Origin of the sequence: Luteibacter aegosomatissinici, assembly GCF_023078495.1 — a bacterium.
GTDB classification, from domain to species: domain Bacteria; phylum Pseudomonadota; class Gammaproteobacteria; order Xanthomonadales; family Rhodanobacteraceae; genus Luteibacter; species Luteibacter aegosomatissinici.
The window spans coordinates 4584591-4692500 of the sequence record NZ_CP095742.1 but is presented as its reverse complement, the minus strand read 5'-3'; the positions used below and the strand labels follow the sequence as shown (position 1 = coordinate 4692500).

Sequence of the window (107910 nt, the reverse complement as noted above, 5' to 3'; positions counted from 1 at the left end):
CCTTTAAAGAAAGCGTAATAGCTCACTGGTCGAGTCGGTCTGCGCGGAAGATTTAACGGGGCTAAGCTATGCACCGAAGCTCGGGGTGTACGGATTTTGATCCGTACGCGGTAGAGGAGCGTTCCGTAGGCCTGTGAAGGTGAGTCGTAAGGCTTGCTGGAGGTATCGGAAGTGCGAATGCTGACATGAGTAACGATAAGGGGGGTGAAAAGCCTCCCCGCCGAAAGCCCAAGGTTTCCTCGCGCAACGTTCATCGGCGCAGGGTGAGTCGGCCCCTAAGGCGAGGCAGAAATGCGTAGTCGATGGGAAGCAGGTTAATATTCCTGCACTTTTCTACAGTGCGATGTGGGGACGGAGAAGGTTAGGTCTACCAGGCGTTGGTTGTCCTGGGGAAAGGCGGTAGGCGGTGATCTTAGGCAAATCCGGGATCACATACGCCGAGCACCGAGACCAGTCCTATGAGGACGAAGTGACTGACACCACGCTTCCAGGAAAAGCCACTAAGCTTCAGCTGTAGAAAAACCGTACCGTAAACCGACACTGGTAGGCAGGGTGAGAATCCCAAGGCGCTTGAGAGAACTCGGGTGAAGGAACTAGGCAAAATGGCACCGTAACTTCGGGAGAAGGTGCGCCCTTTGGTGTGGTCACGTGCGTGACTGAGCATCGAAGGGTCGCAGTAACCTGGCCGCTGCGACTGTTTATCAAAAACACAGCACTCTGCAAACACGAAAGTGGACGTATAGGGTGTGACGCCTGCCCGGTGCTGGAAGGTTAATTGATGGGGTCAGCCGCAAGGCGAAGCTCTTGATCGAAGCCCCAGTAAACGGCGGCCGTAACTATAACGGTCCTAAGGTAGCGAAATTCCTTGTCGGGTAAGTTCCGACCTGCACGAATGGCGTAACGACAGCGGCGCTGTCTCCACCCGAGACTCAGTGAAATTGAAATCGCTGTGAAGATGCAGCGTTCCCGCGGCAAGACGGAAAGACCCCGTGAACCTTTACTATAGCTTTACACTGAACGTTGAGTTCTTCTGTGTAGGATAGGTGGGAGGCTATGAAACCGAGACGCTAGTTTCGGTGGAGCCATCCTTGAAATACCACCCTGAAGTGCTTGACGTTCTAACCTAGGTCCGTAATCCGGATCGGGGACCGTGTATGGTGGGTAGTTTGACTGGGGCGGTCTCCTCCCAAAGAGTAACGGAGGAGCACGAAGGTACGCTCAGCGCGGTCGGACATCGCGCACTGTGTGCAAAGGCATAAGCGTGCTTGACTGCGAGATCGACGGATCAAGCAGGTACGAAAGTAGGTCTTAGTGATCCGGTGGTTCTGTATGGAAGGGCCATCGCTCAACGGATAAAAGGTACTCCGGGGATAACAGGCTGATACCGCCCAAGAGTTCATATCGACGGCGGTGTTTGGCACCTCGATGTCGGCTCATCACATCCTGGGGCTGTAGCCGGTCCCAAGGGTATGGCTGTTCGCCATTTAAAGTGGTACGCGAGCTGGGTTCAGAACGTCGTGAGACAGTTCGGTCCCTATCTGTCGTGGGCGTTGGAGATTTGAGAGGGGCTGCTCCTAGTACGAGAGGACCGGAGTGGACGTTCCGCTGGTGTTCGGGTTGTCATGCCCATGGCATTGCCCGGTAGCTATGAACGGAAGCGATAACCGCTGAAAGCATCTAAGCGGGAAGCGCGCCTCAAGATGAGATCTCCCGAGAGCTAGACTCTCCTTAAGGCACCATCAAGACTAGGTGGTTGATAGGCACGGTGTGGAAGTGCAGCAATGCATTGAGCTTACGTGTACTAATGAGCCGTGAGGCTTGACCATATAACCCCAAGACGCTTCACCGTCTTAACTCTTATAAGCTCGATCCGAATCAAACCCGGACGCTTGTCACTCGTTTACACCCTCTGTGGAGCCGGCGCTCAAGGCGCTGCTCCCACCCCTTCCCTGGCGGCTATAGCGGCGTGGTCCCACCTGATCCCATCCCGAACTCAGAAGTGAAACGCGCATGCGCCGATGGTAGTGTGGCTCAAGCCATGCAAGAGTAGGTCACCGCCAGGGGCTTTATCCTAGAAGGCCTCCCCAACCGGGGAGGCCTTCGTCTTTTGTGGCGTTGCTGTCGTGCCCAACGGGCACGCACAGCAACAGGTCACCGCCAGGGGCTTTATCCTAGAAGGCCTCCCCAACCGGGGAGGCCTTCGTCTTTTGCAAAACCCGGTCTCGTATGAGGCCGGGTTTTTTCTTGTCCGCGATTTACCCAACCGCTCCCGTAGGAGCCCACCCTGTGGGCGACATCTCCTCGCCAGGAAACCCATCCTCCCGCGACTCCCCCTCGCGCACAGGGTGCGCTCCTACAACCGCGGGCAATTCGGATACTCTAGGCCCATGTATCTACAGACCTTTGGGCTGCGTGAGCCGCCGTTCGGCGATGCACCGGATCCGCGATTTGCGTGCCTGTTTGCGCGCGAACGCGAGATCCTTGCGCACGTCGAATACGAGCTCGGCGCCGGCGATCACAGCATCACGCTGATCTCTGGCGAAGCAGGTATCGGTAAATCGTTGCTGTGCATGCTCATCGAAACCGATGCCGCACAGCATGGCGTTCGTGCCGTAAGGCATGGTGCCGGTGACTATGCGCTCGAGACAGTGGCGTGGCTGCGCTCCATGTACGCCGGTTTCGGCCTGCCCTTGCCGCTAAGTGCCGAGGCGAATACCGAAGAGCACCTGGTGGATGGCCTGGCCGCTGGCCTGGGCCGCCTGGCCCACCATGTGAACCACAGGTTCCTGCTCATCCTGGATGATGCCGACGAGCTGGGCGACGATGGGCTCACGATCGTCGAACGTCTCTACGTGGCGAGCGAAAAGGCGCATGCACCGTTCCACCTGGTGCTGGCCGGTTTGCCCGCGCTACGCGAGCGCCTGGGCGGCCCGGACGCGCGTGGCATCGGCGCCCGTGTACGCAGCCGGCTGCCGCTCAATCCGCTGACGCCTGAAGAGAGCGAGCGGTACGTGCGCCACCGCCTGCATGTGGCCGGCACGGCGCAAATGCCATTCAGCCGCCTGGGGCTGCGTTCGCTACGCGATGACGGCAAAGGTAATCCCAAGCGCCTTAATGCATTGGCGCATCGCGCACTCGAACGCGCCGCGGAACGCGGTGAGAAAAACATCGGCGAGCGCGCGCTGGGTTTTGTCGCCCGCGAAGTGCTCCCTCAGTACGCGCGCTACTGGCTGCGCCGTTACCGCAAGCCGATCCTGGCGATCGGCGCCATGCTGGCCATCGTCTTCATCGGTGGGTTCGGGGTGTGGGTGTTCACTGGCCACACGCCCTCCCGGCCCAAGAGTTTCGTCGCCGTCACCCCCGAGCAGGCGCTCGCGAAGCTGCAGGATGCGCTCCCGGCACCCGATGTGGGCGCCGTTCGCGTATGGGGTGAGCTGCTGGCCCGTTGGCAGGTGTCATCCAAGGAGACATCGGTCGCCAATGCCATCAATTGCGACGCGCTGATTTTCCCGGGGTTTGCCTGCGTGAGTGGCCGCGGCACGCTGGACCAGCTGCGCCGGTTCGATCGCCCCCTGGTACTGGAACTCGACGACGCCCACGCGAAGCAGCAAGTCTTGCTGGTGGGCGCGGGTGACGAAGCCGTGCGACTGTACCTCGGCGGCAAATACGTCGAGCTGACCCGGGACGCCTTCGACCGCGTATGGAAGGGCCGCTTCTACGCGGTGTTCCGTGTCGACCCGGCCATGCCAAACAGGCTCTCACGCGGCGATAGCGGCGATGGCATGCACTGGCTCGTATCGCACCTGGGCCCGGTGGACCCCAAGGCAGCCGACAAGCCCGTGTTCGATACCGGCATCGAAACACGGGTGCGCAACATCCAGCAGCGCTTCGGCATCGCTTCCGATGGCGTGGTGGGCCCGGAGACCATGTTCGCGCTCTCGTCGCTGGAAACCGACGGCCCTCACCTCGCCCGCGGCGTACCCTGATCATGTTCGTGCATGTCGATACGCGCCGCCGCTCCCGGCTGTGCTGGGCCACGATGCTCATCGTGGTGGTGTGCGTTGTGAGCTTCGTGGCCCTGGCGTTGGCGGGGCGCACCGAGCGCATGGCGATCATGCTGCACTGGGGCACGGTGCCAGCGCACCTGTTCGGCGCCGGGCTTCCCTTATGGCAACAGGTAAGCGATCCGGCACTGCTGCGCCTGTTCACGGCAATCTTTATTCACGGCGGCTGGCTCCACCTGCTCAGTAACCTGCTGTTCCTTGTGATCTTCAGCCTTCCGGCCGAGCGTAGCCTCGGCTCGCCGCGGTTCCTGCTGCTGTTCCTTGCGGGCGGCGTGGTCGCCAACCTGATTGGCGCGATTTCGCTGACAGGCGCGCGCGTGGCGATCATCGGCTGCAGTGGTGCGGTATCGGCGGTGGTAGGCGCTTACGTCACGTTGTTCCCGCGCGCCCGGCTTGGCCTGGTGGTGCCGCTCGGCCTATACCTCGAGTTCGTCCGGGTGCCCGCTTTCGTGCTCATCGGCATCTGGGCGCTGGTGCAGCTGCTTTTCAGTTATGCGGGCGCGAGCTACGGCGCCGTGGTGTGGTGGACCCACATCGGCGGTTTTCTCTTTGGCATCCTGTTCGCGTTCTTCTCGCGCGGGGCCATCGTTCGCCGCTTACGCGGCTGAGGTTTCCCGCACGGCGCCAAGGTGCGTGTGCAGGAACCCGCGCAACAGCCCCGTCGCATGGGGCGTGGCGACCACCGCGGCCAGCATGTCACCGGGTGGCGTGCCTTCGCTGGCGAGTACATCGTGCTTGCGGCGGATATAGGCACGCATGACTTCCGCCGAGAATTCCGGGTGGAACTGCGTGCTGACGGCGTGCTTGCCGTAACGCACGAGGTGGTGCGGATCACGCGCCGAACTGGCCAGCGATACCGCGCCGTGCGGCAACTCGAGCACGCTCTGCTCGTGCGTGGTGTGCGCTTGGAACGTGGCGGGCAGCGCCACACCCAGGGCATCCGCCGTCGCGGCTTCGTGCGTGGTGAGCGCAACCGTACCCATTTCGCGGCCGCCCGGCAGGTAATCCACGCGGCCACCCAGCGCATGCGACATCAGTTGGTGCCCGTAGCACACACCGAGCATCGGCAGTTCCACATCCATGGCGTCACGGATCCAGCCGGCAGTGCGTTCACTCCACGGCAGCCGCTCGGTCACCATGGAGGCGGAGCCGGTGAGGATGGCACCGGAGACTTCATCCGGATCGGGCAGGGCATCGCCGCGTTCCACATCCACCACGCGCAGGCGGGGCGTGCGCAGGCGAAGGCCTAGCTGGAACCAGCGGGGAAAATCGCCGTGGCGGGCGCTGATGACATCCGGGGCGCGCCCCGTGCGGACGATGAGTACAGGCTTCATGGGTTACATCGTATCGTCGATATCGGTAGGCGGCAGCACGTTCAGCACCTCGCGCACCGTGGTCAAGCCGGCCGCGACCTGCGCCGCCGCGGAAATGCGAAGTGGCTTCATACCTTCGCGCAAGGCGGTTTCGCTGAACTTCGCGAGGTCCAGCTGGGCCGTGATCTGCCCGCGCAGGCGCGGCGAAAGCGGCATCATTTCGTACACACCGGTACGGCCGAGGAAGCCGGTCTTACGGCACTCCAGGCACCCCACCGCGGTATACACGCGCTCGGGCAGGGGTACGTCCCAGCCATGCGTCAGTACGCGCCATTCATCCGGATCCTGCGTCGTGGCTTCCTTGCAATGCGGGCACAGCGTGCGCACCAGGCGCTGCGCGACCACGCCGGCGAGTGTCGACTGGATGAGATAGTGGGGCACGCCCAGGTCGAGAAGACGTGTCACGGCGCTGGGTGAATCGTTGGTATGCAGGGTGGAAAGCACCAGGTGGCCCGTAAGCGATGCCTGCACGGCCATCTGCGCGGTTTCCAGATCGCGCACCTCGCCGACCATGATGATGTCCGGATCCTGGCGCAGCAATGTGCGCACGCCGGCGGCGAAATCCAGATCGATCGCGGGCTGCACCTGCATCTGGTTCAGCTCCGGCGACACCATTTCGATGGGGTCTTCCACCGTGCACACGTTCAGTTCGGGGCGCGCCAAGTGCTTGAGCGTGGAGTAGAGCGTGGTGGTCTTGCCCGAACCGGTGGGGCCGGTCACCAGGACGATGCCATGCGGGCGTTCCACCATGGACCGCCAGATGCGGTCTTCGTCCGGTGCAAAACCCAGCTGGCTGAAATCCTTCATCACCAGGTCGGGGTCGAAGATACGCATGACCACCTTTTCGCCGAACGCGGTCGGCATGGTGGAAATACGCAGTTCCACCTCGCGGCCCCCCGCGGAGCGGGTCTTGATGCGGCCATCCTGTGGCCGGCGCTTTTCGGCCACATCCATGCGCGCCAGGATCTTGATGCGTGAGGTCACCGCGGTCATGACCGGCGGCGGCAGTTCAAACACCTTCTGCATCACACCATCGATACGAAAACGCATCTGCCCGGCATCGCGGCGCGGCTCCAGGTGGATATCCGAGGCGCGCTGCTCGAAGGCGTACTGCAGCAGCCAATCCACGATGTGCACGACATGGCGATCATCGGCACCGAGCTCGCCGCCCTTGCCGAGTTCAAGCAGCTGCTCGAAGTTGATGATCTTGGACGAGGCATCCTGGCCCTTGGCATCCACCGCGAGCTGGATGGAGCGCTGCACGCCGTAGAACTCGAGCAGGTAACGGTTGATATCGACCGGGTTGGCCACCACGCGGCGGATTTCCCGGCGCAGCATGTGCCCAAGATCCTGCGCCCATGCCGAATCAAAGGGCTCGGCGGTCGCAAAGGTGACCTCGCCCGGTGCCACGGCAATGGGCAGGATCCGGTGGCGCTGGGCGTACGCGTTGCTGACCACCTGCGTGACCTGGGCCACGTTGACCTTCATCGGGTCGATTTTCAGGTAGGGCAGGTTGGCCTTGCCGGCGAGCCATTCGATCAGGAGCTCCAGGCTGAGCGGGCGGCCGTTTTCGCGCCGGTTCTCCAGCTTGCTGTTGGCGATAAGCACCAGCGGGTGCAGTTCCACCGCGCTCTTGCCCGCGCGCGAGCCACCGCGGACGCGCTTGGCGTCCTCGCCGGTGAGGTACCCGTCGACCACCAGCGAGGCGAGGACCTCGTCCAGCTCCAGCCGGCCCCGGCGGCCCAGTACCGCAGTGTGTTGCGGATTGACTGCCATGTGCTCCAACCCTGTAAATAGGCTACGCCGCTATACTAGCCCGCTTTCTCAAGGACCCGGGAACCATGTCCGCGCCCACCTTCCAAGACGTGATCCAGACCCTGAACCGCTATTGGGCGGAGCAGGGCTGCGTGCTCATGCAGCCGCTCGATACCGAGGTCGGCGCAGGTACGTTCCACCCGGCCACCTTCCTGCGCTCGCTCGGACCGGAACCGTGGGCTGCCGCTTACGTGCAGCCGTGCCGCCGCCCGACGGATGGCCGCTACGGCGACAACCCCAACCGCCTGCAGCACTACTACCAGTACCAGGTGGTGCTCAAGCCCAACCCGGACAACATCCTCGAGCTGTACATCGGCTCGCTGAAGGCGCTGGGCATCGATCCGCTCGTACACGACCTGCGCTTTGTCGAGGACAACTGGGAATCGCCCACGCTGGGCGCCTGGGGCCTGGGCTGGGAGGTGTGGCTGAACGGCATGGAGGTCACCCAGTTCACGTACTTCCAGCAGGCTGGCGGCCTGGAATGCCGTCCCGTCACCGGTGAGATCACCTACGGCCTCGAACGCCTGGTGATGTACCTGCAGAACGTCGACAGCATTTACGACATCGTCTGGACGCACGCCCCGCACGGCGTGGTCACCTATGGCGATGTGTTCCACCAGAACGAGGTGGAGCAGAGCACCTACAACTTCGAATACGCGAACGTGCCTGAGCTGTTCCACTGGTTCGATGTGTGCGAAGCCGAGGCCGGCAAGCTGATCGCCGCCGGCCTGCCGCTGCCCGCGTACGAACAGGTGTGCAAGGCCAGCCACGCGTTCAATTTGCTGGATGCCCGCCGCGCCATCAGCGTGACCGAGCGCCAGCGTTACATCCTGCGCGTACGTACCCTGGCCCGTAGCGTGGCCGAGGCTTACGTCGCCCAGCGCGAGAAACTTGGCTTCCCCGGCCTGAAGAACGACAAGGAGGCCGTCCATGGCCGATAAGCGCCTGCCGCTCATCATCGAGCTTGGCACCGAAGAACTGCCGCCCAAGGCGCTTGATGACCTCGCCGGCGCCTTCGCGCGCGGTGTCGTCGAAGGCCTGGAGAAGCGTGGCGTCACGGGTGACTACGCCGGGGCCAAAACCTACGCGTCGCCGCGCCGCCTGGCGGTCTATATCCCGGCCGTGGCCGTGGCCCAGCCCGAACAGAACGTCGAGCGCCGTGGCCCGGCCGTGAACGCCAGCATCGGCGCCGACGGCGAGCCGTCCAAGGCCCTGGTCGGTTTCGCCCAGTCGTGCGGCGTGGACGTGTCCGCCCTCGAAAAGCTGGAAACGGACAAGGGCGCGTGGTTCGTGTTCCGCGCCGTAAAGCCGGGGCAGCCCACGGCGGCACTGCTGCAGGAGATCGTGGTTGAGGCGCTGAAGGCGCTGCCGATCCCGAAGGCCATGCGCTGGGGCAACCGCGAAGATACCTTTGTCCGCCCGGTGCACACGCTGCTCATGCTGCATGGCTCGGATATCGTGGACGGCGAAGTGCTTGGCCTGAAGAGTGGCCGGCAGAGCCTGGGCCACCGCTTCCACCACCCGCACCCGGTGCACGTGGCCAGCGCCGATGCGTGGCTGGATGCCCTGCGCCATGCGCACGTCATCGCCGACCCGGCGGAGCGCCGCGAGCGCGTCCGCGCCGAGGTGGCCCGCGTGGCCACCGGCGGCACGCCGCGCCTTTCCGATGCGCTGCTCGATGAAATCGCCAACCTGACCGAATGGCCGGTCGGCATTGCCTGCACGTTCGAGCGCGACTTCCTGGAAGTGCCGCCCGAGGCGCTGGTCACCACCATGGAAACGAACCAGAAGTTCGTTCCCGTGTTTGATGCGGCCGGCAAGCTCACCGAACACTTCATCGGCGTGGCCAATATCGAGAGCCGCGACCCGGCGGAGATCAGCAAGGGCTACGAGCGCGTTATCCGTCCCCGTTTTGCCGACGCCAAGTTCTTCTGGGATGAAGACCTGAAGACACCGCTGGCCGATAACCAGGACGCGTTGAAGAACGTGACCTACCAGCAGTCGTTGGGCAGCCTGTGGGACAAGACGGTTCGCGTGGCCGAGCTGGCCCGGGTCATCGCCAATCGCGTGGGTGTGGACGCCGGCAAGGCCACGCACGCGGCCGCGCTCGCCAAGTGCGACCTGCTTACCCGCATGGTGGGTGAATTCCCCGAACTGCAGGGCGTGATGGGCCGTTACTACGCGACCCGCCAGGGCATCGACGCCGACGTAGCCGATGCGCTCGATAGCTTCTACCAGCCGCGTTTCGGTGGTGATGCGATCGCCGCGGGCAAGGTGGGTCAGGTGCTGGCCGTGGCCGAGCGCCTGGATACGCTCGCGGGCATCTTTGCCGTGGGCATGAAGCCCAGCGGCAACAAGGATCCCTTCGCCCTGCGCCGCGCCGCGCTGGGCCTGGCCCGCACCCTGATCGAGGGTGGCCTGGCTATCGACCTGCGCGCCGCGCTCACCGAGGCGTTCGAGCTCGTGCCCGAAGCCGCTTTCGTGGCCGGCGTGAAGCCGGGCAAGGATGGCAAGGCGCCGGCCATCGATATCGGTGCCCGCCGCCGCGAGCTCGGCGACGAAGTGAACAACTTCGTCCTCGAGCGCCTGCGTGGCTATTACACCGAGCAGGGCTTCAGCACCGATCAGTTCGAATCCGTACTGGCGGTCACACCCGCCACGCTGCCGGATTTCGACCGCCGGCTCCGCGCCGTGGCCGAGTTCGCGCGCCGGGACGAGGCCGCCAGCCTTGCGGCCGCGAACAAGCGCGTGGCGAACATCCTGCGCAAGCAGGCCGAGGAAGCGAATGCGGCGCCCATCCCGGCGCAGGTCGACCCGGCCCACTTCGAATCGGATGCCGAGCGTGAGCTGCACGCAGCCCTGGACGCCGCCCGGGCGGAAACGCGCGAGCTGCTGGGCCGGGCCGATTACACGGGCACGCTGGCACGCCTGTCGGTACTGCAGGCCCCGGTGGACCGCTTCTTCGACGACGTGCTGGTGAACGCGGAAAACCCGGCCGTGCGCGGCAACCGGCTGGCCCTGCTAGCCCAGCTCAAGGCAGCGTTCGGCGCGATCGCCGACATTTCCCGCCTGTAAAACAAAGAGCCCGGCGATAAGCCGGGCTCTTTCGTTCAGGCCGCTACCGCACCCGGTTCATCGCCGATGCGCGACATGACCGTCCGGCGGAACGCGATAACCCGATCAGCGTATTCCGGCTCCGACGAGCGACCGAGGATGGCGTACATCTCGGCTACCAGATCGGCGTGACGTACCGGCGAGAAGCGGCTGCCGGCCATCTCGATATCCGACTGCAGCAGCTTCATGGCGGCCGCCAGGCGCGACGGGTCAAGCGGCGCGGGGGCCGAGGCCACGTCATGGTGGTCGTCACGGCCACGCAGCGAATCGGACGTTTCCGTGCGGCCGATGGCATCTTCGCTCGATGCATCCAGCACCATCGGGCCTTCGCCCGCGGCCAGCCACACCAGCGAAATGCCCAGCGTCTTCGCCATGGTGACGCAGCGCCCACGCGACGGGTCGGTGTTGCCATCGCGCCAGCTACGCACCACGCCTTCGGAGAAACCGCAGCGGCGGGCGATATCGCTCACGCTGCCATTCATCTTGATGACCTGGCGGACCCGGCTCGCGAAGGAGGAGGCAGGCACGTCGCCACCAGCGCGTCCACCCTCGAAGCCGCCCCCGGCCGCATCAGCGCGGAAGGATCCCCTCGAATTGTCGTTCATGCCTATGGAACCTCTTTCAATTTGGAGTAGCCGCCCCCCGGCGTCTTAGCGCAACAACGCGCGAGCGCAGTTACGGTGTACACGGAAATACCTTCGATGGCCTTTCGATTGAGAAGTTTCGTAGATCCATGGGCTTATGCGCTTACGGCGTGAAATCGGCGATTCCTCGGTCGAATTTCGTAAGAAAGATTCCTAGATCGCAAGAAATGCACGTGCCGGAAGTCATGCCCCGAGGCGCTAGTAAGGCACTGATATTTCGCGGGAAATGTCGCTTCTTCGCCGGATTTTTCCGGCATGGCCCTTCACGACCCGTGTCAACGTTCCGTTAGTTTCCCGTTGTAAGCCGCAAATTCCTGCGGTATACGTCCGTCACACCCTGCAAAAAGTACGGGGTGCGAGGGGCAAGGCCCCGCCGGGTGCTGCGGTTCGAGGGGAACAGCAGGCCGCCTGGCCGGGAAGCACGGGGAAACAAGTTTTCGTCAACAACCACCCTGGCCAGAGGCCGGGGCAGGTAGATGCGCGCCAACTTTCGGGCCGCACCACGTGTGCGGCATCACTTGGGGAGATTTTGATGAACGTCATGCATCACGGCCGCCAGCTTCGCCGCACTGCGCTCGCTGTCGGACTTGGGCTGTGCCTGGCCGGCGGAGCCGTCCACGCCCAGTCGAACACCACCGGTGGTATCGCCGGTACGGTGGAAAGCGGGCAGGGTACGACCGTAACGATCAGCAATCCCGCGACAGGCATTACGCGCTCCACGCCCGTGGAGAGCGATGGCCGCTACCGCATCACCTCGCTGCCGCCAGGCACCTACACGGTGACCCTGGAAAACAACGGCACGCCGGTGAGCACGCGCGAAAACGTCGTGGTTACGATTTCCAGCAACACGTCGGTGCCGTTCGGCGCCGCCGCCAGCGCTGCCCAGGCCAGCACGCTCGAAGGCGTGTCGGTCACGGCCACCGCGCTGCCCTCGATCGACGTGTCGTCGGTCGATACCCGCACGGTGCTGACCGCCGAGCAGCTGAACAAGCTGCCGATCACGCGTGACGTGCTCGCGGCCGCGCTGCTCGCCCCGGGCGTCATCGGTAACTCGTCGTACAAGGATGCCCTCGGCAATCCAGTGCCCAGCTTCGGTGGTTCGGCATCGTCCGAGAACGCCTACTTCATCAACGGCTATGCGGTGACCAACCCGCTGACCTCGATCGGCCTCACCCAGTTGCCGTTCGATGCGATCGATCAGCAGCAGGTGCTCACCGGCGGTTACGGCGCTGAATTCGGCCGTTCCACCGGCGGCGTCATCAATATCGTGACCAAGCGCGGTACCAACGAGTGGCACGGTGGCGTCTATACCATCTGGGAACCGCAAGGCACCCGCTCGAGCCCGAAGAACTCGAACTACCCCGACACGGGCTTTTACCCGAACACCGATGGCACGATTTACCAGTACTACAAGAAGAACAACTACTGGCGCTCCACCGTGGGTGCGTACGCCAGCGGTCCGCTGATCAAGGACACCCTGTTCTTCTACGTCGACGCGGAAATGAACCGTCGCGAAGGTGCGGGTATCGCGGCCAGCACCACCGCCGGCGCGATTACCTCGGCCAGCGTGGGCCGTAACGGCTGGAACGATTACAAGTACAAGATTCCGCGCTGGATCGCGAAGATCGACTGGAACATCACCGATGACCACCACCTCGAACTGACCGGCCTTTCGGACAAGACCGAATACGATTCGAAGACCTACGGTTTCAGCTATGCCGATCTCGGGCACGGCGACACGCAGAACGGCGGCGTGTACCAGAAGGACGGCGGCGACCTTTACGTCGGCAAGTACACCGGCTGCATCACCGATGCGCTGACCGTGTCGGCGTTGTACGGCCAGCAGCGCCTTGATCACGTGCAGCAGCCGTTTGGCTATGACCCGAACTGCCCGCTCGTCGTGATCTCCAGCGCCGCGTCGCGCGCACCGGGCATCAACTACGGTACTTGCCAGACCACCTCCACCGCCGTGCGCGTGCCGGGTGCGGAAGACAAGACCGATGGCTGGCGCTTCGACGTCGAGTACCGCCTGGGCGACCATGACATCCGTGCGGGTGCCGATCGCCAGGAAGCCAAGTCCTTCACCGGTACCTCGCTGCCCGGCGGTTTCAGCTGGACCTATAGCCAGCAGAACAACCCCGCCCAGGCGATCGATGCCGGCCACGGCGTGGGCGCACCGAATGCCGCCGGCGGCCTGGGTACCCAGGGCTACTACGTGATCAAGTCCTACACCACCACCCAGGCCAAGGTGAAAACGGTGCAGGAATCGCAGTACATCGAAGACCACTGGCAGGCGACCGACCGCTGGATGATCTACGCCGGCCTGCGTAACGAGCAGTTCAAGAACTACAACGGCAACAACGAAGTCTATGCGAAGCAGCGCCACCAGCTCGCGCCGCGCCTCGGTGTGTCGTGGGACGTCTTCGGTGATTCCACGCTGAAGGTGTATGCGAACGCTGGCCGTTACCACCTGGCCATGCCGAATAACGTGGCGGTTCGCGCCGCCTCGGGCTCGCTCAACACCACCGAGTACTTCACCTATACCGGCGTGGATCCGCAGGGTAACCCCACGGGCCTGGCGTCGGTGCCGGTGAACCAGGCGGCGGGCTATACCTGTAACGGTACCAACGCCACCTCCGCCAACCTCGAGTGCGGTACCGCGCCGGATCCGCGTACCGTTGCGGCGAAGGGCCTGAAGTCGCATTACCAGGATGAGTACATCGCGGGCTTCGACATGGCGCTCTCGCCCAGCTGGAACTGGGGTGCGAAGGCCACCTGGCGCCAGCTGCGCAGCGCGATCGACGATACCTGTACGCCGGCCCTTGGCGGTGCGTGCTTCCTGTTCAACCCGGGCACGGGCAACACCTTCCTGCAGCTGCAGGACGATGGTTCGTTCGTCGAGCGTCACTACTCGAAGGATGAGCTGGGCCTGGGCGACCTGAAGCGTAAGTACTACGCCCTGGACCTGTACCTGGAGCACCCGTTCTCCGACAAGTGGTACGGCCGCATCGATTACACGTGGTCGCGCAGCTACGGCAACACGGAAGGCCAGCTCGCGTCCGATCTGGACACCGGTAACGGCGGCCAGGCGGACGTGTCGGTGACGCAGGACTGGGATCTTCCGCAGCTGATGGTCGGCGCCAATGGCCGCCTGCCGAACGATCGCACGCACCAGGTCAAGTTCTTCGGCTACTACCAGTTCACCGACGACCTGCGTTTCGGCATCAACGCAAACATCTCGTCCGGTCGTCCGAAAAACTGCACCAGCTTCTACCCGACCGCGGATGCGGGCCTGTACAACGGTTCGTTCTACTGGTTCTGCGGCCTGCCGGGCCAGCCGGGTTACGAGTTCTCGCCGCGCGGTTCGCACGGCTCGGCTCCGTGGACCTATATCGTCAACCTCAACGCGGCCTACACCCCGTCGTGGTTCGATCGCCACCTGACGTTCCAGGTCGACGTGCTCAACGTGTTCAACAAGCAGGAGCCGACGACGTACAACTTCCGTTATGCGACGAACCGCTCCACGCCGAGCCCGCTGTACCTGCGCGAGCTGAATTACACCGATCCGCGCACGGTCCGCTTCACTGCCCGTTACGACTTCTGATAACGGCTACGCAAAACAGGCAACGCTAAAACAAGAACGAGCCGGGCGGTCGACAGGGAGGTCGGCCGCGAGGCAGCAGGATCACTCCCCAGGTCGCCTCCGGTTCCCAAGCCGGGGGCTCTTTTTTTAAACCTGATTCCCGTCGATACGTTTGAATGACGCTTATGCTTGAATACTGCCGAAAAAGCATGCTGTTGCTAACGTATACCCGTGTTGACCTATCGCTACACTCCGCTAGCCTCGCTCCGAGGCGCACATGGAACAGTCAATGAGATTCCGATTGAAGGAAGTGTTTGCTGCGCTCGTACTGTTTGTTTGTTCGTTGCCGATGGGCGCTATGGCGCTCCCTGCGATGGGTCGAAGCATCATCTATTTCGACGCAAATGATCAGGTGATTGGTCAGCAGGTTCTCTACTGCAACAACGTCGGCTATCACGCCGGAGTGGTCAATCCGGGGAATCCGTATCGAATCGAGGAAAGCGTGACGTGCAACGTTGGAGCATCCTGCCCGGCTGACTCCACTTCCGCGGCCGATTGCTCATTCGGCGGCGGCAACGCCATGACCGTGGACTATTTCCGTAGCGCTACCGGGCGCTCGCTTCAGCAGTACTGCAATGACACCCAGTACCCTGGGGGGCCGTTTTGGCATCACCCGGGATGTGGCCTTCCTGCGCCTTCGCAGGTTTCTGGTATTTACCCGCAAGGAAGCGGCTGGAATCCGTAACGCTGTCCCGATGATTTACTGGGCAATGCCTTGAATAGGCGGCTCCTCGCCTTCGTAATTGGAGCGAGGAGCCGTCCGTCGCGGCATGGGTTGGTGAGTGTCGCCCGCGTGGCAGCGGGATCACTCTCCAGGTCGCCTCCGGTTTTCAAGCCGGGGGCTATTTTTTTAGGAATTTTTCGTAGGGAAAATTCCGATACATTGCCTGTCTCGTCAGGTACTTGCGAAATAAGGTGCTGATCCGTAAGGCATGTTACGCGGCATCTGAATAGCTGTCGCGTAAGTAATTGTGAAACCGTGTCTTGGATGTGAAATTTTCATGTTGTAAGCCGACAACTTCTTACGTATACATGGCCTGACGCCACGTCTGTTGGCGTCATTCGGGGAGCGGCTTCGTAACACTGAAGCCGTTGTTTAAAGGGGGTTTCTAACCACCGATCTTTTCTGAACCTGGCAGAAGCCCGGGGAGGGATCGGCTTGCCGCTATTTTTTGCGGTAGTGATTTTCACTGGGGAGAGTATTTGATGAGTTCGCGTATTTCTCGCGCCGGCGTCCTTAGCCGCCGCACCGCACTGGCCCTGGCCATCGCCATGGGCACTGCCGCGCCGGGCGTCGTGCTTGCGCAGGCCACCAGCGGTTCGCTGTTTGGTTCGGCAACGCCGGGCCAGACCGTCACTGCTACCAGCGATACGGGCGTCAGCCGTACCGTCACCGTTGACCAGCAGGGCCGCTACACCATCGGCCAGCTGCCGGTCGGTAACTACACCGTCACGCTGAAGCAGGGCGATGGCGTGGTCGATACGCGTAACAACGTCACCCTGCGCGTGGGTGGTGGTACGGACGTTTCGTTCGCCGCCGCTGCCAGCGCCTCCAACGCTTCCAGCCTGGAAGGCGTGACCGTGTCGGCCAATGCGCTGCCGTCGATCGACGTCAGCGCGGTCGACTCGCGTACCGTCATCACCTCGCAGCAGCTCGATAAGCTGCCGCTGGCCCGCACCGCCGAAGCCATCGCGCTGCTGGCGCCGGGTGCCGTTGCGGGTAGCTCGTTCTTCACGGGCCCGACCGGTAACGCCCTTGTCTCGATCGCCGGCAGCGCCGTGACCGAGAACGCGTACTACATGAACGGCTTCAACACGACTGATCCGCTCAGCGGCTTCGGTGGTATCACGCTGCCGTACGGCGCCATCGACCAGCAGGAAATCCTTGCGGGCGGTTACGGTGCAGCCTACGGCCGTTCGTCGGGCGGCGTGATCTCTCAGGTCGGTAAGCGCGGCACCAATGACTGGCACTTCGGTGCACAGGTGCTGTGGGAGCCGAAGGGCACCAAGGCCAACCCGTTCAACTATTACCGCCAGGTCGGCCCGCTTGCTGGTCAGGAATACGACGAGAATAAGGGCGACAAGTCCTGGCGCACGACGTACTCCGCTTACGCCGGTGGTCCGTTGATCAAGGACACCCTGTACATCTTCGTCGCTGCCGAACAGGAGCGCCGCGAAGGTGAGTCGACCACCAGTGTCGCCGCCCCGTTCGTGTACAAGACGTCCTACCGCAACCCGAAGTACTACGGCAAGATCGATTGGAACATCAACGACAGCAACATCCTTGAAGTCACCGGCGCGTCGAACAAGCAGAACTACGACGCCTCGATCTACGACTACGACTACGCCACCCACACCAAGGGTGACTACACCGGCAAGGACAACTCCGGCGTACCGCCGAACAAGTCGGGCGCCGACCTATATACGGCCAAGTTCACCAGCTACATCACGGATGACCTGACCCTTACCGCGCTGTACGGCAAGATGAAGGGCACGTACTACACCGCCACGGGCGGTGACGTGACCCAGCCGAACATTATTGGTGCCACGTTCGAGAACCCGGCCTACACCGGTGGTGGTGTCATCACCAACGGCAACCCGTCGGCGCAGGTGCCGGATCCGGAGCACAAGTCGACCAACACCAACCTGCGGGTCGACCTGAGCTACCACATCGGCGATCACACGATCGTTGCCGGTATCGATAACCAGAACGTCCGCGACACGCACGACGGTGTCACCACCTCGGGCCCGGGCTACGCCTGGCAGTACGGCAAGCAGGATCCGGGCGTGCCCATCATCGGTGAAGAGCCGACCGATTCCGCATACGTCGCCCCGGCGGCTGGCGAGGGTTACTGGGTTTCGCGCTACATCTACAGCACGGCCGCTTCGGTCCGTACCACGCAGCGCGCGCAGTACATCGAAGACACCTGGCAGGTGAACGATCGCTGGATGGTGAAGGTGGGTCTGCGTAATGACCAGTTCACCAACTACAACCAGCAGAGCCAGCCGTACCTGCGCCTGACGACCCCGCAGTGGGCGCCGCGCCTGGGTGCCACCTGGGACGTGAACGGTGATTCCACGCTGAAGATTTACGCCAACGCAGGCCGTTACTACCTCGCGCTGCCGGCGACCGTCGCCCTGCGTTCCGCCGGTGCTTCGCTCTACACGAACGAGTACTACAACTACACCGGTATCGACGCCAACGGCATCCCGCAGGGCCTGACGCCGATCGAGAGCAGCACGGGTGGCCCGATCTCGGCCAACCGCGAATACGGCATCCCGCGCGATCCGAAGACCGCTGCCGCCACCAACATCAAGTCGCAGTACCAGGATGAGTTCATCCTCGGCTTCGACGCGGCGTTGAACGACAAGTGGACCTACGGCGCCAAGGGCACCGTGCGCAAGCTGCGTAACTCGATCGATGACGTCGGCGACGCCGATGCCATCACCCGCAAGATGATTCGTTCGGGTATCGATCCGGACACCATCGGCGATATCCAGGGTAGCTACCTGTTCAACCCGGGTCGCGCCAACACGTTCCTCATCCCGAACACGAACGGCGGCTACTACAGCGTCGACATGAACAATGAGGACTTTGGCTTCCCGCACAACAAGCGCAGCTACTACGGCCTCGAGCTCTACCTCGACCACGCCTGGGATGGCGTGTACCAGGTCCGCTTCGATTACGTCTTCTCGAAGAGCTACGGCAACTCGGAAGGCCAGGTCCGTTCGGACATCCGCCAGGATACGGTCTCGGCGACGGTTGACTGGGATTACGCGGAAGTCATGCAGTACGCCAACGGCGAACTGGCCAACAGCCGCAAGCACCAGTTCAAGATCTACGGTTCCTACCAGCTGGCGCCGGAATGGCTGGTCTCGGCCAACATCAACATCGCCTCGGGCGCGCCGAAGAGCTGCCTGGGCCTGTATGGTCCGAACCAGACCAACCCGAACCTCGGTTATGGCTCGTACTACCACTGGTGCGATGGCCAGCCGTCGCCCCCGGGTGCCGCAGGCCACAACCCCTGGACCTACCTCGTGACGGGCTCGCTTGAATACCGTCCGGAGTGGGCTGACAAGAAGCTTGCCTTCAACGTCACCGTGTTCAACCTGCTGAACCAGCGCAAGGAAACGCAGGTTTATCCGATCCACGGCAGCACCAACAGCCTGAACGCGCGTTACGACGTGCCGCTCTACCAGACCACCCCGCGTTACGCCCGCTTCGGCATCAGCTACGACTTCTAAGTAGCTCGAAGCTCCCCCGGGCCGGTTGGCCCGGGGGAAATGCGAACCAATAACAACAAGATCACCGCGGCCGGCCCATCCAACCGGCCGACGGAAAGGCACTGCAACTCCCCAGATCGCCTCTCCTCCTGCCCGGGAAGGGAGGCGTTTTTTACGCCAAACCGATTGGCTAATAAGAAAAATCCTGCCCTGACGGTGATTTGGGCCTCCCGGCTCCTGTCAGCAGAAAGCAATGAAAACGCCCACCCCGTGTAAATAATTTGTTGACACGGTGGACCCAGCCCGCCTAGATTCGGGTTCGGCGAAATCCGGGTTTGTTTTTCGTAGATGCGAAAAGCCCCTGGCCAACGTTGACGGACTTGTCGGGAGCAGGTCTCGTGGGGCGGGGTCACCACTCTGGGAGGAGCAGGTGGCGCCGGCAAAATCCCCCGAAAACATGCACCCCAAGGCCGACCTTTTTTTTCCGGCCATTGGTCGGTTTTGCGCGTTTTCAGGCCCTGTTGGGCCGATCTGGGGAGATTTGCACATGAGTTCTCGTAGCACCCGGCAGGCTTCGGTCCTGCGTCATTCCGCGTTGGCTCTTGCCCTCGCGATCGGCATGGGCGGCACCGGTGCCGTCCTCGCTCAGTCCACCGCTGGTTATCTTTTCGGTACGGCCCAGCCGGGCGATACCGTTGAAGTGAAGAGCGGCGGCGGTATCAACCGTGAAGTGCCGGTTGACGCCAACGGCCGTTTCCGCCTGGATAACCTCCCGGTCGGCTCCGCTTACGACGTTAACCTCAAGCGCAACGGCGCTGTCGTCGATTCGCGCAAGGGCGTGAACCTCACCGTCGGCAAGGGCACGGACGTCTCGTTCGCCGCCGCTGCCACGGCTGCCAGCGCCCAGTCGCTGGAGTCGGTCACGGTCACCGCGAACTCGCTGCCGCCGGTCGACGTTTCCACGGTCGATTCGCGCACCGTCATCACCTCCGAACAGCTGGCCAAGCTCCCGCTGGGCCGCACCGCCGAAGCCATCGCGCTGCTGGCACCGGGTGCTGTCTCGGGTAGCGGCTATTTCACCGGCCCGACTGGTAACGCCCTGGTTTCGATCGGCGGCGGTTCGGTCACCGAGAACGCGTACTACATCAACGGCTTCAACACGACCGACCCGCTGTCGGGCTTCGGCGGCATCACCCTGCCGTACGGTGCGATCGACCAGCAGGAAGTGCTCGCCGGTGGTTACGGCGCCGCCTATGGCCGTTCGGCCGGTGGCGTGATTTCGCAGGTCGGTAAGCGCGGTACCAACGAATGGCACTTCGGCGCACAGGTCCTCTGGGAGCCGCGTGGCACCCGTTCGACCCCGGGCAATGACCACTACCAGGTCAACTCCGACACCGCCAGCGCTGGCGAGCTGTTCAATTACAACAAGAAAGACACCCAGATGCGTCAGGTCGAATCGGCCTACGTGGGTGGCCCGCTGATCAAGGATAAGCTGTACATCTTCCTTGCCGCGGAACAGGAAAAGGTCAACCAGGACCGCTACACGTCGCAGGATTCCCCGGCTTACTACGATCGCTCGTACCGTAATCCGAAGTACTACGGCAAGCTGGACTGGAACATCAACGACAGCAACATCCTCGAAGGCACCTACGCTTCGAACAAGCAGAACTACGACGCCAACGTTTATGACTTCGACTACTCCACGCTGACGCGCGGCGCGTTTGAAGGCAAGGACACGTCGCAGAACACGAAGTCGGGCGCTGAGCTGTACACCTTCAAGTACACCAGCTACATCACCGATGACCTGACCCTTACTGCCACGTACGGCAAGATGAAGGGCACGTACTACACGCCCGTTCCGGATTCGGATAACCCGCACGTCATCAATCCGCAGTTCCAGGATCCGGCGATTGTTGGTGGCAACCCCATCACGAACGACAACCCGACCACGCGTGTTTACGACCCGCAGCACAAGTCGACCAACCGCAATCTGCGTATCGACCTGAGCTACCACGCTGGCGATCACACCATCACCGGTGGTATCGATAACCAGGACGTGAAGGACTCCAACGACGGCCAGGGCACTTCGGGTCCGGGTTATGCGTGGGAATACAACAAGCACGATCCGGCTACGCCGATCGCCGGTACCCCGGGTTCGTCCTCGTACGTCGCCGCTCCGGGTGGTGATGGTTACTACGTCGATCGCTATGTCTACGATGCCCGCGCCTCGGTGCGTGTGAAGCAGCGCGCCCAGTACCTGGAAGACTCCTGGCAGGTTAACGACCGCTGGCTGGTGAAGGTCGGTATCCGTAACGACCAGTTCACCAACTACAACGGTGTCGGCCAGTCGTACCTCAAGCTGACGAGCCCGCAGTGGGCTCCGCGCCTGGGTGCCACCTGGGACGTCAACGGCGATTCGTCGCTGAAGATCTACGCCAATGCCGGCCGTTACTACCTCGCCCTGCCGGCGAGCGTGGCGCTGCGTTCTGCGGGCCAGTCGCTGTATACCCGCGAGTACTTCACCTACACGGGTATCGATTCGCTGGGCCAGCCGACCGGCCTGGCCCCGATCGACACCGCCACCGGCGGCCCGATCTCGGCCAACCGCGAGTACGGTATTCCGCGCGATCCGAACACCGCGACCTCGCGTAGCCTCAAGTCGGAATACCAGGATGAGTTCATCCTCGGCTTCGACAAGACCCTCGGCGACAAGTGGGTTTACGGTGCCAAGGCCACGGTGCGCAAGCTGAAGAACGCGATCGACGACGTGGGCGATTCGGACACGATCTACAACGCGCTGATCAACCAGGGCGTGGATCCGGCGACGATCGGCCCCATCCAGGGCAGCTACCTGTTCAACCCGGGTCGCGCTTCGGACTTCCTGGTGCCGAACACCAACGGTGGCTACTACACCGCGCACGTGTCGAACGCCGACTTCGGCTTCCCGCACCTGAAGCGTAACTACTACGGCCTCGAGATGTACCTCGAGCATCCGTTCGATGGTAAGTGGTACGGCAAGGTCGATTACCTGTACTCGAAGAGCTACGGTAACTCGGAAGGCCAGGTCCGTTCGGACATCGGCCAGACCGACGTGTCGGCCACGGTGGACTGGGACTTCCCGGCCCTCATGGTCTACTCGAACGGCGAGCTGTCCAACAGCCGTCGCCACACGGTCAAGGCCTATGGCTCGTACCAGCTGACCGACGAGTTCCTGCTCTCGGGTAACATCACCATGCAGTCGGGTGCTCCGAAGGATTGCCTGGGTTACTTCGGCGCGGACGAATCGGATCCGACCGGTTACGGCTCGTACTACCACTTCTGCTATGGCCAGCCGTCGCCTCCGGGCAAGCAGGGCCACCTGCCGTGGACCTACCTGGTCGACCTGAGCGCCGAATACCGTCCGATCTGGGCTGACAAGAAGCTGGCCTTCTCGATCTCGGTGTTCAACGTGCTGAACAAGCGTGACAAGCTCGCGATCTACCCGCAGGCCGGCCAGGTCGGTGCAGTGGATCCGGACTACAAGACCACGCTCTTCCAGACCACCCCGCGTTACGCTCGCTTCGGCATCAGCTACGACTTCTGATAAGTCGCAGCGAATTGCCGGCCGCCGCCCCTGGACGGGGTGGCGGCACCCCAGAGAGGCGCCACCTTCGGGTGGCGTCTTTTTTTATGGGAGGAGCAGGTTTTGACTGGTATCAGTGCAAACTTGCGAAAAATCAGGGGCTTGGCAAATTCGGCATGAATCGGGATGGAAATGCGCAGCGGTTCGCGCTTCCAGACCCTCGCGGCGTTCGCCGCTTGACTTTTCCACAGCCGTTTTTGTCGGTATGCTCCATGGTTCCCCCCGGAAGTCCTTGCGGGCCATGCGCTTGCGTATCTTCCGTGACCCACACACTTTTCCGTTTCAAACGAGGCTCGACCATGCGCAGGATTCTCTTGTCGCTCGCATCCGTATCCGCCCTGGCGCTTGCTGGCTGCGGCGGCGGTTCGGACAACAACGGCCAGCAGGCCGCCGCTGGTGGCGAGAATGCCGCTCCCGCCAACGCCGTGACCGGCACCGTGACCCTGCGTGACGCGGGCGCCTCGTTGTCGCCGGATGCCAAGCTCGACCTGAAGCTGGTCGATGTCTCGGCCGAGGGTTCGCAGCCGCTCGCCACCAAGTCGATCGCGCCGGTGACCCTGCCGCAGCAGTTCCAGCTCGATTTCAACGCAGCGGACCTCAACCCGAACGATATGTACATCGTCGAGGTGTCCCTGCAGGATGGCGAGCGTCACTACTCGTCGCCGCTGAAGACCCCGGTGCTCACCAAGGGTGCCAAGAACGTTGCCAACATCCAGCTCGTCGGTGAAGCCACCCCGGGTGAGAAGGAGCTGGCCGGCTTCAATACCGTCAAGAAGAACATCGGCGGCATGAAGATGACCCAGGGCACCGCGCTGAAGGAAGGCGAATCGCGCGGCTGGCAGATCTTCAAGAAGGGCAACGATGTCGTGTTCGTCATCGAGCTGGTCGACTACGGCGACAAGGGCTTCACCTCGACGAACTACGCCTACAAGGATGGCAAGCCCTGGGTGATCGTGCAGGAGAAGAAGGCCAGCAAGGATGCCAAGCCGACCTCGACCGAGCGTGCAGGCTGGAACGATGCCGGCGACCTCGTGCTGAAGGAAAACCAGGCGGGCAGCAAGACCGACGTCCTCAGCGACGACGATGCCAACAACCTGAAGAGCCAGGCCCAGGCCATGTACACGAAGGCCGGCGGCAAGAAGTAAGCCGCTGCCTTGCGATGAAATGAAAACGCCGGCGAAAGCCGGCGTTTTTTTGTGTCGCTTTTCAGTGGGTGCTAGTCGGGCCAGCGACGTGCTGGCCCGACTGAAGCACGCTTAGAACGCCATCTTGACGCCAAGGTTCAGGCTGTTGAGGCGCTGCGTGTCGTCGCTGAAGCGACCGCTGTAGCTCGCCCAGCCGCTCCAGCTCTTGCTGAAGTCAGCCGAGATGCCGACATCGGCGGTGGCCCAGGTCTTGTCGGGCGTAAAGCCCTGCAGTTCGAACTTGCCGCTCATGTTGGTGAGGCCAGCGGTGACGTAGCGGTCTTCCGCGCGGCCATCGTGGTTGTAGGCTACTTCCACGAACGGGTGCACCGTGGTGCTGCCCGTGGCCCACGAACCCTGCAGGCGCCAGCCGAGGGTTTCGATGCGGGCGTTGCGCACCTGCTTGCCGAAGGTCATGGCGGTGCTGGTGTTGTTGCGCTCGGTGTAGCCGAACACGCGCAGCTGCTCGAACTCCACGGTGGCGAACGGGCCGGTCTTCAGCGACTCGCTACCGAACCACCAGCCACCGGTCAGGCCGCCGCCAACGTGCGAGCCGTCGGTCTTGCCGGTTTCGGTGCGGCGTGCGGTGCCCAGGTCGATGCGGCGATCGATATCGGTGAAGCTCAGCTGGCCAAACGTGGCGAAGGCGCCGACGTAGCCGCCGCCCTGGTGGTAGAACGCGTAGCCGGTACCGGCCACGTCCTGCATCTTGTAGCCGCCACCGCCCTTGAAGTCGGCCTTGGCCTGGGCCAGGCCCAGTGCGACACCTGCGTTGAAGTTATCGGAGATGCGGGCATCCGCGCCGACCGTCAGGTTCACATTGTCGCTGTCGGTCTTCGGCGAGTTATCCGTGCCCTTGTAGTTCTGCTGGCCATATTCCACCGAGGCAAAGAAGCGCGACTCCGCACCGAAGTTGTCGGCCATCATTTCGTTGCGCAGCGCGCGCTGGTGCGCGGCATCGGATGCCAGGCCGGCTTCACCCAGCAGCGAGATCTGCTTCGGGGCTTCGAGTACCGAGATGGCGTACTGGCTGAGCAGGGCGTGCGCCGCCGTGGTCGGGTGGATGCCGTCGGCGAACAGCCAGGTGGCGGCCGCGTTCGGATCGCGCAGGGTGTTGGGCGAGCAGGTGATCGAGCTTGCCGTGGTGCAGGCCGGCACGGTGACGTTGGTGAAGCCGTACGCCGACGGGTTGGCGATGACCTCGTTGAGCAGGGAGTACGTATCGATCGACACGATGCCCTTGTTCGTCGTGGCCAGGCCACCGCTCAGGATGCCGTTATAGATCTGCGACAGCGACGTAATGCTGGAGGCAGCCGCGGCGCCGGCGGACTGGGCGGCCGGGGTCTTGCCGATATCGGGCAGGTTGAACACCACGATGGTCTTGGCGCCAGCAGCCTGCAGGGCCTTGATCTGGCCGACTTCCTGGGTGGCGGCGGTCGCGACGATGGTCTGCGCCGTGGCGGGGCTCTGCGTGGCAGCGAGGATATCGTTGGCGCCGATCCACATGGTGTACAGCGCGTTCGGGTCGGCCTTGCCGCCGTTCGCAGTCAGGTACTGCTGGATCTGGGTGGACGTGGCCGGCACCGGGTTGGCGATGGCAGCGCGGGCGCCGCCAAAGGCGTAATCCGTGCCGCCCTGGAGCGACGGGGTGAGCGTGAGGTTGAAGTACTTCGCGATGTTCTCGACGGCGACGGTGCCCGGGTTGGTCGTGAAGCGGGTGATGACCGGCGAGCCCGAAAGGATCGAGACATTGCCGTTATCGCTCAGGCTGTCGCCGAACGAGACAACCTGCTGGAACCCGTCGGCGTGCGCCCCGGCACTGAACAGAAGGGCGGCACCGATGGCGCCTGCGAGATGACGAATACGCATTTTGGAATCACTCCGTGTGTGGGGCGTTAGAGAATCGTTACCGTAGCCGAAGCCATACGGCGGCGCATGCTGCGGCGCCGCAGGTTTTTTGCAGGGTTGGGGTGCATCGCGCGCAAGCGCGCTCCTACAGGGAGCGCGCTGCGTTTCAAAGGTTGTGTTCCCCTGTGAGGTGCACGCTTTCGCGCGCCCCTCGCGTCGTCAGCGTTTGAGAGCTTTCGAAAACGCGTCCGCGAACGCGCTGTTGGCCGGAGCCGGCGTGGCCTTGGGTGCCTGCGCCGGGCGCGAGCCGCCGCCCTGGCCACCGCGGCGGTTACCGCTGGCGGAGGCATCGTCGCGCTGCCCCGGTCGGCCGGTGCGGGCTTCGCCCGGCACATCATCCAGGCGCATGCTAAGTGCGATGCGCTTGCGCGGCAGGTCTACTTCCATGACCTTTACCTTCACGATATCGCCGGCCTTCACCGCGTCGCGCGGATCCTTGACGAAGGTGTGCGACAGCGCGGAAACATGCACGAGGCCATCCTGGTGCACGCCGATATCCACGAACGCGCCGAACGCGGCGACGTTGGTGACCCGGCCTTCCAGCACCATGCCGACCTTCAGGTCCTTCAGGTCCTCGACGCCCTCGGCGAAGCTGGGCGCGATGAATTCCGGACGCGGATCGCGGCCCGGTTTTTCGAGTTCCTTGAGGATGTCGCGCACCGTCGGAACGCCAAACGTTTCATCGGTGAAATCTTCGGCTTTCAGTCCGCGCAGGAACGAGGTATCGCCGATCACCTGTTTCACTTCACGGCCGCACTGCTTGAGAATTCGCTCAACCACCGGGTAAGCCTCGGGATGCACCGAGCTGGCATCCAGCGGGTTGTTGCCGCCGGTGATGCGCAGGAAGCCCGCGCACTGTTCGAAGGCCTTGTCGCCAAGGCGCGGCACTTTCAACAGGTCCTTGCGGCTACCAAAGGCGCCGTTGGCGTCGCGATGCTTCACGACGTTCTCGGCCACGCTGGACGAGAGGCCGGCCACGCGGGCGAGCAGCGGGGCGGAGGCGGTGTTCACATCCACGCCCACGGCGTTCACGCAGTCTTCCACGCGTGCATCGAGCGCGCGGGCCAGCTTCACCTGGTTCACGTCGTGCTGGTACTGGCCCACGCCGATCGCCTTGGGCTCGATCTTCACCAGCTCGGCGAGCGGATCCTGCAGGCGGCGCGCGATGGAGACCGCGCCACGGATCGACACGTCGAGTTCCGGGAATTCCTTCGATGCGAGCTCCGAGGCGGAGTACACCGAGGCGCCCGCTTCGCTGACGACGACCTTGGACAGGTTCAGCTCCGGCATCTTGCGCATGACATCACCGACCAGCTTGTCGGTTTCGCGCGATGCGGTGCCGTTGCCGATGGCGACCAGGCCCACGCCGTGCTGTTTGCTGAGCTGGGCGATGCGGACCATGGACTGGTCCCACTGGTTGCGTGGCTCATGCGGGTAGATGGTGTCGTAAGCGAGCAGCTTGCCGGTGGCATCCACGATCGCGAGCTTGCAGCCGGTGCGGATACCCGGATCGAGGCCCATCACGGTCTTGGCGCCCGCGGGTGCCGCGAGCAGCAGGTCCTTCAGGTTCTCGCCGAACACACGGATCGCTTCGTCCTCGGCGCCTTCGCGCACGCGGCCGAACAGATCGAGGGTGAGGTGCAGGTGCAGCTTCACGCGCCAGGTCAGGCGCACGGTTTCGCGCAGCCATGCATCGGCCGGGCGGCCGCGGTCGCTGATACCGGCACGGGCGGCCACGCGGCCTTCGCCTTCGGCGTGGCCCTGCTCGACATCCAGCGCCGGGTTCAGGTCGATCTCGAGGATGCCTTCGTTACGTGCGCGCATGAGCGCGAGCAGGCGGTGCGACGGGATCTTCGACAGGGCTTCGGTGTGGTCGAAGTAATCGCGGAACTTCGCGCCTTCGTTTTCCTTGCCGGCCACCACGGCCGCCTTGATCTGCCCCTTGTCCCACAGCCAGTCGCGCAGCTCACCCACGAGCGCGGCGTCTTCGGCGATGGTTTCCATGAGGATGGCGCGCGCGCCGTCCAGGGCGGCCTTCGTATCGGCCACGCCCTTTTCCGCGTCGACGAAGCCGGCGGCGAAGGTTTCCGGGTCCTGCGAGGGGTCCTCGCGCAGCCCGGTCGCCAGCGGCTCCAGGCCGGCCTCGCGGGCGATCTGGGCCTTGGTGCGGCGCTTGGGCTTGTAGGGAAGGTACAGATCCTCCAGGCGCGCCTTGGTGTCGGCGCTGAGGATGTCGGCCTTGAGGGCGTCAGTCATCTTGCCCTGTTCGGCGATGCTATCGAGGATGGCCGAGCGACGATCCTCCAGTTCACGCAGGTAGCGCAGGCGCTCTTCCAGCAGGCGCAGCTGCGTGTCGTCGAGGCCGCCGGTCACTTCCTTGCGGTAGCGGGCGATGAACGGCACGGTGGCGCCACCATCGAGAAGATCCACTGCCGCGCGGACCTGGTCGGGGCGGGCGGCGATATCCTGGGCGATACGTTGTTCAATGCTCTGCATGTCTTTCCTGTGCTAGCTCAGCCGGCCGAAACGAGGGCCGGGCCGCCGATGATAGCAAGCAGGGCAGGCCGGCCGCCGGAGCGGCCGGCCGGTGGGTCAGGCGTCGAAGCTACCCGTGGGGCGGGACGGGCCACTGCGCGGCGTGGGCGCGGTAGCGGAATCGGCGCGGCCGGTGAGCACGTAGGTGCCGGCGAGCATGTCATGGATGCCCTGCTTGCGCTCCGAGAAGGCCGCGGTGATGTAGAACACCAGGGGCAGGATCGACAGGAACGGCACCGCATTGGCCAGGCGGATGAGGTTGCGCCCGGCGGCACGGCCCGGGGTGAGGCGCTGGCCGGCCGTGTCGGTGACCCGGATGCCCACGGCGAGCTTTCCGGGCGTGGCCTGCCACTTCGAGGACTCGAACAGAACGTAGTAAACGAAGCCGATCAGCAGCACCACATAGGCGATGGGGCGCACCTCGTCCAGGTAGGCCGTCATCGCCGCGCTCTGGTTGGTTTCCATCTGCGCGAAGAAGGTGGTGATGGCGTGCTGGAAGCCCATCGCCATGGCGATGAACGTCGAGGGGATGGTGATCAGGATGTAATCGATCACCCACGCGCCGAAGCGCAGCCAGAAACCCGCGTACTCCGGCGCCACCGTGTTTTCGGTGATGCCCATGAACGGCTGCTCGCGCGGCGGAGGGGGCGGCGGCGTGGCGCCCGGTGGCGGGGTGGCAGGGCGGTCTTCCGGGAACAACTCGCCCAGCGGCCGCCAGTCGGTCATGCCCTCGTACCAGCCGAGCTCCTCGGGACGGCAGGTGCCATCCCGCAGCCACTGGCGGATCTCGTCATCGGGGTAGGGGCCGAAGCGTTCGCCGTTCCGTCCGATCCAGACTTGCATGGTGTGTCATCCGTAAGTCGCTAACTGCCCCGGATGATGCCAGATGCCTGCCAGCCCGCCGAGGGCCAGAGGTCAGGCGGCCCGGCGCTTCAGGTGGACCAGTAGCAACGAAATGGCGGCGGGGGTGACACCGCTGATGCGCGAGGCCTGGCCGATCGTGGCAGGCAGGGAGCGCTTCAGCTTGGTCATGACCTCGGCCGACAGGCCGCGGACCCGGTCGTAATCGAAATCGCCCGGGATGGCCGTGGCTTCGTGGCGGCGCTGGCGCTCGATCTCCTCACGCTGGCGCTCGAGGTAGCCGGAATACTTCGCCTGCACCTCCACCTGGGTCGCCACCTCCGCATCGGCCACGGCCGGCCCCAGTTCGGGCACGGCCATCAGCGCGGCGTAATCCAGCTCCGGGCGGCGCAGCAGGTCGAGTGCATGCGTCTCGCGGCTCACCGCGATGCCGAGCGAGCGCTCCACGGCTGCACCCAGGGTGTTGGTCGGTGCCGCCCACAGGCCGCGCAGGCGAGCGGTTTCCTTCTCGGCGGCTTCGCGCTTTTCTTCCAGCCGGCGGAAGCGTGCTTCGGGTACCACGCCGCGCGCATAACCTTCCGCAGTCAGGCGCAGGTCGGCATTGTCTTCGCGCAGGTGCAGGCGGTACTCCGCCCGCGATGTGAACATGCGGTACGGCTCGATCGTGCCATTGGTGGTCAGGTCGTCGATCAATACGCCCACATACGCTTCATCGCGGCGCGGATACCACGGCGTCTCGCCACGCACGGCGAGCGCGGCGTTCATGCCGGCGATGAGGCCTTGTGCACCGGCTTCTTCATAACCGGTGGTGCCATTGATCTGGCCGGCGAAATAGAGGCCGGGGATACCCTTCGTTTCGAGCCAGGGATGCAGGCCGCGCGGGTCGAAGTAGTCGTATTCGATGGCGTAGCCCGGCCGCGTGATATGCGCGTTTTCGAAACCGGGAATGGAGCGTACGAGCGCATGCTGCACATCGAACGGCAGCGAGGTGGAAATACCGTTCGGGTAGATCTCGAACGTATCCAGGCCTTCGGGTTCCACGAAGATCTGGTGCGAAAGCTTGTCGGCGAAGCGCACCACCTTGTCTTCGATGGACGGACAGTAGCGTGGGCCCACGCCTTCGATCTGGCCGCTGTACAACGGCGAGCGATCCAGCGAGCCGCGGATCAGGTCGTGGGTGGCTTCGGTGGTGTGGGTGATCCAGCAGCTCACCTGGCGCGGGTGATCCGCCGCCGAACCCATGAACGAGAAGTGCGGCATCGGGTTGTCGCCGGCCTGTTCCTCGAGCACGGCGTAGTTGATGCTGCGGCTGTCGATGCGCGGCGGCGTCCCCGTCTTGAGGCGATCGGCGGCCACCGGTAGCTCGCGCAGTTTTGCAGCAAGCGTGGAGGCGGGCGGGTCGCCCGCACGGCCGCCGGCGTATTGCGCCGGGCCGATATGGATCTTGCCGGCCAGGAACGTCCCTGCGGTGAGCACGACGGCAGGCGCGTGGAAATCCAGGCCCATCTGCGTGCGAACGCCCACCACTTTGCCGTTCTCCAGCAGCAGGTCGTCGACGGCTTGCTGGAACAGGCTGAGGTTGGGCTGGGTTTCCACGATGTGGCGGATGGCCGCCTTGTACAGCGCGCGATCGGCCTGGCAGCGCGTCGCGCGCACGGCGGGACCCTTGGACGCATTGAGCGTGCGCCACTGGATACCGGCCAGATCGGCCGCGCGGCCCATGGCCCCGCCCAGCGCGTCGATCTCCTTCACCAGATGGCCCTTGCCGATGCCGCCGATGGCGGGATTGCAGCTCATCTGCCCGATGGTTTCGATGTTGTGGCTGAGCAGCAGCGTGCGCGCGCCCACGCGGGCGGCGGCCAGCGCGGCCTCGGTGCCGGCATGGCCGCCACCGACCACGATCACGTCGTAGGTTTCTGGATAAATCATCGGGAGGATCGCGGGCAAAAGGCCGGGTTGGTTATTTTAGCGCCAGTTGGGGCTGCCCGGTGCCCCGGTAAACGCCGGAGGTCCACCAGGCTTCCTACACAAAATCGGACGCAGTTGGCACGGATGCTGCTTGACTTACAGCGCACTTCCACCGGGCAGACGCTGCGCGACATACGCGCGCCGAGATCGAGCGACAGGGGCTTGATCGTGTGCCGGGGGAAGGAAGCGGGATGTGGGCAAGGATGCCCCATTCGGTTCAAGAATGAGATCTGGCGCCCAGCGGTCTCAGGAACAGGGGGAATCCAGGATGACCGTGCTGCTGGGCGCCAGAAACCGAAGTGATTGGCACGAATAGCCGCGGCCCCTGCCGCGGCTTTCTTCGTTGGAGCCAACATACTCTGTTCCGATGAACCGTGTGTGACTTTTTTGTCAACGAACGGCTCTATTTCGGCAATTGGTGACGCTGAGCGTCAGTTTTTGATAATCGCGTCACCCTAAGGCAACGCGAGCCAGAATATCGGTGAGGTCGCGCGACAGATCTTTCCGTGCGGCCAGTTCCGCGACCACCGCATGCGCCGCCTCGCGCCGTGCCGGCTCAAGGCGTTTCCACCCGTTGAACGCGGTCGCGACCCGCGCGGCGACCTGTGGGTTCAGCGCATCGATCGCGACCAGGCGATCGGCCAGCCAGCGGTACGCCGCGCCATCCGCTCGGTGGAACCCCGTGGGGTTCGCCCGTGCGAAGGTGCCGAGCAGCGCCTGCACGCGGTTGGGGTTCTTCAGGGTAAACGCATCGTCGCGCTCCAGTGCCTGGACCCGGAGCAGCGCGGCCTCGCCGGGCAGCTGTGCCTGGGCAGCGAACCATTTGTCGAGCGCCAGGGCGTTGCCGTCGTAGCGCTCGCGGAAATGTGCGAGCGGCGCCTCGGCCGCGCCTGCGTCGCTGATCGCCAGCGTGGTGAGGGCGGCCAGTCGATCCGTCATGGAGGGTGACTGGTCGTACTGGGCCTGGGCCAGTGCGACCGCGCCCGGCTTATCGGCCAGGGCAAGCAGATCGAGCACGCGCCGCTTCAGTTGGCGGCGTGCCTGGCTGGCGGCATCGAGGTCCGCACTGGCCTGCGCCTGCAATGCACGGTAACGGTCTCGCAACGCATCCGGCCCGATCGCCTGCGCCAATACGCGCAGCAAGCCCTGGCGAACGGCGCGGATCCGCTCCGGATCGCGCTCCGGTTGCCGTTCCACGAGTTCGATCTCACCCGGGGGTGTCAGCAGCTCAGCCAGCAACGCGTCATCGATGCTCGCGTCGCCAAACAGCCCTGCCAACGCCGAGGCCCACGCCGTGACAGCGGGCCCCGCGGTATGGCCGTCGCGGTATTCGTCATACGCCAGGCCGGCCAGCTGCTGGCCGGCATCCCAACGGTTGAAGCCATCCGCATCATGGCGTAGCAGCAGGGCCAGTTCCGCGGGCGCGTATTCGCACTCCAGGATCACCGGCGCGGAGAACCCGCGCAGCAGCGACGGAACGGGCGGCGATGCCATGTCTTCGAACACGAACGCCTGCTCGGCGCCCGCAAGTACGATCGTGCGTTCGCTGGCGCCGGCCGCGGTCTCGCCTTCCATGCGTAGCGGCATGGCCGTGCCATGGGAATCGAACAACGAGAGGCGTACCGGCACAGGCAGGGCCTGCTTGTTCGGCTGCCCCGCGCTGGCTGGTGTGCGCTGGCGCAACAGCAGGCGATAGCGCCGCTTGTCAGCTTCGTAGCGGCCCTCGGCGCTCAGCCGCGGCGTGCCTGCCTGGCCGTACCAGGCCAGGTAGGTGGACAGGTCCACGTCATTGGCATCGCCCAGCGCCTTCAGGTAATCCTCGATCGTCGCCGCCTGGCCGTCGTGGCGCTGGAAGTAGAGATCCATGCCCTTGCGAAAACCATCCTTGCCGAGATGGCCCGCGATCATGCGCACGAGTTCGGCGCCCTTTTCATACACGGTGGCTGTGTAGAAGTTATTGATCTCCGAGTATTGCGAGGGGCGCACGGGGTGAGACAGCGGGCCAGCATCCTCGGGAAACTGTGCGCGGCGGAGCAGGGCCACGTCCTCGATCCGCTTCAGCGGGGCCGAGTTCATGTCGGCGGAAAAACTCTGCTCGCGGAACACCGTGAGGCCTTCCTTCAGGCTGAGCTGGAACCAGTCGCGGCAGGTGACACGGTTGCCGCTCCAGTTATGGAAGTACTCATGGGCGACGACCGCTTCGACATGGCGGTATTCGTCATCGGTGCTGGAATCCGGATCGGCCAGCAGGTACTTCGCGTTGAAGATGTTGAGGCCCTTGTTCTCCATCGCGCCCATGTTGAAATCGTGCGTGGCGACGACGTGGAACACATCCAGGTCATAGTTGCGCCCATACGCCTGTTCATCCCAGCGCATGGAGCGCACGAGGGAATCCATCGCGTAGTCGCAGCGATCGATGACATCGGCTTCGGCCCAGATATGCAGGCCCACCTTGCGGCCATCGGCCGTCGTGTAATCCTGGCTGATGCGCTCGAGGCGGCCGGCCACCAGGGCGAACAGATAGCTCGGCTTCGGGTGTGGATCGACAAAGCGTGCCCAGTGGCGGCCATCGGGCAGGTCGCCCGCGCCATCGGGATTGCCGCCTGCCAGCAGCACGGGAAAGCGCGACTTATCCGCGCGCAGCGTCACCGTGTATTTCGAAAGCACATCGGGACGATCGGGGTAGAACGTGATGTGCCGAAAGCCTTCCGCTTCGCATTGCGTCAGCAGGAAGCCCTTGTCGCGGCTACCGGAAAGATACAGGCCCTCGAAGGCGGTATTTTCCGCCGGGCGCAGGGCGACGCGCGTGGTCAGCGTGCAGCGATCGCCTTCGACCCCTACCTCGAGCACGCCCTGGGCGAGGATGTACTCGCCATCACCGAGTGTGCGGCCATCGATGCTCAGCGATAACAACTCGAGGCCTTCGCCGTGCAGACGGATAGGCTCATCGGCCTGGCGCACCAACTCGAGCGTGGCCAGCACTTCCGTGCGGTCGATGCCCAGGTCGAACGCCAGCGCGACGTGCTCAACCGTCCATGCGGGCGGGCGGTAATCGGCCAGGCGGATAACGGTAGTGGGGGCGTCGGATCGGTCGCTCATGGCGTCAGGTAGTCGTGGTGCGGGCTCTGGCAGGCTAACATGCGGGCAGATCTGCCAAAAGGAACCCTCCGATGTCCCGTTTTGCCGTGACGCGCTCTTCCATGGGCGCACAGGAACTGGTTGTCCTCCGCGATAGCGCAACGAAACGCGAGATTCACATCGCACGCCGCGGTGCGACGGTCGTCTCGATAGCCATCCCGGCCGAGGGCGGTGAGCGGAATATCGCCGACGCTTTCCTTAACGAACAGGAGCTGGTGCCGCACAAGGGTTCCCGCTTTGCGATCATGGCGCCGTTCGCCAACCGCATTAATAACGCAAGCTACTCGTTTGAAGGAACATCCTACGACTTGCAGCCGGGTGCGGTGGGCGCGGATCGCGCCATCCGGCACGGCTTCCTGCGCGGCGAAATGTTCGACATCGTGAACGAACAGGCAGGTGAGGACGCGGCGACCGTAACGTTTGCAACCAAAGCCATCCGACCCGGCGTGCACCCGGGTTACCCGTTCGCGCTCGATTTCAGCGTCACCTTCACGCTGGATGCCCGTGGGCTGGCGCTGGAAACCGTTACTCGCAATGTGGGCGAGCATGCCGCGCCCACGTTCTTCGGCTGGCACCCGTACTTCCGCCTTTCGGATAACCCGATCGATACCTGGGAACTGCAGGTGCCCGCCGAGACCGTCATCGTCGCCGGCGAGGATTTCATTCCTGTCCCGGGCCCAGCCGCGTGGCAATCCATCAACGACGCGGATGCCTCGCTCGATTTCCGCCAGCGTCGCAGCATCGGCGCCACGCCGCTGAACAACACGTATGCGGACCTGCAGGTGGATGACGACGGCAAGGCGCGTACGCACTTGCGGGATCCCAAGACGGGTACTGGGCTGGCCGTATGGCAGGAACGCGGCGTCATGCTCGTATTCACGTCGGATACGAACGAGCGCGATCCACGTAAATCGGTCGCGCTGGAACCGATGGAATCCATCCCCGACGCGTTCAACCGTGACGATTGTGCGGCGGCGTTGAAGCTGGCACCCGGTGAGGAGCGCCGCTTCGTTTGTGGCGTGGAGTTCACCGCGTGACACTGCCGTCGTACGCCGAAGTGCGTGATGCGGCGGCGCGTATCGCCCCGCATGCGCGGGTGACGCCCGTCCTGCGCAGCGACCTGATCGATGCGCGTACGGGTGCATCGGTCTGGTTCAAGTGCGAAAACCTGCAGCGAGGCGGTGCATTCAAGTTTCGCGGTGCTACCAACGCGGTGTGGTCACTCTCCGACGAAGACGCGGCCCGTGGGGTCGTGACCCATTCATCGGGGAACCATGGCAATGCGTTGGCCATGGCGGCGCGTACGCGCGGCATCCCGGCGCACGTCGTGGTTCCCGAAGGTGCGGTGAAAGCCAAGGTAGATGCGATCATCGCGGCCGGTGCCACCATTCACCGCTGCGCCGCGACCACGGCGGCACGCGAGGCGAAGGCCGCCGAGGTCATGGCAGCGACGGGTGCGAACCTGGTGCACCCCTACGCCGATGCGCGTGTCATGGCGGGGCAGGGCACGCTCGTGCCCGAGCTGCTCCGGCAGGCGCCGGAGATCGATACGATCTTGTTCCCCGTCGGTGGCGGCGGGCTGGCAGCGGGTTGTTCGATCGCGGCGCACGGTGTCGATCCCGGCCTGGCGCTCTTTGGCGCGGAGCCGGAAGGCGCCGACGACGCCGCTCGTTCGCTCGAAGCGGATGAGCGCGTCGGTCCTTTCACGCCCGATACGATTTGCGATGGGCTGCGCACACTCATCGGCGAGCCGAATTTCCACGCCCTGCGCGATCACCAGGTGCGCGTGCTGCGCGTCAGTGACGAGGAAGTGATTGCCGCCATGCGCCTGCTCTGGTCCGAGCTGCGCGTCATCGTGGAGCCTTCCAGTGCCACGACACTGGCAGCGCTGTCGCGCTATCCCGATCGGTTCGTGGGCCGCACGATCGGGGCGGTGATCACCGGGGGCAACGTCGATCTCGACGCCTTGCCCTGGTAGGCACAGCTACGCGGGCGACGCCTCGCGCGGCGTCGGCTTCGCCCGCGCGGCGTGCAGGCTTCGCTCGCTGCATCGTCATCGCAAGCGCCCACCTCATCTGCCGGGCGCTACGGACAGCATGAACGATGCGCGGTTCCTAACCTAGTCGTTCCTTCCGCGACGACGAGGTGGAACATGCGTTGTTCCTGGGCCGACCACAGCGACATCGAGCGCGAGTGGCACGATAACGAATGGGGCAGGATCGTCCGCGACGATCGCCAGCTTTTCGAACTTCTGGCATTGAAAGGTGCGCAGGCTGGCTTGGCCTGGCGCACGGTACTGGGTAAGCGAGCGGCTTACCGGGAGCTGTTCCATCAGTTCGATATCGAGCGCATCGCGGCCATGGACGACGACGAGCTCGCATCGGTAGCGGTCAACCGCGGCATCATCCGCCACCGGCTCAAGGTGGCCTCGGTACGGGCGAATGCGCGCATCGCGCTGGCCATGGCGAAAAGAGGGGAATCGCTGGCCACGCTGCTGTGGTCGTTCACCCAGGGCGAGCCCGTCATCAACGCGCACGGTGTTCCCGCCGATGTGCCCATGCGTTCGGATCTATCGGATGAAATGAGCGCGGAGTTGCAGCGCCGTGGCTTCCAGTTTGCCGGTACGGCCATCTGCTATGGCGTCATGCAGTCGGCTGGCATGGTTAACGACCACCTTGTGACCTGTGATCGTTACCACCGCGACGTCACGTGAAGGGGTTCCTCCGCCGGGAGCCACGCAGCTTGTCGATGGAGAAGCTGGCGATTTCGCCGCCGCCTTCGCGACGCGACTGGCCTTCCGGCGGGCCCCACGCATGCGCCGTCACCACTTCCCACGTCGAGGGGATGGTGCCTTCCGTCCGCATCGCTTCGTACGCATCGAGCATGCGCTTGTAGTGCTGCTTGCCGGTCAGGCCGCGCAGGCGGCCGGCGTCGGCGTTGTTCGCGCCGAGCCCGCGCAATTCATCCAGCAGGGCGCGCGGGGTGGGGTAGGTAAGCGTGTAGCGTTCGGCGAACAGCACGGGGTCCTTCAAGCCCTGGGCCAGCATGGCATCGCCGACGTCATGCATATCGAGGAAGCGCGCCACGTGGGCGTGCTGGTCGGCGCTTGCCCACGCCGCGCGCAGTTCCTGCAGCGTATCCGGGCCAAACGTGGAGAACGTCAGCAGGCCGCCGGGCTTCAGTACACGCGCGCATTCGGCGAACAGGCGCGAAAGGTCCTCGCACCACTGGAAGCAGAGGTTGGAGAACAACACATCCACGCTGTTATCCGGTACCGGCAGGGTATAGGCATCGGCCTGCACGCGTGTGAACGGTTTCAGCCACCCGGCGTGCTGCTTCGCTTCCTTCAGCATGGGCAGCGCGAGGTCGACGGCGATTACCTGTGCCTTCGGATACTTCTTCTTTAGCGCGGCTGTGCCGCGGCCGGTGCCGGCACCCACATCGAGGACGACCTCCGGGGCCTGCGGGAACACCTCAAGGCGCTCGATGAGCGTGGACTGCACCTCGCGTTGGAGTGCGTCGTGCTTTTCATACGTGCCAGCCGCGCGACCGAAGTTGCGGCGAACCTGGCGGCGGTCGAAGTGGAATTCGCTCATGCGCTGGAACTCGTGAACTGCGTGAGGACACCCGCCAGTTCGGCGGCGTGTCCGATGAAAGGGGCGTGGCCGGCATGCGCCAGTTCCACGAAGCGGCCACCGGCGGCTTCGGCGGACCAACGCATCGCCTCGGGGTGCACAATGCGGTCGCGCCGGCCGGCGATCCAGAGGCTGGGCATGGTCAGTTCATGCAGGCGCGGGCGCAGGTCGGCGTTTTCAAGCAGGCGCAGGCCTTCCATCAGCACGCGCGGATCCGGCTCGCCGCGTTCGTAGGCTTCGGCCATCAGCCGGCGTGTCTCGGTGCGCGGATCCTGGCTGCCCATCGCCTCCAGGGCGATGAAGCGATCCACGGTGGCCTTGTAGTCGGCATCAAGATCGTTGGCGAGTTTGCGCACCATCGCCAGGTCGTTGCCGTGCGGCCAATCGTCCGTGCGCACGAACTTCGGTGTCGAACTGACCGGTATGAGCTGGCGCACTGCATCGGGGAAATCGAGTGCGGCGGTCGTCGCCACAAGGCCGCCCAGCGACCAGCCCAGCCATGCGGCCGGTGGCGTCCCACGGATGATGGCCTCGGCACAGGCGCGTGGCTCGAGCGGGATGGAGGACGTACGCGAATGGCCATGGCCCGGCAGGTCCACCAGGTACATGTCGCAGTGACTGTCCAGCGCATCGGCCAGCGGATGCAGGATGCCGCCGTGCATCGCCCAGCCGTGGATCATCACCAGCGGCACGCTGCCGTGGCCGCGGCGCTCGATGTAAAGATCGCTCACGGTGTATCGCTCGGGGCCAGCGCGGGATCGACCGCGCCACGGCCATCGAACACGAAGCAGTCGCCGCGCCAGTGCGCGCCACCGACTTCCTCGAAGTATTTCAGGATGCCGCCTTCCAACTGGAATACGTGGTCGATGCCGATCTCATTCATATGGATGGCCGCCTTTTCACAGCGGATGCCGCCGGTGCAGAACGAAACGACCGTCTTGCCTTCGAAGCGTGCGCGATCCGCGGCGACGGCGTCGGGGAAGCCGGTGAAACTGGCGAGGCCGTATTCCACGGTGTTCTCGAACGTGCCAGCCGCCACTTCATAATCGTTGCGTGTGTCCAGCAGCACCACTTCGCGGCCCTCGTCGTCGTGGCCCTGGTCCAGCCAGCGGCGCAGATCCACGGGGAGGACGTGCGGCGCGCGGCCCGCTTCGGGGCGGATCGCCGGGGCGCGCATCGTGATGATTTCTTTTTTCAGGCGCACACGCATGCGGCCAAACGGCACGCTCTCCGACCAGCTCTCCTTCGGCGTGATGTCCGCGAAGCGCGCATCCCCGTGCAGCCATTCGATGAAGGCATCCACTGCCTCGCGTGGCGCGGCCAGGAACAGGTTGATGCCTTCGGGCGCCAGCAGGATCGTGCCCTTCAGCGACAGTGCCTCACAGCGCGCCAGGACCCGCTCGCGCAGGGCGGCGAGGTCGTCGAGGGCGACGAACTTGTAGGCGGAAATGTTGAGGATGTTCATGGGCATGGGGCGATGCGCGGGGCCGCCCATTATACGGCGAGGGCCTGCGCCGGCAGGGGGATGCGGCCAAGCGCTTCCAGCAGGGCGTCGATCGGGGCCTCGGTATGCGCGGCCGAGAGGGTGATCCGGAGCCTGGCCCCGCCACGCGGGACGGTCGGGGGGCGGATCGCCACCACCAGGAAGCCGGCCCTCTCCAGCAGCCGTGCCGCGGCCAGCGTGGCCCCGGCATCGCCAAGCAGCACCGGCTGGATAGCGGTGGCGGAGGGCATCAGTGGCAAGCCCAGTTGGGTGGCACCGGCCCTGAACCGGGCGATGTTCGCGGCCAGCCGCTCCCTTCGGCCCTCCGTGTCTTCGCGTACCAGGCGCAGGCCGGCCCGGGTCGCCGCGGCCAGGGCGGCGGGCATGGCGGTGGTGTAGATATAGGGGCGGGCGAACTGGACGATCGCGTCCATCAGGTCGGCATCGCCGGCGACAAAGGCACCAGCGCAGCCCAGCGCCTTGCCGAGCGTGCCCATGAGCACGGGGGCGTCGCTGGCGCCCAGGCCGGCGGCCGCCAGTGATCCCGCGCCATGGGGGCCAAGTACGCCCAGGCCGTGGGCATCGTCCACGTAAAACAGGGCGCCGCGTTCGCGGCACAGGGTGGCGAGCGCGGGCAACGGTGCCACGTCGCCGTCCATGCTGAACACGCCATCGGTGGCGAGCATGGCGGGCAGGTCCGGGCTCGCGGCGAGCTGGCGTGCGGCGCCCTCCACGTCGGCATGCGGGTAGCGGCGCAGCTCGGCACCCGCCAACTGCGCGCCATCGACGAGGCTGGCGTGGTTCAGCTTGTCCTGCACGCAGAGGGCAGTGTCGCGCCCGGGCATCGCGCCGGCACTCAGTAGCGCCTGTAGCGCACCAAGGTTCGCCATCACGCCGGTGGAAAACAGCACGGCGCGCTGGCGGCCCGTCCAGTCGGCCAGTTCTTCTTCGAGCGCCGCGTGCTCGCCGCGGTGGCCGGATACAAGGTGGGCCGCGCCGGTTCCCACGCCCTCCGCCGCGGCCGCGCGGGTGAGCGCAGCCAGTAGTTCGCGATGGCTGGCGAGGCCCAGGTAATCGTTGCCGCAGAAATCGGTGAGCACCTTGCCGCCCACTACGCGCCGACCGCCGGGCAGCACATCGCAGGTGCGCACGCGGCGCAGCAGACCTTCGCGCTCGCGCTGGGCGCGGGCTGCCGCAAGGCGCGCGCGAAGGTCTGGTCGCGTGCTCACGCCGCGTCGGCGGGTTCGATGATGTCCGCGTGCACCGTGCCCGGCTCGATCTCCACTTCCATGGGCTTCAGGCCCAGGCGCTCGAACAGGCGGCGGTCGTGTTCCACATCCGGGTTGCCCGTGGTCAGCAGCTTCTCACCGTAGAAAATGGAGTTCGCGCCGGCGGCGAAGCACAGCGCCTGCAGGGCATCGTCCATGCTCTCGCGGCCGGCTGAAAGGCGCACCACCGAGGCCGGCATGAGGATGCGCGCGACGGCAATGCTGCGCACGAACTCGAACGGATCCAGTGCGTCGGTACCGTGCAGCGGCGTACCGGCGACCTGCACAAGGCGGTTGATCGGTACCGATTCCGGGTGCTCGGGGAGATTGGCCAGCGTCTTCAGCAGGCCCGCACGCTGCGCCCGCGATTCGCCCATGCCCACGATGCCGCCGCAGCAGGTCTTCATGCCAGCCTGGCGTACGTGATCGAGCGTATCCAGGCGGTCCTGGTACTCGCGGGTGTGGATGATCTCGCCGTAGAAATCCGGAGAGGTATCCAGGTTGTGGTTATAGAAGTCGAGGCCGGCCGCTTTCAGCGTATCGGCCTGCGGCTGGCTGAGCATGCCCAGGGTGGCGCAGGTCTGCAGGCCGAGCCCCTTCACCGCGCTCACGATCTCGGCCACCTTGGCCACATCGCGATCCTTCGGCGAGCGCCAGGCGGCGCCCATGCAGAAGCGGCTGGCGCCAGCATCCTTGGCGGCCTGCGCGCGTGCCAGGACGGCCTCCACGCTCATCAGCTTCTCGGCCTTCACGCCCGTGGCGTAGCGCGCCGCCTGCGGGCAGTAGGCGCAATCCTCCGGGCAGCCACCCGTCTTGATCGAGAGCAGGGTGGAAACCTGTACCGCGTTGGGGTCGTGGTACTGGCGGTGGACCGACTGGGCCTGGAATAGCAAGTCATTGAACGGCAAGGCGAACAGGCGTTCTACCTCGTCGGCGGTCCAGTCGTGGCGGAGGGCTGCGGTCATGGAGGGCTCCCGTGGCGAAGGCGCGAAGTGTCGGCGCCCGCCCTGGCACTGTCAACCTTAACGATATGCCTTCAGTTTACCTTTCAGCACCCCCTCGCTGCCGTAGGATGGTTCCGTCCCCCACGGAGTGCTCCCCATGAGTGCAGCAGGCCAAGGCAGTGCAGGTAACGTCATCGCGGCCGTTTGCAGCTTCTTCATTCCCGGCCTGGGCCAACTCGTCCAGGGCCGGGTGTTCAAGGCACTGATCATGTTCGTGCTGGCCGCGCTGCTGTGGATCATCTGGATGGGCTGGCTCATCCACCTGTGGTCGATCGTGGATGCGGCGATGTTCAAGCCGAACACCTGATCTGACACGACGTAAGCAAAAGCCCACACGCTTTTCAGAATCCTTCCATAGAGAAAGGCACGTCCTGATCGCTAACTTGCGCAGCTTCACTTTCTGAAGCTGCGCCGGTCAGGCACATGGATGTTCGCACCACCCTCGCCCACATAGCTCGACTCTTCATGCCGCCGCGTTGCCTCTTGTGCGGAGCGGCGGGTCACGAGGGCATTGAGCTATGTGCACCTTGCGGAGCTTCACTCGAGCGCAACACGTCGCAGTGTCGTCGGTGTGCGCTCCCTTTGGCGCGGACCGCCGATCTGTGCCTGGAGTGCACGAAGGAGACCCGGCCATGGCACAGCATATGGGTGCCCTATCGCTATGCCTGGCCGCTCGACCTGCTCGAAACGCGGTTCAAGTTCGGCGGCAGCCTGGTGGCAGGTAACGTGCTGTCGCGCCAATGGATCGCGGCGGGCGCGCCGCCGCAGTTGCCGGAGCTGATCGTGCCCGTGCCGTTGCACACGGCGCGGCTTAGGGAGCGTGGTTTCAACCAGGCGCTGGAGTTGGTGAGGCCGCTGGCCAGGCACATCCATGTGCCGGTGTGTGCGCGGGTGCTTGAACGAACTCGTCCGACGAATGCCCAGAGTGGCCTCGATGCCGAGCAGCGTGCCGAGAACGTGCGCCGGGCCTTTCGGGTCCGCGACGTTCCTGCCGTCAAGCATGTGGCGGTCGTGGATGATGTGATGACGACGGGCGCAACATTGGCAGCGTGTACGTTGGCGTTACTCGAAGCGGGGGTGGAGCGGGTGGATGTGTGGGCCCTGGCACGGACACCGAAGCCGGATTTCAAGGCGAAGGCTGGTTGAGGTATATCGGGTTGCCGAGGAGGATGAGCTTGCCGGTGGCGTCGCGGATGTCGATGCGGAGCCAATGGGACTTGCCGTCGCTTTTCCAGTCGAGGGAAGCGGTGTTGTCGGCGGCGATGGGGGTGGAGGAGAGGCGCTTGCCGTCCAGGGTCGCGATGGCCCGCATACCGGTGACCGCGGCTGTGGTCACCGCCACGTGCACTTGCCGGCCCTTCGCCACCCTCAGCGCATCGCCCATGTGCGCCTCGGCGCCTGCGTTGGCACCAGCACCCGCCGCCGTGGCGGTTACCTCGAGCATGCGGTCCTTCGTGCCCTCGGTATCCACGAACACATGCCCCGCACGGATGCCGTCGAGAATGCCGTCCATCGAGAGCGCATCGGCACGCACCACGGTGGTCGGCACGCCGATCACCCCGGCGAACTCGTCGCGTGCGCCGTCACTGCCGTCATGGCTGTCGCCGCCGCCGATGCCGGTGATACGCACGCCTGCATTGAGCTGCTTCTCCCAGAACGGAATGCCCGTCTCCGGGCGCTCCGGGTCGCGGCCGTTGATCGCCTCGATGGCCTGGAAACCGTGCATATTCACCGGCTTCGACGGCGTGAAGCCGCAGCCCATGCAGGTTTCGTCGTTCGGACGGCGCGGGTGGTTGATGGAGATGAGTCCGTGCGCCTTCGCGACATCGGCCGTCAGCGCGTTCCAATCCGGCACCGACGGGCTGCCCAGGCGGAAATCCAGTGGCCGCGACACGCCGAACAGGTTGGCGTGGCCTTCGAACGTCGTAATCTCCCGAGCCGGGATCATCAGCATCGTATCGAAGTACGGCTGCAACTCGCGCATCTCCGACACCTGCGACATGGTGTTGTGCTCGGAGATGGCGATGAAGTCCAGCCCGCGTTTCGCGGCCGAAACCACGGTGAGGAACAGCGGGCACGGCACCTTGGCGGTCCCGCTGGCGTTCAGGCAGCCACCGTCGCTGTGCGCGGTATGCATGTGCAGGTCGCCGCGATACCAGCCAGCGGTGGTCTTCAGCGGAGCCGACAACCCATGCTCCGGCCCGAAGCCTTCGTCGTCGTTGGAGAACCACACATCGGCGGTGAACGATGCCGTGGACGTCGGGCGGATATTCGGGATGCCGAGCAACAGGCGCCAACGGCCTGGCCAGATCTCGCCGGGCAGGAACGAGGCCGTGGCATCGGTGGCCGAGACCGTGAAGCGGTGTTTGCTGCCACCGCTCCAGCCGCGGAAGCCATCCTGCTCCGCGAAACCGCCCGGGCCGAGCAGGCCCAGGTCGATGGTGGTGCGTTGTTCCCGACCGGTGTAGCTCACATCGATGGTGATGCGCTTCGTTCCTGCGGGTACCTCAAAAGGCACCTCGCGGTACGTGTGGTTGTCCTTGCCGGTCAGCTCACCACGCAGCACGACATCGGGCGCACGCTCGGCCGCCACGGTGCTGGCGGCAAAGCAGGCAAGCAGGAGTGCGGTCAGGGCGCGCATCAGAAGCGGTACATCGCGGCGGCCCGGAACGAGCGGCCGAGCAGCGGCCGGGCGATGAACGTGGTCGCGCCCACATCGGAACTGGCCAACTCACCCGCGCGCGGGTTGCCTTCGGTCAGGCCCAGGGAGTTGAACAGGTTATCCGCATAGAAATACAGCGAAAGCTGCTGGGTGGCATCGTAGCGGGCGCTGAAGTTCACCACGTGGTAGGCCGGCAGGCGCACCGAGTTGGCCGTGTCGACGTAGCGCTGCCCTTCGTGCTCGTACGAGAACTGCAGGCGCAGGCGGTTATCCATCAGGTTCACCCCCGGGACAATGCGGTAGCTCACCTTGGGTACGCGGATAAGCTGGTTGTCCTCATAGTCGCGCAACACGGGGGCGTTGTTAACCACCTCCGTATAGCGCAGGCCCTTGTACTTCGGGTCCTGCAGGGTGGCGTTGAACTGCACGTCGAACCACTGGGTGGGGTAGATCGTGCCTTCCAGCTCCAGGCCAAAGGTCTTGGTGTCGGCGTAACCCGTCTGCGGGGTCGAGGTATTGGTGTTGCGATCGAACACGTAGTTCGAGAAGCCCACGTTGTTGTACTTGGTGTAGAACAGCGTCGCGTACGTATCCACGAAGCGATCGCTGTACTTCCAGCCGGCCTCGCCAAGGTCCATGGTCTGCAACACAGGCGTGGCGGTGGGGCTTGTGATGTAGGTGCTGAGGTTGGGCAGGCGGAACGCCGAGGTCCAACGGGCGAATACACCCTGGCGCGGCGAGAACTGCCAGTTGGCACCGAGGGTCCAGCCGGTCTTGTCGAAGCTCTGGTCGTAGTGGGTGTACTGGCCGTTACCCGTCAGCACCTTCATGGCGGCCGGCGAGCCACCCAGGTTCACCGTGGCCTTGCCCTCGGTGTAGCCCTGCACGTTCACCTTCTCCCAGCGTGCGCCGCCATCGATGCGCAGCTCCGGGGTCACCTGCCACTCATCAGAGAGGTAGAAGGCATTGGTGTTGGACTTGCCGCTGGCATGCTCCCATTCGTAGCCATAGCCGTAGAAGCCATGGTCCGTGAGCGAGCCCACGACGTTGCCGTTCGCATCCACGCCGACCAGGTCGAGCAGGCGCGCGTTGTCGCGCACATCCATCAGCACCGTGGAGGAATAGCGATCGAAATCCTGCTCGAAGTTGGCGTGGTAATAGCCCAGCGTCACGTCGTGGCTCTGGTCGCCGAATTCGAACTTACGGAGCACGCGGGTATCGTTGATGAACTCATCGACCGGCAGGGTGACGCCGCGAATACCGCCGGTGACGACCAGGCCATTGCCGTTCTGGCCATTCACATTGAACACCTGCGCCGGGTTATCGACATAGCGCAGCTGCAGTGCCGTGGCACCGGGCACGAGGCCAAGGCGGTTGGCCGTGTCCTGCTGGATCAGCGTGGCACCCGTCTGCACGGCGTTGGGGAATACACCGTTACGCTGCGTATCGGTGGTGCTGTAGCGCATGGACTCGGCGAGCTTCCAGTCATCGCCCAGGTCGTGGTCGAACTTGAACGACACCTGCGTGCGCTTCACGTGGGTGCCTTCGCTGTTATCGAAGTGATACGTGCCACCTCCGGCTTCGCGCATGTCCAGATTCTGCGTCTCCGGACCGGCGAGGGTGCCGTAATTGCCATTGAAGCCCGGGGCGGGGCGGATATCGCCGTGCGGATCGGTGTACATCGGGATGCCGAGGTACAGGGCGACCTTGTCGTCCATGTGCTTCACATCGAAGCTGATGTCGCCGTGCTCAAGCTGCTTCGACAGCGTGGCCCGCAGCTGCCCGCCCTTGTCCGCGTCGAACTGCGGACGGCGCACGCCATCATCCACGCGCCAGAACCCGCCGACACCCAGCTTCCAGCCACCGCCGATCGGCGTGCCGTACCAGAAGTCCAGGCGGTTGAGCGAATAGTTACCTACCGTGTACTTCACCAGCCCTTCGGCGGTGTCGCCCACCTGGCGCGGGATGAAGTTGATCGCGCCTGCGGGTGCGTTGGAATAGAACACCGACGACGGACCACCACGGACCACTTCGACGCGCTCGATCGTTTCATCCAGGCGGAAGGCCTGGTCGGCGTTGAGGTAGCCCAGCGCAGGGTCGTGCTGCACGGGGATGCCATCTTCCAGCAGTGTGACCGAGCCATAGCCATCCACGGGTATGCCACGAGCACGGATATTGCCGGAGGCTTCGCCGCCGGAGGATTCGACCCAGAAGCCGGGCACCGACTTCACCGCCTCGGTGACACTCGTCGGCGCCTGCATGCGCAGGCGGTCCTCGTCGATGGTCGTGATCGAGTAGCTCGTTTCGGCCTTGGTACGGCTCTCCACGCCCGAGCGGGCGGTGACCACCACGTTATCCAGGTCGGTGGCCTTCTTCTCGGGTGCCGCATCCTGGGCATGGGCGGCGGCGGAAAGCACGAACGCGCCGACGATCGCCGCGCGCAGCGCACGGCAGAGCAGGGTGTTACGCATGGGGGTAGAACTCCGGGGATGGGCTTGCACATGCCCACCCCGGCGCCGGCAGGGGTTTGCCAGCACGCCGGCCTCTCCCTGGGCACGCGATCCCAAGCAACTTATGCGTCAGTAGTGACGGACAAGTTCATGCGCGATGACCGCGAGATGTCACGATGACAGCAAAGTTTTCCGAACCATGACGAACGTGATGTCCATCACGAGATCGCGCGTGACCTCGCGATGCTCTTCCTACAGCGCCAGTGCCACCACGATCCCGACCCAAAGCGCCAACCCCACCCAGTTGTTATGCCGAAACGCCGCCAGGCAAGCCGCTCGTGCCCGCTCGCGCATGATCCACTGCTGGTAGCCAAACAAGCCCGCGGTAATCACGAGCCCCAGCCAGTAGGGCCAGCCCAGCGCCGCGCGCGTTCCCACCAGCAGCATCGCCAGCAGGAACGTACCCATCAGCACGCCAATGATCACCAGGTCCGCGTCGGCAAACAGGATGGCGGTCGATTTCGCACCTGCCTTCAGGTCTTCCTCGCGATCGACCATGGCGTACTCGGTGTCGTAGATCACCGACCACAGGATGTTCGCGATGAACAGCAGCCAGGCCACGGGCGGCACCGTGTTGGTTACCGCGGCAAAGGCCATGGGGATGGACCAGCCGAACGCCGCACCCAGCACGACCTGGGGCAGGTTGGTGTAGCGCTTGGTGAAGGGGTAGAGCGCCGCCAGCCCCGCCCCCGCAAAGGAAAGCAGGATGGTGAGCTTGTTGGTGAACAGCACCAGCACGAAGGAGAACACCAGCAGCGCGGCGAAGGTGATCAGCGCCTCGCGCGGGGTGACCCGGCCGCTGGCGATCGGACGCCCGGCAGTGCGGCTCACCTGGGGATCGAGCTTGCGGTCGGCGTAATCGTTGATGGCACAACCCGCCGAGCGCATGGCGAACACGCCCAGGGTGAAGATCACCAGCGGTCCCACCGGGGGGAAATCCTTCGCCGCCAGCCATAGCGCCCACCAGGTTGGCCACAACAGCAGGAGTGCGCCGATGGGACGGTCCATGCGGGTGAGCTGGAGGAATGCGTAGATGCGCTCCCGGCGCGCGGCCGGCGCGCTGCGCAGCAGGAACGCGATGACGCGCTCGGCGGTGGTCGATGCATCGGCCGGGCGCACGGGTGCCGGGGCGGGCGCGGTGACGGGCTTGCGCGCCATGGTAGGCACCTTGCGGCGCGTGGTGGGCTTCTTCGGGGCAGGGCTCATGGGCACCAGTCTAACCGGGCGGCCGCGCATGCCACAGGGCCGCCGCGCCGTCGGTTGCCTTAGACTCGCGCATTCCCTTGCGATGGCCCGCGCGCACCTTGACTACGGAAAAGATCCCCCACCGACGCCTGCTCCTCGTGCTGACGGCGGCGTGGCTCGTGTTGAATTTCAACGTGCTGGTGCGGGGCAAGGTGCTGCCCTGGGACGCCATCTACCAGTTCTACCCCACGGTGTACTTCAACGCCCATAGCCTGCGCACCGGGCTGGCGCCCTGGTGGAATCCGTATATCTACGGTGGGTTCGCGCAGCTGGGCGATCCCCAGGGCATGCTGTTCTCGCCCCTGCTCATGGCCTGGATGCTCATCCCGCCGGACCCGGGTGGCGTGTGGTTCTCGTGGGGTGTGCTGCTTCACGTGCTGATGGGCGGTGCCGCGATGCTCGGCGTATTGCGCCGCCACGGCGCGAACGCGCTGGGCACGCTGCTCGGCGCCATCGTGTACATGGCTGGCGGCGTGGCCGCCTCGCGGCTGGAACACGTGCCCATCGTCATCGCCTATGCCTATGTGCCCGTGGTGCTCCTGGCATTGCGCCGCGTGCTTGAGCTCCCGGGCATCGCGCGCGGCGGCCTGCTGGGGCTGGCCGCGGGCGCGATGGTGACGCAGCTCACGCAGGTCACCTACCTGTTCGTGCTGGTCCTGCTTGGCTACGCCGCGGTTGCCGTGGGAACCGCCTGGCGCGTGCTGGGTGGCCGTGAGCGTAAGCGCGTGGCCCTGAGCCTCGGTGCGGCCGTGGCGATCGCGTTGCTGATCGGCTTGCCCCAGCTCCTCTTCAGCTGGGCCACCATGCAACTGTCCAATCGCGCCAGCATGGCGCTGGCGCTTGCCGACGGTGGTTCGCTCGATCCTCGCGCGTTCCTGTTTTTCCTCAACCCCAACGCGTACGGTGGGTTCACGGATTTCACGCACGCCGTGATCGACCCGGTGCAGTCGTTCCTCTATATCGGCGTGGTGCCGACGCTGGTGCTCACCGGTCTGGTGCGCGCGTGGAAGACGCCGCGCCGACGACGGGGGATCGTGTGCTTTGCCGTGCTGGCGGGGCTTGCCATGGTGTACATGGTCGGCACGCGCACGCCGGTGTATGCGTGGCTCTATGCCTGGTTGCCCGGGCTGACGCACTTCCGCCGCCCTTCGGATGCGGCCTACGTGCTTAACTTTGCCCTGGCATTCCTGGTGGCGGCCGGTGCGACCCAGGTGAACCTACGCTCGCGCCGGGAGATGGCATGGCTGGCCGCCCTGGCGTTGCTCTGGCTCGCCGTCCTCGGCATCGCTTCGCGCTTCGCGCCGCATGGTGCACCGGGTATCGCCGTTATCGTTGGCGCCGTCGTACTGTGGCAAGTGTTTCGCCCGGGCGGTGAGTGGCGCGTCGTGCTGCTTCTCGTGGTGCTGCTGGTGGCGGATTACCGCAGCTATAACTTCAATGGCCGGTTCAACGCGTCGTACAACGACGCGAGGCACTACCAGCGCGATGCGGCTGCACGCTATCTCGTCGAAAATCTCGGCGCCCACGAGCGCATCGCCGTGGAGCACACCTCGGCCGCCTGGGACAACATGGGCATGGTGTCCGGCATTCGCTCCACCCAGGGTTACAACCCCTTGCGCGATGCCCTGTACGAAGCGTGGTATCGACCCCGCGAGAACATCAACGTGACCAGCGATGCCGCGCCCTACAACGCGCCGCCGGACGCGCGCCTGGATGACTTGCTTGGCGTGCGTTACCTCGCCATCGGGCACGGCGATGCGCCTGCGACCTACGCGCCGCCGCCGGATTACATCAAGGTTGGCTCCTTCCCCTACGTCGACCTGTGGCGAAATGACGGCGCTTATGCGCGCTTCCTGCAGCCCGCGGAGGTGCATTGGATGAAGGTCGGGGAATCACCCGCCATCGAGGCATTCAACCAGACGGATTTCGCGCAATCGGTCTGGCTCACGCCTCGCGACGACGAGGATCGCGCCGTGGCCCGTGCAGGCGCGGACACCTGCGGTGGGCGTCTGGACGCGGAGGTGACCGGTGCGACGTACTCTCGCGTGGACGTGGCGGTCCACTCTGCGCAAGGCGGATGGCTCGTCGCGGGCGACGTGGACCACCCCGGTTGGGTCGCGGCGCTCGACGGTGCGCCCTTACCCATCCACCGCGCCAACGGCATGTTCCGCGCGGTGTGCGTGCCATCGGGCGATCATCGGCTCACGTTCGCGTTCAGCCCTATGCATCTGTTGCAACACGCGTGGAAGCATCGGAGAGACACGCGGGCACCTGGTTCCTGAGCGCATCCGAGATGATAAGGGGCGCCTATCGACGCCCCCTGGGTGCTTATTTCGGTTCCAATGGCTCGATGGGATCGTCGTCTTCCGGAGGCTCCGGGTCGGCATCGCGCTCAGGGCGGTAGCTGCCGGGCTGGCGGATCTCATCTTCCGGGCGATTCTTGCCGGGTTCCGCGAACGGCGGTTGGGGGTTGGTGGGGGTGTAGGGCATGTGGCGTGCTCCACTCGGCTGCGTTCGATGCCAAGCTAGGCGCGCGGGAGTGAAGTCTTCGGATACGCCCCATGAAGCATCGATCGACTTTGCAACCCTGTCGTCGCGCGCAAGTTCATGCGCCTGGGCGTACCCTCCACCGTTGGTAGTCATTAGGGAGACACGGATATGAAGGTTCTTGTCGTTGGCGCCAGCGGCACGCTCGGTAAAGCGGTCGTGGCCGAGCTAGGGCAGCGCCACGAGATCATCCGCGCCGGCAGGAGCGGTGGTGATGTGAAGGTCGATCTGCGCGATGCGGCGAGTGTCAGTGCCATGTACGACGCGGTGGGTGACCTGGACGCCGTGGTCTGCGCGGCTGGCAAGGTGCCGTTCGCGCCGCTGGGCGAGCTGACCGAGGCGAAGTACCTCGAAGGTCTGAACGATAAACTGCTCGGGCAGGTGCGCCTGGTACAGGTCGGCATGCACACGCTGCGCGACCGCGGGTCATTCACGCTGATCACCGGCATCCTCACGGAGCAGCCGATCCTCTCCGGCGCCTGCGCCAGCATGGCCAACGGAGCCGTCGAGGCCTACGTGCGCGCGGCTGCGATCGAATTGCCGCGTGGGCTGCGCATCAACGTGGTGAGTCCCAACGTGCTGACCGAAGCCATGCACGCGTATGGGCCGTACTTCCGCGGGTTCGAGCCGGTGACGGCGGCGCGCGCGGCGCTGGCGTTCTCACGATCGGTCGAAGGACTGCAAACGGGGCAGGTTTACAAGGTCTGGTAACGCCGCGCGGTCTATGCCGCGTGACACCAGACTCTGTGTAGGGGCGCGCTTGCGCGCGATCGGGTGTGCTGCAAGATCCCATCGCGCGCAAGCGCGCTGCCACACAAGGGCAGCGTGGTTACGCGGTAACCAGGGGGCGTTCTATGGCGGCGATGCCGCTACGCGCATGATCGGCTACGTCGCCCGCCGCGTGTAGCGCATCGAGGAACGCATCCACTTCGTCGGCGCGGCCGGTGTATTCCACGACGGACTGGGCGCCTTCGCGCTGGAGCAGGCGCCCGCCGAAACGGCCAAGGCATGTGTCGACCGCATCACCCGGCGCTTCAACACGAGCCACCACGAGCTCGCGCTCCACGTGTTCCTTGCGGGTGAGTTCACCGATCTCGATCACATCCACCAGCTTGGCGGATTGCTTGATGATCTGCTCCACCGTGGCGTCATCGCCGAACACCACGAGGGTGAGGCGCGAGACATCCTCGTCATGCGTGGCGGCCACGGTCAGCGATTCGATGTTGTATCCGCGCGAGGCGAACAGGCCCGCCACGCGGGCCAGTGCACCGGCCTCGTTTTGCAGCAGGATGGAAACCGTGTGGCGCATGATCAGAACATCCCCGTCGGCTGGCCGGTGGGCGCGATGGGTGCGCTGCGGCTGGCGATCCAGTCGCCCGTGATCATTTCGGCATACGTGGCACCGGGCCCGACCATGGGGTACACGCCGGCATCCGGGTCGATCACCACCTCAAGGAACGCTGGGCCCTTGAACGCGAGGAAATCCTCGATCACGGCCGGAATGTCGGCGGGGTTCTCGAGGCGCTGCGCCCACTCGAATCCATCCGCCTGGGCCGCGCGAACGAAATCCTTCTTGTGCAAGCTCTTGTCGGATGCGGCGAACCGGCCTTTGAAGAACAGCTTCTGCCACTGGCGGACCATGCCGTCACCGCTGTTGTTCAGGACCACGACCTTCACGGGCAGGCCATAGGTCGTGACGGTCTCCAGCTCGCCGATGTTCATGCGGATGCTGGCGTCGCCATCGATGTCGATCACGGTGAGGTCAGGGCGGGCGAGCTGCGCACCGATCGCTGCCGGCAAGCCGAAGCCCATGGTGCCCATGGAGCCGGAGGTGAGCCAATGGCGTGGCTCGCGAAAATCGAAATACTGTGCCGCCCACATCTGATGCTGGCCGACGCCCGTGCTGATGATCGCGTGGCCGTTGGTGATGCGATTGATCGCCTCGATGACGGCGCAGGGCTGGATGGCACCGCTATCGCGGCAGAAGTTCATGGCGTGCGTGCGCTTCAGTCCGGCGACATGCGCGTGCCACGCCGAGAGATCCTTGCGGAAGCCCTTGCGCGCACCGTAGGCGAGCAGGCGGTCCAGTGTCGTATCCAGCGAGCCAACGTGGTGCCAGTCCACCGCCTTGACCTTGCCGATCTCGGCGGGATCGATGTCGACCTGGGCGATGGCCCTGGCCTTGGGTGCGAATTTGGCGGGCACGCCCACGACGCGATCGTCGAAACGCGCACCGAGGGCAAACACGAAATCACAATCGTCCATCGCGTAATTCGCATACGCGGCACCGTGCATGCCGAGCATATGCAACGCGAGTGGGTCGGTGGTATCAAAGCCGCCGATACCCATCAGCGTGGTTACCACGGGGATGCCGAAGGCATGCGCGAACTCGCGCAGCGGGCCTGCTGCGCCTGCGGCGACGATGCCGCCACCGGCGTAGATCAGGGGGCGTTCGGCTTGTGCGAGTTGGGCAAAGAACTCGGCGCAGTGTGCATCGGTCAGCGTCGCCGACTCCACGGCATGCAGGCGCGAGCGGTAGCCACGCACGGGCAACTCGCGGCTGCCTTCGAACGTGAGCGGCGCGTTCTGCACATCCTTTGGGATATCGATGACCACCGGGCCGGGCCGGCCGCTGCGCGCAATGTGGAAGGCGGTGCGCAGCGTGGCCTCCAGCGTCGAGGCGTCGGTAACCAGGAACACGTGTTTCGCGCACGAACCCATGATCTGGCTGATCGGTGCTTCCTGGAACGCGTCCGTGCCAATCGCGCCCGTGGGCACCTGACCCGAGATGACGACCAGCGGGATGGAGTCCGCCATGGAATCGCGCACCGGCGTGACGGCGTTGGTGGCACCGGGGCCCGAAGTGACCAGGGCCACGCCAACACGGCCGGAGGCGCGAGCGTACCCGGCGGCCATGAAGCACGCGCCTTGTTCATTGGCGGGAACGATCAGGGGCAGCGGCTCGCTGCCATCGTCCCGCACGTGGTCGGCGTTGAAACGGAATACCGCGTCGTACACCGGAAGGATGGCGCCACCGGAATAACCAAAAAGGACATCGAGGCCTTCGTCGGCAAGTACCTGCACGACGATATCGGCGCCGGTCATGGCGCGCCCGGCCAGGGGGTGCTTCGAGGTGGTTCGGCTAATGTCGCCGACGGTATCCAGTTGCGCGTTCACGTGGGTTTCCTTTGTTCCTGTGGTGTAGGAGCCCACCCTGTGGGCGACATCATTTCGCGAGACGGCTCCAGGCATGGAGATGTCGCGTAAGAGGTCGCGCACAGGGTGCGCTCCTGCCGTTGGCGGGCTTAGGCGCTCTTTGCGGCTTCCTCGGCGGGCTTGGGCTGGTTGGCCGCGAGCCAGGGCATGCGGGCACGAAGCTGCGCGCCGACCTTCTCGATCGGGTGCTCCAGGTCGCGCTGCTTGAACGCCTTGTAGTTCGGCAGGCCGGCCTTGTACTCGGCCGTCCACTCGCGCGCGAAGGTGCCGTCCTGGATATCCTTCAGCACGGCCTTCATGCGCTCCTTGGTTCCTTCATCCACCACACGCGGGCCACGGGTGTAATCGCCGTACTGCGCCGTCTCGGAGATGAACTCGAGCATGCGGGCGATGCCACCTTCGTAGAACAGATCCACGATCAGCTTCAGCTCGTGCATCACTTCGTAGTAAGCGATCTCCGGGCGGTAACCCGCTTCGACCAGGGTCTCGAAGCCCTTGATCACGAGCTCCGAGGCGCCACCACACAGCACGGCCTGTTCGCCGAACAGATCGGTCTCGGTTTCTTCCTTGAAGTCGGTTTCGATCAGCATGGCGCGGGCGCCACCGATGCCGGCTGCGTACGCCGTGGCGCGCTCGGTCGCGTGGCCGGTGGCATCCTGGTGCACGGCATACAGGCAAGGCACGCCGCGGCCGATCTCATACTCGCGGCGCACCAACGCGCCCGGGCCCTTCGGTGCGACCAGCACCACGTCAATATCCGCACGCGGGGCGATCTGGCCGAAGTGCACGTTGAAGCCGTGGGCGAACAGCAGTGTGGCGCCGGGCTTGATGTTCGGTTCGATCGATTCCTTGTAGATGGCCGGCTGGGTCATGTCCGGCGTGAGCACGGCGACCAGGTCGGCGCCACGCACCGCATCACCCGGTTCAGCGACCGCGAAGCCATCCACGTAGGCGCGGTTCCACGAGGGGCCACCCGGGCGCAGGCCCACGACCACGTCGAGGCCGGAGTCCTTCAGGTTCAGCGCGTGCGCACGGCCCTGGCTACCGTAGCCGAGCACGGCGATACGGGCGTTCTGCAGCGGTGCGGTAGTAGCTTGCTTCTCGGTCATGTCAGTTCCTCGGGTAAATAGGTAGGTGTAGGAGCGCACCCTGTGCGCGACGCCGTTCGCCGGGGAGGCGCAGGTCCTGCTGCGATATCGCGAAAGATGTCGCCCACAAGGTGAGCTCCTACAAAAGCGGTATCAGGAAGATGTGGGAACGTGCTTGCGCGTGACCAGGGATTCAGGGCCCGGTGCGCGCGCAAGCACGCCCCACAAAACGAACTCAGTTGCCGATCAGTTCCTGCGTGAGGTCCTCATCCTCGATTTCGCGGCGCACCCGCTGGCTCGTCGCCGGCGCATCGTCAAAGGCCTGTGTGACTGCACCCTCAGCAGCGGATCCCACCAGGCGCGCGTACTTGGCAAGCACGCCACGCATCACCTTCGGTGGCGTGGGGCGCCAGGCAGCGCGGCGCGAGGCGAGGTCCGCATCGGTGCGTAGTTCGCGGGTAGTGGCATCGATGAAGATGGCGTCGCCTTCGCGGATCAGGCCGATCGGGCCACCACGCGCGGCTTCCGGTGCGATGTGGCCCACCATGAAGCCATGCGTCGCGCCACTGAAGCGGCCATCGGTGATCAGGGCCACGTCGTTGCCCAACCCACGGCCGACCAGCGCCGCGGTGACGGCCAGCATCTCGCGCATGCCGGGGCCGCCCGCGGGGCCTTCATTACGGATGACCATGACGTCACCCGCGCGGATGCGCCCTGCCTGCACGGCGGCGAAGGCTTCTTCTTCGCTCTCGAACACGCGCGCCGGCCCCGCATGGCTCGTGCGGCCGTGGCCGGCCAGCTTAAGGATGCAGCCCTCGGGCGACAGGTTGCCGTACAGGATGCTGTAACCACCACGCGGCTTGAACGCATCGGCGACGCTGCGAACGACCACCTGGCCTTCCGTCGCGGGCGGTGCGGCGTCGAGTTCTTCGAACATCGTGTGGCCGGTAACGGTGGCCGTGTTCTTCAGCATGCCTGCCTTGCGCAGCTCCCGCGCCACGATGGCGACACCACCGGCGGCCGACATCTCGACCGCGCTGTAGCGGCCACCCGGCATCAGGTCAGCGATGACGGGCGTGTTCTTCGAGGCGGGCTCGAAGTCCTCGATCGACAGCGGCACGCGGGCTTCGTTGGCCATTGCCAGCAGATGCAGCACGGCGTTCGTGGAGCCCGCGGTGGCGGCGACCACGCGCGCGGCGTTATCGAACGCATCGCGGGTCATCACGTCACGCGGCTTGCGGTCGGCTTCCAGGCAGGCCATGGCCAGTTCGCCGCAACGGAACGCCGCCGCGCGCTTGGCCGGGTCGGTCGCGGGGATGTCGTTCAGGCCGACCGGGGTCAGCCCCAGCATGGTCAGCACCATCGCCATGGTGTTCGCGGTGTACTGACCGCCGCATGCACCGGCGCCGGGGCAGGCGTGGCGCTCCACGTCGTCCAGTTCCTCGTCGGTGATCTTGCCCGCGCCATGTGCGCCCACCGCTTCGAAGACGTTCTGCACGGTGATCGAGCAACCGTTGCGCTTGCCGTGGTCGATGCTGCCACCGTACAGCGCCACGCCCGGGATGTTCAGGCGGGCCAGCGCCATGGCGGCGGCCGGGATGGTCTTGTCGCAACCACACAGCACCACCATCGCATCCAGGCAGTGGCCATCCACGGCCAGCTCGATTGAATCGGTGATCACTTCGCGGCTGACCAGCGACGAACGCATGCCGGTCGTGCCCATGGCGATGCCATCGGTGACGGCGATGGTGTTGAACTCCACTGGCGTGCCGCCCGCTGCACGCACGCCTTCGGCGGCGGCTTCGGCGAGCTCGCGCAGGTTGAGGTTGCACGGCGAGACGTTGGACCAGCTGTGCACGATGGCGACCATCGGCCTGGCGATCGCATCATCGTCCAGGCCCGTGGCGCGCAACATGGCGCGGGCCGGCGCGCGATCCGGTCCGGTCTTGATCGCATCGCTGCGCAGCGTGCGGATGGGGATCTTCCGGGTGCTCATGCGGCCTCCGCCTTGGCTTGGATGGCGTCCAGGACGGAACGGGTCACGGCGTGCGTCGTGGCCGTACCGCCCAGGTCGCGAGTGAGGTTGGCGTGTTCCAGAACGTGGTCCACGGCGTCTTCGACCGCTGCGGCTTCGTCGGCCAGGCCGAGCGAATGGCGCAGCAGCATCGCCGCGGAGAGGATCGTGCCCAGAGGATTCGCCGCTGCCTGACCGGCGATATCCGGTGCCGAGCCATGGATGGGCTCATAGATGCCCGCCCCGGGGCCGCCGATCGATGCGGAGGGCGACAGCCCCAGCGAGCCAGCCAGCACCGAGGCTTCATCGGTCAGGATGTCGCCGAACATGTTCTCGGTGACGATCACGTCGTAGTCGGCGGGATGGGTGAGCAGGTGCATGGCCATCGAATCGACCAGCTGATGTTCCAGCGCCACATCCGGGAACTCGGTCGCGACACGCGTGGCGACCGAACGCCACAGGCGCGAGGTTTCCAGCACGTTGGCCTTGTCCACCGAGGTAACTTTCTTGCGGCGGTTGCGGGCCAGTTCGAAGGCATGGCGCACGACGCGCTCCACTTCCTCGACGCTGTAGCGGCATTCGTCCGTTGCATCGGTGTCGCTGCGCGTCTTGGCGCCGAAGTAGATACCGCCGGTGAGTTCGCGGATGAAGACCAGATCCACGCCCGCGGTGCGCTCCGGCTTCAGCGGCGACAGCGCGGCGGTGCGTGGGTGCAGTTTCAGCGGGCGCACGTTGGCGAAGACGCCGAGCATCTTGCGCATGGCGAGCAGGCCCTGCTCGGGGCGTACCTTGGCCGAGGGATCAGACCATTTGGGGCCGCCCACCGCGCCGAGCAGGATGGCATCACACGCCAGCAGCGCATCACGCGTTTCCTGCGGCAACGGGTCGCCAAAGCGATCGATGGCGTCCCCACCGATCGCATGCTCGGTAAAGGAGAACGCGTGGCCGAAACGCTCGGCGACCGCACGCAGTACGGCGACGCCGGCCGCGGCGACCTCCGGACCGATGCCGTCACCCGGCAATACGACGATGTTGGCCTTCTTCATGCTGCTTTCTCCATGCGTTGTTCATAGGCGCCGATGGCGTCGTCCTGCTGCAGCAGGAAGCCCATCTGGTCCACGCCGTTGAGCAGGCAGTGGCGGGCGAACGGTTCAAGATCGAAATGGATGTTTCCGCCGTCGGGAAGGCGGATGGTCCCGCTGGCGATATCGATGCGCAGTTCGACGCCGGGGTTATCCAACAGCCAACGGTGCTCGGCACCGGAAAGGACGATGGCGAGCAGGCCGTTCTTCAGCGAATTGCCGCGGAAGATGTCCGCGATCTCGCTGGAGATCACCGCCTGGATGCCGTAATCCAGCAGCGCCCACGGGGCGTGTTCGCGCGAGGAGCCGCAGCCGAAGTTGTGGCCGGCCACCAGGATGGAGCAGCCGCGGGCGGCCGGCTGGTTCAATGCGAACGCGGGGTTGTCGCTGCCGTCGGCGGCGTAACGCCAATCCTCGAAGCAATGCTTGCCCAGGCCGGTGCGCTCGGTGGTGGTGAGAAAGCGCGCCGGGATGATGCGGTCGGTATCGATGTTTTCATCGCGCAGCACGGCCGTGCGCGAGTGCACGTAGGTGAGCGGGCGGGTGGTGGTGCTCATGCGGCGGCTTCCTGGTTCATGTACTCGCGCGGATCGGCGACGTGGCCGGCCACGGCCGAGGCCGCGGCGACCAGCGGGCTGGCCAGCACGGTGCGTGCGCCCTTGCCCTGGCGGCCCTCGAAGTTGCGGTTACTGGTGGCGACGACGAGCTGGCCTGGCTGGGCCATGTCGCCGTTCATGGCGATGCACATGGAGCAGCCCGGCTGGCGCCATTCCGCGCCGGCTTCGAGGAACACGTGGTGCAGGCCTTCACTTTCGGCATCGCGGCGCACCTGTTCGGAGCCCGGCACCACCAGCATGCGCACGCCCTCGGCCACGCGGCGGCCACGCAGGATCTCCGCGGCGGCACGCAGGTCGGACAGGCGCCCGTTGGTACAGCTGCCGATGAAGACGACATCGACGGCCTCGCCCGTGATCGGCTTGCCGGCGGTGACCTTCATGTAATCCAGTGCGCGCTGTTCCAGCGCATCCGCCGCAGCGGGCACCTGCGCGTGGATGGGCATGACCATGCCCGGGTGAGTGCCATACGTGACCGAGGGCTGGATAGCCGATGCATCGATGCGCACTTCACGGTCATACGTGGCACCGTCGTCGGTGGCGAGCGCGCGCCAGCGGGCGACGGCCTCGTCCCACGCCGCACCCTGCGGTGCACGTTCGCGGCCCTTCAGCCAGGCAAACGTCGTATCGTCCGGCGCAACCAGGCCCGCACGGGCACCGGCTTCGATCGACATGTTGCAGACGGTCATCCGCTCTTCCATCGACATGGCGCGGATCGCTTCGCCGGTGTACTCCAGCACGTAGCCGGTACCGCCGCCGATGCCGATCTTCCCGATGATGTGCAGGATCAGGTCCTTTGCAGTGACGCCCTGCTGCAACTGGCCATCCACATGGATGGCGAACGACTTGGGTTTGCGCTGGAGCAGACACTGCGTGGCCAGCACATGGCCGACTTCCGTGGTGCCGATGCCGAAGGCCAGCGAACCGAACGCACCGTGGGTAGCCGTGTGGCTGTCACCGCATACGATGGTCATGCCCGGATGGGTGGCACCCACTTCCGGGCCCGCGACATGCACGACGCCGCGGTGCGGGCTATCCCAGCCCATCAGGTCGATGCCGAACTCGCGCACGTTGGCTTCGAGTTTTGCGACCTGGGCCTCGGCTTCCTTCGTGAAGTACGGGCGCTTGCCGTCGGTGCCGGCAGGCAAGGTTGGGGTGGAGTGATCCAGCGTGGCCAGCGTGCGATCCGGGCGGCGCACCTTCAGGCCGCGAGCGCGCAGCTCATCGAAGGCCTGCGGTGAGGTCACTTCGTGGACCATGTGCAGGTCGATGTACAGCACGCCCGGCGTGCTTTCCGTTTCGGCCTTTACCTGGTGGGCATCCCACAGCTTGTCGAACAGGGTGCGCGCACTCATGCCGCGACCCTCCCGGCGGTGGCTTCTTCCACCGGTGACAGCCAGCCCCAACGATCTTCCGTACGGCCATCGAACAGGCCGAAGAAGGCATCCTGCAGGGCGCGGGTGATGGGGCCGGGGCGGCCGCTGCCGACCGGCTTGCGATCGACCGAGCGCACGGCCGTCACTTCGGCGGCCGTACCCGTCATGAACACTTCGTCGGCGAAGTACAGCATCTCGCGCGGCAGCGGCTGTTCGACCACTTCGTAGCCCAGGTCCTTGGCCAGGGTGAGCACTGAATCGCGGGTGATGCCGCACAGGATCGATGCGGCGGCTGGCGGCGTGTAGATCACGCCCTTGCGCACGACGAAAAGGTTCTCGCCCGCACCTTCGCTCAGCAGGCCGTCGGTGCCGAGTGCGATGCCTTCGGCATAGCCGCCGTTCACTGCTTCACGGGCGATCAGCTGGCTGTTGAGGTAGTTGCCGCCGGCCTTGGCACCGCTCGGGAAGGTGTTCGGGGCCGCGCGGTTCCACGAGGACACGCACACATCCACACCCTTCTCGATCGCATCGGCACCGTGGTAAGCGCCCCACGGCAGCGCGATGATCGCGACATCCACGGCGGTATCCAGCGAGGGTGCCAGGCTGAACGTGAAACCGCTGCGGTACACGATGGGGCGCACGTAGGCGGATTGCAGGTTGTTCGCGACGATGACTTCGCGGCAGGCGCGGTTCAGCGTGGCAGCGTCGTACGGCATCACCAGGTCGTACACGCGCGCGGAGTGGAACAGGCGCTCGGTGTGCTCGTCCAGGCGGAAGTAACGGGGGCCATCCGGCGTGCTGTACACGCGGATGCCTTCAAATACCGAGGAACCGTAGTGCAGCGCATGCGCGCCGACGTGGCAGGTGGCTTCGGCCCAGGCCTTGATACGGCCGTTGTGCCAGAGATGGGTCGGGGCTTCCATGGTTCCTCCTTCAGGACTGGACCGCGACGGCCGCGGTCTCGCTTTCAGCCTCGTATGCGCCCATCAGGGCGACGAGGTCATCGTTGGTGACAGAGCGCTGGCGGTCGGCGACGACCTTGAAACGCTCGAAGACGGTATCCAGCGTGGTTTCATCGACCTCGTACTCGAGCTCGACCAGGCGCTGGCGCAGGGCGTGGCGACCGGAATGCTTGCCGAGGACCAGCGAGGTCTTCGCGCCGACATCCTGCGGACTCATGATTTCGTAGGTGCCGCGGTGCTTGAGCATGCCGTGCTGGTGGATGCCCGATTCGTGCGCGAAGGCGTTATCGCCCACGATGGCCTTGTTGCGCGGCACGGCCTGGCCGGTCACTTCGGTGAGCAGGCGCGAGGTCGGGTACAGGTGCTGGGTGACGATGCCGGTATCGAGCTTGAACAGCGGCCGGCGCGTGTGCAGCGCCATGACGATTTCTTCCAGCGCGGCGTTGCCGGCGCGCTCGCCGATGCCATTGATCGTGCATTCCACCTGGCGGGCGCCGGCGCTGATCGCGGCCAGGCTGTTCGCCACCGCCATGCCCAGGTCATCGTGGCAATGCGCGGAGAAGATGACCTTATCCGCACCGCGCACGTTCGCCTGCAGGTAGCGGAACATCTCGGTGATTTCGGCGGGGGTGGTGTAACCGACGGTGTCGGGGGCGTTGAGCACGCAGGCGCCGGCTTCAACGGCGACCGAGAAGATCTCGGCGAGGTAATCCGGCTCGGTGCGCAGGGCATCTTCGGCGGAGAATTCAACTTCGTGGGCCAGGGCCTTGGCCCTTGCGATCGCCGTGGCGGCGATATCGATCACTTCTTGCTTTGATTTCCCCAGCTTGTGTTCGCGGTGCAGGGGAGAGGTGGACAGGAACAGGTGGATCCGTGAATGCCTTGCGCCTTCCAGGGCCCTTCCGGCGGCATCGATGTCACCGGGTTGGCATCGCGCCAGCGCGGCGACCGTGGGGCGTTTCAGTGTCCTTGCGATCTCGGCGACGGCGGCGAAATCATCGGGTGAAGCCTGCGGAAACCCCGCTTCGATGATATCGACGCCCAGGTCTTCCAGGGCTTGGGCCATGCGCAGTTTGGCGCGCCGGTCCATGGAAAACCCAGGGGCCTGCTCGCCGTCGCGCAAGGTGGTGTCGAAGATACGCACGCGGCCTACGTCGCTTTCGACGTCGCCGTGTGTACTGCCCTGGTGTGCTGGATTCATGTCTGGCTCCGCTCGTTGTCGAGGCGGGCCGGGCAATAAAAAACCCCGCATCCGTGTCCGGGTGCGGGGTTCTTAAGGAGTCTTCAGGTTATTTTCGTTTCACCTGGACACTTGCCCTTAGCCCGCACCTCCGCAGGTAATAAGTACAAGGTTAATAAGAAGGAGGCCGCCGCCGAGACGCAGCTTTCCGTCGACCTTGGTAAGTCGATTCAGGGAAAAGCGGCCATGGGTGGTGCGCTGCGTCATGCGGTCGAACGTACGTCACCCGTTTGACGCCTGTCAACAGTTTTCGCTGAAAGAATTTTCCTAGGAGCGTTTGGACGGCTATCCGTCCGTCCCGTGGTTTGGTCGCGGGACCGCGTGGAAATGCTGGTTACGGGTAAGTGGTATGCACCGCAGTGAGCACCGGAAATGCCACGGCTCGCCGCCATTGGTTGCATGTGAAACAACGCCGGAACGAAGACTGAAGCGTCGAGGCGGAGCTGTTCGGCGATCGCTTGTGGTTGCACGCCATTCGCCTGGCCGCAGTAGCCCCTTCCTAATAGGCCCTATGGCGGCCGTGTTATCGTCCCGGTTGTTTCTTTGGCAACTATAAGGGTGTCGTGGCCGTGAGCCTGACCGAAAAAGAGTCCGTGTCCGTACGGGCCAGTGGATTTGCACCGGCGTACCGTCGGGCGCGGATGCTTCCCGGCCGGCGGGGCCTCATGGCTGGCTGTCTTGCCGTGGGGCTGGCTTGCATCGCCGGCGGGGCCCATGCGGATGACTTCTTCCGTGATGCGACCGTCAGCGGGGAGGTGCGCCTCTATCGCTTCGACCGCAACTACGACAACCCCTCGAGCAAGGACCAGTTCGCCAATTCGCTTGCCGGCCTGCTTACGGTCAAGAGCGGCAAGGTCGGCGGCTTCAGCCTGGTCGCGACAGGGTTCTCCGCCCATTCGTTCGGTACCCAGTCCAACGACGCGGGGCGCGTCGATACCTCGCTGATGGGTCCGGGCAACGTCATCGACGGCATCACCCAGGCTTATGCCGAATACACCAACCCGTGGGTGACCGTGCGCGGGGGTGATCAGTACCTCAATACGCCCTGGATGGGCCAGTCGGATTCGCGCATCATCCCGGCGTCCTACCAGGGCGCCATGGCTGATTTCAAGCCGGCGAAGGGCTGGGATATCTACGCGATCCGCACCCTGCGCTGGAAGAGCCGCACGTCGGAATCGTACAACGACGATAACGTCTACTATCCGTCGACCTACCACGGCGACAGCATGTACGGGAACAACGGATCGCTCCCTGCCAGCGCGCGTTCGCAGGGTGGCACCACCGCCATCGGCAGTACCTACGCCGGGGGTGGCCTGGCCGCACAGGCCTGGTACTACGATTTCGAGCATTTTGGCCGCCTGGGCTATGCGGATGGCATGTACACCATTCCCACGGGAACGATGCTGAAGCCCTTCGTCGGTGCGCAGCTGGTGCGCGAAACGAGCGGGTCGGACAATGTCATCGTCGATACGCAGACAAAGATCACCGGCCTCGCCGGCGAGCGTGTCGATGCGAAAGCGTGGGGCGTGGATGCGGGTGTCGGCGTCGGCAAGGCGAAGTTCGACATCTCGTACAACAAGCTTGCCAGCGATACCAATGCGGCCGGGGCGGGCGCCATCATCTCGCCTTACACCAACAGCTACGCGACCGATCCGCTCTACACCACGTCGATGCTGCGCGGCCTGGTGGAGCTCGGCGCGGGGCATGCCTGGAAAGCGCGTGCCCAATACAATTTCCTGCACGACGACCTGCAGCTGATCGCTTCGTACGCGCATTACGATACGGTGCTTCGTGGCACCAGCCACGATGTCTATGTCGACATCGTGTGGAAGCTCGACATGCTGCTGAAGGGCCTGCAACTGCGTGACCGCTGGGAACACACCGTGGGCGGGAACAACAACCTGAATCCAGGGAACCAGCCCTGGACCAATAACCGGTTGATGCTGAGTTACAAGTTCTGAGGCAGGCGTTACCAGCTACGCAGCCAATCGCCGAATAGTCGTTGATCAGCCGCCAGCGGCTCGGCGCTGGCGGTTCTCCCGAGCATCGTCGCCAGTGCCTCAGGCACATCCACCGGTCGCCCGATCAACGGTTCGACGACCGTCTCGAACTTGGCCGGGTGTGCCGTCGCGGCCATGGTCCATGCCCGCGAATCACCCGCGATGCGCCGTTGCTCGAACACGCGGATCGCCGTCGCCGTGTGCGGGCAGAACACCTCGCCATCCGTGGCGGCATGGCGGCGGATCACATCGCGGATCGTGGCGTCGTCGATGCCGTGGGCGGCGCCGTTGAAACGGGTCGCTTCCTCGCTGCCGAAAAGGTGGACCAGACGCTCGAAGTTGCTGGGCGCACCCACATCCATGGCGTTGGCGATGGTGGCAATCGCATCGCGTGCCCGGTAGGGCTGGCCGCCGAAAAACTCGGGAAGCGTATCGTTGGCGTTACAGGCGAAGACGACCTCGCCGATGGGCAGGCCGATCTCACGCGCCCACAGGCAAGCCACGGCGTTGCCGAGATTGCCGGTTGGCACGATGACGTTCATGGGCTTGTCATCGGCATGTAGCGCCGCGTGACCGAAGTACGCCATTTGGGGCAGCAAGCGACCGAGGCTGATGCTGTTCGCGGATGAGAGCGGCACGTCGGCCTGCAACGATGGGTCGCCGAATGCGCCTTTCACCAGCCGCTGGCAGTCATCGAAGCTGCCTTCCACGCGAATCGCGCGAACGTTCCCACCAAAGCTGCCGAGCTGGTGGGCCTGGCGTGGCGAGACGCGGTTATCCGGGTAGAGGATGGCGACGCGAACACCGGGGACACCGTGGAACGCCGCGCCGACAGCCGCACCCGTATCGCCCGAGGTGGCCACAAGGATGGTCAGCGCCCGGTTTTCACCTGCACGCAGCCGCGCGATGCAGGCCGCAAGAAAGCGCGCGCCGAAATCCTTGAATGCCGCGGTGGGGCCATGGAACAGTTCCAGCACATGCGCGCCGGCGATCTTCAGCTCGCGCCGCGGCGCGGGGTGCGAGAAGGCTTCCGCACAAATCGCCTCCAGTTCACCCGCCAGTGCATCGCCTTCGAAGAAGGGCTCGAGCATGGCTGCCGCGGTGCTGGCCAGGTAGCCACCGGAAGGCAGCTTGCCAAGGCGCGGCATGGCTTCAGGTACGTAAAGCCCGCCATCCGGCGCAAGCCCGGTGGCGATCGCGGAAGAAAGCGACACAGGCGCGGCACCGCCGCGCGTACTCACATAGCGCATCGTTACACCACTCGCGCCGCAGGGCCGTCGATCGGCGCGACCAGGGCATCGCTGCGGTGGCCGGCATGGCGGAACGCGGCCTGCATATCGTGCGCGGCGGCTACGGCGGCGGCGCGGTCTTCGAACCAGCCAAACACGCTGGGGCCGGCACCGGAGATGCTGGCACCGAAGGCGCCGTGGTCGAGCGCGGCCTGCTTTACCGCATAGAAGCCGGGGATTAGCGGGGCACGGCGTGGTTCCACCAGCACATCGGAAAGGCCTTCGCGTACCAGTGCGGCTTCACCGCGGTAGCAACCGGCCAGCACCATGGCCAGGTTGGCGCTTTGTGCGACGAACTCACCGAGCGCGTAGTTGCCTGCGAGCGCGGCACGTGCCTTGCGGGTCTCGAGCACCACGTGGGGGTGCACCAACGCGCAATGCCACTCGGCCGGTACGGGAACGCGCACGAGCCGCTTATCCGTGGCCAGGACCAGGCCGCCCAGCAACATGGGGCCGAGGTTATCGCCGTGGCGGCTACCACTGGCAACGACCTCACCATCCATCGCGAACGGGTACAACGCTTCGCGCGGCAGCGGTTCATCGAGCAGTGCATTCGCGGCGACGACGGCGGCCACGCACGACGCGGCCGAGCCACCCATGCCGGAACCCAGCGCGATGCCCTTGTGCAGCGTGAGCTCAAAGCCGAAAGGCAGGTTCAGGCCACGCAGCATCGAAAGCAGCGCGGCACCAGCCGTGTTGTCCTCGGGCTTCAGCGGCAGATCGGTGATCACGCCATGGATGGCGGCGATGCGCACTTCGCGCTCGGGAATCCGGCGCACCTCGGCGCGGTCGCCGGCGCCTTCCACGGTGTGGCCAAGGATGTCGAAGCCGATACCCACGTTACCGACGCTGGCGTAGGCCTCGGCGGTGGCGACATCGGTACGGGCGAGGGGCGAGGTGTCTTCTTTCAGCATGCGCATCGTTTTACTCCCATGGCGCCGGCCACGCGCAGCAGGTCCGTGAACACCGCCGCCGCCGTGACCTCGGGACCGGCACCCGGCCCCTGGACTACCAGGGCATTGTCGCAGTATCGGCGCGTGGCGAAACGCACCACGTTATCGGTGAGCTGGCCATGGGCGAAGGCATGGCTACGCTCCAGCACCTGCACGCCCACCGACGCGCCGTCGCGGTCCAGTCGCGCCACGTGGCGGAGCACGCCACCCGCGGCCCGGGCCTGGGCAAGGAGCGAAGCCATTGGGGTATCCATGGCGGGCAGGGCTTCCATGAAGTCCTCACGGCCCAGCTCCGCCAGCTCGGCCGGCACCAGGCTGGACACGGCCACGTCATCGAGCGACAGCGCCACGCCGGCCTCGCGGGCCAGGATCACCAGTTTGCGGGCCACGTCCATACCGGAAAGGTCATCGCGCGGGTCCGGCTCCGTGTAGCCCAGCGCGTGGGCCTCGCGGACCAGGGCGGAGAAGGGCACCGAGCCATCAAAGCGGTTGAACAGCCACGCCAGGGTGCCCGAGAGCATGCCCTCGACGGCCTGCAGCTCATCGCCCGTGTCGATCAGGTCGCGCAGGGTCTGGACCACCGGCAGGCCGGCGCCCACCGTGCCTTCGTAATGCAGGCGGGCGCCGCTGGCATCGGAGGCGCGGGCGATGGCCTGCCAGCGGTTGAGGCAGCCGCTGGCGGCGCGCTTGTTGGGGGTCACCACGTGGATGCCGGCGGCTAGCCAGCCGGCGTAGTGGTCGGCGACCGCATCGCTGGCCGTACAGTCGGCCAGTACGGCGGCCTCACCCTGGTGGCCGGCCACGTAGGCGGCGAAGTCATCCAGCGCCACCGGGCGCCAGGTCTGGGCACCGCCCATCCGGCCGTTCAGGGCCTCGTCGTCGCAATCCAGCCACATGTGCCGGCTGTCGCTGACGGCGCGCAGGCGCAGTTCCAGGCGGCATTCGCGCAGCAGGCGCGGGGCGGCGTGGCGCAGCTGGTGCAGGAAGGCGGTGCCCACCTTGCCCGGCCCGATGACGCCTACGTTGACGACGAGAGGGGGCGCGACCGCGCGTTGGGGCGCGGCACGTAGGGGCGAGCGGGGTAACGCGACGGCGATGGACACGGTAAAGCCTCCTGTGGAGGCCCGGCACTCATCGCAAGAAGGGTTTTCGGCTATGGATCCCGGCGCCGGTCCCGTCCTGCGGGAGGTCGGGCCGGCAGCGACATGGAACCTAAGCGCGCGCGGACTCCGATCCTCCGACCGTAGTGGTCGTAGTGGTGGTCGTAGTCGCGGTGGTGGTGGACGCAAGCGCGTAGGCCACGGAAGTGGCCCAGGTGGAACGCAGCGCTGGCGCGTTGGGATGCATGGCCCGAACTTAGGCCGCCGTTGTGCGGTGTGTCAAGCGGCAAAAAGTCATAGGGGCCCGGCTCGCCCCCCGTGGTGTAGGAGCCCACCCTGTGGGCGACGCCCTTCGCGGTGCGCAACAGAAGCTGTTGCCGTACAGCGTAAAGATGTCGCGCACAGGGTGCGATCCCACAGGAAGGGCGTTATTTCTTCGACAGGTCGATCGTGTACACCGCCGTGCCGTCGCCGTTGTCCTTCAGCTGGGTCACGTGCAGGCCCAGGCCCTTGGCGATGTCTTCCTTGCCGGCGGCGCCGGTAAAGGTCACCGGGCCCTTCACCTTCACCGGGACGAAGGTCCACGAGCGCTTGTCCACGAGCTTGGGGGTGATGGTCTTGTGCGCTTCCACCCACTTGATGACGACCTCGCGGTTGCCATCCGGTGCGTTGAGCACGACGGACTCGCCGTTCATGCCGGGGAACTCGCCACCGCCATTCGCGCGATAGCTGTTGGTCACTACCACGAACGGCTGGTTGTCCTTCACCGGCTTGCCCCTGTAGCGCGGGTTGCCGATGCGCTGGCCTTCCGGCTTGGTGACGTCGATGGTGTAGGTGATGCCGCCCTGCGCCTGGTCGAAGTTGTAGCCGGGCATCTTGCCGATCAGCGGCTGCTCGCCATCCTTCGACGGATCGATCTGGTTGAAGCGGTTGGCCGATTTCTCCAGCCACGCCTTCACGCCCGTGCCATCGATCTTCACCGCGGCCAGCGTGTTCGGGTAGAAGTACAGGTCCGATGCGCTGCGGATCGTCAGCGGGCCTTTCGGCACGTCGGTGTAATCATCCGGGCCACCGAAGCCGGTACGGAACGCCGAGGCGGTGGAGATGACCGGGACATCCTTCAGGTCCGGGCGCGAGCGGGACAGCTCGTCGCGCACGTAATCGATCTGCGCCGCATTGACGACGGCCAGCGCGGTCATGTTGCCTTCGTCGGCGAAGTAGCTGGTGAGTGCGTGGTCGGTTTCGCCGATCGGGGTATTCACGTACGCGACTGCGGCGTCATGCGCGTCCTTCACCAGCGGTGCGATCGTCGGATCCGCATCCACGCACTGGCCCTTCTTCTGGCAGATCGGGCGCACGGCGCTGTGGCTCTTGTCCTTCTCCACCACCCAGCGGCCCGCCTCGCGCTTCATCGTGAGGTTGATGACGCCCAGGTCCTTGCCGAAGAAGCCGCCCATCACCGCGGGCACGCCGCGGACGATGCCGCGCTTGGCATCCACTTCCTTCATGCCGTCATAGCGCGGCCCCGGGAATTCGGTGTGCGAGTGGCCGAGCAGTAGCGCATCGAAGCCCGGCACGCCCGCGAGGTACCAGCCGCCGTTCTCCATTTGCGGTGTGTACGGTTCGGTGTTCAGGCCGCCATGCAGGATGCCGACGACGAGGTCCGGATGCTGCGCCTGGATCTCCGGCATGTACTTCTGCGCGGCTTCAACCACGCCGGTGACCGTGACCTTGCCCTGCAGGTTGCGCTTGTCCCAGTCGAGGATCGGCGGCGGCGTAAAGCCGATGATGGCGATACGCACCTGGGTCGGCACGTCCTTGCCTGCGGCATTCTTAGCCATCACGGTCTTGGTGACGATGGTCCAGGGCTTGAAGATGGGCTTGCCATCCTTGGCGCTGTTGACGTTCGAGAGCACCAGCGGGAACTTCGGGCCCGCGCACTGTTGCGCCGTGACGCCATCGACGTTCATGGCCGTGTTGGTGACCTGCGCGAGGAACGGCAGGCCGTAGTTGAACTCGTGGTTGCCGGCGGTGCCGCCGTCATAGCCCACGCTATCCATGGCCTTGTAGATGCCCAGTTCGGTATCGCAGCCGACCGGCTTCACCAGTGCCTGGTAATCGGCCAGCACGCTGCCCTGGATCGTATCGCCGCTATCGAACAGCACCGTGTTCGGGAACTCCTTGCGCGCCTGGCGGATCAGCGTGGCCGTGCGCTCGTAGCCGAACGACGCATCGTCCTTCTGCTTGTAGTAGTCGTACGAAAGGATGTTCGAGTGGACATCGGTCGTCTCGAGGATCGCCAGGTCGAGGGTGGCGCCATCGGCCAGGGCGGCCGGCTTGCCGGGCTTATCGGCAGGGGTGCTGGCGCACGCGGCGAGCAGGGCGGCCGAGAGCGAGGCCAGCGCGAAGGGCTTGAACATCGGAAGGTTCCGTTTATCGGTGGATCAGGGGGCGGAAACTAGCAGAAACGCATGACAACCGCCTGTTGTCGTCCGTTGTAGGAGTCCACCCTGTGGGCGACATGTTCTCGCGAGCACGCGGCAGGCCCTGATGCGGCCGGGCGAAAGATGTCGCCCACAGGGTGGGCGCCCACCTTCGGGCGTGCCGCTAGGGACTGCGTTCGGCCTTGGCCTGGTCGAAGTAGGTGTAGGTCTTGCCGTTATCGGTCAGCTGCTTCGTCTTCAGCGTGAAGCGGTAGGTACTGCGGCCCATGGGGGTGCCGTCCACGCGGCGCACATCAAGGCCGGATACCGTGTCGGTGGTGATATCCACCGGTTTGGCCGAAAGGCCATCACCGTTGCGGCCTTCGATGGCTTCGCGCAAGACCCGGCCATCCGGCTTGCCCAGGTCCACGCCCAGCACGGCCGCCACTGTAGGGGCCACATCGACGTTGCCGCTGGGTAGTTCGCTGCGCACGTTCTTGCGGAAGTCCGGCCCGGTCATCAGTAGCGTGTTGTGCACATCCACGGGGCTGAAACTGCCGTGCATACCGCGCTCGTTGCTCATGCTGGTGTACACGGTGCCCCGGAAGCCCTGGATGACAGCGTCCGGATCGAAGTCGTAGCTGGCGACGATATCCGGGGCGCGCTTGTTCGCCAGGTGCACGGTGGCTAGGGGCAGCGTGCCGGGAATCTTGCCGTAGCGCGCATCGACGAAGATGGCGCCGAACATCTCGCGCGACTGCAGGAAGCGCACGGCTTTTTCGATCTGCGCGCGGTCATGCGAAGGCAGGTACAGGTATTCGCTGCCGCCGTTCGGCGCGATGACGAACGCATCCTTCGGCAGATTGGCCGGCACCTTGTAAGCGGACGTGGTGTAAGGGCCGGGCTTGCCACAAACACGCCCATCATCGTCGTAACGCGTGGGGTGTAGCGGCTTGCCATTCGCCAGGATGCCTGCCATCACCGGCGCATAAATGCAGCCGAAGCCATCGAAGGCCGTGAAGCCGGCCTGGGTCATCTCATCGGCCAGGCGGATCGCGCCGGAGGTCGAGAAGCCCCACTCGTCATCGACGTGGCCCACGCGTCCGTCGGCGATCTGGCGAAGCGGGAACAGATCACGCGGCCCGGCCACGTTGCTGTGCGCATGGTCGGAGACGATGATGAGGTCCGTATCGCGCTCCATGCCCAGTGCCTTCAGCGTCGCCTGTAGCTGGCCCAGCAGTTCATCCTGCGCACGCAGGGCGAGGTGGAAGTTGGGCGAGCCCACGCCGTACTGGTGTTCCGTGGAATCCGGATTGCGCAGCCACACGAAGCTGACATCGGGCTTTTCCACGGGGAGGATGTATTCGAGGAACGCCTTCATCAGGTAGGCATTCGAAGCGGTGGGTGGCGCGCCTGCGCCGTCGGAAGCATCCGAGGTGCTGCCATCCTTCAAGGTTACCAACGGCAACTGTGCGGTGGGCGTGCCGTTATCCGGTTCCAGATGGAAATGCTCGTCGTCGTACGCATGCACGATGTTCGCGGGCAGCGGGAAGCCGGCCTTCGAGAGCTTCTGCGCGAACGACAGCGGCAGCGCCACGTTCTCGTCCAGGATGGTGCCGCCCTCGTGGAGGTCCTGCAGGAAAGCGGGTCCGGACTTGCCGACCACGGCCGTTTTCAGGCCCTTTTTCCGCGCGCGCTCCAGCAACGTCGGCGCCTGCAGCAGGTCGTGGTGCCAGTGGTCATCGAGCGCGCGCAGCACGGCGTAATCTTCCGTGTAGATCGGCGCGGCGAAGTCGCTGGGCGCCCCTTTTGCATCGAACCCGCTGGCACCCGGTGCCCAGAAGCGGTTGCCGAAGAAGCCGATCGTCCCCGGGAATGAGCCCGTGGCGAAGCTCGAGGCGTTGATCATGGTGAACGTCGGATACGTCGCGTGGTTATCCGCGAAGTAGGTGCCTTGCTTGACCAGGACCGCCAGGTTTGGGGTGTCGTCCTCGCTGATGGCATCCGGGCGCATGCCATCCCACACGAACACGATGACGCGGTGGGCGGCGCTGGCCTGGCTGGAGGCAAGGGCGAGGACGAGCAGGGCGGCTAGGCGGTTGCGCAGTGACATGGAAGGGTCCGTGCAAGGGTTCGCCATTGTTGGGGTGAAGTGTTGCAGTTTTGCGCAGCCGCCGGGCGAACAGCCCGTCTTGACCGTTTGTAGCGCGGATTCACGTAACTGCGACCCCGTTCACCAAATGGCGTTTCAAACCACGGCCGTAAAGAAACGTAAATACATGCGCTCCACGCTCGTCGGCTTCCCTAACGTCGAGTCCCCCTTTCGATGAAGCACGCACGCTCCGCCCTGTTCCTCGCCCTTGCCGCTGCGGTCGCCTTCCAGGCCCATGCCGAAGACGCCCCGCCGCCGAAAACCCAGGACCTGGAAGCGGTGTCGGTGATCGGCCAGGGTGAAACCCGCCAGGTGCAGCGTATCGTGCCGGAGGACCAGAAAGTGCTCCCGCCGGGCACGAGTCCTCAGAAGATCCTCAACCGCTTGCCGGGCGTGAACGTCGAATCCAACGATGCCTTCGGCGCGAATGAAGAATCCCAGTCGATCACCCTGCGCGGCTTCAACACCACGCGCCTGGGCTACACGCTCGATGGCCTGCCGCTGGGCGATAACGCCTACGGTAACTACAACGGCCTGAACATCTCGCGCGCACTCATCGCCGAGAACATGTCCACCGTCGAGCTCTCCGAAGGCATCGGTGCACTCGGCACCGCCTCCACCAGCAACCTCGGCGGCACCATCCAGTACTTCTCCGCCGATCCGTCCACGAAATTTGGTGGCAAGGCTGCCCAGACCTTCGGCAGCGACCACAACCGCCGAAGCTATGCCCGCATCGATACCGGCGATTACAAGGGCTTTTCCATGTACCTCAGCGGCGTCAAGGCCGATGCGGACATGTGGGCGCAGCCGGGATCAAAGACCGACACCAAGCAGTTCAACGGCAAGGCGGTTTATGAGTTCGGTGATGGCAACCGCATCACCGGCTTCGCCGATACCTCGCGCACCAGCCAGGCCGATTACGCCTACCTGTCCAAGAGCGGCATGAGGCGCGGGCTGGGCTGGGACTGGAACCTGTATGCGCCGGACTGGAACCGGGCACTGGCCGCCGCTTATTGCGCACCGGCTTACACCATCGGCGGCGTGAAGGATGCGCGCTGCGGCTTCTCCGGGGGCGTCGACAATATCGATGACGCGTACTACCAGAGCCGCGCGCTGCGCCGCGATGATCTGTACTACGTCGCTGGCGACTTCAACGTGGCCGATGGCGGCACGCTGCACACGCAGGTGTACCACCACGAAAACGCCGGCCAGGGCCACTGGTGGTCGCCGGGCCAGAAGTCGTTCCCGGGCACGCCCGAGGAGTTGCCGATCAGCATCCGCAGCACCAACTACACGATCAACCGCACCGGTGCGATCGCGTCGCTGGCATGGGACTTTGGCATCCATCACGTAGAGGGTGGCGTGTGGTACGAGCAGAACGATCACCACGTCGAGCGCAACTTCTACTGGATCGACGGCCCGGTCAGCGATAACTATTACCTGCAGAACCCGGACCGCCGCCTGTTCGCCCAGGACTACACCATCACCACGAAGCAGGCCTACCTGCAGGACAGCTTCAAGGCGTTCGACGATCGTCTTTCGGTGGATATCGGTGTGAAGAGCCCGCACACCACGATGAAGGCGGTGGAACTGCCGGGCGTGGAAAGCCCGTATGCCACGGGCACGCTGAAGGCGCAGAAAGCCCTGCTGCCGCAGGTGGGCCTGGCCTGGCAGCTGGCCAAGGGCCAGGAGCTGTTCCTGTCGTATGCCAAGAACATCGCCTCCTTCCAGGGCGGTGGCGCGGGCGGCCCGCAGTCGGTCTCGCAGGCGGCATTTGATGGCACGAAGAGCAGCCTGAAGCCGGAGCAGTCGCGCAGCATCGACGGTGGTTTCCGCAGCGTGGGTTCGTTCTACGAAGCCTCCGTGGCGCTGTACGACGTGAAGTTCGATAACCGCCTGCTCTCGCTGAACCCGTGCCCGAGCATCGAGGTAGGTACGCGTCCGGAGTGCAATACGGCCTTCGTCAACGTCGGCTCGGTGAGCAGCCGTGGTGCGGAGTTCACCTTCATCTGGAAGCCGGTGCAGGGCCTGCAGTGGTACAACTCGGCCTCGTTCAACCGTTCGAAGTACGATGACAACTACGTCGCCAATGGCGTGGTGGTACCGGTGAAGGACAAGACCACGGTGGATACGCCCAAGCGCATGTTTGCCAGCGAGGTGAGCTACACCACGGGCCCGTGGACGGCGAGCCTGCGTGGCAAGTACACCGGCAAGCGCTACTACACCTACACGAATGACCAGAGCGTGGCCGGCGCCACCTCGTTCGATTTCGGTGCCAGCTATGATTTCGGCGCGCTCGGCCAGCTGAAGGCGCTGACCCTGTCGCTCAATGTCACCAACCTGACCGACCACCGTTACGCATCCAACCTCACGGCGTTTGCGGCCACCGATCCGCAGGGCCGGGCCCTGGCATTCCACGCCAGTGCCCCGCGGCAGAGCTTCGTCACCCTCTCGGCGGACTTCTGATGAAGACGACGGCGCTATCCTTTGGCCTCCTTGCCTTGTTGAGCGGAGCGTTGCCGATGACCGTGGAAGCCATGGATGCCCGTCCCATCGCCGCGAAGGTGCTGGTGATCGGCCACCGCGGGGCCAGCGCCCTTCGGCCCGAGCACACGCTGGCCTCGTACGCCGTCGCCATTCGCGATGGCGCCGACTTCATTGAGCCGGATCTGGTCTCGACGAAGGACGGCGTTCTCGTGGTTCGCCACGAGAACGAGATCGGCGGTACCACGGATGTCGCGAACCATCCGGAGTTCGCCAGCCGCAAGACCACGAAAACCGTGGATGGCGTACAAATCACCGGCTGGTTCACCGAGGACTTCACCCTGGCCGAGCTGAAGACGTTGCGTGCCCGCGAGCGCCTGGCCGATATCCGCAAGGCGAACACGGCGTACGACGGCCAGTTCACGGTGCCTACCTTCGACGAGATGATCGAGTTCGTGGCGGCCGAAGCGTCGGCCAGCGGCAAGGTGCTGGGCATCATTCCGGAGATCAAGCACTCCACGTACTTCCGCGGCATCGGCTTGCCCATGGAGGACAAGGTGCTGGCGACCCTGGCTGCCCATGCGTACACCCGCACGGCGCCGGCGGAGATCCAGTCGTTCGAGGTGGGCAACCTGAAGTACCTGCGTGGGAAGCTGGGTAAGGACCACCCGAACATCCGGCTGCTCCAGTTGATGGAAGGGGCGGAGGAGCGCCCGGCCGATGAGCCCTCCCTTACCTATGGGCAGATGATGACCCCGGCAGGCCTGAAGGCGGTGCGCGGCTACGCCGATGCCATTGGGCCCTCCACGCGCAGCATCATCCCGCTTGCGGCGGACGGGAAGCTGGCGCCCGTAGCCCCCTTGGTACACGACGCGCACGCGGCCGGCCTGGAGGTACACCCGTACACCTTCCGCCCGGAGAACCACTTCCTGGCCGCGAACTTTCGCAATGGTGCCGGCGATGCGGCGCGCAACGAGGACGGCTCGGTGGCCGAGATCCGTGCCTACCTGGCCACCGGCATCGATGCCTTCTTCACCGACGACCCGGCCCTGGGCCGCAAGGCCGTAGACCACCGCTAAGATTAGTCCCCTGTAGGAGCCCACCCTGTGGGCGACATCTTTCGCCGCAACGCCAAGTCCCTGTAACGCTTTCGCGAACGCCGTCGCCCACAGGGTGGGCTCCTACGGGCGACACGGCGCCTTCGGGCCCGTTATGATCCCCGGTCATTTGCCACGCCGCCGGATCGCCCCATGTCGCTAGCCAGGTTCCTTCGCCACAAGTCCGTCGAGCAGTTGCAGGCGGAAGTCGGTAAGCGGACGGATTTCCGCCGCGTCCTGGGCCTGTGGCAGCTCACCGCCATCGGTATCGGCGGCATCATCGGCGTGGGCATCTTCGTACTCGCCGGCCAGCAGGCAGCCATGAATGCCGGCCCGGCGGTGGCACTCAGCTTCATCATCGCCGGCCTGGGCAGCGCCTGCGCCGCCCTTTGCTACGCCGAATTCGCTGGCCTCATCCCGGTCACTGGCAGTGCCTACACCTACGGCTACGCGGTGCTCGGCGAAGGCGCGGCCTGGATCATCGGCTGGGATCTGCTACTCGAATACGCCCTGGTGGTGGCGGTGGTGGCCATTGGCTGGTCGGGCTACGTCCAGGTATTGCTTGCCACGGCGGGCGTGCATCTGCCGGAATGGGCGCAGAAGAGCATGAGCGCCGACACCATGAAGTTCTACTGGCAGCACGCCGTAGGCTCGCTGGGTGTCCACTTTGCGGAGCCCGTTGCCGCGCCGACCGATGGCCACCGCTTCAATATCATCGCTGCCGGCATCTCGCTGCTCGTCGCGATCATGCTTTCCGTGCGCACCGAGTGGGGCGCGCGTCTGAATACGTTGATCGTGTCGATCAAGGTCATCGGCGTGGCGCTCGTTATCGGCGTCGGCGCGTTCCACATCAACACTGCGAACTGGCATCCGTTCATCCCGGATCTCGTGTTCGACGCCAAGGGCGTGAGTCACTTTGGCTGGCAGGGCGTGCTCACCGGCGCGTCGGTCGTGTTCTTCGCCGTGTTCGGCTACGACACCCTGACCACGGCCGCGGAAGAAGCGAAGAATCCCCAGCGCGACCTGCCGCGCGCGGTGCTGCTCTCGCTCGCCGTCGCCATGATCCTGTACATCGCCGTTTCGCTGGTACTCACGGGCATCGTGCCGTACAGCTCGCTGAGCGGTGAAGCGTCGGTCTCCGATGCGTTCAACGCCATCGGCCTGCCGTGGATCAGCAACATCATCGCCATCGCCGCCGTCATCGGCGTGATCAGCGTGCTGTTCGCCTTCATGCTCGGTGCCGCCCGCATCTGGTTCGCGCTCTCCCGCGACGGCCTGCTGCCGGCGTGGTTCTCGAAAGTGCATCCGCGCTTTGGTACCCCGGCCCGTCCGACCATGATCCTCGGCATCTTCACCGCCGTGGTCGCCGGCCTGCTGCCGATTGGCGAAGTGGCGGAGCTGGTGAACATCGGCACGCTCAGTGCCTTCATCCTGATCTGCGCCTCGGTGCTCGTGCTGCGCGTGCGCAAGCCGAACCTGCAGCGCAACTTCCGCACGCCGGCGGTGTGGTTCACCGCGCCGCTCGGCATCCTGTTCTCGCTGGCGCTGATTTATGGCCTGCCGTGGATCACGTTTGAGCGGTTTGCGATCTGGATGGCGATTGGTCTGGTGGTTTACTTTGCTTATGGTGTGCGGCATAGCAAGCTGAACTGAGATGCCCGGCCGACACGTCGTGTAGGAATTCCCCTACACGACGTGTCGGCAAGCCCCTACGACGAAAGATCAGTCGGCGAGATGGTCTGGCTCTAAACTTTCCCCTCCTTGGAGCAGCGTGGCCTGGACTGGCCAGAAACAGGGGAAAACGTGAGCAAGATCTTCAAAAGGCGCCCCAGTGGCGCCTTTGCGGCCATTGGCGTGGCCGGCTTTTTGGTAGTTGTGACGGGCCTCGCACATGCGCAACAGGCTCAAACCCTAGACCAGCAAGAACAACGCGATCGCGCCCAGCGCGAGGCCCAGGCACGCCAGGATCAGCAACAGCAGCCGGATGTGAGGCTGGACGCCACGCGCGCGACGGACTTCCATCGGGTGGACGTCCCCAACGAGGCGGGGTGCTTCCGCGTATCGCGCGTGGCGCTGGAAGGTCGGCGCCTGGAGGCCTTCGCCTTCGCACAGCGTTACCTGGACCGTTATGTAGGTAAGTGCGTCGGCCACGATGGCGTCAACACCATCGTGCGTCGTGTCTCCGACTTGGTCATCGATCGGGGCTACGTCACCACGCGCATCGGCCTGGCTCCGCAGGATCTGTCCACCGGCACGCTGCGCCTGACGCTCGTGCCGGGGACGATCCATGCCGTTCGCTTCGCCAACGATTCGTTCGTGGGCACCTGGCAGACCGCGTTGCCCGCGCGTCCGGGCGACCTGCTCAACCTGCGCGATATCGAGCAGGGTCTGGAACAGTTCAAGCGCGTGCCGTCGCAAGACGTCACTATCGACATCGCGCCGGGTGAACAGCCGGGCGAGTCAGACCTGGTGATCAGCATGAAGCGCTCGCGCCCCTGGCACGTCGTGGTGTCGCTCGACGACAGCGGATCGCGCGCGACCGGGCGCCTGCAGGGTGGCCTCAACGTCGGCCTCGATAATCCGTTGCGCATCAACGACGTGCTGTCGCTGGGCTACAACCACGATGTCTACCACAGCGATGGACACAGTACGCGCGGGAACACAGCGAACTACGCCGCGCCCATCGGTAACTGGCTCGTGACCGCCTCAGTCTACGACTACAAGTATCACCAGACGGTTGAAGGCTCGCAGCAGACCTTCAGGTCCAGTGGCAAGTCGCGCACTACTGACATCACGGTGCAGCGCATGGTCCACCGGACGAAGTACGGCAAGACATCGGTGGAGCTGCGCATCGGCAAGCGCTGGGCGCACAGCTTCATTGAAGACTCCGAACTACTGACTCAGAAGCGCGATGTCACCACGGCCGAACTCGCGCTGGTCCAACGGCAATATCTTGGCAATGCCCAGTTGGACCTGCGGGTGGCGCATCGTCGTGGCGTCACCTGGTTCGGTGGCCAGCACGATCCCTGGGGCCAGTCGAAGGGATCGCCCACGTTCCAATACGGCCTGAATCTCATCGACACTTCGCTCAATGTGCCGTTCCAGGTGGGACGCATGCCTATGCAGTGGACGACGGAACTGCGCGCGCAACGCAGCAGCGACACGCTATACGCGTCGGAATTTATCACTATCGGTGGGCGCTATTCGGTACGCGGCTTCGATGGCGAGGAGACCTTGGCCGGTGAGCGGGGCTGGTACTGGCGCAACACGTTCAGCGTGCCCCTCGGCCACTGGCCCGTCGTCGCATACACCGGTATCGACGGCGGCCACGTTGGCGGCCCGAGCATCCGCGCACTTCCCGAGAAATCCCTGCGCGGTGAGTTCATCGGTCTGCGCGGCAGCTTAGGGCCCATCAGCTTCGACGCGTTCGCCGGCTGGGCGGACAAGGGCGGTCGCGCCCTGAACACGATGCGACCGGCGACGGGCTTCCAGCTCGTCTACCAGTACTGACAAGGACTGCACGATGACCACGCATCTCGATCTCGCCCGCCGTTCCGCGCCCTCGCTGGCGCTCGCTGCCTTCATCGCCCTCGTGGGCACGCCGATCGCGGCACAAGCACAGGTCGCGGGTGCCGGCAATCCGGCTCACCGACCAACCGTTGATACGGCGGCGAACGGCACGCCGGTAGTTAACATCGTGGCGCCCACGCAGGCCGGTGTCTCTCATAACCAGTACGAGCACTTCAACGTCGATTCGAAGGGCCTGATCCTCAACAACAGCGCGTCGGTCAGTCAGACGCAGCAGGCTGGTTATGTGGTAGGCAACGCCAACCTGGCTAACGGCGCTGCGCGGATCATCGTCAACGAAGTGACCTCGCAGAACGCGTCGAGCCTGCGTGGCTTCACTGAAGTGGCGGGCAGCCGTGCGGAAGTGATCATCGCCAACCCCAACGGCATAAGCTGCGACGGCTGCGGTTTCATCAATACCTCGCGTGGCACGCTTGTAACGGGTACGCCTGTGTTTGGTGGAGACGGTAGCCTGGCGGCGTTCCGGGTCACGCGGGGCACGCTGGCAATCAATGGCGCGGGTCTCAACGGAACCGGCACAGACCGATTGGACCTGATCGCCCGGACCGTGGCGGCGAACGCGAGGGTCTGGGCGAACGAGCTCAACGTGGTGACCGGCGCCAACCAGGTCAATTACGGCGATCTGTCGGCACAGGCCATCGCGGGTGAAGGTGGGGCTGACGGCGTGAGCCTCGATGTGGCCGCGCTCGGTGGCATGTATGCGAACAAGATCCGACTGCTCGGCACGGAAGCCGGCGTGGGTGTACGCAACGCGGGTGAGCTCGCGACGCAAGGTGGTGACTTCACGATCACCCAGGCCGGGCGTCTCGAGCTGACCGGCAGAACGACGTCGACCGGCCAGCTGGTTGCTACCGGCGCAGCGCTATCCAATAGCGGTACGTTGGCCGCAGGTACCCGCATCATCGTTTCCACCACCGGAACGATCGACAACAGCGGGACGGTCTATGGGACGACCGATGCCTCGCTCGCGAGCGGTGGTGCGCTTAGCAACAGCGGAAAGCTGTATGCGGTGGGTGGTGCGCTCGACGTCACTGCTACCTCGGTCGCCAATGCCGGTGCCGGTGACGTATACGCAGGTAAGCGTGTAACGGTGCGCGCCGGGCGTATCGACAACGCAGCCGCGATCGAATCCGGGTCGGAACTGGCGCTGCAGGCGACGGATCGACTCGGCAATACCAGGACCGTCATCGCCAGCGGCGTGGCGGGGCTCGAAGGTAGCGTCATCGACAACAGTGGCCGCATCAGCCTTGCTGGGCCTGCTTCGATAAACGCGGTGAGCTCGCTCAGCAATAGCGGTAACATCATCACGGGTGGCGACGCCGTCGTCCGCGCAGGCGACGTTACGAACCACGGCCAGTTGCAGTCCGGCGGCGACCTCACGGTGTCGGCCGCTTCCCTGGTTCTGGGGGCGCAAGGCGTGCTTTACGCGGGGCGCGCTCTGACGCTGGACGTCAACGGCGCGGTTCGCAATGACGGGCAGGTCTACGCGACCACGAATGCCTCCGTGCACGCCGGTTCACTGAACACCAGCAATCTGGTACGTGCCGATGGAAACCTGGTCGTCGATGTGGCCGGTGACATCGTCAATACCGGTGCGATGCAGGCGGCGCAAAAGCTCGCGCTCGACACTACGGGCGCCCTGACCAACACCGGGAAGCTTTATGCCATTGGTGGGGCGTTGGTGGCCACGGCTGGGCGCTTCGACAATGCGTCGAGTGGCGATATCTATGCGCTGGCCATCGCGACGATCCGCGGAGGATCAGTCAGCAATGGAGGCACCGTCGAGTCGGGTGGCTCGGTCGCCGTGCAGGCCGATACGATGCTCGACAACCGTGGAAAGCTCCTCGCCGATACTGGTAACGCGACGCTTTCGGCACGTGATATCACCCAGCGCGGCACGGTAAGTGCGGTGAGCGACGTCGCAGTGACGGCGACCAACACGCTGTCCAACACGGGCACGACCGTCGCAGACCGCGACTTGTCGATCGATGGCGCTACCGTAACCAACTCGGGCCACTTCCAGGCTGGCCGCGACGCCACGTTCGACGCTGCCGCGTTGGATCAGCAGGGCGTCGTCTATGCAAAGCGGGACCTGGCCTTGCGGGGCGGTGACATTTCCAACGCCTGGGAGGCCACTACGCTTGCCGATGGCGCCGTGCGTATCGACAACGACGGCACGCTCACCAACGCAGGCACTATCCAGGCTGGTACCAATATCTCGGCAACAAAATTGGCTGCGCTGGACAATGCGTCGACCGGAAACATCTACACGAGCGGTAACTTCAACCTTGCCACGCTGGGTAAGATTGACAACGCCGGCTCGATCTATGCGGACGGCCACGCCGACCTCGATGTCGCCGGGTTAGCTAACAGCGGTAGCCTGCGCGCGGGCGCCGGACTCACGGTCGCCGCCGGAAGCGTCGGCAACACGGGCAGTATCTATACCGGTGACAAGGCCAGCTGGACGGTAGCCCAGCAACTTGCCAATACCGGCACGTTGGTCGCCCGGGGTGACCTCACGCTCGTCGCCGGCACACTCGTCTCGTCGGGCGTCCTCGGAGCCGGCGTGCAGGCCGACGGGAGCCTCGGTACGACAGGTGTGCTCGATGCGACCGTCGCGGGTGCGCTTGCCGTTCACGGCAACACGCTGGCGGCCGGCCACCTGGCATTGATGGCCGCATCACTCGATCTGGCCGATGCACGACTGCGCACGGCAGGTGACATTTCGCTGGATGCGATCCGGGGCGACGTCGATACTGGCAACGCCAGCATCGCGACGGACGGCACGCTGGCGCTGCACTCGACGGGCGCGATCCGAAATCGCGGTGGGTCGCTGCAGGGTGGCACGTTGGACCTGACAGGCGCTGCCCTCGACAACGCGGGCGGTAGTCTCGTCCAGACCGGTACGGCCGACCAGTCCCTGGTTTTCACGAGTGAGGTCGACAACACGAATGGCCGCATCGCAGCCAACGGGAAGAACCTGACGCTGCGGGCGTCGTCGATCACCAATAACGGTGGTGCGATCGAGCACGCAGGTGACGGCTTGCTAACGGTCAGCGGCGGTACGGGCATGGCAAACCGCAGCGGCCGCATCGTCGGCAACGGCGCACTGGATCTCGACACGAGCGGTGAGCTCGACTCAACCGGTGGCACGATCAGCGTTGCGCGTGATGCGACGCTGGATGCCACCAGCATCCGCAACGACAGCGGCACACTGGTCGCCAGTGCACTCGCCATCACGACGATGGGTGCGCTGTCGAACAACGCGGGCGCGATCCAGTCCAGTGGCGCTACCAGCATTACCGCGGGCTCGCTTGCCAACGGCAGCGGCCAGATCAAAGGCCTCTCAGCCCAGTTGATTCGCGTGGCCGTCGCCAACACGCTCGGTAACGGCGTCGGTGGGTTCATTGGCGGCAATGGTGGACTCTGGCTGCACGCTGGTACGTTGAACAATGCAGGTCAGCTCTACGCTGGCGCGACGGCCGACATCGCGACGACGGGCGATCTCACCAACAGTGGTGCCATCCAGTCGATGGGTGCCTCGTCAGTGATTGCTAGCGGTAGCCTCAACAACAACGGTGGCCGCATCGAGAGCGGCAGCGGCGATGCCACGGCGACCCTGACCGTCTCGGGAGCGGCGCTCTCGAACATCGGTGGCCGCATGGCCAACACGGGTACCGGCCAGGCTCGCTTTACCTCGGGCGGCGCCCTCGACAACACCAACGGGACCGTTGGCGGCCAGGGCAACGTGGCGATCAACGCGTCGTTCTTTAACGATGCCGGTGGCCGGCTGGTCTCGGGTGGTGACCTGTCGCTCGGCGTCGGCGGCTTTGAGAACAGCAACGGCAACGTCTATGCCGCCGGCACGCTGGATTGGAGCAACGGTGGCGCCACGTTGACCAACATCAATGGTCAGTTTGGCGCGGGTACGCGTCTGGCGCTCACGCTGGCATGGTTGAATAACGCGGGCGGTAACACATCGTCCAATGGCGATGTCGCGCTGAACCTGATGGGGGGAATCCAGGGCAACGGCCGTGTCATTGCCGGCCGTGATCTCGACGTCAGCCTGCCGGGCGACTTCGTCAACGGCGCCGGCGGCCAGTTCAAGGCCAACAGGAATTTTGGCCTGCATCTCGGAGGCTCGCTATACAACAGCGATGGCGCTGCGCTTGAGAGCGTGGGCGACCTGACGATCGATGCCGCGTACATCGAAAACGGTAACGGCGCACGCATCAGCAGTGCCGCCACTACGCTGAACTCACGCGGAAGGGTCAGCAACCGCGGTCGCATCGAAGGCGACACGCTGGCCATCAACGGGACGGACATCGACAACACCGGTTCGCTGATCGGCGACACCATCACCGTCCATGCCAACAACTTGACCAATGGCGCGGATCTGGGTGATCAGGCAGACAACAATGCCTACCAGTCGGCACTGATCGCTGCTACGCAGAACGTCCGCCTTCTGGTGGGCGGTACGTTCCTGAATCGCGATGCGATGGTGTTCGCCCTTGGTGACATCTTCATCGCCGCGAACGACGCAGGCGGTCGGACCCAGGCCATCGTCAATCGCTCCGGTGACATCGAGGCCGACCAGCGCGTGACGCTGGCCGCGAACCAGATTACCAACGAGCGCCGTGTATTCCAGACTGAGACCGTGGCGCTAGCCGATGGTGCCGTGCGCCAGGTCGGTGGCCCGATCGTGCGTTACGCGTACAACGATCCCGATCCGAACCACCAGCCGCCGAACGTTGATCCTTCACAGATCGTCTCCGCGGAAGAGATTCAGCGCGCCCGCCTTTATTGCCAGGGCGCAGGATACGAAGACAACCGCTGCATCGGGTTCCAGAGCGGCGACGGCATCCCGGTTAGCTTCCAGGGCACGTACACCGACACCCTGCTGTCGTATGAGCGGCTCAAGCGCGCCAGTGCGGAAGGTCGCGTGGTCGGTGGCACGGACATCATCCTGTCCGGGTCCGTGACCAATGATAAGTCGACCGTCGCCGCCGGCAACAACCTCGTTATCAATGGCGCAGGTCAGGGCTCGCTCGGTGAGGGCGATACGACTATTGCCGGCGAGGTCATCCGCAACATCGCCTGGAATCCCACGGGCACGGTGCGAACCGACGCGTCCTATGGCGTCGGCTGGGAGTCCCTCGTCCACGACCCGCGCCGCTGGGAGCCGAACGGCTTCAAGATCTACGGTACTGGCAGCACGAGCGCGACTATCGCCCTCGGCGACGGCCAGCGTCCCACATGGATCAACATCGATCCTGGCCAGGGACTGGTCTCGCGGATGACCGCGGGCGGCACCCTGGAATTCCACGGCCAGACCATCGAGAACACCACCGTCGGCGCCGATGGCAACCCGATCAGCGGAGTGCAGCTTGGTGCCAATGCGGGTGGCAGTAACGTCTCGGGAAACGGTGCGGGTCATGTGGGTAGCGCCGGCAACGCCGTCGATCTCGGCGGTGTCGGCGGCATGGGCGGTACGCCCGAGGCGAGTGGGGTTGGCGGCGTGGGTACCATCACAGGAGATGTCCGCAACGCTGGCCCGCGCCCCGGTTCGCAAAGCGTAGGTACGCCCGATGCGCCGGCTGGGCAGATTCGCGTGCCGAACAGCGGCCTGTATACGACGCACCCCGGGAGCGCGAGCCCGTACCTGATCGAGACTGATCCGCGCTTTGCCAGTCAGGCTGGCTTCCTCGGTAGCGATTACCTGATGGACCGCCTGGGCTTCAACGGTGAAGATACGATCAAGCGCCTCGGTGATGGCTTTTACGAACAGCGCCTGGTGCTCGACCAGATCACTTCACTGACTGGCCGCCGGTACCTCACCGACAACACCGACGCCATGGCGCAGTACCGCGCGCTCATGGATGCCGGCGTCGACACGGCGGGTAAGTTCCAGCTCTCGGTCGGCATCGCGCTCACCGCCGAGCAGATGGCCAACCTCACCCAGGATATCGTCTGGATGGTGAGCCAGGAGGTCAACGGCGAGAAGGTTCTCGTTCCGGTGGTCTACCTGTCCGCCGCCCATGCACAGGAAGTCGCGCAGAACGGCGCGATCCTGTCCGGTAAGTCCATCATCCTCGATGCCTCGGGCACGCTGACCAACACCGGCACCATCGCCGCGAGCGAAAATGCGAGCCTGAAGGCCGGTACCCTGCTCAACGGCGGCAACCTCAGCGCTGGCGGCAGCCTTAGCGTCACCGCCGCGCAGGACATCCTCAACGCCGGGACGATCAAGGGCGGCAACGTCAGCCTGGTTGCGGGCAACGACATCCTCAGTGGCGCCGATATCGGGCGCATTGACCTGGGTGGCCTGAAGCTTGGCGACGCGATCACGCCGGTCGACGCGGCGCGCCTCGGTCTCGCCTCGGGCGGTTCGATCACCGCGACCGGCAACCTGTCCGCAAGCGCCGGCCGCGACCTGACGTTGGGGAAGGCCCCCGTGACCGCGGGTGGCGACCTTTCGTTGTCAGCCAGACGCGACCTGTCGCTTACGGCGACCTCGGTCAAGGCAGGTGGCGATGCACAACTCGTCGCGGGGCGCGACCTGAGCCTTAATGCCATCGCCCAGACCACGGCCGTGCAGGGTAGCAAGCAGAACAGTGAGAGCACCGTGCACACGGTGACGACCATCGATGCCGGTGGGAGCGCCGTGCTCGCAGCTGGACGGGATGTGGTGAGTGAGGGGGCAAAGGTTGCGACGGGCGATCAGGTTGCCATCAGCGCTGGGCGCGATGTCGTGCTCAACGCGATTACCGACACCCAGCGTAGCGAAAGCTTCACGAAGGAAGGCAAGAAGGCTGTCCAGACCCGCACGATGGACCAGGCATTGACGGGCACGGTCCTCGACGGGACCCAGGGCGTGATCGTCAGTGCCGGCCGCGACATTAATGCCACGGCGGCCACCATCACCAGCGACAGGGGCGGCGTCGCGCTGGCTGCGAAGAACGATGTCAACCTCGATGCCGGCCAGGAGCTGCATACATGGGAACAACAGGCCAAGAGCGTCAAATCCGGAGCGACATCTAGCACGACCAAGAAGACCTTCGACGCCAGTGAAGACAGCCTCGCGATCGGTACGCTGATCAGTGGTGACTCCGTCACTGTCGCCGCTGGTCACGACATTACGACGCAAGGCGCTCAAATCGGCGCGACGAACGACCTGGTGATGGCCGCTGGCAACAATCTGACCATTGGTACGGCGGAGACGACCCACAGCGAAACCCACGACAAGACGGTGAGCAAATCGGGCCTGATGTCCGGCGGCGGCTTCAGTGTGATGATCGGTGGCTCGAAAGAGCAGAACGGCTACGAGGAGCATGACAGCACGCCTACGGGCAGCGTTGTTGGAAGCACGGATGGCAAGGTCACACTAACGGCGGGCAACACGGTACACATCACCGGCAGCGACGTGCTGAGCAAAGACGGCACGACCATCGTCGGCAAGGACGTGACGATCGATGCGGCTGTGGCCACGACGGATACGCGGCAGACGTATAAGAAGCAGACGGTGGGGATTACGATTGGGTTGACTGGTGGGGCAGTAAGCGCGATCCAGGGTGCTTACGGGGCAGCGCACAGGTCGGGCGAGGTGAAGGACGATCGCCTCAAGGCGCTCTACGCAGCTCAGGCCGCACAGTACCTGTTCTCCGACGGTGCCGGTCGCGGCATGGGCATGTCGGGTGATGGTATCGACTCGATCGGTGCCCTAGGCGGTGCAGGTAGCGCGTATGCCGACGCCGGAGGCGGTTATGACGGTGCCCAGGCAGCCGGACAGTCAACCGGTATATCGTTGCGTATCGGCATTGGCGCTAGTAGCGCGAGTAGCGAGACCAAGACGCACGAAGAGCGGGCCTACGGAAGCAATATTCGTAGTAACGGTGATGTCACCATCGCAGCCACTGGCGGCGATCTCAATGTCATCGGCAGTTCCATTGACGGCAAGAACGTTGCGTTAGCAGCCGCGAATAACCTGATTCTCCTTAGCCAGGCCGAAGACCACTCGAGCAAGAGCACGAACCGCAACGGAAGCGGTGAGATCGGCTTCTCGATTGGCTCGCAGACGGGATTCTATGTATCGGCATCCGCCGGTATGGGCAAGGCCGTCGGTAATGGGACGACGCACGTTGAGACGGCGGTGAATGCCACCGACAACCTTACCCTGATCTCGGGTAACGACACGACTATCAAGGGCGCTCAGCTGAAGGGCGATTCGGTGCTCGCAAATGTGGGCGGCAATCTGCTCATCGAGAGCGAACAGGACACCGACGACTACGCCAGCAAGCAGCAACAGGTTGGAGGTACGTTTACCTTCGGTTACGGCGGGACCTTCAGCTACAGCCAAAGTAAGGTGGACAGCCACTACGACAGCGTCAACGAAGTCAGTGGCATCAGTGCCGGGAAAGGTGGCTTCGATATCCTCGTTGGCGGCAATACCCATCTTGTCGGCGGTGTAATTGCAAGCTCGGCCGACCCGGGCAAGAACATCCTCGATACGGGGTCCTTGACCTGGGAGTCGATCCATAACGAGGCCAATTACAGCGCCAGCAGCTTTGGCGTGGGTGGTGGAGCGGGCGGTCTCGCGCCCACCGGGTTGTCGATTCCGCAGAGCGACAAGAGTAGTAGCGATACGGCATCCAGTATTGCTAACGGGACGATCATTACTCACGATGGTGCGGCGGACTTTTCTGGCCTCAAGCGCGACGGGAGTCTTGATAGCCAGGCGCTTAAGCCGGTCTTTGATGAAGAGAACGTTCGGGAGGCGCAGGAGCTTGGCAACGTAGCTGGCCAAGTGGGGATGACGGCCGTCGGTGACGCAGCGGCCTACATGTACCAGCACGCCTCCACTGAAGAAGAGCAAGCAAAATGGGCCGATGGTGGCCAGAACAAGATCCTTCTTCACGGGATGGTGGGCGCCGCGAGTGCCGCCTTGGGTGGTGGAGATGCCATCGGCGGCGCGCTTGGATCCGCTGGAAGTGAGGCTGCTAGCAAGGTAATGGCCGACTGGCTAATTAGCCAGGGAGTGGATCCAAATGAGCCAGAGGGGCGGCAGCTGATGGCTTCGGCGAGTAGTGCCATCGGCGCCATGATTGGCGGGGGATCAGGTGCCGCCGGAGCCTTGAACGGATCAGTTTATAACCGCGCGCTGCATGTCGACGAACAATCGGCAATCGTCGGGGTTGCAAAGAGCAAAGGATACTCGGAGGACGAAGTTCAGGCGGTCGCGTGCGTAATAGTGTCTTGCCTCAACGGACGGGGTCTTGTTGAGCCTGGAGTCCTTACGGATGGATCTATCCACTACACGGAAGCCGGAGAGCAACTCCTCTCAGAATATAATGGCGCACTTGCGCGACTGTCGGACGCTCAGAAGGCCGATATCGCTGCCGATTTGAAGTCGACGGGGCTTTTCGGCTACTCGGCGGCAGACGCATTCTCCGACGCGTGGTCTGATATCTACGGGACAAAGAGAGTCGAGGGGCTCGGCCAAGCAGCAAACGGTTTTGTAAACGCCTATCTTGTAGCCAAGTTGTGTAGATTTGGAGGCGTCGCTTGTGGTGCGAGCACGGTGAACATCGCGCAGCAGAGTGACAACATCTCTGCCGGAATAAGCACATGGTGGACAGGGCAGTCATACCAGACATTGCAGTACGGGATCTGGAGAGATGCGGGGTTATCAGACTCGGCCGCAAAAAATGCGCAAGTGCTGACAGAAGCAATTTCCGCAGCGGCAGCCGGTCGCGCTGCGCTCACCCCCGGCCAAGCCCCCAAGCCGCAACCTACGCCCCAAAAGTCCGGGCCAAATCCTGGGGCCGTTGATGCCGAGGCAGGCGGTTACTCGTCCTATTCCCAGTATCAAAAAGGTGACGGTTCCTGGAACTGGCCGGCGGATCTGGGCTTCGCAGAGAAGCCAGTCGCCGACACAATTCCCGTGGGGACAAGGCTTGACCGCTACGGCGACACCGCAGGCTCATTCCTCTCGCCCGTGGGGACGCCATATGAGCAGAGGTCGTTGGCGCCCGCGACCCGCATCAATCCGTACAATGAGTACGAGGTTATGAAGCCGTTGCCGGTGATCCAAGGGGAGATTGCGCCAGCGTTCGGGGAGCGTGGCGGCGGCGTCCAGATGCTTCCAAACTTTTCGGACAAGGTCAATGTTCAATGGCTCATCGATAACGGCTACTTGAAAAAGGTAAACTAATGACGACAGAAATTGACGAGGTTCGCGATGAAGTGGCCCGTATTGGGAAGCTTATCGGCGCACCTTCGGTCTTGCTAGAAGTTCGCACCGCAGAGTCCTCGGACGGAACTCCGTACCTTGAGATAACCGACGAGGGATATTCCTACATCGCGGTCGAGCGGGGATTAGAAATATCTCGGCAATACACGCCGGAGCTTGACGGCATCCTTTACATCATATTTAAAAGGATCACCTCGCAGATGGCCTTGTCATACGAACTGAGGCATCGAATCGATGGCCAAGACTTTCGGCGAATCTACTTTTCTCGGCGAATCGAATTGATGCATGCGGCACACCAAGGATGGGGTGATCGGCAACGTATTGAGATCGAGGAAATACTGAAGACGTCTCCGTTCGTTGATTGATTCGATCGCGAGTGCTTGGTCCGAACGAAGTTCATTGTCGGCGTCAAGCTCGAGTCGCGATCGCTTTAGTATGTGATCTACATGGGCAATGGAGTTCTTCGATGAACTTGACACTCTTGCGATTTGCTGAGTCCTTCTCGATCGGTCGGATATCAGCTTCGGCCTTTGCTGAAGCATATGTTGAGCTTTGGAGAATTGAGCGCGGCCTCGGCTTGCTCACTGCCGATGAATGGGGTACCTCGGAGAAACTTTCGAGTCTCTTTGTTGTATCGGATCTTTACAGCGGCGATGAAGATAGACTGGACTACGAGTTGGATGAATGGGCACTCCTCTCGGAGGTTCTGAAGATACTTGAAGCCTAGACGAGATCTGCCATGAATGGCGCGATGACAAAACGAAGCGCTAATTTGCTAGGCATCAATGTCATTTACCTCAAAGGCATGAAGCGCCACGGCGCCACGGCGTCACCTGCGCCGTGGACGAGCGACGCTCAGACATGGTTGGCGCGCAGTGCGCCTGTTGCAATACGGTCATATGGGCGAACGGGAGAACGGATGGCATTCTGAATGAGCCTCTTCCCGCCGGAGTCCCCGGGTTCGGGGCGGACTACAGGGCGTACTATCAGGAAAAGGTGCAGCGATTCCCGGCTAATATGCCGCGCTGCCCAGAATGTCAGCATCATTGTTTCGATCGATTTATCACAAACGTGCAACCCCCTCGGCTTGAGGACGGGACGGTTTGGTATGCGGATGGATCTCTGGTGCCTATCAATGCACCGGATCGCGACGTGTGGATTATCGACGATCGGGCTCAATAGCGCGGACAATTCGCGGGTGCGGACGACACGTTCTGAAAGCTCGAGTCCTTCCACAGTGACATGGCAGTCATGAGGGCCGAGGCGCGCGAACGCGGGCGCAGGATCTTGCAGCGCGTGAGCCGCAGCCGCTGGTGGCTGCTAGCGCGGAGTGAGGTAGTTTTTGCCCTGTCTGGTGCGCAATCGAGGGCGTGCGTCGCGCGCAAGCCCGCTCCTACAGGGCGGCGGCCATGTCGGCGAGTTTTGCCACTGTGTTGATGTTGCGGGCCGTGCCGGACTTGGCGGCGGGAATCACCAGTTTCGATGACGCCATGCCGTCGTCGTAGCGGACATAAATCTCGCGCTTGCCCAGGCGGATTTCCTCGTTGGCCTGGTGGCGCACTGCTGCCAGGGTGTCCTTTGGCGGTGCCTCGTCGAGGAAGATAGCGACGACGCGGTTGCCTGGTGCGTCGGGAAAGGGATGGGCGGCAAGAACGGCCGCCATCTCCGCGGCGGTGCGGACCATGACACCGACCGGCTTCCCCGCGTAATCGGCCAGCCGGGCTTCGAGCGCGGCCTTAACGGCCTTCTCCTTCAGCGGCGAGGTGAACACCACATTGCCGCTGGCGATATAGGTCTTTACCCCCTCGAACCCCTCCGCTTCGCACATGGCCTTGAGCTCGCTCATGGGCAGCTTGCCGGTGCCACCGACGTTCACGGCACGGAGTAGGGCGATGTACGCGGTCATGGCGGGCTCCGTGGCAGGCTCGGGTGAGTGTATGCCGAACATGGCCGGGTGGTGCGGAGCGGTTGAATCAGCCCCCGCGGCGCCCTACCTTCGAAGGTCTGACCCATTGCCCACCACAGGATGCGTTCCCATGGCCGATCTCTCCGCCTTCCCGATCACCGCCCGTTGGCCAGCGCAGCACCCTGACCGCATCCAGCTGTATTCGCTGCCCACGCCCAATGGGGTGAAGGTCTCGATCATGCTGGAAGAGCTGGGCCTGCCCTATGAAGTCCACCTCGTGGACATCATGAAGAACGAAAGCAAGCTGCCCGAGTTCGAGTCGCTGAACCCGAATGGCAAGATCCCGGCCATGATCGACCCGAATGGCCCGGACGGTAAGCCGATCGGCCTGTTCGAATCCGGCGCGATCCTGCTTTACCTCGCCGAGAAGACCGGCAAATTCCTGCCGAAGGACCCGGCAAAGAAGTGGGACACCATCCAGTGGGTGTTCTTCCAGATGGCCAGCATCGGCCCGATGTTTGGCCAGGTGGGCTTCTTCCACAAGTTCGCCGGGCGCGAATGGGAAGACAAGCGGCCGCTGCAGCGTTACGTGGATGAGGCCAAGCGCTTGCTGGGCGTGCTCGACAAGCAGTTGAAGGGCAAGCAGTGGATCATCGGCGATGACTACACCATTGCCGATATCGCCACGATTGGCTGGGTGAACAATTTGGTGACGTTTTATGGTGCTCGCGAACTGGTTGGGTTCGACCAGTTCGAGAACGTCATTGCGTGGCTGGAGCGTGGTACATCGCGTGCCGGCGTAGAGCGTGGCCTGAAGATTCCCGCGCGGTCGTAATGCGGGCCGCGGCGAAAATGCCCCGCATGTAGGAGCCCACCCTGTGGGCGACGCCGTTCGCGATGCCGCCACACGCCCTGTGGCGGCATCGCGAAAGATGTCGCTCACAGGGTGAGCTCCTACAGTCCTAGCGGTGTGGCTTAGTAATCGTAATTCACACTCAACCGCACATACCGCGGCTGCTGCATCGCCGTCGGCGTGCCGTACAGCGGGTTGGCCAGGTTCGGGCTCGATTCCGAGTTCGGGAAGATCGCCAGCACCTTCTGCTCGTTGGTCACGTTGAACACGTTGAGGTTGAAGGCCAGGCGCGACTGGGCGAAATCCGGGCGGTACGTCGCGCCCAGGTCCAGCTGACGCACCCACGGCAGGCGGCCATGGCTGCCCGGCGGGGATGGCTCGCCGTAGCAGAAGTGGTAGCTGTTGCCGTAGCCCGCCGGATCGGTGCGGTCCTCGCCGAAGTAACCCAGGCAGGGCTTCGGCGCGCCGGAGATCAGGCTGAGATTGGCGCTGACCAGCCATTCCGGGGTGAACTGGTAATAGCCGAAGAACTTGAACTGGTGCTTGTGATCGTTGTTCTGCACGCCGTTCGTGTTCACCATGATGTAGCTGTTGTCCCAGTCCTGGGTGGTCGATACCGCGGTCTGGCCCGTGCCACGCGATTCGCGGAACAGGTCCGAACGAAGCTGCCCTTCCGTGTTGCCGTAGCTGCGCGAGAACGTATAGCTCACCTTGCCGTACCAGCCATCGGCGAACGGGTGCTCGAGGAAGGTCTCCAGCGCGTAGTAGCGGCGCTTCAGTCCTTCAAAGCCGAACTCCTTGTTCGAGAGCGGCACGCTCACGTAATTGCCCGATGTATCGACCAGGTTAAACGTGTTGGCCTTGCCGGGGTTGAACAGCCAGCAGCTCACCGGGTTGCTCTCGGTGGTGACGTTGTAACCAAGCGATTGCGCCTTGGCGAGCACCAGGTCGATATCGCAATAGTCGTCGATCGCATTGCGCAGGATGCGCTGGGTGGCCTTGGCGCCGTAAACCCAATCCGAGCCCAGGGTCTTGGTGAAGCCGAGGATGAACTCATCCTGGTACTCGGATTTCAGGCCCTTCGTCGTTACCGTCTTCGGATCGGGCAGCTGGCCGAAGGTGTTGTTCGCGGCGACCGGTACGGAAATCGCGGTCAGGTTGGTCGGCGTGCCATCGGCGGCAATGCCGCCATACGTGAAGTACTGGGAGGTGGTGAGCGCACCGCCCGCGGCGTTAAGTGCCGGGTTCAGCGGCAGGCCGAGGTAGTAGCGGCCCGCATTCGCGTAGACCTTGAATGTCGCATCGCCATTCACATCCCAGCTGGCACCGAGGCGTGGTGCCCATTGCGGCTTGTGCTGCGTGATGAATGCATCGCTATCCGCATTGAAGTTCTCGAACTGGTCGTTGCGGATACCGAGCGAAAGCAGCCAGCGGTCGGAGACCTGCCACTTGTCTTCGATGTACTGCGCTCGCTGCGTCGAACGCACCGTGGCCAGGCTGCTGTTGATGTTCTGGATGACATAGTAGCCACCCGCGCCATTCGGGAAGCCGCCCGTGGCGGGTACGCCAAGGCCGGTAGAGATCGGCGTGTTCGGGTCGCCCTGACCGTACGTCCACGAGTAACCACCCGGGCCTGAGGTCACCGAGCCCTGGTCAAGCGCCGTGGCGGTCTGGTTATCGATACCCGCGGTGATCGTATGGTCACCAATCTTGTAGGTGATATCGATGCGGGTGTTGGTGGTGCGGTTGCCTTTGCCGGCCGGGATCAGGCTGGACACCGTCTGCGAGTTGCCGCGGGGCGTTCCACCATTCAATGCGGGATTCTGGTTGACGATGCCATCCACGTAGGTGAGCGAGGGATCGTAACCGCCAGGAGAATCATAGGCCGTGGTATGCAGCTTGCCGTACTGGGCACTGATGGTGAGGTCATCGGTGATGTAGCCGGTGTACTTGGCCGTCCACAGGTCGCCCCCGTTCTTCGTGTCGTCATCCGCGCCAATGCGGCCAAGCCGCGTGCGCGACGCGTAGTCGTAATCGTAGACCGTGCCCGACGTCTGGTACTTATCCGAAGCACCCGTCAATTCAAGGATGTGGTTATCGGTGATGTTCCAGTCGACCTTGCCGTACCAGCGCGGTGAGTTGTAGCGGTAATCCACATACGGCTTGGTGCTGGTGTAGCCACTCACCGGATTCACCGTATTGCCCTGCTGGCGCTCGTACTCGGCGGCGACGAACACGAACAGCTTGTCCTTGATCAGCGGGCCGCCGGCGTACGCGCTGACAGTTGTGCTGTCGCTGCCATTCTCGCTATCGGGTGCATACAGGTTGCCAGCGCGCGGCGAGGCCGGTAGCCCGTTCTCGTAATAGCGGTTGCGCTGCGAGGCCCGGGCGAATGCCGGTTCCCACAACACCTGCGCGCCGAAGTGCCATTCGTTGGTACCGCGCTTGCCGACCACGTTGATCACACCGCCGTCGGAACGACCGTACTGTGCGCTGTAGCCGCCGGTGTACACCTCCTGCTGCTCGATCGCACCGTAAGGCAGCGACAGGCCGCCAAAGCCCTGCAAGGGATCGGTCGTGGCGAAGCCGTTCACGTAGTAGGCGTTCTCGGAGGCGGCGGAACCGCCGAAGCTCACGAGCGAGTTGCCCGTGGCGCCCTTGAAGTTACCGCCATTGTTCACGACGCCTGGAGCGAGCAATGCAATCGCTTCCGAGTTGCGGCCCAGGGGGAGTTTGGCAAGCTGCTCGGACGTGACGACGGTGCGCGAATCAATGCTGGAGACGTCGATCTTGGCCAGCGCGGATGCCGACACGGTCATGCCCGTGAGGTCCTGCGCATCCGTGGCCTTGCTGACGAACGAGACTTCGGTACCCGCGCCGACCTTCAGGACAATATTACTTCGGGTATCCACGGTCTGCCCATTCGCCTTCAGGCTGACGGTGTACGAGCCCAGGGGAAGCTGGCCCACGCTGTAGCGGCCACGCTCATCCACGGGTACCTCACGGCTGAGCCCGGTATCGCTGGTAATGACGACGGTCTGGCCCGCCGTGGCAGGGGCCTGGCCAAAGATGCCGCCGGTGGTGGACTGGGCAAAAGCCCCCGGTGCGGCCAGGGCAAGGGCCACGGCAAGCGCGATGCGGTGGGGGCGGGCGGTACGGCTGGACATGGGAAAACGTCTCCTCGGTACGTTTTTGGGCGCACGGCTACCTGCGGGGCCGCGGCACGGCCCCGTCATGGCTTCGATGGACAAACCCCTGGGTGCACTCGACCAGCCCGGCCGGCATAGCCGCGGGCGAGTGGCAGATGGATGCTTCCGTTCGGAATCCCTTGCGTGCTGCGTCGCAGCACGTGCTATCGGTTATAGCGAAGATCCGTAAGGTTGTATAGGGGTTTAGGCGGCCAAATGAAAATCATGCGATCGTGGCCTGCAGGCAAAAAAACGGCCGCAAATGCGGCCGTTTCTACGCTTGCACCACGTTGGGGATTACCAGAAGCGGTATTCCGCCGCGAGGCCCGTCACGCCGACGTTCACGGTGCGCTTGTCGCTGGTGATGTCCTCGGCCTTCAACGCATAGTGGTCGTAGGTGAGGGTGATACCGAAGTTCTCGTTGAAGTCGTAGCCGAAGCCCAGGCCACCGTACACGCCGTTGTCCGTCGACTGGTTGCGCGAATGGTATTCCTCGTTCGCACAACATGCCGACGTAGAGGTGTAGTAGAAATCTTCGTTGTACTTGCTTCGCGAATGCGCGAAGCCCGCCCGTGCCGTGATCGTGAAGCCATGCGGCAGATCCCATTTGCCATTCGCACCGACGAGCAGCACCTCGCCCTTGAACTTGGCGCGGTAATCGACATCGTAGACGCCGGACGTCAGCGCTTGCGAACCCTTCATGTTGCCGAGGTCGGCGTAGCCGACTTCCACACCGAGCGAGAAGGGGCGATCAACGACCCAGCGGTAACCCGCGACGACGCCAACGGCCGTGTCATTGTGATCGCTGAAATACGAATGGCTGATGTCGTAGTGCGACTGGCCGCCATTCACGCCAATAAAGGCGCCCTGCTGCGTGACCGCTGCAGCGGAAAATGAAGCGAGAGAAAGAGCGGCAGCCGCAGCTGCCGAGAGCAGAACCTTTTGCATGGTCGAATCCCTTAGTCCTTGAAGTGCGCCGACCCCGTTGCCGGCGTGCCTTGTGGGCGGCGCTATCTTACGAGGGATTAGGGAAGGCTGCCATGACAGCTGCTTGTGACGCGGGTCACAAACATACTGCCTGGCAGCCGTTGCGCCATCAGAAACGGTATTCGAGGGCGGCGCCGTAGACGCTCACGTCCACGCCACGCTTGTCGCCCAGCACGTCTTCGGCCTTGAGCGAATAGTGGTCGTAGTTCACGGTGATACCGACGTTCGGCGTGAAGTCATAGCCAAAGCCGAGGCCAGCGTAAATACCGTTATCGGTCGAGGAACGGCTTTCGTGGTACGGCTCGTAGCCCGGGATTTCCGGCGACAGGTATTCGTTACCCTTGAACTTCACGCGCGAGTGGGCGACGCCCAGGCGCGCGGTGATGGTGAAGCCATGCGGCAGGTCCCATTTACCGTTGGCACCGACCAGCACGGCCTGGCCCTTCTGCGTGTACTTCACCACATCGCTGTAATAACGGTCGCTGTAGTCGTCCTTCTCGGACATCTTGCCCAGATCGACATAGCCCGCTTCAACACCCAGCGAGAACGGACGGTCAACAACCCAGCGGTAGCCGGCGGTGAAGCCGTAGGCGCTGTCGTGCTTATCGGCCCAGCCGGTGTGGCTGATGTCGTACTGCGCGCCGCCACCATTGACGCTGATGAAGGCGCCATCGTGCGTTGCCGCGGCAGCCGAGAACGAGGCGAACGAAAGTGCAGCCGCAGCAGCGGCCGTGAGAAGAACCTTGTTCATGAGAGTCCCTGTGTCCTGAGTGAATTCGGCCGGCCCCTTTGCCGGCGAGCCCGATGGGCCAGAGAATCTTACGAAAAATTAACGTAGTTATCTACGATTTTTCTCAACCACATTTTCTCGCCCCGGATATCGACCGACCCCGCTCCCGTGACCTCTGGCATAGGGAGACCCCCTCCCGTGACCTTTAGCATCGGAGGCTTGCGCGGACCGCAGGGGACCGCGCGGACCCACTCGCAGGCAGGACGGCCCGGCGACCCACACGCTCCACGGGAGAATCTTTTGAAATCCACCCTTCTTGCTTCCGCGCTGCTGGCCGCCCTGGCCGGTATCGGCGCCACGGCCGCGTTCGCCGCGGATGATGTCCCGGCTATCCAGGACGGCCCGTTCAACGGCACCGTCAAGGTCGTCGTCGATGCCACGGATACCGATCACCGCATCTTCCGCGTCAAGGAAACCGTGCCGGCCCAGCCCGGCAAGCTGACCCTGCTGTTCCCGGAATGGATCCCGGGCCACCACTCGCCGACCGGCCCGATCGACCAGTTCGCCGGCCTTATCGTGAAGGCCAACGGCCAGCGCCTGGAGTGGACCCGTGACGAATACAACGTCTACGCCTTCCACGTGGACGTGCCCGCCGGCGCCTCGTCGGTGGATCTGGAGTTCCAGACCCTGACCCCGCAGGACACGCGCCAGGGCCGCATCGTGATGACGCCGGACATCGTCAACGTCCAGTGGAACCAGGTGGCGCTCTACCCGGCCGGCTACCGTGCCGACCAGGTGCAGTTCGAGCCGTCGGTGAAGCTGCCGGCCGGCTTCCAGTTCGGTACGGCCCTGGAGCAGGCCAGCAAGGATGTCGATACCGTCACCTTCAAGAACATCAACTTCGACGACCTGGTCGATTCGCCGATCTTCGCCGGCCGCTACTTCAAGCGCGTGGACCTGGATCCGAACGGCCGCTCGCCGGTGCACCTGAACATCGTCGCCGACAGCGCCAAGTCGCTGGAGATCAAGCCGGAAGCGCTTGAGATCCACCGTAACCTCGTCAAGCAGATGGACAAGCTGTACGGCGCGCGTCACTACAACCACTACGACTTCCTGCTCGCGCTGACCGACAAGCTCGGCGGCATCGGCCTGGAGCACCACCGCTCGTCGGAAAACAGTGCCTCGCCCAACTACTTCACCGAGTGGGACAAGAGCTGGCTGGGCCGCGACCTGCTGGCGCACGAGTACAACCACTCGTGGGATGGCAAGTATCGCCGCGGCGCGGATCTTTCGACCCCGAGCTTCAACGTCCCGATGGGCGACAGCCTGCTGTGGGTGTACGAAGGCCAGACCCAGTTCTGGGGCAACGTGGTTGCCGCCCGTTCGGGCCTCGTCTCCCAGGACCAGGCGCGTGACCTGCTCGCGCTCGTCGCCGCGACGTACGACAAGGGCCGCCCGGGCCTGTCCTGGCGCAACATCCAGGATACGACGAACGATCCGACCATCGCCCAGCGTCGCCCGCTCTCGTACCGCAACTACCAGATGAGCGAGGACTACTATTCGGGCGGCCAGATGATCTGGCTGGACGTGGATACCAAGCTGCGCGAACTCACCAAGAACAAGCGTTCGCTGGATGATTTTGCGAAGGCCTTCTTCGGCATGAAGGACGGCGACTGGAAGGTCAACCCGTACACGTTCGACGAAGTCGCTTCGACCCTCAACGGCATCGCGCCGTACGACTGGGCGAAGTACCTGCGCGATCGCGTCGATGGCCACAAGGGCGACCTGGAAGGCATCGAGCGCGGTGGCTGGAAGCTGGTCTACAACGACAAGCCCTCCGATGCCGTCAAGGCCTTCGAAGCCCGCCGTCATTACACCGACCTGACCTACTCGGCCGGCTTCGGCGTGTCGTCCAAGGGCGATATCTCCGACGTGCGCTGGGATAGCCCGGCCTTCAACGCCGGTCTCTCGCCGGGCATGCACATCGTGGCCGTGAACGGCAAGGAATTCGACGGCGATGCGCTGAAGGATGCCGTGACCGCCGCCAAGGGCACCTCGGCCCCGATCGAACTGCTGGTGAAGAACTTCGACACCTACAAGACGATCAAGATCGAATACCACGATGGCCTGAAGTATCCGCACCTCGAGCGCGACAGCAGCAAGCCGGACTGGCTGACCCAGCTGTACAAGGCAAAATAAGCACCAGAGGCCCCCGCAAGGGGGCCTTTTTTTGTTCCGCAAGCGCGCTCCTGCACAAGCGCTACACTGCTCGCCATGGAACCGATGCCCACGCCCCCCGGCCAACAACTCGACGCCGCCCACCGCCGCCGGCGCTGGCTCATGTTCCTGTTCTGGGTCGTGATCTTCGGTACCGCTGCAATCGGCAACGTGCTCACCAACCGGATCGATGCCGACCGCTACCACGTGCCCGTCACCACGTGGCACATCGTCATCAACGAGGTCAGCAGCCCGCTGGTCTCCCTGCTGCTCTTGCCCTTCCTGCTCATGGCTTGCGATCGCTGGCCGCTGCACACCGATACGTGGCGGCGTTACGTGCCGTTCTACATCGGCGGCAGCGTGCTGTGGTGCGTGTTGCATATCGCCGGGATGGATCTTTTGCGCCTGGCCGGCTACACGCTGGGTGGCGATGCGTACGATCCCGGAAATTTGTTGCTGCAGTTCGTCTACGAATACCTGAAGGACGTGCGCACGTTCTTCTTCATCGTGACCTTGAGCCATGCCGTGGAATGGTTCGGCCGGCAGATGAAGGGCGAGGCGAGCCTGCTTGCCGAACCGGATGAAGGTGCACCGGTTGAACCGGTGGACCGCCCGGAACGCTTCCTGGTGCGCAAGCTGGGCCGCGACTTCCTCGTGGCCACGGCCGATATCGAATGGGCGCAGGCCTCGGGCAACTACGTGAACCTGCGCGTGCGCGGGCGCGATTACCCGTTGCGCAGCACCCTGGCCGCGCTGGAGGCCAAGCTCGACCCGGCCGTGTTCGTGCGCGCCCACCGCAGCTACGTGGTGCACCTGGCCCAGGTCACCGCCATTGAGCCGCTGGACGCGGGCGAGGCTCGCCTGCACATGGCCGACGGGACGGTACTGCCCTGTAGCCGCCGCTACAGGGAAGCCCTACGCGCCGTCGCGGCGGGCGCTGAACCCGCCGTAGCCCGTGCCTGACAGCCAAGGCTAGGCCAGCGGCCGGCAATACGGCTACAATGCCGGTCCGCTCAGATACGCGCCCGTAGCTCAGCCGGATAGAGTAGTGGCTTCCGAAGCCATTGGTCGGGGGTTCGAATCCCTCCGGGCGCGCCATTTTTCGCCGCATCAGCGGCTGGCCAGTGAAGCATGGCTACCGATTCCCTGGCTCCATTTCGCCACCACGCACGCCTCCTGCGCGCGCTTGGCGCGGATTTCGCCACCGAATCACCGCTTCCCGCATCGCTCTGGATGGCTGGCGACGGTCGCCACGATATCTACTACGCCCCGTTCGATTTCCTGAACCCGAAAGCGAAGGTCGTGCTCGTGGGTATCGCGCCGGGACGGGCGCAGGCGCTGGTCGCCCTTGCAACGGCGCAGAGCCAGTTGCTGGCGGGCGTTGATGACGCCACTGCTGCCGCGGCGGCGAAATACGCCGCGAGCTGGTCGGGCCCCATTCGCCATCACCTGGTCCGCATGCTGGATTTCCTCGGCGTGGCCCGTCGGCTGGGTATCGCATCGACCGCCGAATTCTGGACAACGCGAACCGATCTGGTGCACATGACGGCGGCCGTGCGCTACCCGGTATTCACGGCAGGCAAGAACTACAACGGAAGCGGCCTTGAGCGCAGTGCGCTCCTGCTCGAACAGGTCGACACGCTGCTCGCGACAGAGTGCGCCGTGCTTAGCCATTCGCTGTTCATCCCTTTCGGCGCGGCCGCACAGGTGGCTTGCGACCGCATGGTGGCACGGGGACATCTTCGCCCTGCGCAGATCCTTGCGGGGCTACCGCATCCCTCAGGCGCCAATGCCGAGCGCGTCGCATACTTCCTTGGTCAGAAGTCGCGAGAGGCGCTCTCGACACAAACACGTGCGGCACCGATCGACGCTGCGCGCGAGACCGCGCTGGATGTCATCGCACGATGGTTTCCCTGACGGCCTCAGGCCGACGTGAGCGGTAGCTTCACCCGGAAACACGCGCCGCCGTGCTCCGCATCGGTCACATCGATATGGCCACCATGGCGCTCCACCACCTGGCGCGCCAGGTGCAGCCCAAGACCCGTACCGCTGCTACTTGGGCGTGTGCGGTAAAACGGCTCGAAGATGCGGTTACGCTCGTCCGGCGGCACACCCACGCCATGGTCGGTCACGGTAAGCTGCCCGTCGGCGTTCACCGCTACGCTGATCGTGCCTTGCTCGCCCGCATGCATCATCGCGTTCTGGATGAGGTTCATGACAACACGGGAAAGTGCCAGCGCATCGCCCTGTATCCACACGGGCTGTTCCGCGCCATCGAACTCGATGTCATGGCCCGATTCAAGTGTGAGCGGTGCAATGTCGGCCACCGCGTCCGCTGCCACCTTAGAAAGGTCCAGCCGCTGGCACGCCGCCGCATCGCCATTGAAGCGTTGCAGGTCGAGTAACTGCTCGGCCAGGTTCCAAAGCCGTGCCACATCGCCCATCAACCGCGTGCGTTCAGTGCCCGGCTCCATGGCGTCGATGCGCGCACGCAGGATCGCGATGGGTGCGCGCAGTTCGTGCGCCGCACTGGCCAGGAAACGATCGCGCACATCATAACCTTCGCTGACGCGGGTCAATGCCGCATTGAACCCACGCACGAGCGGCTGGATTTCATGCGGGACCGTTTCGTCTGCGAGCTGTGCACCCCGCTTCTCGACGTCAATCGCGTCGGCATGCCGTGCGACCTGCCGGACGCTCTTCATCGAGCGCCGCACAATGATGGGCACGATGATCAGCGTGCAGATGACCGTGGGCAGCAGCAATCGCCACGTGAGGTAGTCCGCGATCATGGTGGCCAGTGCGCCGGCGTTGGCGACGGGCGCGCCGCCGATCATGATGTGCAGGCGATCATGGCCCCAGTCGATGACGCGGATCGTCATCGTATCTGTATAAGGCGCGTGGGTGCCGTGGATGTCGGACACCGCCAAGTGATCCAGTCGGTCAAGTAACGGCGAGAGCGTGGCCGGTGGATGGCCCTGCGTGAACGTGTGCCCGGCCTCATCGCGGGCGACGACCCACAGGTCCGGGAAGCGTTGCATGCGTTCGCGCAGCGAGTCGTTCGGTTGCAGGTTGATGCTTCCATCCGCCGCGCGCACCAGCGAAGCCGGCACGGCCTCGGTGACCTCCGGATCCACGTACGACACACTGTCCCGATGCACCTGGAAGCCCAGGATGATGAAGCCGATGAGCATGATCAGCCCCTGCGGCAGGACGATCCGCAAGGTGAGCTGCCAGGCGAGGGATTTACCGGGCCTTGCCATGCACTTTGCTCCGCAGCAGGTAACCGACACCACGGATCACATGGATGTCGACCTCCGCGCCAGCCTCGTCGAGCGAGCGGCGCAGTTTGGAAATGTGCGCATCCAGCGCATTGGACTGGATTTCATCATCGAAGTCGTACACGGCTTCGAGCAGGTCGTTGCGCGAGACCGTGCGGCCGTGGCGCAGGCACAACGCCTCCAGCACGAGAAGCTGGCGCCGTGGCAGGCGCAACGGTGCCTGCCCGATAAACGCCTCGTGCGCGCCGAAATCGAACGAGAGGTTGGCGACGGTCGCGCGCGGAATATCTCGCGGCGACTGCCGGCGCGAGACCGCGCGGATGCGCGCGAGTAGTTCCTCCACGGCGAACGGCTTCACGAGGTAGTCGTCGGCACCGAGGTCCAGGCCCGCGATGCGGTCCGTCAGCGAGCCCCGCGCGGTGAGGACGATGACGGGTACGCCAGGCAGGCATTCCCGTGCCTTGCTGATCAGGGTGACCCCGTCACCATCCGGCAGCTGGCGGTCCAGCACGACCAGGTCGTGGACGCACTGGCGCAGCGCCTCGCCCGCCTGCAGCAGGTTCGGGGCCACGTCGATAACGAGGCCATGCCGCTCCAGCGCGGTACGCAAGGCATCCGCGAGCTCGGTTTCATCTTCTACCAGGAGTATCCGCATGGCCCGCCCACACCCAACGTCAGCTAAATCGTACCGGGTAGGGCCTGAAGGGGCGGCAATGTTCTGGCAATGTGGCCCCGGGGACCATGCACGCTCCCCCCTAGGGCGTCCCCCCGCCATGCATTACGGAATCATTCGTCGCATCGTCACCCTGGCCGAGCTCATCGAGCCCGACCGCACGCAGGTATGGGCCTGGTTCTTCGAGACCCATATCGAGGCCCTCGGTGGCCGTCCGGTTGAGCTGGCTTTCCACGGCCGTGGGCAGGAGGTGGTGGATTTCCTGCTGGTCATACTTAGCCGTGGCCGGCATGCGAGCAACGTCAAGCTGTTCCCCCGCCGGCCGCGTCGGCCGGTCGGGCCCCAGCCTAACGATGAGCTCTTCGCAGATGCCGATGGCTGGGTGGTGGGCGTGCCGAAGGCGAGCTGATCAGTCCGCCGATACGCCAGTAACGATTCCCGCAGCGAGCCAGCCAGCCAGCAGTTCGCCCGCACGCTGGATGCCCGCCTCTTCACCAAGCCGCTCGACCAGGGTGTCGCAGAGACCCGTGAAGGTCGAATCGTGGCCCAGCGAAACGAGGGCGGTCGTTTCCACGGCATCGGCACGGCGCAGCCGGGCAACGTGATCGCGTCGCCACACGATCAGTCCCTGCTCGTCGGCAAGCATTTCGCTTTCGATGTCGTTGCGATCGTCGCGCAGCGCCATCCAGACATCATCGGCGTTGGTACGGGCGTGCCGCAGGCGTAAGCTCGGAGCGATAACCAGATGGGCCGCTTCCCAGTCCACATGCGCCAGGTGCTGTGGGTCGATGATCGCAGCGTCGCCCGCCACGAACGCTTCACCCAGCATCCATTCGATCCACGCGAGCTCATCCAGGTCGGGATTGCGTGGGTACAGCGCGCGCAGCGTATCGGCGAAATCGGCGCCATAGTGATCCAGCGTCCAGCCACGGGGTGGCCTCTGGTCGATATGCGTGATGGCGGCCGCGCGGAACGCCTCGTCACCCATAAACCGGCGCAGGAGGGGGTAACTGACCTCGAGGCAGCCCATCAGCTGCACGCGGTAATTGTTCTGGTACACGTTGAGGCCGGGTGCGGCGCGGGCGCCAAACGCCGCGGCTTCGGCCGTGTCGCCTGTTACCAGCCAGTTGCGAAACCGGGCCTGTAGCGTCGCGAGGTTCATGCGGCCTCCCGGCGTGCATCCTCGTGGTAGCCGATGGCGCGCGCGATGCCGAGCTCCTCCAGCAATTCGGGTAACGGCGGGATGGCATCATCCCGCTCGATCATCGTGGCGACATCACCCAGTAATGAACGTGCCGTGGCATACAGCGACCACACGTCGTCGCATACCGGCTGGTCGTGGGTATCGATCAGCAGGCCGGACCCTTCGGTATGGCCGGCGAGGTGGATCTGCCTAACGTGCACGGCGGGAATGCCCGCCAGGAACGCGTGGGCATCGAAGCCATGGTTATGGGCACTGACAAAGACGTTGTTTACGTCGAGCAACAGGCCGCACCCTGAGCGGCGAGCCATCGCATCGATGAACTCCCATTCGGCCATCTCTGCGCCATCGAAAGCGACATAGCTTGAAGGATTCTCGAACAGCATGGGGCGGCCAAGTGCTTCTTGTGCCATGTCGATGTTGCGGCAGACCATGTCGAGTGCCTCGGTGGTGTACGGCACGGGCAGCAGGTCGTGCGATGAGAAGCCAGCGACGCGCGACCAGCTCAGGTGATCGGAGACGAACAGCGGCTGGATCTCATCGGCAAGGGCGCGCAGGCGGCGCAGGTAGTCGCGGTCGAGGCCGTCGGAGGAGCCGATCGACAGGGATACGCCGTGCATCGCGACAGGATGCTTCTCGCGGATACGGCGCAGGATGTCGCGTGGCTGGCCGCCATCCACCATGAAATTCTCGGAGATCACCTCGACGAAATCGACGGGCACGTTGCCCTCGAGGAAATCGCGGTAGTGCTCCTTGCGCAGGCCAAGGCCGTAGCCGGCGAAGGTGGGGATCGATGTCGTCATGTCGAATGTCCGATGCACGTTAGGTAGGAGCCCACCCTGTGGGCGACAGCTTTCACGATGGAGCCGCAGGGCTTGTAGCGCATCCGCCAACGGCGTCGCTCACAGGGTAAGCTCCTACCGGGGGGAGCGGTGTTACTGCGGCTCGGTCAGCGTGCCGCCGGCGGCTTTGCATTCGCTGGGCAGCTTCACGACCACGCCCTGGCCCTTGCAGGTGTTCAGGCCCTTGCAATCGTTCTTGGCGGTGGCGCAGAGGCTGGTGCCCTTGCAGGTGTTCACGCCGTAGCAGCGCGAAAGCTCTTCTTTCGCGGCGGCCGGTTTGTCGGCGGCGTGCGCGGGTGTGGCGAACTGCGCGATGGCCATGGCGACCAGCGCGGCGGCGCCGGCAAAGGTCGAGCGGGACTTGGTGGCGGTGGCATTCATCAGATGGTTTTCCTAGCGGTGGAATAGGGTGGGGCGTGGGCGTGCCGTAGGCACTTACTTGGCGTCGCGTGCGGCTTCTTCGATCACCGCGGCGACCTTCTCCGGCTGCGAGATGTACGAGACATGGCTGCCGTCAATTTCGGTGACGTGCGCATGGGCGCGCTTGTACATCCAGCGCTGGAGGTCGGGGCTGAGCGCGTGGTCCTGGGTGCTGACCACGGCCCAGGTGGGCTTGGCGTGCCATGCCGCGACCGGCAGCGTGGCGTTGAAAGCGGCCTTCGCGGCAGGTACCTGCGAGATCGCCATGAAATCGGTCCGGTTCTTCGTGAGGTCGCCGGCAAAGTCGGTGCCGAATTTGGCTTCGTTGAAGAACAGGTGGTCGTCGCGGGTGGCTTCGATATCGTTGCTAGGGGCGGGCATCGAACCGACCAGCTGCGAGACGCTCTCGCCTACCTCGGGCACCAGGGCCGAGACGTAAACCAGCGCGGCGACCTTGTCGCGCGCACCGGCCTGGGTAATCACGGCGCCACCGTAGCTGTGGCCGACAAGGACGACCGGGCCGTCCTGCTTGCGGATCTGTTCGCGGGTCTGGTCGACATCGTCGGCCAGGGTTTCGATGCGCGGCTGCACCACGCTCACGTGGTAGCCCTTGTGAATAAGGATGTCGTGGACGACACGCCAGCCGGAGCCATCGACGAAGGCGCCAGGGACGATAACGATGTTCTTTACGCCGGTGGGTGCGGCGGCGTCAGCGGCGAAGGTGGCTGAGCCGGTGGCCAGGGCGAGCGCGGTCAGCGCGAAGAGGATGCTCTTACGCATGGTGGGTAAGCCTGCGGTGGTGGGAGAGGGTTAGCGGCGCGGTGGGAACAGGAGCCGGTCGAGCGACCAGCCGCCACCGCCGCGGGCGACGAGCGGGAGCAGCAGCCCCGCCCAGGAAAGGTGCGTAGGCCACGCGTCGGGGTACACGAACACTTCGATGACCGTGGTCATGGCCAACAGCGCGAACGCGGATACACGAGTGAACAGGCCGAGCACGAGGAGTACGGGAAACAGGTGCTCCGCATACGTTGCCAGGTGCGCGGCAAGGTGCGAGGGAATCAGGGGCAGCGCGTACTCCGACTCGAACAGGTCGTACGTGGATGCCTTGATGGTGAGGAGACCCTCGACCTTGGTACGGCCGGACTGGAAGAACACCGCCGCGATACCCAGGCGCGCCACGAGGAGCAGCGCGCTTTCCGGTACCACCCGCGACAGCAAGCCTGTCGTCGCGGGTGCCTTGCGCATGGCGGGCACGAAGGTGCTCACGCCTTCGCCTCTAGCGTGCCGTGGCCCTTCGGGGTCTTGATGGTGACGCAGGTGCCTTTGTCGACGAGCTTCCAGGCATTGCCCTGGTAATCGGTCTTGGACGTTCCGGCGCAGCTGGTGCCGGCGCCGGCTGCGCAGTCATTCTGGCCGGCCTTGGCCACGCCGTAGCACTTTTCCATGGGCTTCTTCGCTTCGTCGGCGTGCGCGCCGCCTGCGATAGCGGCGAGACCCAGGGCGAGGGTGGCGGCGAGGTTGCTGTACTTGCGGTTCATCGGTGGTTTCCTTGGATGGCCAGGAGGGCGAAGGGATCAGGCGAGCTGGATGGCGACGTCGATGTTTCCGCGGGTGGCCTTCGAATACGGGCACGTGCGGTGGGCCGCTTCGACCAGGGCCTGCGCCGTCTCGGCATCGATGCCCGGCAGGCTGACGTTGAGCCGGGCCTGCAGGAAGTAGCCACCCTCGCCGGTGCCCAGGTCGACCTCGGCGTTCACGGCGGTGTCCTGCGGAAGGCGGATCTTGCGTTCCGCGGCGGCCAGGCCCATGGCGCCAATGAAGCAGGCCGACCAGCCGGCGGCGAACAGCTGCTCGGGGTTCGTGCCGCCGCCGTGGCCGCCCGGCGGGGTCAGCTTGATATCCAGGGCGCCATCGGCGCTGGTGGCGCGGCCGTCGCGGCCGCCGATGGTGCGGGTCTTGCCGGTGTAGAGAACGGTATCGATGCGGCTCATGGTCGTGTCCTTGTGCAGTGGGTGGCTGGTGTCAGCCGGTGATGCACATGAAAACGTCCGGGCGTATCCCGTCTGTGTCGCGTGGGGCGCCAAATCGCATCGCAATGTGTCCTGCGACCACCTGGATACGTTTCGATACAAAGCTGGCCGGTTTGTACGTTTCGATACAAAAAGCCGGGTAGGGGGACATCCCCGGGACAAACGGCGCGCCTTTAATGCAAGCCGTACCCACCCCACCCGAGGTCAC

The 107910-nt window shown here is 64.5% G+C and carries 72 protein-coding genes, 1 tRNA gene, 2 rRNA genes and 2 pseudogenes (1 of these 77 cut by a window edge); 33 read left to right on the top strand and 44 right to left on the bottom strand.

What is annotated here, in order from left to right; all coding sequences use genetic code 11:
• From L2Y97_RS21015 to L2Y97_RS21000, 4 genes are all read left to right on the top strand, one after another.
• Window positions 1-1826: ribosomal RNA gene (locus tag L2Y97_RS21015) — 23S ribosomal RNA — on the top strand (it extends 1059 nt beyond the left edge of the window).
• A gap of 122 nt (window positions 1827-1948) precedes the next feature.
• Window positions 1949-2063 (top strand): 5S ribosomal RNA (gene rrf / locus L2Y97_RS21010).
• Between the two features lie 324 nt (window positions 2064-2387).
• The gene (locus L2Y97_RS21005) at window positions 2388-3986 is read left to right on the top strand and encodes an ExeA family protein (RefSeq protein ID WP_247430591.1); all 1599 of its coding nucleotides are present in this window, start codon (window positions 2388-2390) and stop codon (window positions 3984-3986) included.
• 2 nt (window positions 3987-3988) lie between these two features.
• On the top strand, window positions 3989-4672 hold the full coding sequence (locus L2Y97_RS21000; protein ID WP_247430588.1) for a rhomboid family intramembrane serine protease: 684 nt from the start codon (window positions 3989-3991) through the stop codon (window positions 4670-4672).
• Here L2Y97_RS21000 and L2Y97_RS20995 read toward each other — a convergent pair.
• Window positions 4661-5398: a glutamine amidotransferase gene (locus tag L2Y97_RS20995; protein WP_247430586.1), complete on the bottom strand. Its 738-nt coding sequence runs from the start codon at window positions 5396-5398 to the stop codon at window positions 4661-4663. The two genes, L2Y97_RS21000 and L2Y97_RS20995, sit on opposite strands and share 12 nt — an antisense overlap.
• 3 nt (window positions 5399-5401) lie before the next feature.
• On the bottom strand, window positions 5402-7213 hold the full coding sequence (tfpB, locus tag L2Y97_RS20990) for a type IV pilus assembly ATPase TfpB (RefSeq protein ID WP_247430583.1): 1812 nt from the start codon (window positions 7211-7213) through the stop codon (window positions 5402-5404).
• A gap of 65 nt (window positions 7214-7278) precedes the next feature.
• Between tfpB and glyQ the strand changes: the two genes are divergently transcribed.
• Window positions 7279-8193, top strand: coding sequence for a glycine--tRNA ligase subunit alpha (glyQ, locus tag L2Y97_RS20985; protein ID WP_247430582.1), 915 nt, complete (start codon window positions 7279-7281; stop codon window positions 8191-8193).
• A complete protein-coding gene (gene glyS / locus L2Y97_RS20980) occupies window positions 8183-10327 on the top strand; it encodes a glycine--tRNA ligase subunit beta (protein ID WP_247430579.1) in 2145 nt (714 codons plus the stop codon). The genes glyQ and glyS overlap by 11 nt, the downstream gene beginning before the upstream one ends.
• 35 nt (window positions 10328-10362) lie before the next feature.
• On the opposite strand, the gene L2Y97_RS20975 is transcribed toward glyS, so the two are convergent.
• The gene (locus L2Y97_RS20975; protein ID WP_247430576.1) at window positions 10363-10971 is read right to left on the bottom strand and encodes a helix-turn-helix domain-containing protein; all 609 of its coding nucleotides are present in this window, start codon (window positions 10969-10971) and stop codon (window positions 10363-10365) included.
• 571 nt (window positions 10972-11542) lie between these two features.
• Between L2Y97_RS20975 and L2Y97_RS20970 the strand changes: the two genes are divergently transcribed.
• The 5 genes from L2Y97_RS20970 (at window position 11543) to L2Y97_RS20950 (ending at window position 23644) form a co-directional block, all read left to right on the top strand.
• Window positions 11543-14614, top strand: a complete 3072-nt coding sequence (locus tag L2Y97_RS20970) for a TonB-dependent receptor (protein WP_247430573.1) — start codon at window positions 11543-11545, stop codon at window positions 14612-14614.
• 268 nt (window positions 14615-14882) lie between these two features.
• Window positions 14883-15338, top strand: coding sequence for a hypothetical protein (locus L2Y97_RS20965; RefSeq protein WP_247430571.1), 456 nt, complete (start codon window positions 14883-14885; stop codon window positions 15336-15338).
• Window positions 15339-15859: 521 nt separating this feature from the next.
• On the top strand, window positions 15860-18898 hold the full coding sequence (locus L2Y97_RS20960; RefSeq protein WP_247430568.1) for a TonB-dependent receptor: 3039 nt from the start codon (window positions 15860-15862) through the stop codon (window positions 18896-18898).
• A 526-nt stretch (window positions 18899-19424) separates the two neighbouring features.
• Window positions 19425-22460 carry a TonB-dependent receptor gene (locus tag L2Y97_RS20955; protein WP_247430565.1) on the top strand — a complete coding sequence of 1012 codons (3036 nt, stop codon included), beginning with the start codon at window positions 19425-19427 and terminating at the stop codon, window positions 22458-22460.
• A gap of 338 nt (window positions 22461-22798) precedes the next feature.
• Window positions 22799-23644, top strand: coding sequence for a YbaY family lipoprotein (locus tag L2Y97_RS20950; protein WP_247430562.1), 846 nt, complete (start codon window positions 22799-22801; stop codon window positions 23642-23644).
• Window positions 23645-23755: 111 nt separating this feature from the next.
• On the opposite strand, the gene L2Y97_RS20945 is transcribed toward L2Y97_RS20950, so the two are convergent.
• The 5 genes from L2Y97_RS20945 to pepN all read right to left on the bottom strand — a co-directional run bounded on the left by L2Y97_RS20945 (window position 23756) and on the right by pepN (window position 34054).
• The gene (locus tag L2Y97_RS20945; RefSeq protein ID WP_247430559.1) at window positions 23756-25552 is read right to left on the bottom strand and encodes an autotransporter outer membrane beta-barrel domain-containing protein; all 1797 of its coding nucleotides are present in this window, start codon (window positions 25550-25552) and stop codon (window positions 23756-23758) included.
• 198 nt (window positions 25553-25750) lie between these two features.
• Complete coding sequence (locus tag L2Y97_RS20940) at window positions 25751-28087, bottom strand: Tex family protein (protein WP_247430556.1); 2337 nt, start codon at window positions 28085-28087, stop codon at window positions 25751-25753.
• Window positions 28088-28183: 96 nt separating this feature from the next.
• Window positions 28184-28969, bottom strand: a complete 786-nt coding sequence (locus L2Y97_RS20935) for an RDD family protein (protein ID WP_247430555.1) — start codon at window positions 28967-28969, stop codon at window positions 28184-28186.
• 72 nt (window positions 28970-29041) lie between these two features.
• Window positions 29042-30916: a tRNA uridine-5-carboxymethylaminomethyl(34) synthesis enzyme MnmG gene (gene mnmG / locus L2Y97_RS20930; protein ID WP_247430553.1), complete on the bottom strand. Its 1875-nt coding sequence runs from the start codon at window positions 30914-30916 to the stop codon at window positions 29042-29044.
• Between the two features lie 489 nt (window positions 30917-31405).
• Window positions 31406-34054: an aminopeptidase N gene (pepN, locus tag L2Y97_RS20925; protein WP_247430551.1), complete on the bottom strand. Its 2649-nt coding sequence runs from the start codon at window positions 34052-34054 to the stop codon at window positions 31406-31408.
• A 71-nt stretch (window positions 34055-34125) separates the two neighbouring features.
• On the opposite strand from pepN, the gene L2Y97_RS20920 reads away from it, so the two are divergent.
• From L2Y97_RS20920 to L2Y97_RS20910, 3 genes are all read left to right on the top strand, one after another.
• Window positions 34126-35130, top strand: coding sequence for an aldose 1-epimerase (locus L2Y97_RS20920; RefSeq protein WP_247430549.1), 1005 nt, complete (start codon window positions 34126-34128; stop codon window positions 35128-35130).
• Complete coding sequence (locus tag L2Y97_RS20915; protein ID WP_247430547.1) at window positions 35127-36071, top strand: threonine ammonia-lyase; 945 nt, start codon at window positions 35127-35129, stop codon at window positions 36069-36071. The genes L2Y97_RS20920 and L2Y97_RS20915 overlap by 4 nt, the downstream gene beginning before the upstream one ends.
• A 174-nt stretch (window positions 36072-36245) precedes the next feature.
• Complete coding sequence (locus tag L2Y97_RS20910) at window positions 36246-36806, top strand: DNA-3-methyladenine glycosylase I (RefSeq protein WP_247430545.1); 561 nt, start codon at window positions 36246-36248, stop codon at window positions 36804-36806.
• Here L2Y97_RS20910 and bioC read toward each other — a convergent pair.
• Genes bioC through bioB form a run of 5 tightly spaced genes read right to left on the bottom strand, consistent with a single transcriptional unit; the run spans window position 36799 to window position 41444 of the window.
• Window positions 36799-37689 (bottom strand): malonyl-ACP O-methyltransferase BioC, encoded by an 891-nt coding sequence (gene bioC, locus L2Y97_RS20905; protein WP_247430544.1) that lies wholly within the window; start codon window positions 37687-37689, stop codon window positions 36799-36801. The genes L2Y97_RS20910 and bioC overlap by 8 nt on opposite strands.
• On the bottom strand, window positions 37686-38459 hold the full coding sequence (bioH, locus tag L2Y97_RS20900) for a pimeloyl-ACP methyl ester esterase BioH (RefSeq protein ID WP_256452062.1): 774 nt from the start codon (window positions 38457-38459) through the stop codon (window positions 37686-37688). Before bioH ends, bioC begins: the two co-directional genes overlap by 4 nt.
• Window positions 38456-39193, bottom strand: coding sequence for a sulfurtransferase (locus L2Y97_RS20895; protein ID WP_247436944.1), 738 nt, complete (start codon window positions 39191-39193; stop codon window positions 38456-38458). Before L2Y97_RS20895 ends, bioH begins: the two co-directional genes overlap by 4 nt.
• Window positions 39194-39222: 29 nt before the next feature.
• Window positions 39223-40440, bottom strand: a complete 1218-nt coding sequence (locus L2Y97_RS20890) for an aminotransferase class I/II-fold pyridoxal phosphate-dependent enzyme (protein ID WP_247430542.1) — start codon at window positions 40438-40440, stop codon at window positions 39223-39225.
• Complete coding sequence (gene bioB / locus L2Y97_RS20885) at window positions 40437-41444, bottom strand: biotin synthase BioB (protein ID WP_247430540.1); 1008 nt, start codon at window positions 41442-41444, stop codon at window positions 40437-40439. The genes L2Y97_RS20890 and bioB overlap by 4 nt, the downstream gene beginning before the upstream one ends.
• A gap of 136 nt (window positions 41445-41580) precedes the next feature.
• On the opposite strand from bioB, the gene L2Y97_RS20880 reads away from it, so the two are divergent.
• From L2Y97_RS20880 to L2Y97_RS20875, 3 genes and pseudogenes are all read left to right on the top strand, one after another.
• Complete coding sequence (locus tag L2Y97_RS20880) at window positions 41581-41790, top strand: hypothetical protein (RefSeq protein WP_247430538.1); 210 nt, start codon at window positions 41581-41583, stop codon at window positions 41788-41790.
• Between the two features lie 116 nt (window positions 41791-41906).
• Window positions 41907-42038, top strand: a pseudogene (locus L2Y97_RS22460) (double zinc ribbon domain-containing protein); the annotation flags it as partial.
• 93 nt (window positions 42039-42131) lie between these two features.
• A complete protein-coding gene (locus L2Y97_RS20875) occupies window positions 42132-42629 on the top strand; it encodes a ComF family protein (RefSeq protein WP_343218407.1) in 498 nt (165 codons plus the stop codon).
• Here L2Y97_RS20875 and L2Y97_RS20870 read toward each other — a convergent pair.
• The 3 genes from L2Y97_RS20870 to ubiA form a co-directional block, all read right to left on the bottom strand.
• Window positions 42610-44124, bottom strand: a complete 1515-nt coding sequence (locus L2Y97_RS20870) for a CehA/McbA family metallohydrolase (RefSeq protein ID WP_247430534.1) — start codon at window positions 44122-44124, stop codon at window positions 42610-42612. The genes L2Y97_RS20875 and L2Y97_RS20870 overlap by 20 nt on opposite strands.
• Window positions 44124-46616 (bottom strand): TonB-dependent receptor, encoded by a 2493-nt coding sequence (locus L2Y97_RS20865; protein WP_247430532.1) that lies wholly within the window; start codon window positions 46614-46616, stop codon window positions 44124-44126. The genes L2Y97_RS20870 and L2Y97_RS20865 overlap by 1 nt, the downstream gene beginning before the upstream one ends.
• 231 nt (window positions 46617-46847) lie before the next feature.
• Complete coding sequence (ubiA, locus tag L2Y97_RS20860) at window positions 46848-47813, bottom strand: 4-hydroxybenzoate octaprenyltransferase (RefSeq protein ID WP_425492801.1); 966 nt, start codon at window positions 47811-47813, stop codon at window positions 46848-46850.
• Window positions 47814-47959: 146 nt separating this feature from the next.
• Here ubiA and L2Y97_RS20855 point away from each other — a divergent pair, with 146 nt between their 5' ends.
• A complete protein-coding gene (locus L2Y97_RS20855; RefSeq protein ID WP_247430530.1) occupies window positions 47960-50182 on the top strand; it encodes a glycosyltransferase family protein in 2223 nt (740 codons plus the stop codon).
• Window positions 50183-50228: 46 nt separating this feature from the next.
• Here L2Y97_RS20855 and L2Y97_RS20850 read toward each other — a convergent pair whose 3' ends face one another.
• Window positions 50229-50390 carry a hypothetical protein gene (locus L2Y97_RS20850; RefSeq protein ID WP_247430528.1) on the bottom strand — a complete coding sequence of 54 codons (162 nt, stop codon included), beginning with the start codon at window positions 50388-50390 and terminating at the stop codon, window positions 50229-50231.
• Between the two features lie 168 nt (window positions 50391-50558).
• On the opposite strand from L2Y97_RS20850, the gene L2Y97_RS20845 reads away from it, so the two are divergent.
• The gene (locus tag L2Y97_RS20845) at window positions 50559-51158 is read left to right on the top strand and encodes a short chain dehydrogenase (RefSeq protein ID WP_247430526.1); all 600 of its coding nucleotides are present in this window, start codon (window positions 50559-50561) and stop codon (window positions 51156-51158) included.
• A 118-nt stretch (window positions 51159-51276) separates the two neighbouring features.
• Here L2Y97_RS20845 and ilvN read toward each other — a convergent pair whose 3' ends face one another.
• From ilvN to L2Y97_RS20800, 9 genes and pseudogenes are all read right to left on the bottom strand, one after another.
• On the bottom strand, window positions 51277-51756 hold the full coding sequence (gene ilvN / locus L2Y97_RS20840; RefSeq protein ID WP_247430525.1) for an acetolactate synthase small subunit: 480 nt from the start codon (window positions 51754-51756) through the stop codon (window positions 51277-51279).
• Window positions 51757-51758: 2 nt separating this feature from the next.
• Window positions 51759-53552 carry a biosynthetic-type acetolactate synthase large subunit gene (ilvB, locus tag L2Y97_RS20835; protein ID WP_247436940.1) on the bottom strand — a complete coding sequence of 598 codons (1794 nt, stop codon included), beginning with the start codon at window positions 53550-53552 and terminating at the stop codon, window positions 51759-51761.
• Between the two features lie 200 nt (window positions 53553-53752).
• Window positions 53753-54772: a ketol-acid reductoisomerase gene (gene ilvC / locus L2Y97_RS20830; RefSeq protein WP_247430523.1), complete on the bottom strand. Its 1020-nt coding sequence runs from the start codon at window positions 54770-54772 to the stop codon at window positions 53753-53755.
• A 214-nt stretch (window positions 54773-54986) separates the two neighbouring features.
• Window positions 54987-56747 (bottom strand): dihydroxy-acid dehydratase, encoded by a 1761-nt coding sequence (gene ilvD, locus L2Y97_RS20825; protein WP_247430521.1) that lies wholly within the window; start codon window positions 56745-56747, stop codon window positions 54987-54989.
• On the bottom strand, window positions 56744-57811 hold the full coding sequence (leuB, locus tag L2Y97_RS20820) for a 3-isopropylmalate dehydrogenase (protein ID WP_247430519.1): 1068 nt from the start codon (window positions 57809-57811) through the stop codon (window positions 56744-56746). The genes ilvD and leuB overlap by 4 nt, the downstream gene beginning before the upstream one ends.
• On the bottom strand, window positions 57808-58404 hold the full coding sequence (gene leuD, locus L2Y97_RS20815; protein ID WP_247430518.1) for a 3-isopropylmalate dehydratase small subunit: 597 nt from the start codon (window positions 58402-58404) through the stop codon (window positions 57808-57810). Before leuD ends, leuB begins: the two co-directional genes overlap by 4 nt.
• A complete protein-coding gene (leuC, locus tag L2Y97_RS20810; protein ID WP_247430516.1) occupies window positions 58401-59816 on the bottom strand; it encodes a 3-isopropylmalate dehydratase large subunit in 1416 nt (471 codons plus the stop codon). Before leuC ends, leuD begins: the two co-directional genes overlap by 4 nt.
• On the bottom strand, window positions 59813-60760 hold the full coding sequence (locus L2Y97_RS20805) for a branched-chain amino acid transaminase (protein ID WP_247430514.1): 948 nt from the start codon (window positions 60758-60760) through the stop codon (window positions 59813-59815). Before L2Y97_RS20805 ends, leuC begins: the two co-directional genes overlap by 4 nt.
• A gap of 40 nt (window positions 60761-60800) precedes the next feature.
• Window positions 60801-62000: pseudogene (locus L2Y97_RS20800) on the bottom strand (2-isopropylmalate synthase); the annotation flags it as partial.
• 704 nt (window positions 62001-62704) lie between these two features.
• On the opposite strand from L2Y97_RS20800, the gene L2Y97_RS20795 reads away from it, so the two are divergent.
• Window positions 62705-64000, top strand: coding sequence for an OprD family outer membrane porin (locus tag L2Y97_RS20795; protein WP_247430512.1), 1296 nt, complete (start codon window positions 62705-62707; stop codon window positions 63998-64000).
• Window positions 64001-64008: 8 nt separating this feature from the next.
• Here L2Y97_RS20795 and thrC read toward each other — a convergent pair whose 3' ends face one another.
• The 5 genes from thrC to L2Y97_RS20770 all read right to left on the bottom strand — a co-directional run bounded on the left by thrC (window position 64009) and on the right by L2Y97_RS20770 (window position 71917).
• The gene (gene thrC, locus L2Y97_RS20790) at window positions 64009-65289 is read right to left on the bottom strand and encodes a threonine synthase (RefSeq protein ID WP_247430510.1); all 1281 of its coding nucleotides are present in this window, start codon (window positions 65287-65289) and stop codon (window positions 64009-64011) included.
• Window positions 65290-65291: 2 nt separating this feature from the next.
• Window positions 65292-66248 carry a homoserine kinase gene (locus L2Y97_RS20785; RefSeq protein ID WP_425492800.1) on the bottom strand — a complete coding sequence of 319 codons (957 nt, stop codon included), beginning with the start codon at window positions 66246-66248 and terminating at the stop codon, window positions 65292-65294.
• The gene (locus L2Y97_RS20780; RefSeq protein WP_425492799.1) at window positions 66236-67384 is read right to left on the bottom strand and encodes a homoserine dehydrogenase family protein; all 1149 of its coding nucleotides are present in this window, start codon (window positions 67382-67384) and stop codon (window positions 66236-66238) included. The genes L2Y97_RS20785 and L2Y97_RS20780 overlap by 13 nt, the downstream gene beginning before the upstream one ends.
• A 425-nt stretch (window positions 67385-67809) precedes the next feature.
• Window positions 67810-69801, bottom strand: a complete 1992-nt coding sequence (locus L2Y97_RS20775; protein ID WP_247430508.1) for a bifunctional 2',3'-cyclic-nucleotide 2'-phosphodiesterase/3'-nucleotidase — start codon at window positions 69799-69801, stop codon at window positions 67810-67812.
• A gap of 187 nt (window positions 69802-69988) precedes the next feature.
• Window positions 69989-71917, bottom strand: a complete 1929-nt coding sequence (locus tag L2Y97_RS20770) for an alkaline phosphatase family protein (protein WP_247430506.1) — start codon at window positions 71915-71917, stop codon at window positions 69989-69991.
• Window positions 71918-72130: 213 nt separating this feature from the next.
• Here L2Y97_RS20770 and L2Y97_RS20765 point away from each other — a divergent pair, with 213 nt between their 5' ends.
• From L2Y97_RS20765 to L2Y97_RS20735, 7 genes are all read left to right on the top strand, one after another.
• Window positions 72131-74422 (top strand): TonB-dependent receptor, encoded by a 2292-nt coding sequence (locus tag L2Y97_RS20765; protein WP_247430503.1) that lies wholly within the window; start codon window positions 72131-72133, stop codon window positions 74420-74422.
• Window positions 74422-75519 carry a glycerophosphodiester phosphodiesterase gene (locus L2Y97_RS20760; RefSeq protein WP_425492798.1) on the top strand — a complete coding sequence of 366 codons (1098 nt, stop codon included), beginning with the start codon at window positions 74422-74424 and terminating at the stop codon, window positions 75517-75519. Before L2Y97_RS20765 ends, L2Y97_RS20760 begins: the two co-directional genes overlap by 1 nt.
• A gap of 171 nt (window positions 75520-75690) precedes the next feature.
• A complete protein-coding gene (locus L2Y97_RS20755; RefSeq protein WP_247430502.1) occupies window positions 75691-77190 on the top strand; it encodes an amino acid permease in 1500 nt (499 codons plus the stop codon).
• A 150-nt stretch (window positions 77191-77340) separates the two neighbouring features.
• Complete coding sequence (locus L2Y97_RS20750) at window positions 77341-79047, top strand: ShlB/FhaC/HecB family hemolysin secretion/activation protein (protein WP_247430499.1); 1707 nt, start codon at window positions 77341-77343, stop codon at window positions 79045-79047.
• 13 nt (window positions 79048-79060) lie between these two features.
• Window positions 79061-89335 carry a hemagglutinin repeat-containing protein gene (locus L2Y97_RS20745; RefSeq protein ID WP_247430498.1) on the top strand — a complete coding sequence of 3425 codons (10275 nt, stop codon included), beginning with the start codon at window positions 79061-79063 and terminating at the stop codon, window positions 89333-89335.
• On the top strand, window positions 89335-89739 hold the full coding sequence (locus L2Y97_RS20740) for an Imm63 family immunity protein (protein WP_247430495.1): 405 nt from the start codon (window positions 89335-89337) through the stop codon (window positions 89737-89739). The genes L2Y97_RS20745 and L2Y97_RS20740 overlap by 1 nt, the downstream gene beginning before the upstream one ends.
• A gap of 101 nt (window positions 89740-89840) precedes the next feature.
• Window positions 89841-90101 carry a colicin immunity domain-containing protein gene (locus L2Y97_RS20735; RefSeq protein WP_247430492.1) on the top strand — a complete coding sequence of 87 codons (261 nt, stop codon included), beginning with the start codon at window positions 89841-89843 and terminating at the stop codon, window positions 90099-90101.
• 666 nt (window positions 90102-90767) lie between these two features.
• On the opposite strand, the gene L2Y97_RS20730 is transcribed toward L2Y97_RS20735, so the two are convergent.
• Window positions 90768-91280 (bottom strand): DUF1697 domain-containing protein, encoded by a 513-nt coding sequence (locus L2Y97_RS20730; RefSeq protein WP_247430489.1) that lies wholly within the window; start codon window positions 91278-91280, stop codon window positions 90768-90770.
• Window positions 91281-91410: 130 nt separating this feature from the next.
• Here L2Y97_RS20730 and L2Y97_RS20725 point away from each other — a divergent pair, with 130 nt between their 5' ends.
• Entirely contained in the window at window positions 91411-92115 is a 705-nt protein-coding gene (locus L2Y97_RS20725) for a glutathione S-transferase N-terminal domain-containing protein (protein ID WP_247430486.1), read from the top strand.
• A gap of 140 nt (window positions 92116-92255) precedes the next feature.
• On the opposite strand, the gene L2Y97_RS20720 is transcribed toward L2Y97_RS20725, so the two are convergent.
• The 3 genes from L2Y97_RS20720 to L2Y97_RS20710 form a co-directional block, all read right to left on the bottom strand.
• Window positions 92256-95300 carry a TonB-dependent receptor gene (locus L2Y97_RS20720; protein ID WP_247430483.1) on the bottom strand — a complete coding sequence of 1015 codons (3045 nt, stop codon included), beginning with the start codon at window positions 95298-95300 and terminating at the stop codon, window positions 92256-92258.
• A gap of 318 nt (window positions 95301-95618) precedes the next feature.
• The gene (locus L2Y97_RS20715) at window positions 95619-96269 is read right to left on the bottom strand and encodes an outer membrane protein (protein WP_247430480.1); all 651 of its coding nucleotides are present in this window, start codon (window positions 96267-96269) and stop codon (window positions 95619-95621) included.
• Between the two features lie 148 nt (window positions 96270-96417).
• On the bottom strand, window positions 96418-97059 hold the full coding sequence (locus tag L2Y97_RS20710; RefSeq protein ID WP_247430478.1) for an outer membrane protein: 642 nt from the start codon (window positions 97057-97059) through the stop codon (window positions 96418-96420).
• A gap of 279 nt (window positions 97060-97338) precedes the next feature.
• Between L2Y97_RS20710 and L2Y97_RS20705 the strand changes: the two genes are divergently transcribed.
• The 4 genes from L2Y97_RS20705 (at window position 97339) to L2Y97_RS20690 (ending at window position 101172) form a co-directional block, all read left to right on the top strand.
• Complete coding sequence (locus L2Y97_RS20705; protein ID WP_247430475.1) at window positions 97339-99237, top strand: M61 family metallopeptidase; 1899 nt, start codon at window positions 97339-97341, stop codon at window positions 99235-99237.
• A gap of 84 nt (window positions 99238-99321) precedes the next feature.
• The gene (locus tag L2Y97_RS20700) at window positions 99322-100218 is read left to right on the top strand and encodes a LytTR family DNA-binding domain-containing protein (RefSeq protein WP_247430472.1); all 897 of its coding nucleotides are present in this window, start codon (window positions 99322-99324) and stop codon (window positions 100216-100218) included.
• 58 nt (window positions 100219-100276) lie between these two features.
• Window positions 100277-100353, top strand: a tRNA-Arg gene (locus L2Y97_RS20695).
• Window positions 100354-100386: 33 nt separating this feature from the next.
• Window positions 100387-101172, top strand: a complete 786-nt coding sequence (locus L2Y97_RS20690; RefSeq protein ID WP_247430469.1) for a uracil-DNA glycosylase family protein — start codon at window positions 100387-100389, stop codon at window positions 101170-101172.
• A 5-nt stretch (window positions 101173-101177) separates the two neighbouring features.
• Here L2Y97_RS20690 and L2Y97_RS20685 read toward each other — a convergent pair whose 3' ends face one another.
• Both L2Y97_RS20685 and L2Y97_RS20680 read right to left on the bottom strand, forming a co-directional pair.
• Entirely contained in the window at window positions 101178-102518 is a 1341-nt protein-coding gene (locus L2Y97_RS20685) for a sensor histidine kinase (RefSeq protein ID WP_247430467.1), read from the bottom strand.
• The gene (locus tag L2Y97_RS20680) at window positions 102502-103191 is read right to left on the bottom strand and encodes a response regulator transcription factor (protein WP_247430464.1); all 690 of its coding nucleotides are present in this window, start codon (window positions 103189-103191) and stop codon (window positions 102502-102504) included. Before L2Y97_RS20680 ends, L2Y97_RS20685 begins: the two co-directional genes overlap by 17 nt.
• Window positions 103192-103309: 118 nt before the next feature.
• Between L2Y97_RS20680 and L2Y97_RS20675 the strand changes: the two genes are divergently transcribed.
• The gene (locus L2Y97_RS20675; RefSeq protein ID WP_247430461.1) at window positions 103310-103618 is read left to right on the top strand and encodes a hypothetical protein; all 309 of its coding nucleotides are present in this window, start codon (window positions 103310-103312) and stop codon (window positions 103616-103618) included.
• On the opposite strand, the gene L2Y97_RS20670 is transcribed toward L2Y97_RS20675, so the two are convergent.
• The 7 genes from L2Y97_RS20670 to L2Y97_RS20640 form a co-directional block, all read right to left on the bottom strand.
• Window positions 103619-104371 carry an HvfC/BufC N-terminal domain-containing protein gene (locus L2Y97_RS20670; RefSeq protein WP_247430459.1) on the bottom strand — a complete coding sequence of 251 codons (753 nt, stop codon included), beginning with the start codon at window positions 104369-104371 and terminating at the stop codon, window positions 103619-103621. It lies immediately after the preceding gene.
• Window positions 104368-105213 (bottom strand): MNIO family bufferin maturase, encoded by an 846-nt coding sequence (gene bufB / locus L2Y97_RS20665; RefSeq protein ID WP_247430456.1) that lies wholly within the window; start codon window positions 105211-105213, stop codon window positions 104368-104370. The genes L2Y97_RS20670 and bufB overlap by 4 nt, the downstream gene beginning before the upstream one ends.
• Before the next feature lie 132 nt (window positions 105214-105345).
• Complete coding sequence (gene bufA2, locus L2Y97_RS20660; protein WP_247430453.1) at window positions 105346-105633, bottom strand: BufA2 family periplasmic bufferin-type metallophore; 288 nt, start codon at window positions 105631-105633, stop codon at window positions 105346-105348.
• 54 nt (window positions 105634-105687) lie between these two features.
• Window positions 105688-106452 carry an alpha/beta fold hydrolase gene (locus tag L2Y97_RS20655; RefSeq protein ID WP_247430450.1) on the bottom strand — a complete coding sequence of 255 codons (765 nt, stop codon included), beginning with the start codon at window positions 106450-106452 and terminating at the stop codon, window positions 105688-105690.
• Window positions 106453-106482: 30 nt separating this feature from the next.
• Window positions 106483-106938 (bottom strand): DoxX family protein, encoded by a 456-nt coding sequence (locus L2Y97_RS20650; protein WP_247430448.1) that lies wholly within the window; start codon window positions 106936-106938, stop codon window positions 106483-106485.
• Window positions 106935-107210 (bottom strand): BufA1 family periplasmic bufferin-type metallophore, encoded by a 276-nt coding sequence (locus tag L2Y97_RS20645; RefSeq protein WP_247430445.1) that lies wholly within the window; start codon window positions 107208-107210, stop codon window positions 106935-106937. Before L2Y97_RS20645 ends, L2Y97_RS20650 begins: the two co-directional genes overlap by 4 nt.
• A 36-nt stretch (window positions 107211-107246) precedes the next feature.
• Complete coding sequence (locus tag L2Y97_RS20640) at window positions 107247-107663, bottom strand: organic hydroperoxide resistance protein (RefSeq protein WP_247430444.1); 417 nt, start codon at window positions 107661-107663, stop codon at window positions 107247-107249.
• Window positions 107664-107910: the final 247 nt, after the last annotated feature.

Bases quoted from the DNA above. Each gene is read 5' to 3' on its own strand.
- L2Y97_RS20745 (WP_247430498.1), top strand. From the start codon at position 79,061: ATGACCACGCATCTCGATCTCGCCCGCCGTTCCGCGCCCTCGCTGGCG.
- L2Y97_RS20805 (WP_247430514.1), bottom strand. From the start codon at position 60,760: ATGGAAGCCCCGACCCATCTCTGGCACAACGGCCGTATCAAGGCCTGG.
- L2Y97_RS20720 (WP_247430483.1), bottom strand. From the start codon at position 95,300: ATGTCCAGCCGTACCGCCCGCCCCCACCGCATCGCGCTTGCCGTGGCC.
- tfpB (WP_247430583.1), bottom strand. From the start codon at position 7,213: ATGGCAGTCAATCCGCAACACACTGCGGTACTGGGCCGCCGGGGCCGG.
- L2Y97_RS20770 (WP_247430506.1), bottom strand. From the start codon at position 71,917: ATGTCACTGCGCAACCGCCTAGCCGCCCTGCTCGTCCTCGCCCTTGCC.
- L2Y97_RS20645 (WP_247430445.1), bottom strand. From the start codon at position 107,210: ATGAACCGCAAGTACAGCAACCTCGCCGCCACCCTCGCCCTGGGTCTC.
- L2Y97_RS20670 (WP_247430459.1), bottom strand. From the start codon at position 104,371: ATGAACCTCGCGACGCTACAGGCCCGGTTTCGCAACTGGCTGGTAACA.
- L2Y97_RS21005 (WP_247430591.1), top strand. From the start codon at position 2,388: ATGTATCTACAGACCTTTGGGCTGCGTGAGCCGCCGTTCGGCGATGCA.
- L2Y97_RS20675 (WP_247430461.1), top strand. From the start codon at position 103,310: ATGCATTACGGAATCATTCGTCGCATCGTCACCCTGGCCGAGCTCATC.
- L2Y97_RS20850 (WP_247430528.1), bottom strand. From the start codon at position 50,390: ATGCCCTACACCCCCACCAACCCCCAACCGCCGTTCGCGGAACCCGGC.
- bufB (WP_247430456.1), bottom strand. From the start codon at position 105,213: ATGACGACATCGATCCCCACCTTCGCCGGCTACGGCCTTGGCCTGCGC.
- pepN (WP_247430551.1), bottom strand. From the start codon at position 34,054: ATGAGCGACCGATCCGACGCCCCCACTACCGTTATCCGCCTGGCCGAT.
- L2Y97_RS20970 (WP_247430573.1), top strand. From the start codon at position 11,543: ATGAACGTCATGCATCACGGCCGCCAGCTTCGCCGCACTGCGCTCGCT.
- thrC (WP_247430510.1), bottom strand. From the start codon at position 65,289: ATGCGCTATGTGAGTACGCGCGGCGGTGCCGCGCCTGTGTCGCTTTCT.
- L2Y97_RS20690 (WP_247430469.1), top strand. From the start codon at position 100,387: ATGGCTACCGATTCCCTGGCTCCATTTCGCCACCACGCACGCCTCCTG.
- leuD (WP_247430518.1), bottom strand. From the start codon at position 58,404: ATGAGCACCACCACCCGCCCGCTCACCTACGTGCACTCGCGCACGGCC.
- L2Y97_RS20755 (WP_247430502.1), top strand. From the start codon at position 75,691: ATGTCGCTAGCCAGGTTCCTTCGCCACAAGTCCGTCGAGCAGTTGCAG.
- L2Y97_RS20895 (WP_247436944.1), bottom strand. From the start codon at position 39,193: ATGAACATCCTCAACATTTCCGCCTACAAGTTCGTCGCCCTCGACGAC.
- L2Y97_RS20940 (WP_247430556.1), bottom strand. From the start codon at position 28,087: ATGCAGAGCATTGAACAACGTATCGCCCAGGATATCGCCGCCCGCCCC.
- L2Y97_RS20735 (WP_247430492.1), top strand. From the start codon at position 89,841: ATGAACTTGACACTCTTGCGATTTGCTGAGTCCTTCTCGATCGGTCGG.
- bioC (WP_247430544.1), bottom strand. From the start codon at position 37,689: ATGAGCGAATTCCACTTCGACCGCCGCCAGGTTCGCCGCAACTTCGGT.
- L2Y97_RS20975 (WP_247430576.1), bottom strand. From the start codon at position 10,971: ATGAACGACAATTCGAGGGGATCCTTCCGCGCTGATGCGGCCGGGGGC.
- bufA2 (WP_247430453.1), bottom strand. From the start codon at position 105,633: ATGAATGCCACCGCCACCAAGTCCCGCTCGACCTTTGCCGGCGCCGCC.
- ilvD (WP_247430521.1), bottom strand. From the start codon at position 56,747: ATGAGCACCCGGAAGATCCCCATCCGCACGCTGCGCAGCGATGCGATC.
- leuB (WP_247430519.1), bottom strand. From the start codon at position 57,811: ATGAAGAAGGCCAACATCGTCGTATTGCCGGGTGACGGCATCGGTCCG.
- ilvC (WP_247430523.1), bottom strand. From the start codon at position 54,772: ATGACCGAGAAGCAAGCTACTACCGCACCGCTGCAGAACGCCCGTATC.
- L2Y97_RS20960 (WP_247430568.1), top strand. From the start codon at position 15,860: ATGAGTTCGCGTATTTCTCGCGCCGGCGTCCTTAGCCGCCGCACCGCA.
- L2Y97_RS20950 (WP_247430562.1), top strand. From the start codon at position 22,799: ATGCGCAGGATTCTCTTGTCGCTCGCATCCGTATCCGCCCTGGCGCTT.
- L2Y97_RS20680 (WP_247430464.1), bottom strand. From the start codon at position 103,191: ATGCGGATACTCCTGGTAGAAGATGAAACCGAGCTCGCGGATGCCTTG.
- L2Y97_RS20795 (WP_247430512.1), top strand. From the start codon at position 62,705: ATGGCTGGCTGTCTTGCCGTGGGGCTGGCTTGCATCGCCGGCGGGGCC.
- L2Y97_RS20685 (WP_247430467.1), bottom strand. From the start codon at position 102,518: ATGGCAAGGCCCGGTAAATCCCTCGCCTGGCAGCTCACCTTGCGGATC.
- L2Y97_RS20870 (WP_247430534.1), bottom strand. From the start codon at position 44,124: ATGCGCGCCCTGACCGCACTCCTGCTTGCCTGCTTTGCCGCCAGCACC.
- L2Y97_RS20865 (WP_247430532.1), bottom strand. From the start codon at position 46,616: ATGCGTAACACCCTGCTCTGCCGTGCGCTGCGCGCGGCGATCGTCGGC.
- L2Y97_RS20935 (WP_247430555.1), bottom strand. From the start codon at position 28,969: ATGCAAGTCTGGATCGGACGGAACGGCGAACGCTTCGGCCCCTACCCC.
- L2Y97_RS20700 (WP_247430472.1), top strand. From the start codon at position 99,322: ATGCCCACGCCCCCCGGCCAACAACTCGACGCCGCCCACCGCCGCCGG.
- glyS (WP_247430579.1), top strand. From the start codon at position 8,183: ATGGCCGATAAGCGCCTGCCGCTCATCATCGAGCTTGGCACCGAAGAA.
- mnmG (WP_247430553.1), bottom strand. From the start codon at position 30,916: ATGATTTATCCAGAAACCTACGACGTGATCGTGGTCGGTGGCGGCCAT.
- L2Y97_RS20955 (WP_247430565.1), top strand. From the start codon at position 19,425: ATGAGTTCTCGTAGCACCCGGCAGGCTTCGGTCCTGCGTCATTCCGCG.
- L2Y97_RS20760 (WP_425492798.1), top strand. From the start codon at position 74,422: ATGAAGACGACGGCGCTATCCTTTGGCCTCCTTGCCTTGTTGAGCGGA.
- L2Y97_RS20765 (WP_247430503.1), top strand. From the start codon at position 72,131: ATGAAGCACGCACGCTCCGCCCTGTTCCTCGCCCTTGCCGCTGCGGTC.
- L2Y97_RS20725 (WP_247430486.1), top strand. From the start codon at position 91,411: ATGGCCGATCTCTCCGCCTTCCCGATCACCGCCCGTTGGCCAGCGCAG.
- ubiA (WP_425492801.1), bottom strand. From the start codon at position 47,813: ATGGCGCGCAAGCCCGTCACCGCGCCCGCCCCGGCACCCGTGCGCCCG.
- L2Y97_RS20920 (WP_247430549.1), top strand. From the start codon at position 34,126: ATGTCCCGTTTTGCCGTGACGCGCTCTTCCATGGGCGCACAGGAACTG.
- L2Y97_RS20785 (WP_425492800.1), bottom strand. From the start codon at position 66,248: ATGCGCATGCTGAAAGAAGACACCTCGCCCCTCGCCCGTACCGATGTC.
- L2Y97_RS20640 (WP_247430444.1), bottom strand. From the start codon at position 107,663: ATGAGCCGCATCGATACCGTTCTCTACACCGGCAAGACCCGCACCATC.
- L2Y97_RS20710 (WP_247430478.1), bottom strand. From the start codon at position 97,059: ATGAACAAGGTTCTTCTCACGGCCGCTGCTGCGGCTGCACTTTCGTTC.
- L2Y97_RS20910 (WP_247430545.1), top strand. From the start codon at position 36,246: ATGCGTTGTTCCTGGGCCGACCACAGCGACATCGAGCGCGAGTGGCAC.
- L2Y97_RS20995 (WP_247430586.1), bottom strand. From the start codon at position 5,398: ATGAAGCCTGTACTCATCGTCCGCACGGGGCGCGCCCCGGATGTCATC.
- L2Y97_RS20730 (WP_247430489.1), bottom strand. From the start codon at position 91,280: ATGACCGCGTACATCGCCCTACTCCGTGCCGTGAACGTCGGTGGCACC.
- L2Y97_RS21000 (WP_247430588.1), top strand. From the start codon at position 3,989: ATGTTCGTGCATGTCGATACGCGCCGCCGCTCCCGGCTGTGCTGGGCC.
- L2Y97_RS20775 (WP_247430508.1), bottom strand. From the start codon at position 69,801: ATGTTCAAGCCCTTCGCGCTGGCCTCGCTCTCGGCCGCCCTGCTCGCC.
- ilvB (WP_247436940.1), bottom strand. From the start codon at position 53,552: ATGACCGGCGCCGATATCGTCGTGCAGGTACTTGCCGACGAAGGCCTC.
- L2Y97_RS20965 (WP_247430571.1), top strand. From the start codon at position 14,883: ATGAGATTCCGATTGAAGGAAGTGTTTGCTGCGCTCGTACTGTTTGTT.
- glyQ (WP_247430582.1), top strand. From the start codon at position 7,279: ATGTCCGCGCCCACCTTCCAAGACGTGATCCAGACCCTGAACCGCTAT.
- L2Y97_RS20740 (WP_247430495.1), top strand. From the start codon at position 89,335: ATGACGACAGAAATTGACGAGGTTCGCGATGAAGTGGCCCGTATTGGG.
- L2Y97_RS20880 (WP_247430538.1), top strand. From the start codon at position 41,581: ATGAGTGCAGCAGGCCAAGGCAGTGCAGGTAACGTCATCGCGGCCGTT.
- bioB (WP_247430540.1), bottom strand. From the start codon at position 41,444: ATGACCGCAGCCCTCCGCCACGACTGGACCGCCGACGAGGTAGAACGC.
- L2Y97_RS20845 (WP_247430526.1), top strand. From the start codon at position 50,559: ATGAAGGTTCTTGTCGTTGGCGCCAGCGGCACGCTCGGTAAAGCGGTC.
- L2Y97_RS20715 (WP_247430480.1), bottom strand. From the start codon at position 96,269: ATGCAAAAGGTTCTGCTCTCGGCAGCTGCGGCTGCCGCTCTTTCTCTC.
- L2Y97_RS20655 (WP_247430450.1), bottom strand. From the start codon at position 106,452: ATGCGTAAGAGCATCCTCTTCGCGCTGACCGCGCTCGCCCTGGCCACC.
- L2Y97_RS20945 (WP_247430559.1), bottom strand. From the start codon at position 25,552: ATGCGTATTCGTCATCTCGCAGGCGCCATCGGTGCCGCCCTTCTGTTC.
- leuC (WP_247430516.1), bottom strand. From the start codon at position 59,816: ATGAGTGCGCGCACCCTGTTCGACAAGCTGTGGGATGCCCACCAGGTA.
- ilvN (WP_247430525.1), bottom strand. From the start codon at position 51,756: ATGCGCCACACGGTTTCCATCCTGCTGCAAAACGAGGCCGGTGCACTG.